At 69.7% G+C, this 112,503-nt stretch carries 107 protein-coding genes and 4 pseudogenes (1 of these 111 cut by a window edge); 49 read left to right on the top strand and 62 right to left on the bottom strand.

The features are described 5' to 3' along the window. From ACIRO3_RS27025 to dnaK, 7 genes are all read right to left on the bottom strand, one after another. A protein-coding gene (locus ACIRO3_RS27025; protein ID WP_404141161.1) for a UBP-type zinc finger domain-containing protein crosses the window boundary here: on the bottom strand, positions 1–128 show its 5' portion. Its footprint begins 136 nt before the window's first position; 128 of the gene's 264 nt are visible here — the first part of the coding sequence; it begins with the start codon at positions 126–128; its stop codon lies beyond the left edge, outside the window. Between the two features lie 68 nt (positions 129–196). Then, a complete protein-coding gene (gene trxA, locus ACIRO3_RS27020) occupies positions 197–655 on the bottom strand; it encodes a thioredoxin (protein WP_404141159.1) in 459 nt (152 codons plus the stop codon). Beyond that, positions 652–3,291: an ATP-dependent chaperone ClpB gene (gene clpB, locus ACIRO3_RS27015; protein ID WP_404141157.1), complete on the bottom strand. Its 2,640-nt coding sequence runs from the start codon at positions 3,289–3,291 to the stop codon at positions 652–654. Before clpB ends, trxA begins: the two co-directional genes overlap by 4 nt. Continuing rightward, on the bottom strand, positions 3,282–3,689 hold the full coding sequence (locus ACIRO3_RS27010; RefSeq protein WP_404141155.1) for a chaperone modulator CbpM: 408 nt from the start codon (positions 3,687–3,689) through the stop codon (positions 3,282–3,284). The genes clpB and ACIRO3_RS27010 overlap by 10 nt, the downstream gene beginning before the upstream one ends. After that, a complete protein-coding gene (locus tag ACIRO3_RS27005; RefSeq protein ID WP_404141153.1) occupies positions 3,689–4,639 on the bottom strand; it encodes a DnaJ C-terminal domain-containing protein in 951 nt (316 codons plus the stop codon). The genes ACIRO3_RS27010 and ACIRO3_RS27005 overlap by 1 nt, the downstream gene beginning before the upstream one ends. Positions 4,640–4,645: 6 nt before the next feature. Then, positions 4,646–5,257 (bottom strand): nucleotide exchange factor GrpE, encoded by a 612-nt coding sequence (locus tag ACIRO3_RS27000; RefSeq protein WP_404141151.1) that lies wholly within the window; start codon positions 5,255–5,257, stop codon positions 4,646–4,648. A gap of 9 nt (positions 5,258–5,266) precedes the next feature. Next, a complete protein-coding gene (gene dnaK, locus ACIRO3_RS26995) occupies positions 5,267–7,168 on the bottom strand; it encodes a molecular chaperone DnaK (protein WP_404141149.1) in 1,902 nt (633 codons plus the stop codon). A 389-nt stretch (positions 7,169–7,557) separates the two neighbouring features. On the opposite strand from dnaK, the gene ACIRO3_RS26990 reads away from it, so the two are divergent. Together ACIRO3_RS26990 and uvrA are read left to right on the top strand one after the other, a co-directional pair. After that, entirely contained in the window at positions 7,558–9,186 is a 1,629-nt protein-coding gene (locus ACIRO3_RS26990; RefSeq protein ID WP_404141148.1) for a PucR family transcriptional regulator, read from the top strand. 131 nt (positions 9,187–9,317) lie between these two features. Then, positions 9,318–11,786 carry an excinuclease ABC subunit UvrA gene (uvrA, locus tag ACIRO3_RS26985; RefSeq protein WP_404141146.1) on the top strand — a complete coding sequence of 823 codons (2,469 nt, stop codon included), beginning with the start codon at positions 9,318–9,320 and terminating at the stop codon, positions 11,784–11,786. 34 nt (positions 11,787–11,820) lie between these two features. On the opposite strand, the gene ACIRO3_RS26980 is transcribed toward uvrA, so the two are convergent. Then, positions 11,821–12,729: a SigB/SigF/SigG family RNA polymerase sigma factor gene (locus ACIRO3_RS26980; RefSeq protein ID WP_404141145.1), complete on the bottom strand. Its 909-nt coding sequence runs from the start codon at positions 12,727–12,729 to the stop codon at positions 11,821–11,823. Between the two features lie 565 nt (positions 12,730–13,294). Here ACIRO3_RS26980 and ACIRO3_RS26975 point away from each other — a divergent pair. The 4 genes from ACIRO3_RS26975 to ACIRO3_RS26960 all read left to right on the top strand — a co-directional run bounded on the left by ACIRO3_RS26975 (position 13,295) and on the right by ACIRO3_RS26960 (position 17,057). After that, positions 13,295–14,917, top strand: coding sequence for a PP2C family protein-serine/threonine phosphatase (locus ACIRO3_RS26975; RefSeq protein WP_404141143.1), 1,623 nt, complete (start codon positions 13,295–13,297; stop codon positions 14,915–14,917). Next, a complete protein-coding gene (locus ACIRO3_RS26970) occupies positions 14,914–15,999 on the top strand; it encodes a B12-binding domain-containing protein (protein ID WP_404141141.1) in 1,086 nt (361 codons plus the stop codon). The genes ACIRO3_RS26975 and ACIRO3_RS26970 overlap by 4 nt, the downstream gene beginning before the upstream one ends. After that, positions 15,996–16,469, top strand: coding sequence for an STAS domain-containing protein (locus tag ACIRO3_RS26965; protein WP_404141139.1), 474 nt, complete (start codon positions 15,996–15,998; stop codon positions 16,467–16,469). The genes ACIRO3_RS26970 and ACIRO3_RS26965 overlap by 4 nt, the downstream gene beginning before the upstream one ends. 63 nt (positions 16,470–16,532) lie before the next feature. Continuing rightward, the gene (locus tag ACIRO3_RS26960) at positions 16,533–17,057 is read left to right on the top strand and encodes a MarR family winged helix-turn-helix transcriptional regulator (protein ID WP_404141138.1); all 525 of its coding nucleotides are present in this window, start codon (positions 16,533–16,535) and stop codon (positions 17,055–17,057) included. A gap of 206 nt (positions 17,058–17,263) precedes the next feature. Here ACIRO3_RS26960 and ACIRO3_RS26955 read toward each other — a convergent pair whose 3' ends face one another. The 3 genes from ACIRO3_RS26955 to ACIRO3_RS26945 form a co-directional block, all read right to left on the bottom strand. Beyond that, positions 17,264–17,650, bottom strand: a complete 387-nt coding sequence (locus tag ACIRO3_RS26955; protein WP_404141136.1) for a restriction endonuclease — start codon at positions 17,648–17,650, stop codon at positions 17,264–17,266. A gap of 151 nt (positions 17,651–17,801) precedes the next feature. Next, positions 17,802–17,993 carry a hypothetical protein gene (locus tag ACIRO3_RS26950; RefSeq protein ID WP_404141134.1) on the bottom strand — a complete coding sequence of 64 codons (192 nt, stop codon included), beginning with the start codon at positions 17,991–17,993 and terminating at the stop codon, positions 17,802–17,804. A gap of 472 nt (positions 17,994–18,465) precedes the next feature. Continuing rightward, positions 18,466–18,900 (bottom strand): Hsp20/alpha crystallin family protein, encoded by a 435-nt coding sequence (locus ACIRO3_RS26945; protein WP_404141132.1) that lies wholly within the window; start codon positions 18,898–18,900, stop codon positions 18,466–18,468. Between the two features lie 129 nt (positions 18,901–19,029). On the opposite strand from ACIRO3_RS26945, the gene ACIRO3_RS26940 reads away from it, so the two are divergent. The 3 genes from ACIRO3_RS26940 to ACIRO3_RS26930 all read left to right on the top strand — a co-directional run bounded on the left by ACIRO3_RS26940 (position 19,030) and on the right by ACIRO3_RS26930 (position 21,744). Beyond that, positions 19,030–19,695, top strand: coding sequence for an HSP18 transcriptional regulator (locus tag ACIRO3_RS26940; protein ID WP_361777930.1), 666 nt, complete (start codon positions 19,030–19,032; stop codon positions 19,693–19,695). Positions 19,696–19,946: 251 nt separating this feature from the next. After that, complete coding sequence (locus tag ACIRO3_RS26935) at positions 19,947–21,116, top strand: PP2C family protein-serine/threonine phosphatase (RefSeq protein ID WP_404141131.1); 1,170 nt, start codon at positions 19,947–19,949, stop codon at positions 21,114–21,116. A 211-nt stretch (positions 21,117–21,327) separates the two neighbouring features. Beyond that, positions 21,328–21,744 (top strand): ATP-binding protein, encoded by a 417-nt coding sequence (locus tag ACIRO3_RS26930; protein WP_404141129.1) that lies wholly within the window; start codon positions 21,328–21,330, stop codon positions 21,742–21,744. Between the two features lie 346 nt (positions 21,745–22,090). On the opposite strand, the gene ACIRO3_RS26925 is transcribed toward ACIRO3_RS26930, so the two are convergent. Both ACIRO3_RS26925 and ACIRO3_RS26920 read right to left on the bottom strand, forming a co-directional pair. After that, the gene (locus tag ACIRO3_RS26925) at positions 22,091–23,314 is read right to left on the bottom strand and encodes a phosphatidylserine/phosphatidylglycerophosphate/cardiolipin synthase family protein (protein ID WP_404141127.1); all 1,224 of its coding nucleotides are present in this window, start codon (positions 23,312–23,314) and stop codon (positions 22,091–22,093) included. A 345-nt stretch (positions 23,315–23,659) separates the two neighbouring features. Beyond that, positions 23,660–23,839: pseudogene (locus ACIRO3_RS26920) on the bottom strand (MerR family transcriptional regulator); the annotation flags it as partial. Positions 23,840–25,398: 1,559 nt separating this feature from the next. On the opposite strand from ACIRO3_RS26920, the gene ACIRO3_RS26915 reads away from it, so the two are divergent. Continuing rightward, positions 25,399–25,608 (top strand): hypothetical protein, encoded by a 210-nt coding sequence (locus ACIRO3_RS26915; protein ID WP_404141125.1) that lies wholly within the window; start codon positions 25,399–25,401, stop codon positions 25,606–25,608. Positions 25,609–25,853: 245 nt separating this feature from the next. Here the strand turns inward: ACIRO3_RS26915 and ACIRO3_RS26910 are convergent, their stop codons facing one another. The 5 genes from ACIRO3_RS26910 to ACIRO3_RS26890 all read right to left on the bottom strand — a co-directional run bounded on the left by ACIRO3_RS26910 (position 25,854) and on the right by ACIRO3_RS26890 (position 32,157). Then, a complete protein-coding gene (locus ACIRO3_RS26910) occupies positions 25,854–26,306 on the bottom strand; it encodes an STAS domain-containing protein (protein ID WP_404141123.1) in 453 nt (150 codons plus the stop codon). 46 nt (positions 26,307–26,352) lie between these two features. After that, positions 26,353–26,706 (bottom strand): MerR family transcriptional regulator, encoded by a 354-nt coding sequence (locus ACIRO3_RS26905; protein ID WP_404141121.1) that lies wholly within the window; start codon positions 26,704–26,706, stop codon positions 26,353–26,355. 2,259 nt (positions 26,707–28,965) lie between these two features. Beyond that, complete coding sequence (locus tag ACIRO3_RS26900; RefSeq protein WP_404141119.1) at positions 28,966–29,724, bottom strand: thioredoxin domain-containing protein; 759 nt, start codon at positions 29,722–29,724, stop codon at positions 28,966–28,968. 919 nt (positions 29,725–30,643) lie between these two features. Then, complete coding sequence (locus ACIRO3_RS26895) at positions 30,644–31,054, bottom strand: RidA family protein (RefSeq protein ID WP_404141117.1); 411 nt, start codon at positions 31,052–31,054, stop codon at positions 30,644–30,646. Positions 31,055–31,389: 335 nt separating this feature from the next. Beyond that, on the bottom strand, positions 31,390–32,157 hold the full coding sequence (locus ACIRO3_RS26890; protein WP_404141115.1) for a methyltransferase domain-containing protein: 768 nt from the start codon (positions 32,155–32,157) through the stop codon (positions 31,390–31,392). Here ACIRO3_RS26890 and ACIRO3_RS26885 point away from each other — a divergent pair. The 5 genes and pseudogenes from ACIRO3_RS26885 to ACIRO3_RS26865 all read left to right on the top strand — a co-directional run bounded on the left by ACIRO3_RS26885 (position 32,095) and on the right by ACIRO3_RS26865 (position 36,731). After that, positions 32,095–32,907: a winged helix-turn-helix transcriptional regulator gene (locus ACIRO3_RS26885; RefSeq protein ID WP_404141113.1), complete on the top strand. Its 813-nt coding sequence runs from the start codon at positions 32,095–32,097 to the stop codon at positions 32,905–32,907. The two genes, ACIRO3_RS26890 and ACIRO3_RS26885, sit on opposite strands and share 63 nt — an antisense overlap. A 497-nt stretch (positions 32,908–33,404) precedes the next feature. Further along, the gene (locus tag ACIRO3_RS26880; RefSeq protein ID WP_404141111.1) at positions 33,405–33,770 is read left to right on the top strand and encodes an iron chaperone; all 366 of its coding nucleotides are present in this window, start codon (positions 33,405–33,407) and stop codon (positions 33,768–33,770) included. A 344-nt stretch (positions 33,771–34,114) separates the two neighbouring features. Then, positions 34,115–34,430 (top strand): annotated as a pseudogene (locus tag ACIRO3_RS26875) (IS5/IS1182 family transposase); the annotation flags it as partial. A gap of 132 nt (positions 34,431–34,562) precedes the next feature. Continuing rightward, positions 34,563–34,973 carry a hypothetical protein gene (locus ACIRO3_RS26870; RefSeq protein ID WP_404141109.1) on the top strand — a complete coding sequence of 137 codons (411 nt, stop codon included), beginning with the start codon at positions 34,563–34,565 and terminating at the stop codon, positions 34,971–34,973. A 1,122-nt stretch (positions 34,974–36,095) separates the two neighbouring features. Next, positions 36,096–36,731 carry a VOC family protein gene (locus tag ACIRO3_RS26865; protein WP_404141107.1) on the top strand — a complete coding sequence of 212 codons (636 nt, stop codon included), beginning with the start codon at positions 36,096–36,098 and terminating at the stop codon, positions 36,729–36,731. A 113-nt stretch (positions 36,732–36,844) separates the two neighbouring features. On the opposite strand, the gene ACIRO3_RS26860 is transcribed toward ACIRO3_RS26865, so the two are convergent. Next, the gene (locus ACIRO3_RS26860) at positions 36,845–37,615 is read right to left on the bottom strand and encodes a transposase (protein WP_404141105.1); all 771 of its coding nucleotides are present in this window, start codon (positions 37,613–37,615) and stop codon (positions 36,845–36,847) included. Positions 37,616–37,707: 92 nt separating this feature from the next. On the opposite strand from ACIRO3_RS26860, the gene ACIRO3_RS26855 reads away from it, so the two are divergent. The 5 genes and pseudogenes from ACIRO3_RS26855 (at position 37,708) to ACIRO3_RS26835 (ending at position 41,109) form a co-directional block, all read left to right on the top strand. Beyond that, positions 37,708–38,256 (top strand): hypothetical protein, encoded by a 549-nt coding sequence (locus ACIRO3_RS26855; RefSeq protein ID WP_404141103.1) that lies wholly within the window; start codon positions 37,708–37,710, stop codon positions 38,254–38,256. A 132-nt stretch (positions 38,257–38,388) separates the two neighbouring features. Continuing rightward, positions 38,389–38,568, top strand: a pseudogene (locus ACIRO3_RS26850) (transposase); the annotation flags it as partial. A gap of 712 nt (positions 38,569–39,280) precedes the next feature. Continuing rightward, positions 39,281–39,757, top strand: a complete 477-nt coding sequence (locus ACIRO3_RS26845; RefSeq protein WP_404141101.1) for a hypothetical protein — start codon at positions 39,281–39,283, stop codon at positions 39,755–39,757. Positions 39,758–40,157: 400 nt separating this feature from the next. Continuing rightward, entirely contained in the window at positions 40,158–40,523 is a 366-nt protein-coding gene (locus ACIRO3_RS26840; protein ID WP_404141099.1) for a hypothetical protein, read from the top strand. A 430-nt stretch (positions 40,524–40,953) separates the two neighbouring features. Further along, entirely contained in the window at positions 40,954–41,109 is a 156-nt protein-coding gene (locus ACIRO3_RS26835) for a hypothetical protein (RefSeq protein ID WP_404141097.1), read from the top strand. Between the two features lie 495 nt (positions 41,110–41,604). Here ACIRO3_RS26835 and ACIRO3_RS26830 read toward each other — a convergent pair whose 3' ends face one another. Continuing rightward, on the bottom strand, positions 41,605–41,970 hold the full coding sequence (locus tag ACIRO3_RS26830) for a DoxX family protein (RefSeq protein WP_404141096.1): 366 nt from the start codon (positions 41,968–41,970) through the stop codon (positions 41,605–41,607). A gap of 60 nt (positions 41,971–42,030) precedes the next feature. Between ACIRO3_RS26830 and ACIRO3_RS26825 the strand changes: the two genes are divergently transcribed. Next, positions 42,031–42,912, top strand: coding sequence for a LysR family transcriptional regulator (locus ACIRO3_RS26825; protein WP_404141094.1), 882 nt, complete (start codon positions 42,031–42,033; stop codon positions 42,910–42,912). Positions 42,913–43,211: 299 nt separating this feature from the next. Here the strand turns inward: ACIRO3_RS26825 and ACIRO3_RS26820 are convergent, their stop codons facing one another. Further along, positions 43,212–44,351, bottom strand: coding sequence for a PucR family transcriptional regulator (locus ACIRO3_RS26820; protein ID WP_404141092.1), 1,140 nt, complete (start codon positions 44,349–44,351; stop codon positions 43,212–43,214). A gap of 87 nt (positions 44,352–44,438) precedes the next feature. Between ACIRO3_RS26820 and ACIRO3_RS26815 the strand changes: the two genes are divergently transcribed. Together ACIRO3_RS26815 and ACIRO3_RS26810 are read left to right on the top strand one after the other, a co-directional pair. Then, complete coding sequence (locus ACIRO3_RS26815) at positions 44,439–45,494, top strand: ferredoxin reductase (protein ID WP_404141090.1); 1,056 nt, start codon at positions 44,439–44,441, stop codon at positions 45,492–45,494. A gap of 7 nt (positions 45,495–45,501) precedes the next feature. Then, positions 45,502–46,620, top strand: coding sequence for a fatty acid desaturase family protein (locus ACIRO3_RS26810; protein WP_404141088.1), 1,119 nt, complete (start codon positions 45,502–45,504; stop codon positions 46,618–46,620). Between the two features lie 185 nt (positions 46,621–46,805). On the opposite strand, the gene ACIRO3_RS26805 is transcribed toward ACIRO3_RS26810, so the two are convergent. Both ACIRO3_RS26805 and ACIRO3_RS26800 read right to left on the bottom strand, forming a co-directional pair. Next, positions 46,806–47,186, bottom strand: a complete 381-nt coding sequence (locus ACIRO3_RS26805) for a hypothetical protein (RefSeq protein ID WP_404141086.1) — start codon at positions 47,184–47,186, stop codon at positions 46,806–46,808. Continuing rightward, entirely contained in the window at positions 47,183–47,770 is a 588-nt protein-coding gene (locus tag ACIRO3_RS26800) for a TetR/AcrR family transcriptional regulator (protein ID WP_404141084.1), read from the bottom strand. The genes ACIRO3_RS26805 and ACIRO3_RS26800 overlap by 4 nt, the downstream gene beginning before the upstream one ends. 158 nt (positions 47,771–47,928) lie before the next feature. Here ACIRO3_RS26800 and ACIRO3_RS26795 point away from each other — a divergent pair, with 158 nt between their 5' ends. Further along, positions 47,929–48,405, top strand: coding sequence for a hypothetical protein (locus ACIRO3_RS26795; protein WP_404141082.1), 477 nt, complete (start codon positions 47,929–47,931; stop codon positions 48,403–48,405). A gap of 308 nt (positions 48,406–48,713) precedes the next feature. Here the strand turns inward: ACIRO3_RS26795 and ACIRO3_RS26790 are convergent, their stop codons facing one another. The 3 genes from ACIRO3_RS26790 to ACIRO3_RS26780 all read right to left on the bottom strand — a co-directional run bounded on the left by ACIRO3_RS26790 (position 48,714) and on the right by ACIRO3_RS26780 (position 52,411). Beyond that, on the bottom strand, positions 48,714–49,901 hold the full coding sequence (locus tag ACIRO3_RS26790) for a serine hydrolase domain-containing protein (protein ID WP_404141080.1): 1,188 nt from the start codon (positions 49,899–49,901) through the stop codon (positions 48,714–48,716). A 447-nt stretch (positions 49,902–50,348) separates the two neighbouring features. Continuing rightward, positions 50,349–50,789 carry a hypothetical protein gene (locus ACIRO3_RS26785; protein ID WP_361777853.1) on the bottom strand — a complete coding sequence of 147 codons (441 nt, stop codon included), beginning with the start codon at positions 50,787–50,789 and terminating at the stop codon, positions 50,349–50,351. A gap of 131 nt (positions 50,790–50,920) precedes the next feature. Continuing rightward, the gene (locus ACIRO3_RS26780; protein WP_404141078.1) at positions 50,921–52,411 is read right to left on the bottom strand and encodes a dienelactone hydrolase family protein; all 1,491 of its coding nucleotides are present in this window, start codon (positions 52,409–52,411) and stop codon (positions 50,921–50,923) included. Positions 52,412–52,694: 283 nt separating this feature from the next. Here ACIRO3_RS26780 and ACIRO3_RS26775 point away from each other — a divergent pair, with 283 nt between their 5' ends. Both ACIRO3_RS26775 and ACIRO3_RS26770 read left to right on the top strand, forming a co-directional pair. Continuing rightward, positions 52,695–53,132: a hypothetical protein gene (locus ACIRO3_RS26775; RefSeq protein WP_361777847.1), complete on the top strand. Its 438-nt coding sequence runs from the start codon at positions 52,695–52,697 to the stop codon at positions 53,130–53,132. A gap of 90 nt (positions 53,133–53,222) precedes the next feature. Continuing rightward, positions 53,223–53,429 (top strand): zinc-binding dehydrogenase, encoded by a 207-nt coding sequence (locus ACIRO3_RS26770; protein WP_404141076.1) that lies wholly within the window; start codon positions 53,223–53,225, stop codon positions 53,427–53,429. A gap of 141 nt (positions 53,430–53,570) precedes the next feature. Here the strand turns inward: ACIRO3_RS26770 and ACIRO3_RS26765 are convergent, their stop codons facing one another. The 5 genes from ACIRO3_RS26765 to ACIRO3_RS26745 form a co-directional block, all read right to left on the bottom strand. Beyond that, a complete protein-coding gene (locus ACIRO3_RS26765; RefSeq protein WP_404141074.1) occupies positions 53,571–54,398 on the bottom strand; it encodes an aldo/keto reductase in 828 nt (275 codons plus the stop codon). A gap of 156 nt (positions 54,399–54,554) precedes the next feature. Next, positions 54,555–55,970, bottom strand: a complete 1,416-nt coding sequence (locus ACIRO3_RS26760) for an NAD-dependent succinate-semialdehyde dehydrogenase (RefSeq protein ID WP_404141072.1) — start codon at positions 55,968–55,970, stop codon at positions 54,555–54,557. Positions 55,971–56,295: 325 nt separating this feature from the next. Continuing rightward, a complete protein-coding gene (locus tag ACIRO3_RS26755; RefSeq protein WP_404141071.1) occupies positions 56,296–57,519 on the bottom strand; it encodes a cytochrome P450 in 1,224 nt (407 codons plus the stop codon). A 236-nt stretch (positions 57,520–57,755) separates the two neighbouring features. Continuing rightward, a complete protein-coding gene (locus ACIRO3_RS26750) occupies positions 57,756–58,502 on the bottom strand; it encodes a GAF and ANTAR domain-containing protein (RefSeq protein WP_404141069.1) in 747 nt (248 codons plus the stop codon). Positions 58,503–58,551: 49 nt separating this feature from the next. Beyond that, complete coding sequence (locus ACIRO3_RS26745) at positions 58,552–59,313, bottom strand: GAF domain-containing protein (RefSeq protein ID WP_404141067.1); 762 nt, start codon at positions 59,311–59,313, stop codon at positions 58,552–58,554. A gap of 281 nt (positions 59,314–59,594) precedes the next feature. On the opposite strand from ACIRO3_RS26745, the gene ACIRO3_RS26740 reads away from it, so the two are divergent. Then, positions 59,595–60,011, top strand: coding sequence for a CBS domain-containing protein (locus ACIRO3_RS26740; protein ID WP_404141065.1), 417 nt, complete (start codon positions 59,595–59,597; stop codon positions 60,009–60,011). Positions 60,012–60,190: 179 nt separating this feature from the next. On the opposite strand, the gene ACIRO3_RS26735 is transcribed toward ACIRO3_RS26740, so the two are convergent. From ACIRO3_RS26735 to ACIRO3_RS26700, 8 genes are all read right to left on the bottom strand, one after another. Then, entirely contained in the window at positions 60,191–60,565 is a 375-nt protein-coding gene (locus ACIRO3_RS26735; RefSeq protein ID WP_404141063.1) for a VOC family protein, read from the bottom strand. A 145-nt stretch (positions 60,566–60,710) separates the two neighbouring features. Then, positions 60,711–61,160, bottom strand: coding sequence for an SRPBCC family protein (locus tag ACIRO3_RS26730; protein ID WP_366000059.1), 450 nt, complete (start codon positions 61,158–61,160; stop codon positions 60,711–60,713). Between the two features lie 222 nt (positions 61,161–61,382). Beyond that, positions 61,383–62,078 (bottom strand): DUF6766 family protein, encoded by a 696-nt coding sequence (locus ACIRO3_RS26725; protein WP_404141062.1) that lies wholly within the window; start codon positions 62,076–62,078, stop codon positions 61,383–61,385. A gap of 81 nt (positions 62,079–62,159) precedes the next feature. Further along, positions 62,160–62,555 carry a hypothetical protein gene (locus ACIRO3_RS26720; RefSeq protein WP_404141060.1) on the bottom strand — a complete coding sequence of 132 codons (396 nt, stop codon included), beginning with the start codon at positions 62,553–62,555 and terminating at the stop codon, positions 62,160–62,162. Positions 62,556–62,724: 169 nt separating this feature from the next. After that, positions 62,725–63,645, bottom strand: a complete 921-nt coding sequence (locus ACIRO3_RS26715; protein ID WP_404141058.1) for a glycosyltransferase family 2 protein — start codon at positions 63,643–63,645, stop codon at positions 62,725–62,727. After that, positions 63,630–64,649, bottom strand: coding sequence for a glycosyltransferase (locus ACIRO3_RS26710; RefSeq protein WP_404141056.1), 1,020 nt, complete (start codon positions 64,647–64,649; stop codon positions 63,630–63,632). The genes ACIRO3_RS26715 and ACIRO3_RS26710 overlap by 16 nt, the downstream gene beginning before the upstream one ends. Further along, on the bottom strand, positions 64,646–65,698 hold the full coding sequence (locus tag ACIRO3_RS26705) for a glycosyltransferase (RefSeq protein ID WP_361777823.1): 1,053 nt from the start codon (positions 65,696–65,698) through the stop codon (positions 64,646–64,648). The genes ACIRO3_RS26710 and ACIRO3_RS26705 overlap by 4 nt, the downstream gene beginning before the upstream one ends. Before the next feature lie 14 nt (positions 65,699–65,712). Beyond that, positions 65,713–66,681: a glycosyltransferase family 1 protein gene (locus tag ACIRO3_RS26700; protein WP_404141054.1), complete on the bottom strand. Its 969-nt coding sequence runs from the start codon at positions 66,679–66,681 to the stop codon at positions 65,713–65,715. A 464-nt stretch (positions 66,682–67,145) separates the two neighbouring features. Here ACIRO3_RS26700 and ACIRO3_RS26695 point away from each other — a divergent pair, with 464 nt between their 5' ends. From ACIRO3_RS26695 to ACIRO3_RS26685, 3 genes are all read left to right on the top strand, one after another. After that, positions 67,146–67,475: a plasmid stabilization protein gene (locus tag ACIRO3_RS26695; RefSeq protein ID WP_404141053.1), complete on the top strand. Its 330-nt coding sequence runs from the start codon at positions 67,146–67,148 to the stop codon at positions 67,473–67,475. A 106-nt stretch (positions 67,476–67,581) separates the two neighbouring features. Continuing rightward, positions 67,582–68,472: an SDR family oxidoreductase gene (locus ACIRO3_RS26690; RefSeq protein WP_404141051.1), complete on the top strand. Its 891-nt coding sequence runs from the start codon at positions 67,582–67,584 to the stop codon at positions 68,470–68,472. 137 nt (positions 68,473–68,609) lie between these two features. After that, positions 68,610–69,362, top strand: a complete 753-nt coding sequence (locus ACIRO3_RS26685) for a DUF72 domain-containing protein (protein WP_404141049.1) — start codon at positions 68,610–68,612, stop codon at positions 69,360–69,362. Between the two features lie 77 nt (positions 69,363–69,439). Here the strand turns inward: ACIRO3_RS26685 and ACIRO3_RS26680 are convergent, their stop codons facing one another. Further along, entirely contained in the window at positions 69,440–69,940 is a 501-nt protein-coding gene (locus ACIRO3_RS26680; RefSeq protein ID WP_404141047.1) for a metallophosphoesterase family protein, read from the bottom strand. Between the two features lie 229 nt (positions 69,941–70,169). Continuing rightward, on the bottom strand, positions 70,170–72,443 hold the full coding sequence (locus ACIRO3_RS26675) for a catalase (protein WP_404141045.1): 2,274 nt from the start codon (positions 72,441–72,443) through the stop codon (positions 70,170–70,172). A gap of 535 nt (positions 72,444–72,978) precedes the next feature. Here ACIRO3_RS26675 and ACIRO3_RS26670 point away from each other — a divergent pair. From ACIRO3_RS26670 to ACIRO3_RS26655, 4 genes are all read left to right on the top strand, one after another. After that, entirely contained in the window at positions 72,979–73,530 is a 552-nt protein-coding gene (locus ACIRO3_RS26670) for an isochorismatase family cysteine hydrolase (protein WP_361777802.1), read from the top strand. 196 nt (positions 73,531–73,726) lie between these two features. Continuing rightward, positions 73,727–74,296 (top strand): hypothetical protein, encoded by a 570-nt coding sequence (locus tag ACIRO3_RS26665; RefSeq protein WP_404141044.1) that lies wholly within the window; start codon positions 73,727–73,729, stop codon positions 74,294–74,296. A gap of 275 nt (positions 74,297–74,571) precedes the next feature. Further along, positions 74,572–75,465, top strand: a complete 894-nt coding sequence (locus ACIRO3_RS26660; protein WP_404141042.1) for an MEDS domain-containing protein — start codon at positions 74,572–74,574, stop codon at positions 75,463–75,465. Next, positions 75,462–76,433, top strand: coding sequence for an anti-sigma factor RsbA family regulatory protein (locus tag ACIRO3_RS26655; protein WP_404141040.1), 972 nt, complete (start codon positions 75,462–75,464; stop codon positions 76,431–76,433). The genes ACIRO3_RS26660 and ACIRO3_RS26655 overlap by 4 nt, the downstream gene beginning before the upstream one ends. 82 nt (positions 76,434–76,515) lie before the next feature. On the opposite strand, the gene ACIRO3_RS26650 is transcribed toward ACIRO3_RS26655, so the two are convergent. Together ACIRO3_RS26650 and ACIRO3_RS26645 are read right to left on the bottom strand one after the other, a co-directional pair. Then, a complete protein-coding gene (locus tag ACIRO3_RS26650) occupies positions 76,516–76,752 on the bottom strand; it encodes a hypothetical protein (RefSeq protein WP_404141039.1) in 237 nt (78 codons plus the stop codon). Between the two features lie 10 nt (positions 76,753–76,762). Next, on the bottom strand, positions 76,763–77,983 hold the full coding sequence (locus tag ACIRO3_RS26645) for a YbdK family carboxylate-amine ligase (protein WP_404141037.1): 1,221 nt from the start codon (positions 77,981–77,983) through the stop codon (positions 76,763–76,765). Positions 77,984–78,174: 191 nt separating this feature from the next. Between ACIRO3_RS26645 and ACIRO3_RS26640 the strand changes: the two genes are divergently transcribed. Continuing rightward, positions 78,175–78,570: a DUF6479 family protein gene (locus ACIRO3_RS26640; RefSeq protein ID WP_404141035.1), complete on the top strand. Its 396-nt coding sequence runs from the start codon at positions 78,175–78,177 to the stop codon at positions 78,568–78,570. Between the two features lie 118 nt (positions 78,571–78,688). Next, positions 78,689–79,162 carry a DUF402 domain-containing protein gene (locus ACIRO3_RS26635; protein ID WP_404141033.1) on the top strand — a complete coding sequence of 158 codons (474 nt, stop codon included), beginning with the start codon at positions 78,689–78,691 and terminating at the stop codon, positions 79,160–79,162. A 342-nt stretch (positions 79,163–79,504) separates the two neighbouring features. On the opposite strand, the gene ACIRO3_RS26630 is transcribed toward ACIRO3_RS26635, so the two are convergent. Together ACIRO3_RS26630 and ACIRO3_RS26625 are read right to left on the bottom strand one after the other, a co-directional pair. Beyond that, complete coding sequence (locus tag ACIRO3_RS26630; RefSeq protein WP_404141031.1) at positions 79,505–80,203, bottom strand: UdgX family uracil-DNA binding protein; 699 nt, start codon at positions 80,201–80,203, stop codon at positions 79,505–79,507. A gap of 197 nt (positions 80,204–80,400) precedes the next feature. Continuing rightward, positions 80,401–82,524, bottom strand: a complete 2,124-nt coding sequence (locus tag ACIRO3_RS26625; RefSeq protein ID WP_404141029.1) for a SpoIIE family protein phosphatase — start codon at positions 82,522–82,524, stop codon at positions 80,401–80,403. 201 nt (positions 82,525–82,725) lie between these two features. Between ACIRO3_RS26625 and ACIRO3_RS26620 the strand changes: the two genes are divergently transcribed. Both ACIRO3_RS26620 and ACIRO3_RS26615 read left to right on the top strand, forming a co-directional pair. Continuing rightward, the gene (locus ACIRO3_RS26620) at positions 82,726–82,926 is read left to right on the top strand and encodes a hypothetical protein (RefSeq protein WP_404141027.1); all 201 of its coding nucleotides are present in this window, start codon (positions 82,726–82,728) and stop codon (positions 82,924–82,926) included. Positions 82,927–83,173: 247 nt separating this feature from the next. Continuing rightward, entirely contained in the window at positions 83,174–84,313 is a 1,140-nt protein-coding gene (locus ACIRO3_RS26615; protein ID WP_404141025.1) for an aromatic acid exporter family protein, read from the top strand. A 60-nt stretch (positions 84,314–84,373) separates the two neighbouring features. On the opposite strand, the gene ACIRO3_RS26610 is transcribed toward ACIRO3_RS26615, so the two are convergent. Together ACIRO3_RS26610 and ACIRO3_RS26605 are read right to left on the bottom strand one after the other, a co-directional pair. Continuing rightward, complete coding sequence (locus ACIRO3_RS26610) at positions 84,374–84,748, bottom strand: VOC family protein (RefSeq protein WP_404141023.1); 375 nt, start codon at positions 84,746–84,748, stop codon at positions 84,374–84,376. A gap of 150 nt (positions 84,749–84,898) precedes the next feature. Then, positions 84,899–85,128 (bottom strand): annotated as a pseudogene (locus ACIRO3_RS26605) (hypothetical protein). A 134-nt stretch (positions 85,129–85,262) separates the two neighbouring features. On the opposite strand from ACIRO3_RS26605, the gene ACIRO3_RS26600 reads away from it, so the two are divergent. The 6 genes from ACIRO3_RS26600 to ACIRO3_RS26575 all read left to right on the top strand — a co-directional run bounded on the left by ACIRO3_RS26600 (position 85,263) and on the right by ACIRO3_RS26575 (position 90,101). Further along, positions 85,263–86,117: an STAS domain-containing protein gene (locus tag ACIRO3_RS26600; RefSeq protein WP_404141021.1), complete on the top strand. Its 855-nt coding sequence runs from the start codon at positions 85,263–85,265 to the stop codon at positions 86,115–86,117. Beyond that, positions 86,114–86,554 (top strand): STAS domain-containing protein, encoded by a 441-nt coding sequence (locus ACIRO3_RS26595; RefSeq protein ID WP_404141019.1) that lies wholly within the window; start codon positions 86,114–86,116, stop codon positions 86,552–86,554. The genes ACIRO3_RS26600 and ACIRO3_RS26595 overlap by 4 nt, the downstream gene beginning before the upstream one ends. A 68-nt stretch (positions 86,555–86,622) precedes the next feature. Next, complete coding sequence (locus ACIRO3_RS26590) at positions 86,623–86,964, top strand: ATP-binding protein (protein ID WP_361774427.1); 342 nt, start codon at positions 86,623–86,625, stop codon at positions 86,962–86,964. Continuing rightward, positions 86,961–88,178, top strand: a complete 1,218-nt coding sequence (locus ACIRO3_RS26585; protein WP_404141198.1) for an ATP-binding SpoIIE family protein phosphatase — start codon at positions 86,961–86,963, stop codon at positions 88,176–88,178. Before ACIRO3_RS26590 ends, ACIRO3_RS26585 begins: the two co-directional genes overlap by 4 nt. After that, a complete protein-coding gene (locus tag ACIRO3_RS26580; RefSeq protein WP_404141017.1) occupies positions 88,175–89,593 on the top strand; it encodes a PP2C family protein-serine/threonine phosphatase in 1,419 nt (472 codons plus the stop codon). Before ACIRO3_RS26585 ends, ACIRO3_RS26580 begins: the two co-directional genes overlap by 4 nt. A gap of 55 nt (positions 89,594–89,648) precedes the next feature. Beyond that, positions 89,649–90,101 (top strand): ATP-binding protein, encoded by a 453-nt coding sequence (locus tag ACIRO3_RS26575; RefSeq protein ID WP_404141015.1) that lies wholly within the window; start codon positions 89,649–89,651, stop codon positions 90,099–90,101. Positions 90,102–90,182: 81 nt separating this feature from the next. Here the strand turns inward: ACIRO3_RS26575 and ACIRO3_RS26570 are convergent, their stop codons facing one another. The 8 genes from ACIRO3_RS26570 to ligD form a co-directional block, all read right to left on the bottom strand. Beyond that, positions 90,183–91,283, bottom strand: coding sequence for an acetate/propionate family kinase (locus ACIRO3_RS26570; RefSeq protein ID WP_404141013.1), 1,101 nt, complete (start codon positions 91,281–91,283; stop codon positions 90,183–90,185). Further along, positions 91,280–93,640 carry a phosphoketolase family protein gene (locus ACIRO3_RS26565; RefSeq protein ID WP_404141012.1) on the bottom strand — a complete coding sequence of 787 codons (2,361 nt, stop codon included), beginning with the start codon at positions 93,638–93,640 and terminating at the stop codon, positions 91,280–91,282. The genes ACIRO3_RS26570 and ACIRO3_RS26565 overlap by 4 nt, the downstream gene beginning before the upstream one ends. A gap of 244 nt (positions 93,641–93,884) precedes the next feature. Continuing rightward, positions 93,885–94,976, bottom strand: coding sequence for a glutamate--cysteine ligase (locus tag ACIRO3_RS26560; RefSeq protein WP_404141010.1), 1,092 nt, complete (start codon positions 94,974–94,976; stop codon positions 93,885–93,887). A 616-nt stretch (positions 94,977–95,592) separates the two neighbouring features. Continuing rightward, on the bottom strand, positions 95,593–96,024 hold the full coding sequence (locus ACIRO3_RS26555) for an STAS domain-containing protein (protein WP_404141008.1): 432 nt from the start codon (positions 96,022–96,024) through the stop codon (positions 95,593–95,595). A 423-nt stretch (positions 96,025–96,447) separates the two neighbouring features. Beyond that, a complete protein-coding gene (locus tag ACIRO3_RS26550) occupies positions 96,448–96,723 on the bottom strand; it encodes a hypothetical protein (RefSeq protein WP_361774158.1) in 276 nt (91 codons plus the stop codon). A gap of 206 nt (positions 96,724–96,929) precedes the next feature. Continuing rightward, positions 96,930–97,292: a hypothetical protein gene (locus ACIRO3_RS26545; RefSeq protein WP_404141006.1), complete on the bottom strand. Its 363-nt coding sequence runs from the start codon at positions 97,290–97,292 to the stop codon at positions 96,930–96,932. A gap of 81 nt (positions 97,293–97,373) precedes the next feature. Continuing rightward, positions 97,374–97,772, bottom strand: coding sequence for an SRPBCC family protein (locus ACIRO3_RS26540; protein WP_404141004.1), 399 nt, complete (start codon positions 97,770–97,772; stop codon positions 97,374–97,376). A gap of 156 nt (positions 97,773–97,928) precedes the next feature. After that, on the bottom strand, positions 97,929–98,828 hold the full coding sequence (gene ligD / locus ACIRO3_RS26535) for a non-homologous end-joining DNA ligase (protein ID WP_404141002.1): 900 nt from the start codon (positions 98,826–98,828) through the stop codon (positions 97,929–97,931). Positions 98,829–99,033: 205 nt separating this feature from the next. Here ligD and ACIRO3_RS26530 point away from each other — a divergent pair, with 205 nt between their 5' ends. Continuing rightward, on the top strand, positions 99,034–99,837 hold the full coding sequence (locus ACIRO3_RS26530; protein ID WP_404141000.1) for an SDR family NAD(P)-dependent oxidoreductase: 804 nt from the start codon (positions 99,034–99,036) through the stop codon (positions 99,835–99,837). An 821-nt stretch (positions 99,838–100,658) separates the two neighbouring features. Beyond that, a complete protein-coding gene (locus tag ACIRO3_RS26525) occupies positions 100,659–101,849 on the top strand; it encodes an amidohydrolase (RefSeq protein ID WP_404140998.1) in 1,191 nt (396 codons plus the stop codon). A 26-nt stretch (positions 101,850–101,875) separates the two neighbouring features. Here the strand turns inward: ACIRO3_RS26525 and ACIRO3_RS26520 are convergent, their stop codons facing one another. Both ACIRO3_RS26520 and ACIRO3_RS26515 read right to left on the bottom strand, forming a co-directional pair. Then, positions 101,876–102,685: an SDR family oxidoreductase gene (locus ACIRO3_RS26520; RefSeq protein WP_404140996.1), complete on the bottom strand. Its 810-nt coding sequence runs from the start codon at positions 102,683–102,685 to the stop codon at positions 101,876–101,878. A gap of 100 nt (positions 102,686–102,785) precedes the next feature. Then, positions 102,786–104,252 carry an aminotransferase class I/II-fold pyridoxal phosphate-dependent enzyme gene (locus ACIRO3_RS26515; RefSeq protein ID WP_404140995.1) on the bottom strand — a complete coding sequence of 489 codons (1,467 nt, stop codon included), beginning with the start codon at positions 104,250–104,252 and terminating at the stop codon, positions 102,786–102,788. A 156-nt stretch (positions 104,253–104,408) separates the two neighbouring features. On the opposite strand from ACIRO3_RS26515, the gene ACIRO3_RS26510 reads away from it, so the two are divergent. Both ACIRO3_RS26510 and ACIRO3_RS26505 read left to right on the top strand, forming a co-directional pair. Continuing rightward, on the top strand, positions 104,409–105,722 hold the full coding sequence (locus ACIRO3_RS26510) for a cation:proton antiporter (protein ID WP_404140993.1): 1,314 nt from the start codon (positions 104,409–104,411) through the stop codon (positions 105,720–105,722). A 177-nt stretch (positions 105,723–105,899) separates the two neighbouring features. Then, positions 105,900–107,084: a zinc-dependent alcohol dehydrogenase gene (locus tag ACIRO3_RS26505; protein ID WP_404140992.1), complete on the top strand. Its 1,185-nt coding sequence runs from the start codon at positions 105,900–105,902 to the stop codon at positions 107,082–107,084. 115 nt (positions 107,085–107,199) lie between these two features. On the opposite strand, the gene ACIRO3_RS26500 is transcribed toward ACIRO3_RS26505, so the two are convergent. Together ACIRO3_RS26500 and ACIRO3_RS26495 are read right to left on the bottom strand one after the other, a co-directional pair. Beyond that, the gene (locus ACIRO3_RS26500) at positions 107,200–107,613 is read right to left on the bottom strand and encodes a hypothetical protein (RefSeq protein ID WP_404140990.1); all 414 of its coding nucleotides are present in this window, start codon (positions 107,611–107,613) and stop codon (positions 107,200–107,202) included. Positions 107,614–107,893: 280 nt separating this feature from the next. Further along, entirely contained in the window at positions 107,894–108,547 is a 654-nt protein-coding gene (locus tag ACIRO3_RS26495) for a HemK2/MTQ2 family protein methyltransferase (RefSeq protein ID WP_404141196.1), read from the bottom strand. Positions 108,548–108,848: 301 nt separating this feature from the next. Between ACIRO3_RS26495 and ACIRO3_RS26490 the strand changes: the two genes are divergently transcribed. Further along, positions 108,849–109,904 carry an NAD-dependent epimerase/dehydratase family protein gene (locus tag ACIRO3_RS26490; protein WP_404140988.1) on the top strand — a complete coding sequence of 352 codons (1,056 nt, stop codon included), beginning with the start codon at positions 108,849–108,851 and terminating at the stop codon, positions 109,902–109,904. Between the two features lie 49 nt (positions 109,905–109,953). On the opposite strand, the gene ACIRO3_RS26485 is transcribed toward ACIRO3_RS26490, so the two are convergent. The 3 genes from ACIRO3_RS26485 to ACIRO3_RS26475 all read right to left on the bottom strand — a co-directional run bounded on the left by ACIRO3_RS26485 (position 109,954) and on the right by ACIRO3_RS26475 (position 112,303). Beyond that, positions 109,954–110,364 carry a hypothetical protein gene (locus tag ACIRO3_RS26485; RefSeq protein ID WP_404140986.1) on the bottom strand — a complete coding sequence of 137 codons (411 nt, stop codon included), beginning with the start codon at positions 110,362–110,364 and terminating at the stop codon, positions 109,954–109,956. An 11-nt stretch (positions 110,365–110,375) separates the two neighbouring features. After that, positions 110,376–111,716 carry a PP2C family protein-serine/threonine phosphatase gene (locus tag ACIRO3_RS26480; protein WP_404140985.1) on the bottom strand — a complete coding sequence of 447 codons (1,341 nt, stop codon included), beginning with the start codon at positions 111,714–111,716 and terminating at the stop codon, positions 110,376–110,378. A 212-nt stretch (positions 111,717–111,928) separates the two neighbouring features. Beyond that, positions 111,929–112,303 (bottom strand): ATP-binding protein, encoded by a 375-nt coding sequence (locus ACIRO3_RS26475; RefSeq protein ID WP_404140983.1) that lies wholly within the window; start codon positions 112,301–112,303, stop codon positions 111,929–111,931. Positions 112,304–112,503: the final 200 nt, after the last annotated feature.

Below are 112,503 nucleotides of genomic sequence, written 5' to 3'. Positions count from 1 at the left end.
CCGCAGGTGAGACAGAGCCGCAGGTGGACCCATGGGGAATGTTCCCGCAGACACTCCTCGCAGCCCTCCGGGGTCCGCGGGGTCACTGGGCGCACCATCGCCACGTGCGGGTCGGAAATCGTTGCCATGATGGTTCTCCTTTCGCGGATGCGACTGCTCGGCCGCGGCCCACGATGATGAGGCGGGTGCGTCGCGTTCACTTTCCCGCAGTGGTCTGCCGGTCGGTCATCGCTCGCTCGACCCACGAGCGCAGAACGTGTGCGGGTGCCGCGCCGGCCTGCCGGGCGATCATGTCGCCCCTGTCGAGAACGAGCAGCGTCGGCACCGCCTGCACCTCGAACCGCCGGCCGAGCCGCGGGTTCTTGTCGATGTCGACCTTGACGAGCTTGATCCGCCCGGCGAGGTCGAGGGCGACCTGTTCGAGGGCGGGGCTGACCATGCGACAGGGGCCGCACCAGGTGGCCCATAGGTCGACGACGACGGGCGTGGTGGCCCGGTCGGCGATCTCGGCGAAGTCGTCGTCGCCCGCGTCGACGATCCAGGGCAGGGGTTGCTTGCAGTGGCCGCACTTGGGGCGGCCCGCGGCGGCCACGGGTACCCGGTTGCCGCGCCCGCAGTTCGGGCAGGTCACTGTCGTCGTGCGGGTGGTGTTCACGCCGCCCTCGCTTCTCCGGCCTCCTCCTGCCGGTCGTAGGTGACCACCAGTTCTCCGTGGTCGGCGTCGACGCGGACCGTCGCCCCGTCCTGGACATCTCCGCGGAGCAGGGCGCGCCCGACCAGTGTCTCGACCTCGTGGGAGATGTAGCGACGCAGCGGCCGGGCCCCGTACACCGGGTCGTAGCCCTGGTGAGCGATCAGCTCACGGCCGGAGTCGGTGAGTTCGACGCTGATGCGCCGTTCGGCGAGCCGCTGTCGCAATTCGTCGAACTGCAGTTCCACGATCTTCTCGATCTGCCGCTCACCGAGCGGCTTGAAGAGGACGATGTCGTCGACGCGGTTGAGGAACTCCGGGCGGAAGTGCCCGCGCAGTTCGCCCATCACCAGGGCGCGGGCGTCCGGCTTGATCTCGCCCTCGGCGGTGGCGCCGTCGAGGAGGTGCTCGGAGCCGATGTTGGACGTCATGATGATCACGGTGTTGCGGAAGTCGACGGTGCGGCCCTGAGCGTCGGTGATGCGGCCGTCATCGAGGATCTGCAGCAGGGTGTTGAAGACATCGGTGTGGGCCTTCTCGATCTCGTCGAACAGTACGACCGAGTACGGCTTGCGGCGTACGGCCTCGGTGAGCTGGCCGCCTTCCTCGTAGCCGACGTATCCGGGCGGTGCGCCCATGAGCCGGCTGACGGTGTGCCGCTCCTGGTACTCACTCATGTCGAGACGGACCATGTTCTCCTCGGAGTCGAACAGGGCCCGGGCGAGGGTCTTGGCCAGCTCGGTCTTCCCGACGCCGGTGGGGCCGAGGAAGATGAACGAGCCGATGGGGCGGCGAGGGTCGCGGATGCCGGAGCGGGCGCGGATGATGGCGTCGGCGATGAGCTTGACGGCCTCGTCCTGCCCTATGACGCGCTCGCGCAGGATCTCGTCGAGGCGCAACAGCTTCTCGCGTTCGCCCTCCTGCAGGCGGGCGACGGGAACACTGGTCCAGGCGGCGACGATCTCGGCGATCTCCTCCTCCGTGACGACCTCGCGCAGCAGCCGGTTCTGCCCTTGTTTGGAGGCCAGTTGCTCCTCCTCGGCGGCGAGTCGGCGTTCCAGGTCCCGGAGGCGGCCGTAGCGGAGTTCGGCGGCGCGGTTGAGGTCGTAGGCGCGTTCGGCCTCCTCCGCCTCGTGGCGGACCTGTTCCAGTTCCTTGCGCAGTTCCTGCACGCGGCGGATGGCCTGCCGTTCGGCCTCCCACTGGGCGTGCTTGGAGTCGGCCTCGCCGCGCAGGTCGGCCAGTTCCCTGCGGAGCTCCTCCAGGCGGGTACTGCTGGCGGGGTCGGTCTCCTTGGACAGGGCTGCCTCCTCGATCTCCAGGCGGGTGACGCGACGGGTGATCTCGTCGAGTTCGGCGGGCATCGAGTCGATCTCGGTACGCAGCCGGGCGCACGCCTCGTCCACGAGGTCGATGGCCTTGTCCGGCAGGAACCGATCGGTGATGTAGCGGTGGCTGAGGGTGGCCGCGGAGACCAGAGCGGTGTCCTGGATCTTCACGCCGTGGAAGACCTCCAGGCGTTCGCGCAGTCCGCGCAGGATGGAGATGGTGTCCTCGACGCTGGGCTCGTCGACCACCACCTGCTGGAAGCGGCGTTCGAGGGCCGCGTCCTTCTCGATGTGCTTGCGGTACTCGTCGAGGGTGGTGGCGCCGATCATGTGGAGTTCGCCACGGGCGAGCATCGGCTTGAGCATGTTGCCGGCGTCCATGGCTCCTTCGGCGGCTCCCGCGCCGACGACGGTGTGCAGTTCGTCGATGAAAAGCAGGATGCGCCCTTGGGCGGCCTTGACCTCGCTGAGCACGGCCTTGAGGCGTTCCTCGAACTCGCCGCGGTATTTGGCCCCGGCGACGAGGGAGCCCATGTCGAGGGAGAACACGGTCCTGTCGCGCAGTCCTTCGGGCACGTCGCCGCGGACGATGCGCTGGGCGAGACCTTCGACTATGGCGGTCTTGCCGACGCCGGGGTCGCCGATGAGGACCGGGTTGTTCTTCGTCTTGCGGCTGAGGATCTGGGTGACGCGGCGGATTTCGGCATCCCGGCCGATGACGGGGTCGAGGCTGCCGCTCCTGGCCTCGACGACGAGATCGCGCCCGTACTTCTCCAAGGCCTCGTAAGCGACTTCGGGGTTGGCGGATGTGACGCGCTGGTTGCCGCGGACCCCGGTGAGCGCGCTCAGGAAGGAGTCCCTGGTGATGCCGGCCTCCTTGAGGAGGCGTCCGGCGGCGGTGGCAGACCCCTCCTCGGCCAGGGCGAGCAGCAGGTGCTCCACCGACACGTACTCGTCCTTGAGGCGTTTTGCCTCCCGTTCGGCTGTATCGAGCAGGCGGGCAAGGCGCTGGGTCACGAACACCTGCCCGGGTGTCGCGCCGGGGCCGGTGACCTTCGGGCGACGGGAGAGTTCCTCCCGCACCGCCGCACGCAGTTCCTCCGGGTCGGTGCCGGCCTGTTGAAGCAACCGCGGGATCAGACCGTCCTCCTGATCGAGAAGCGCGAGCAACAGGTGTTCCCCGTCGACCTCGGTCTGGCCCAGGCGGCCGGCCGCGGTCTGCGCCTCCTGGAGGGCTTCCTGGGACTTCTGGGTGAGACGGTTCATGTCCATGGGTGTGTTTCACTCCTCGTGCCGCGGCCCCGCAGGGCGGCTTCGAGCAGGCTGATGCGGTCCAGCAGGTCGAGCACCAGGCCGATGGATGCGTAGTTGAGGCAGAGCCCGGAGCGCAGCCGCTGGATGCGGGCGAGGACCGCCGGGGCCGTGGGGTCGAACAGCAGGCGTCCTGCGCCATCGCGCTCGGCGTCGACCAGGCCGAGGGCGACGAAGCGGCGGACCAGGTCGGGGTGGAGGCCCGAGCGACGGGCCACGGCGTCCAGGGAGAGTCCGGGGGCGGGAACGAGCGCGTACCGGACAGCCGTCGAATCGGGGACGTCGGCGCCCGTCTGTACCGGTCGGCCGCCGACCCCTCCCCGGCCGATGCCTGCCGCTCTGGCGGGTCGATCGTTCATCACGTCCTCCTGGGGTCGAACGAGGAGGTGGCAGCGAGCTCCTCGAACAGTTCGCGCTCCCGGTCGCCGAGCATGGACGGCACCATGACGCGGATTTCGGCGTACAGGTCGCCGTCCGCGCCACGTGGGTTGGGCATGCCCTCGCCGCGCAGCCGCAGCCGCCGCCCGCTGGACGAGCCCGCGGGCACCGTGACCTTGGCCGTGCCACCGCCAGGGGTGGGCACCGGCACGGTCGCGCCGAGGGCCGCCTCCCAGGGGGCGACGGGGACCTGGACGTGCACGTCGCGGCCGTCCAGCCGGAACCGGGGATGGGGCTGGACGAGCACCCGCAGGTACAGGTCGCCCGCGGAGGCGTCACCACGGCCCCGGCCACCCTCGCCCGCCAGCCGGATGCGCTGCCCGTCGGTGACGCCCGGCGGCACGTTGACCTCGTAGCGCCGCGGCTGCCCGCTGGGGCCGGCGAGCGTGACGGTGCGCCGGCCGCCCCGGTACGCCTCCTCCACGGTGAGCGGCAGCTCGGCCTCCTGGTCGGCTCCCGGTACACCGCCGCGGGCGGCGCCTGCTCCGAAGAGCGAACCGAACAGGTCCTCGATGTCGATGCCCTCCGATGCGAAGTCGTCGTCGAAGCCGGTGGTGTACCGCGCGCGGGGGCCGCCCGTGCCCGCGGTTCTCCCACCGCGGAAGCCGCCGCCCGCTCCGGCCGCGACCCGTTCGTCGAAGTCCTCGGGGATCTTGCGGAAGTCCTCGCCGAAGCGGTCGTAGCGGGCCCGTGTCTTCGGGTCCGACAGGACGCTGTGCGCCTCGTTGAGGTCCTTGAAGCGTTCCTCCGCCCCCGGGTCCTTGTTGACGTCGGGGTGGCTCTTGCGGGCGAGCTTGCGATACGCCTGCTGGATCTCGTCCTGGCTCGCGGTCCGAGACACGCCCAGCACCTCGTAGAAGTCCCGTGCCATGACCGGTCACTCCCGCTTCGCGACGGTCACGGCCGCAGGTCTGAGCTGCCGCTCGGCGTCCCCGTAGCCCGCGCGCAGCACCTCGACGACGGTGCCCGGTACGGCGTCGAGGTCTTGGACCACGGCGACCACCTCGTGCCGGGCCGGGTCGAAGGCGACGCCGGTTTCTGCGTGGCGCGGGTAGCCGAGCAGTTCAAGGACGTTCACCGCCTGATCGCGTACGGCCCGTACGCCCTCCACGATCGCGTCGGAGTCGGCTCCGGCATGGGCCAGGGCGAGTTCGAGGTTGTCCAGGACGGGCAGGAAGGCGGCGGCCGTACGGGACCGCTCGACCATCCGCTCCCGCTCCAGCTCCCTGACGTGCCGCTTGCGGAGGTTGTCGAGGTCGGCGAGCGCGCGCCGCCAGCGGTCCTCCAGCTCCTGGATCGCGGTCGTGTACTCGCTCTCGGCGCGCGCGGGGTCGGCGGCGTCGGGTACCGGGTCGTTGTCCGCCGCCTTCGGCCCGAGTGACGGGGACGGTTGCGGCAGATCCCCGCGGGGAGGGCGTACGGAGCTGTCCGGAGCGGGGCCGGCCTCGTCCGGCACGGCCGGGTCGGGTTCCCTGGGGTGGATCGACATGGCGGTTCCTCAGTCCTTGTCGAACTCGGCGTCGATGACGTCGTCGTCACGGCCGCCGTCACCGCCGCTCGCGCCGCCCCCGGTGGTGTCCTGACCGGGACCGCCCGCAGCGGCGCCATCCTGATGCGCCACCATCCCTGCCAGCACTTGTTGGAGTTCGGAGGTCAGGGGCCGCACCCGTTCCACACCCGCCTCTTCCTTGACCGCCGCTCGGGCGTCGGCCACGAGCATCTCGGCACGTGCCTTCTCGTGGGCGGGGGCCGCGTCGCCCAGCTCGGCGAGGCGCTTCTCCACCTGATAGGCGACGGCGTCGAGCTCGTTGCGTGCGTCCACGGCCTCGCGCAGCGCCTGGTCCTGGCCCTGGTTGCGATCGGCCTCCTCAACCATGCGTTCCACTTCGCCGCGGTCCAGGTTGGAGCTCTCGCTGATCGTGATGCCCTGTTCCTTGCCGGTGTCCTTGTCGCGGGCCTTGACCTCGAGAATGCCGTTGGCGTCGACGTCGAAGGTGACCTCGATCTGCGGTTCGCCCCGCGGCGCCGGCCGGATGTCGGTGAGCTGGAACCGGCCGAGCACCCGGTTGTCGGCGGCCCGCTCGCGCTCGCCCTGGAGGACCACCACATCGACGGCGGGCTGGTTGTCCTCGGCGGTGGAGAAGGTCTCACTGCGGCGCACCGGGATGGTGGTGTTCCGCTCGATGATCTTCGTCATCACGCCGCCGCGCGTCTCCACGCCCAGCGACAGGGGCGTGACGTCGAGCAGCACGACGTCCTTGACCTCGCCCTTGAGCACCCCGGCCTGGATCGCGGCACCCAGGGCCACGACCTCGTCGGGGTTGACGCTCATGTTGGGTTCCTTGCCGCCGGTCAGTCGGCGGACCAGAGTCTGGACAGCGGGGATGCGGGTGGATCCGCCTACGAGGATGACCTCGTCGATGTCGCTCTCGCCGACCTTCGCGTCGGCGATGGCCTGCTGGACCGGTTCCAGGCAGCGCTCTACCAGGTCGCCGGTGATCTGCTCGAAAGTGGACCGCATGATCGAGTCGGTGAGGTGCTTGGGCCCGGAGGCGTCCGCGGTGATGAACGGCAGGCTGACCTGCGTCTGCGTCACCGAACTCAGCTCGGTCTTGGCCTTCTCCGCCGCCTCGAACAAACGTTGCAGCGCCTGCGGATCCTTGCGCAGATCTATGCCGTTCTCCTTCTGGAAGTCGTCCGCGAGGTAGTCCACCAGGCGCCGGTCGAAGTCGTCGCCGCCCAGGTGACTGTCGCCGGCGGTGGACCGCACCTCCACCACGCCGTCGCCGACGTCGAGGATGCTCACATCGAAGGTGCCGCCGCCCAGGTCGAAGACCAGGACGGTCTCGTGCTCCTTCTTGTCCACGCCGTACGCGAGGGCCGCCGCGGTCGGCTCGTTGATGATCCGCAGCACCTCCAGACCCGCGATCCGTCCGGCGTCCTTGGTTGCGGTGCGCTGAGCGTCGTTGAAGTAGGCGGGCACCGTGATGACCGCCTCCGCGACCCGCTCCCCCAGCTGCTTGGAGGCGTCGTCGGCGAGTTTGCGCAGCACCTGGGCGCTGATCTCCTCGGGTGCGTACAGCTTGTCGCGCACCTTGAAACGGGCCGCTCCGCCGTCGCCCTCGACGACGTCGTACGCCACCGCTCTGGCCTCCTCGGAGATCTCGTCGAAGTGCCGGCCGATGAACCGCTTGGCCGAGTAGATGGTGCCCTTGGGGTTGAGGATCGCCTGGCGCCGGGCCATCTGGCCCACCAGACGCTCGCCGGTGTCGGTGAAGGCCACTACGGATGGTGTCGTGCGGTTGCCCTCGCTGTTGGGCACCACGGACGGCTCGCCTCCCTCCCACACTGCGATCACCGAGTTCGTGGTGCCCAGGTCGATACCCACTGCCTTGGCCATGAGACTCTCCTCCCGGTACAGCCCGTCCTGCGCGTGCCCGCGAAGGCTTCCAGACCCTGCCCAGGGTCGCGGGCCGGGCGGCTTCACGCCTGCTCCTGACGGGTCAGAAATGCACGGGCCCGGTCGCCCTGCGAGTATGAAAGGGAAGCACCTGGACATCTCACGTCAGCCGTCCCGAATGGGTGGGCGTAGTGCCGATCGCCTCCCCGGAGCTCCGAGGAGAACGGAGTGGTCTCATGGCCGGCAGCCGGGCGCACAATGTCTACGGCCGCTGCTCCGACGGGGAGGGCGGCCTTCCGTCGGGGAGCGCCGGGCGGCGCCCCACGGATGCGGGGAGAGAGCCGCGCCCATCCGCAGCGAGCGCGGCCGAGCACGCGCCCCAAGAACTGATGGTGCTCTCCCGCGTCCTGTTCGAGGCCCCGAACGAAGGCGAGATCCTGCGCCTGGCCATGCACCACATAGCCGCTGCCGGGCCGTACAGTGCCGAGGCCGGATACCTGGAGGTGGACGGGGACCTGGTCGCCAGTCCGAGCAACGGGCACACCCATGCCGCAGCCGTGGACCGGAGGGTTCGGGAGCTGGCGGGGCAGGACGGCCCTGTGACCGTCCCCGGCAGGTCCTGGGGCCGGGCCCTGGGGCTGCGCGGGTTGGAGAGACTTCACGGCTACCTCGTGGTGACGTCCCGAACCCGGCCCACCAGGGCCCAGCGATCCCTGCTTGCCACGCTCGTCTGGCACACCGCTGCTGCTCTGTCGGTCGCCTTCGCGCAGCGCCGCCAAGGCGAGGACGCGCTGGAGCTGTACCGGGTCAGGGAGGAACGCGCAATTCTTCAGCAGCAGCTGATCTCCGTGGTGGCTGAGCTGGCGTACCAGCGGGCCGTTCACGCGCTCATGGCCGACATCGCCGCCTCGGGCGGCGGTGAGGAGGCTGTCACCCGCGCACTGCACGAACTCACCGGACTTCCCGCGCTGGTCGAAGATCGCTTCGGCCGGCTCAAGTCCTGGTCGGGTCCCAGCCGACCTGACCCCTACCCGGAACCGGACCCCGTGTCCCAGAACGACATGCTGCACGCCGTCGCCCGGGAGGCCGGGCCCGTACGGATGGAGGGCCGGCTGATCGCTCTGGTCCGGCCACATGGCGAGATCCTGGGCTTGCTGGCACTGGTCGATGCCCTGGATGAGGCCGACGCACACACCGTGTTCGCGCTGGAACACGCCGCCACGTCGCTCGCCCTGGAGCTGGCGCACCTGCGCAATCTCGCCGAAGTGGAGCTGAGACTGCGCCGCGAGCTGGTCGACGACCTCCTGACGGGGACGGACCCCGCGAGCGCCTACGCCCGGTCCGAGGCGGTCGGGCACGACCTGCGCCGCAGCCACTACGTCGTCGTCGTGGAGTGGGCGAATCGGACCGCGGACAATTCCTTCGCCCAGACCGTGGGCCGGGCGGCCTCCGACGTCGGCATGCGCTCGCTGTTGACCCGCCGTTCCGACCACGTGGTCCTGATCGTCGATGACAGGCCGCACGCTCACGCGCTGCACGAGGCGCTCGCCCGGGAGACCGGAACACGGTCCGGGACGATCGGGGTGAGCGCCCCTTCCGCTTCCGTGCCCGACATCCCCCACCGCTACCAGGAGGCGCAGCGCGCCCTCGAGGTGCGTCTCAATTCCCACGAGCGGTACGGCACGACTTTCTTCGACGAACTCGGCCTGTACCGCATCCTGGGGCCTGGCGCCGATCACCAGGAACTGGAGACGTTCGTCCACGAGTGGCTGGGGCAGCTCATCGACTACGACTCCCGCCATCACGGGGCCATGGTGGAGACCCTGTCCCGGTACTTCGACTGCGGCGGCAACTACGACGAAACCGCCGCATCCCTCGCGATTCACCGCAGCACACTGCGCTACAGGCTGCAGCGCATCCGCGAGATCAGCGGCAACGACCTCGCGAACGTCGAAGACCGGCTGAACCTCCAGGTGGCGACCCGAGTGTGGAAGATCGTGCTGGGCGGATCCGGCTGATTCCCCGCACGCGCGGCACGGACGCGAATCCACCGCCTGCGGCAAGATCAACGATCCGGACGCTCGTGTGAGCGAGGCCCGGCGACGGCGTCTGTCGCGCGGTTCCCGGCGCGATCAGGTAATCAGGAAGGGTGAACAAGGACGCGACCGATACCTTCGTGCATGTCCGGGGCGCCAGTGAGAACAACCTGCGGAACATCGACGTCGACGTTCCGCGGGACGCGATGGTCGCCTTCACCGGCGTCTCCGGTTCGGGCAAGTCCTCGCTTGCGTTCGGCACGCTCTACGCGGAGGCCCAGCGGCGCTATTTCGAGTCCGTGGCACCGTACGCCCGAAGGCTGTTGCAACAGGTCGGCGCACCGCACGTGCAGGAAATCACCGGACTGCCACCGGCCGTGGCCTTGCAGCAGCGACGCGGCGCGCCCAGCTCTCGCTCGACGGTCGGCACCCTCACGACGCTGTCCAATCTGCTGCGCATGCTGTACTCCCGCGCCGGCACCTATCCGCCCGGGGCCGCACGGCTGGAAGCCCAGTCGTTCTCCCCCAACACCACGGCCGGCGCCTGCCCGGAGTGCCACGGGCTGGGCGTCGTGCACGACGTCGCCGAGGACCTGCTCGTCCCGGACCCCTCGCTGAGCATCCGCGAGGGGGCGATCGCCGCCTGGCCGGGCGCCTGGCAGGGCGCCAACCTGCGCAGTGTCGTGAGCGGCCTGGGGATCGACATCGACCGGCCGTGGCGCAGGCTCAGGAAGAGGGACCGGGACTGGCTGCTGTACACGGACGAGCAGCCCTCCGTGTACATCGAGCCGGAGGAGGACCGCGTCGACTACGGCTACCAGGGCAAGTTCTGGAGCGCCCGCAAGCACGTCATGCACGTCCTCGCCGACTCCAAGAGCGAGAAGATGCGCGAACGGGCGCTCCGGTTCGTCAGAAGTGTGCCCTGCCCGGAGTGTCACGGCAGCGGACTGCGGCCCGAGGCGCTGGCCGTGACCTTCGCCGGGCGTTCCATCGCCGAGATCTACGCGATGCCGCTCACCGAGGTCGTGGCGCTGCTGCGGCCCGTGGCGGGGCGGTCCGAGGCCGACGCCACCACGTCGACCGCCCGATCCGGGGAGACGACCGAGGCCGCGGTGCGGATCTGCGGCGATCTGGCCGCGCGGGTCGACGTACTGCTCGACCTGGGTCTCGGATATCTCAGCCTCGGGCGCCGCTCGACGACCCTGTCGCCCGGCGAGGCGCAGCGCCTACGGATCGCCACCCAGCTGCGCTCGGGGCTGTTCGGCGTCGTCTACGTCCTCGATGAACCCTCCGCGGGCCTGCACCCGGCTGACGCGGAACCGCTGCTGGACGTGCTGGACCGCCTCAAGGCGGCGGGCAACTCGCTGTTCGTCGTGGAGCACGACATGGACGTCGTACGGCGGGCGGACTGGGTGGTCGACATCGGCCCCGGCGGGGGCGAGGGCGGCGGGCGGGTGCTGTACAGCGGCCCGGTCGCCGGTATGGAGCGGGTGGCGGAGTCGCCCACGAGCCGGCACCTGTTCGGGCGCGCCACACCGCTCGATCACCGCCCGCGCACACCGCATGGCTGGCTGCACCTGAGCGGCGTCTCCCGCCACAATCTGCACGACGTGTCCGTCGACGTACCGCTCTGCGTACTGACGGCGGTGACGGGCGTGTCCGGTTCCGGAAAGTCGACACTGGTGACGCAGGTGCTCGCCGAGGTCGTCCGCGGCCACCTCGGACTCGTACCCGAGGAGCCCGATGAGGCGCAGCTGGTGGTTGACGTCCAGGACGCGTCGGGGGTCGAATCGTTCGACCGGCTGGTCCGGGTCGACCAACGGCCCATCGGCCGAACTCCCCGTTCCAACCTGGCCACGTACACGGGGCTGTTCGACGCGGTGCGCAAGCTGTACGCGGCGACGGACGAGGCCAGGGCACGCGGCTACTCGGCCGGGCGGTTCTCCTTCAACGTGCCCGAAGGACGGTGCGAGACCTGCCAGGGCGAAGGATTCGTCGCGGTGGAACTGCTCTTCCTGCCCGGCACCTATGCACCGTGCCCGACCTGCCAGGGCGCTCGGTACAACGCCGAAACACTTGAAGTCACCTACCGCGGCAAGAACATCGCGGAAGTGCTGGGGCTGTCCGTCGACGCCGCCGCCGAGTTCCTGACCGCCGTCCCGGCCGCCTCCCGCAGTCTGGAGACGTTGCGCGAGGTGGGACTGGGATACCTGCGGCTGGGGCAGCCCGCGACGGAACTCAGTGGTGGTGAGGCGCAACGCATCAAACTCGCCACCGAACTGCAGCGAGCCCGCCGCGGCCACGCGCTCTACCTGCTGGACGAGCCGACGGCGGGGCTGCACCCCTCGGACGTCGGGCTTCTGCTGCGACAGCTGCACCGGCTCGTCGACGCCGGCAACACGGTCGTCCTCGTCGAGCACGACCTGGACACGATCGCCACCGCCGACTGGGTCATCGACCTCGGGCCGGGCGGCGGTGACGCGGGCGGGCGGGTGGTCGCGGCGGGGCCGCCGGCCAAGGTGGCCAGAGCCCGCCGCAGTGCCACCGCGCCCTACCTCGCGGCCCGGCTCGCGCGCACCTGATCATCACGGCCTCGGCCGCCGCCCGTTCGGGCGTCTACGCGGCGAGCATTCCGGTGCGCAGTCGGGTCAGGATGCGGGTGAGGAGGCGTGAGACCTGCATCTGGGAGATGCCGAGTTCGATGCCGATCTCCGCCTGGGTCATTTCCTGGCCGAAGCGCATGGCCAGGATGCGTCGGTCGCGCTCGTCGAGTGACCGGAGGAGGGGTGCGAGGGTGTGGAAATCCTCGAAGAGCTCCATGTCCGGGTCGACCTCGCCGACCGTTTCGGCGAGTGAGCGGCCCTCGGCATTTCCCGAGGTTCGCTGCTTGGAGCTGGTGGCGGCGTCGATGGAACCGCTGGTGTATCCGTTGGCCGCCACCAGCCCCTCGATGACGTCTTCCTCGGGAAGTTCGAGGTGCTCGGCGAGTTCCTTGACGGTGGGGGCCCGGCCGAAGACCTCAGTCAGCGCTTCCTGGCTCTTGGCGAGTTCGGTGCGCAGTTCCTGGAGGCGGCGCGGGACGTGGACGGCCCAGGTGGTGTCGCGGAAGAAGCGCTTGATCTCGCCGGTGATGTAGGGGAGGGCGAGGGTGGTGAACTCGACCTCGCGGTCGGGGTCGAAGCGGTCGATGGCCTTGATCAGCCCGATCGTGCCGACCTGGACGATGTCCTCGATGTCGATGCCGTCGCCGGCGCGGCCCCGGAATCGGCGGGCGGCGAAGTGCACCAGTGAGATGTTCATCTCGATGAGGGTGTTGCGCGCGTACTGGTATTCGCGGGTCCCCTCTTCCAGAGCCCGCAGCCGGACCAGGAACAGGCGGGACAGTTCCCGTGCGTCGGCGGGCGCCACCTGACGGGCGTTGTCGATGTGGGGAAGGTTCTGTGCATGCCGTCCGCTTCCGGGTGCGGCGGACCGCAGGGTCTCCACCGCGCTGGTGGTGTGGGTGGTCGTGGTGGTCTGAGACATGGATCCGTTCCTCCCCTGGACAGACGACGTGTGCGCCTTCGTGCCCGCGCGACCGTGATTCAAACCTCGGCCGGTGATCTTTTTCGAAACTGGTTGGGGGACCGTGCAGCCCGTGCTGTCAGAACGCGGCCCGGGCCCTCGTGCAGGAGCGTGTAACGCCGACCGGGTCCGCGGCCGCGTTCGATGACTCCCGCGACGAGTACGACCGGTCAACTGCCCGCTTGGTCCGATTCGTGCGAACCCGGGAGTCTCTCCCCAGGTTCTTCACACGCCGCGCCAGGCGCCTCGGCGACTGCGTCGCGAAAGCCTGCCGCAGGTCCTTGACCTGTGCCTTTCCTCGGGTATGACCGCTCGTCACGTCTGGAGCGACAGCGTTGTTGCGGTGCCCTTGAGCCTGGGAGTGCGGTCGATATGCCTGTTCGGGGTGCGTATCGGTGGGGGCGGGGTTGCAGGAGAGGGGGCGCATGGACGATGGTTGCCGCACGGCAATACATCGATCGGATGAGGTGAGGGGTTCGCGTAGCGGGCCTTCCTGGATGTGACTTCCACCCAGCAGGCCCACGGCGTGAGCGCTGACGCTCCGCCCGACGTGGCATGGACGTTCGTGCCCTACCCCGTCCTGATCGCGGATGCCTCGGGCACGGTGCGGCACGCCAACCCACAGGCCACCCGAGTGTTTCCGCATCTCCGCTCCGGGGTTCCGCTTGCCGAAAGCGTGCCTCCCTGGCTGGCTGACGGCCATGCCCTCCGGGTGACAGCCGGGAGCGACGAGGCCGCGGTGTTGTCGGGTCCGGTGGGGGAACGGAGCTTCGAGGCTCATCCCACCGTGCGGGACGACGGGGACGTCGTGTGGTGGCTCGTGGACGACACCGCCCTGCGGTCGGCCCGGGAGGACCTGCGGGTGGAGCGTGAGCGGACCGCGTTCCTCGCCGAGGCCTCCAACACCTTGCTCTCCTCCCTGAACCTGGAGCGGTGCATGGACGTGACCGGTCAACTCGCGGCGGACCATCTCGCGGACGCCGCGCTGGTCGTCGCGCCGCGCAGCGGAAGCCGCCTGCCCGTCGTCACCTGCCTGCGCGGTGGCGCGCCGAGGCGTTCCTGGTGGGACGCGGGCCCGGCGGAAGTTCCCGGTCTGGAGGAAGCGCTCCAGGGCTTCCCTCCCGTTCCCTCGCAGTGGATCGAGCCCTCGTCCGCGCCGGACTGGGTGGTTCCGGACGGGTTCGGCCCGGTCGGTTCGATCGTCGTGACGCCGCTGCCCGGGCACGGCGTGCCCGCCGGTGCGTTGATCCTGCTGCGGCGCAGTACGGGGACGGTGTTCAGCGAGGGCGAGGAGGTCATCGCCCGTCTCTTCGCGGCCCGCGCCGGTGCCGCGTTGTCCGCGGCCCGCCTGTACGCGGAGCAGTCCTCTCTTTCCCAGACCCTGATGCGGGACCTGTTGCCGCCGGCCCTGCAGCAGATCGCGGGGGTGGACTTCGCCGGCGGCTACCGTCCGTCGAAGGACAACGAGCGGATCGGCGGCGACTTCTACGACGTCCACCCCGGCAAGGCCGAGGGCGACGCCTCCTTCGCGGTGCTGGGCGACGTCTGTGGCAAGGGTCTGGAAGCCGCCGTCCTGACGGGCAAGATCCGCAACACGCTGGAAGCACTGCTGCCGATGGCCGACGATCATCAGCGGATGATCGACCTCCTCAACGGTGCGCTCCTGAACTCGCACCACACCCGTTTCGCGACGCTCGTGATGGCCTCGGCGGTACGCGAGGCGGGATCGGTACGGCTTCGGGTGACCAGCGCCGGGCATCCGCCCGCCCTGATCGTGCGACGTGACGGCGGCGTGGAGGAAGCGGCCTCGCGCGGCACTCTGGTCGGTGTTTTCCCCAAGGCCCCGGCGACGACCACCCGGGAGACCCTGGCGCCCGGTGAGTTCTGTGTGCTGTTCACCGACGGTCTCACCGAGGCCCGGGGCGGACCACTGGGCGAGGAGATGTTCGGCGAGGAACGGTTCAGACAGGCGTTGTCGCAATGTGCGGGAATGCAGGCCGAAGTGATCGTGCGACATGTGCAGATGCTCATCGGCCAGTGGGTGGGATCGGGGCCGCACGACGACATGGCCGTCATGGTCATCGGCGCTCCCCGCGCGCACCACCTCAGTGCGGTGGGCGGCCACACCCGGGGCAGGTTCACCTCATGAGCCTCATAGCCACCACCTCGTGCGAGCACCGAATCGACCTTCTGTGGGAGGCCGCCTGCCATGGTGACGAGCAGGCAGCCATCGACGCGGTGTTCGGCGCGCTGGAGGACGGCATACCGGCGGAGCGCGTCCTGTTGGACCTGATCGCCCCCGTCCAGCGCAAGGTCGGCGAGGAGTGGGCGGCCAACCGCCTCACCGTCGCCCAGGAGCACGCCGCGTCCGCCGTCAACGACCGGGTCATCGCCGCTCTTTCCCGACGCTGCGCCGCCCCGGCCTCGGCCGGCCGGGGCACGGCGGTGGTGGCCTGCGTGGACGGGGAGTGGCACGGGCTGCCCGCCCGCCTTCTGGCCGAGGTGCTCGCGCTGCGCGGCTGGACGGTCGGCTACCTGGGCGCGCAGGTGCCCACCAGCCACCTGATCTCCTGGATCCACCAGAGGGGCCCCCAGGTGGTGGCGCTCTCCAGCTCGATCGCCACCCGCCTGCCGGCCGCGCACGCCGCGATCACCGCGGTCCAGGCCACCGGCACCCCGGTGCTCGTCGGCGGGGCTGCCTTCGGCCGTGACGGCCAATACGCTCGGCTGCTCGGCGCCGACGCCTGGGCACCGGACGCGAGCTCCGCCGCGGATCGACTCGACGAGGGGCCCCTCGCTCTGGCCGCGCCCGCCCATCAACCCCTCGACGACCTGCCGCACCTGATCGACCAGGAATACACGCTGGTCTCCCGGACCCGAAGCACCCTGGTGCGCGCCGTCATGGACGCGCTCGCGGACCGTTTCCCGGCCATGCGCGACTACACCGCCGCGCAGTTCGAGCGCACCGCCGAGGACATCGCGCACATCGTGGACTTCCTGGCCACCGCCCTCTACACCGACGACCCTGAACTCCTGAACGACTTCCTCGCCTGGACGGCCGGCATCCTCACCGCCCGCGGCGTCCCCGCCCACTCGCTCGTCCCGGCCCTGCACATCCTGAGCGAACGGCTCAAGGACTTTCCCCGGGCCATCCTCATGCTCGACCAGGCCGCGAACCGCCTCACCGGGGCCGGGACCGTGATCGCCTCCGACTCCAGGACCGCCGTATGACGCCGCCGCACGGTTTCGACTCCATTCAGTTGCACCTGATCCCCTGCCACGGCGCCGAGGAGGACGTACTGCGCCTGGAGGTGCGCGGGTTCCTGGACTTCGACAGCTCCGAGGACTTCCTGACCGCCGTCACCGGGCACCTCGCCGACACCCCCGGCCTGCGCTCCCTGCACCTGGACTGCGGCGGCCTGGGCGGCATCGACTCCATGGGCCTGGCCATGCTGCTGATGCTCCACCGCCGCACCACCGCCGCGCACGTCACCCTCCACCTGGAGGCCCGCACACCCGCCCTGGAGCGGATGCTGACCATCACCGGCGCCCTGGAACACCTCGTCCCCCGCGGCCCGGGCGAGACCGGCGCTCACGCCGAACCCCCACGCATGGCATATCGTCATACGTCAGAGGACGGCGCATCCCTTGAAAACCCCGGCCGGCAGTCACTCCCGACCGGACCCGACACCCGCACCTGACGTCCGACCGCGCGCACATCGACAGCCGGAACCCGCACCCAACCCCTCGGACGGGGAAACCGCATGACAGAGAGCGCCCACCGCACCCCCGACCCCGTCCACGCCGCCGCCCGCCAGGCCGGCCGCATCGTCGAACTCCTCGACATCCTGTGGGAACAGGCCCGCAACGACATCCCACCCCCTTACGTCCCCGTCTCCCAGCTCCGCGTGATGTACATCGTCGAGAGCGAGGACCGGATCCGCATGCGGGCCCTCACCCGGCTCCTGTCCGCCGCACCGCCCTCGGTGTGCCGCCTGGTCGACCGCCTCCAGGCCCTCGGCTTCATCGAGCGCCTGCCCTGCCCGGACAACGGCCGTGAAGTCATGCTCTCCCTCACCGGCGCGGGCCGCGAACATCTGGCCCGGATCCGCGCCTGCCGCGACGAACTCCTGATCGAAGCGCTCGCCACCATGCCCTTCCATCAGCGCACCGCGCTGACCGACGTCCTCGCAGGATTGCAGGAAACCCTGGTCAAGACGCCCATGCTCCTCGTCGGTCAAGACACCCGGCCCGCCCCGAAGCCGCACGACGCGGCCGAAAGCGCGTAGCGCGAAGACCTGCCCACTCGACGGCGTGCACCAGGCGAAGCCCCCTTCAGGATCGGAGCGCGGGCACCCGGTCAACGACGGATGCGCGCCCGCCTGCGGCCCCCGGGGGTCGAGGGGCGAGCAGGAGCGCGAGTGGGCCGAAGTCGCGCCGGGCGCCAGGGGCAGGGCCGCCGTGGCTCAGGCCGGCGGCACGAAGGTGGCGGGGCTCAGGCGGGCGGGGCGAAGGCGGCGGTGAGTCGGTCCAGGCGGGCGTACAGGGCACGAACCAGCCGCGCCCGGTCCTGTACGCACGCCGCGGTTGCCTCCAGTGGTTCGGCCAGGATGCGCTCGGCGTCGCCCAGGACGACCTCGGCCAACGCGCGCCTGCCGTCGTTGTCGGGGAGCCGGAGGGCGTGGTGGCGTACGTCGGCGGCGACGACGCGGGCGTGTTCGGTCATCTGGAGGGCGATCTGCTCGTGGTCGCAGTCGTCCAGGTCCGAGGACTTCCAGGCGAGCACCGCCCTCACGAGTGCTTCGTAGGGCCCGCGGTCGAGGGAGGACGCCGGGTCGAGCAGGCCTTCGGGGTCGCGCTGAGCCTTGGGTGTGCTGATCATGAGTGCCTCGATGTGTCGTCGTGGCGGTCGGCATGTGTGACCGAGCGACACGTGGGTCGTTCGTTCGTGTACCGACGTTGCGGTTGCCTCAGGTCCTCGGGGCGGTCCGCCTGGACCGGCGGGCCGCCCCGAGGCGCGTCTGCCGGTCAGGTCAGCGGGCCTGGTGCCGGGCGCCCTGCTGACCCGGGATCTCGGTCAACCGCGTTGTGCGGGAACGGCGGTGGCCGGCCACCCGGCGACGGCCCGGGACGGGGTTCGTCCGCGCCGGGGCGTCGGGGGCCAGGATCAGCAGCACGATGGGCACGAGAACCGCGACAAGGATGAGCACGGTAACGAGGGTCATGTTCCTGCCTTCCGTCGGGTACTGACTGCCTGTAGCTACTTGGTGTAACCAGGATGCCGGGTCGTAAACACCGAACGTGACGGAAACGGCGCGAATCGACGTACCTGGCCGGCCGGCACGGCATAGGACCCGGAAGCGCGGCGGGGTCCTGCAGCCGGATCTCGCGAAGGACTGAGCTGATGACGAACAGGCAGGCACGATGACCCGCCCGCCGCAGGCTCCACGGTGCCTTCGGACACGACGGCGGGGCCCACCCCTGGCGAAGGGGTGGGCCCCGTGGGCCTTGTGTCGGTACGCGCGAGACAGTGGACCGGGCCGCCACCAGCGGTACCAGCGGCCGGTCGTCGAGGCGAGCAGGTACTGCCGGCGACCTGTCAGCTGGAGGGCTGCCAGTCACCGGCCTCGCGGTGGATGCCCGATCTGCTGGGCAGGGGCTCGGTTGGCGGCCCCCGCCGTGCTTCAACAGGCAGGTTCAGCCGGAGATCTGCTTGCGGTCGTCGGCTCGGCCGATGCTGATCTTGCGGGGCTTGGCGCGCTCGGCGATCGGGATCCGCAGGGTCAGGACACCCGCGTCGTAGTCGGCTTCGATGCGCTCGGTGTCGAGGGTGTCGGCCAGCATGACCTGTCGGGAAAAGACGCCCAGGGGCCGCTCGGAGAGTTCCATCTGCACGCCGTCGGACTTGCCCGACGGGCGCCGTTCGGCCCTGACCTTGAGCATGTTCCGCTCAACGTCGATGTCGATCGCCTCACGGTCCACCCCGGGCAGGTCGAAAGCGATCACATAGACGTCACCGTCACGGTAGGCGTCCATCGGCATCGCCGACGGCTTCGACCACGTACCCGACGTACCCGACAGCTGCTGGAAGATCCGGTCCATCTCGCGGAACGGGTCAGTGCGCATCAACATCGCGAAACACCTCCACTTGGCCAAGGCAGAAACTGCCAATGCGCTTCAACGTGCATCCGTTGTAACATGTCATCGAACCGATGACAAGCGAGACGTCATCCGAAGGATGACGAGATTGCGGAGAGCTCCATGACCGAAGCCACCCCGCCCCCAGCAGTGACCTTCCCTGCCGCCGCCACGGCACTGGAGGCCATCAGCGAGTCCGTGCGGGAAGCGCAGAACTGCGCCGCGGGAACGCTTGCGACCGCAGCGCCGCCGTCGGCCGACTCCGGCCCGCACCCGGCTCTGACCGCGTTGTCGACACTGCGCGAGATCCGTGAGCAGCTCGCCGGATGGGAGAGCGCGCTGATCGAAACCGCCCGCGACCAGGGCGCGAGCTGGGCCGACCTCGCCGGCCCCCTCGGAGTCGCGAGCCGCCAGGCCGCCGAACGCCGATACTTGCGGCTGCGCCCGGGCTCGGCAGGCAGCACCGGAGAGCAGCGCGTCCAGGCCACCCGCGACTCCCGCGCCGCCGAACGCAGCGTGACCGCGTGGGCCCGCGACAACGCGGCCGACCTACGCCGCCTCGCCGGCCAGGTCAGCGCTCTCACCGACCTCCCCGCCGGCTCCGAGAGCGCCATGGGAGAGCTCAACCAGGCCCTCGCCGACAACGATGCCGCCCACCTCGTCCAGCCCCTCACCGACACCCGCCCTCACCTACGCCCCGAGAACTCCGACCTCGCCGACCGCATCGACGTCATGACCCGACACACCGACCGACTCCGCCAGGACAGCCACGACCAGCGCAGTACCTGACCTGACCGACGCGTTGGGCCCCTTCATCGCGGGCCGCGGCGCGCGGGCCGTCTTGTAACCGGCAGACGAGGCGCCGCCGGTCGACCGCCTCCGCGCAGGTGCCGGTCAGCGACCGCGCATGACAAGTCCGGGCAGACGAATCCGAACGGACCTGTGCACGCGAAGATTGCCTTGACCTCCACCCCCGTGAGCACCGGCTCCCCGGTGTGTCCACTCCCCACGCAACCCATCTCGCAGAAGTGATCCCGCCCATGACGAACTTCCTCGCAGTTGAGCGTGCCTTGCGCACGGCCGCGCCTCACGACCTTCTCCGTTCGCTCCGCGCCGCCTTGACAGAGCACTACCGAGCGATCGAGGTCGACCTCCTCATGGCCGACTACAGCCTGACCGTGCTCCAACCCGTGACCGCACTGCCCCACACCGCCGAGCCCCTGCCCGTACAGGCAAGCCCCGAGGGCCGAGCCTTCGGCAGCCAGGAACCGTACGAGCAGTCCACGGCACAGGACGGCGCCGTGAACCTCCACCTGCCGGTGACGGTCCGCGGCGATCGGTTGGGGATCCTCACCGTGCGGATGCCCGAGGACGCGTGCACCCCTGAGATCGTCCGTGAGCTGACAGACCTGGCGGAACTCCTGGGGCACGAGATCGTCGTGGCCGAGCGGGACACCGACCTCTACCTCCAGGCCCGGCGCGCCAGCCGACTCACCCTGGCAGCCGAGATGCAGTGGCAGTTGCTCCCGGCACGGGCCTGCGCCCGCCCCGAATACGCCATCGGGGCGCAACTGGAGCCCGCTTACGACATCCACGGCGACAACTTCGACTGGTCCACGACCGCAGACACCCTCACCCTGACCGTCACCAACGGGATGGGCAAGGGCATCGACGCCTCACTCCTGACCAACCTCGCCATCAACGCACTGCGCAACGCGAGGCGAGCGGGCGTCGACATCGCCGACCAAGCCGCACTCGCCGACCAGGCAATCTACGGCCAACACCGCGGACACCAGTACGTGTCCACCCTGCTGCTGTCCTTCGAACTGGCCACCGGGCGGGGCCGAGTCGTGGACGCCGGCTCTCCACAGCTGTGGCGTTACAGAGACAGATCCGTCGAACGCATCGCGTTCGAGGCGCAACTCCCCCTCGGGATGATCGAAGAGTCCCCCTACACCGCACAGGACTTCCAGGTACTGCCCGGCGATCGCCTGATCTTCGCCAGCGACGGCGTGTACGCGGCCGCCCGCGAGGGCGGGGAGACGTACAGCGAACGCGCCCTGGCCCGGGCGATCCAGGCCACCAGCCTCCTGCCCGCCGCGGCCGTGCCCCGCGCGATCCTGCAGGAACTCGCCACCTACCGCGACACCGACCCCGACGACGACGCCCTGGTCCTGTGCATGGACTGGTTCGGCAGACCCTCGGCCTGACCGGGCGCAGCAGTGCTACGCCGAGCCGGCCGGCCGGACATCCCATCTGCCCGCCCCGCCACATCGCGAGCCGGAGCCGGAGCCTCATCGAACGAGTGGCGCGCCATGGCCGAGCCCCGGACGCACGGCACGACCGGTAGCCAACGCCCTCGCGGGGTAGACGCACGAGAGTCTCCACCGCACGGACGCGATCGCAGAACGGGGTACAGCCATGCCGAGCCTGACCACGACCGACAGCCATACCGACCACCCGGCGCAGCAGAACACGTACCAGCCACTGCGCCCCGCCCAGGCTCGCGAAGCCGCCACCGACTTCCTCGCGAGTCTCAACCCGCCGCCGCCCGAGACCACCATCCAGAACGTGCTCCTGCTCGTCTGCGAACTCGTCACGAATGCGCTCCGGCACGCCGGCGCGGTCACCTCGATGAAGATGCGCGCCGACCATCAGGTCATCCAGGTCACTGTCGAGGACCCCAGCCCGGCCCACCCGCAGGAGCGCGCACCCGACCTCACCGGCAAGACCGGCGGCTTCGGCTGGCCCACGATCCGACTCCTCGCCCAGAAGCTCACCATCGTCCCGGCTCATCCTCACGCCGGCAAAGCGATCATCGCCGCCGTCCCCCGCTAGACAGACCGCCCGAGCTGCAGCGAGAAGACGCCTTCAGCATTGAAGCGGGTACGCCTGCGGACACCGCACGGACCCCCACGGCATCCGGGCACGCTCCACCTGACCGCCCACCTCGACGCGATCGAGGCCGCCCTCGATGCCCCAGCCCGCAGACGCCACGCCCACGCACGCCCGGCCTCTCACACGGCGCGGTCACGTGGCCGTCCACCGACGCCGTGCCGCGCCATGCCATGCCATGCCATGCCATGCCATGCCGCAGTCTGCCCGCGGCACGGCGTGGGACCACGGCCACCACTCGTACGAGGTCTCGCTTGCGGCCCGCGCGCGAACGTGTGCGCCGGCTCGATCACAAGAAGCGGCGAATGGGCTGCACTGCCACTTCCCGGGCCCGCTGAAGGACAGGGCGCTTCTTCCAGCGGCCCTCTCGGATCAGCTCGCTTACCGTGATGTCCTCATCGAAGTGTCCGTCGAGTACCCCGGTGAATCGCTCGTCCAGTACGGCGAGCATGACCTCTTCGTCATGATCGAGGGAGCGGCGATTGAAGTTGGTCGATCCGACCAGCGCGGCGACGCGGTCGACGGTGATGACCTTGGCGTGCATCATCGTCGGCTGGTACTCGTAGATCTTCACCCCGCAGGAGACGAGGTCCTCGTAGTGGTGCTGGCCGGCGAGCTGGCAGACCCGTTTGTCGGTGTGGGGACCCGGGAGCAAGATCTCGACCTCGACGCCGCGCCTGGCGGTCGCGCACAGCAGCTCGATGAAGTACTCGTCCGGTGAGAAGTAGGCGGTCGCCAGGCGGAAGCGTTCCTCGGCGGACTCCAGCATGACCCGCACCAACGTCTGCATGTCCTGCCAGCCGAAGCTGGCCGAGCCGCGCACCACCTGCACGATGGCGTCGCCCTGTGGCCGGTGGTCGACGAAGCGATCACGATCGTCGAAGAGCTCGTCGTGGCACTCGGCCCAGTTCTGCGCGAAGGCGGCGGCGATCCCGTCGACGGCGGGTCCGCGGACCTCGACGTGCGTGTCGCGCCATTCCCGCTCGTTGCGCGCGTTGCCGCACCATTCCTCGGCGATCCCGACTCCGCCGGTGAACGCGGTCTCCTCGTCGACGACGAGGACCTTGCGGTGGCAGCGGTGGTTCTGCTTGAGCGGGGAGAGGTAGAGCGGCTTGCGGAACCAGGCCACCCTCACTCCGGCCTCCTCCATGGAGTCCAGCAGTTCCCGCTCGATCAGGCGGCTGCCGAAACCGTCGAGCAACAGTCGCACCCTCACTCCGGCACGTGCCCGCTCGGCAAGGGCCACGGCGAAGTCACGGGCTATCTCGCCCTTCCAGTACACGAACGTCATCATGTCCACGGTGTGCCGAGCACTGCGGATGCCGGCCAGCATCGCGGCGAAGATCTCGTCCCCGTTGCGCAGAGGGGTGAGGGCGTTGCCCTCGGTCGCCGCGATCCCTATCAGGCGCTCCAGGCGTCGCCGGAGCCTGGCCAGCCGGCCGTCGGTGGTCGGCACTCTCAGCGGCGAAGAAGGTTGCGGGTTCGGCTTGGCGGGATCTTGGGTGAGGCTCATGGGGGCTCCCGGGTTGAAGGAGTGGGACAGGCATGGCAGGCACCGTGTGCCCGCTCCCGCGCCACCTGAACAGCCGGGCGGCCCCGCATGCGACCAGAAGCATCCGGGTCAGATCCATCAGCAGCACAGGGTTGGTTGGGCACTACGCGCGGCACGCGTGCACGTGGCCCTGGCATTCACTGACCGCTACGCGCACCCAGAGTGCGAACGACGCCGTCGATCACCGCGCACCGGCGCACCACTGGGCGCACTCGATCACCCCGCCACCCAACCGGAGAAGGCACCGCGACATGGTGGACGACCCCCCAGCGACGACCGTTCGACGGGGCCTTCCCATCGGAATCCCTACCCGCGGCGGTCGGCGGTTCCTGCGGAGCGGCGGTATTCGGCGTTGATGCGCTGGGCTTCCTCCAGCTGATCCTCCAGGGCCACGATCCGGCAGGCTGCCTCGATCGAGGTGCCCTGGTCGACGAGTTCCCGCGCGCGGGCGGCGATACGGAGCTGGTAACGGGAGTAGCGCCGGCATGAAACGCGTGGAGGGGCCCTGGCGCGTGTCGCGCCAGGGCCCCGAAGGAACTGCTACACCATCTACCGGCCCTGATACCGCGCCGGCTCTCTGTTTCCGCTGACCCGACCTGGGCGCTGTCGGGGATGCGGGGATCGCGGTTGCTTGACCGGAGACCACCTCACTCACGATGTCCTGCGGTACCCGGACCCTGTCACCGCGTCCGGGCGATCCTGATGGCGCCTCAACTCCTCCGTTCATCCCTCGGATGATCAACTGCCATTACCGGTACTGCGAACTGCGGGTACTGCTTCACTCGGTACTGCTGGTGATGCGAACTGCTTGTACTGCTTGCACTACTCGTGGCCTGACCCAGCGCCACGTCTTCGGCAGCCAGCCCCGTCGCCCATCCTGCATCTGCTCTGGCTTGGAACCCCACTGCCGAACCTCCCGATGCGCGCGCCCGCAGCCGACGCCTTCATCGAGGTGCTGCTCCACTGACTTCACTGCTGGGTGCCTGCTGGTACTGCAATCACTGTGTTAAACGCTGTACTGCTCGCGGTAGCCCCTGATCACCGCAGGCCACCCGGTCCAGTGGCCAGTCCCGTCGCCGTACTGCAACCGCTCTGGCTTCGACACTCCACCACCGCACCGCACTGCTGAACCGCAACCACCTGCACTGCGGGTACTGCTGCCCGGCAGTTCGTCTCTGCCAGGCCCTTCGCTCTCTCTGGGCTACGAGAGAAACCATAACCAGATCACTGACCGATGTCTACTCCAGCCAGGATAGATTTCCGGGCGCCTGGCGAGAGAGGTTTTCGACTCCCACCGAGGTTGAAGGGCTGCGGTCCGGGGCACAACCAGCCAGGCGCGCACGACCGCGTGCTGCACACGACCGCAGAGACCCCGGTTCGGATGATCAGGCCCTTGTCGATCCGACGAGGCCGTAACCCATGGCGGTCCCACGTGCGTGCGGTTGCATGCGCGCACCGATGGTCCCGTGGAGCAGTGACCGCAGCGGATTGGCTCAGCTGCGACAGGCATGTGGACGGCGGCCCTCCTCCACGTCAGCGTCGCCGTCACCGTCTGCTCGCTCGTACGTCCCAGCCGCTGCCGAGACCGCCGCGTCCGCGCGCCGGGCCGTCGAGCCCCACTGTCGGCCTGCTTCTTCCTGTACGTCGCGTGCTCCTGCCCTTCCCCACCGGCGTCAAGAGCGCTGACGACCATGCAGTCGTCCCTTTCGGATCATGCGCCGGGCGGGCGCATCGCGCACCGGGAGAGGCCAGGTCGGCTCCGGTACGGCTTCTGCACGAGCCGGCAGCTGCCATACCGCGCCGGGTGTGCGCGGCATCTCGCGGACCGGCGCAAACGATTCAGCGGTGGAGCCCCAGCCCGGAGGGACCCTCGGGACGACAGGCAGCGACGCGCCCACGGTGGGCGGATGGCGCCATCGGCACGAGCAGCCGGCCGAATCCCAGGTCTCATCCGGCCAGGCGGGCCGAAACTCAGCCCGCCGATCCGACTTGGCTTGACGGACTGCCGCGCGCCACAGCCCCGACGCCCGTGGGAGGGTGGCCGCGTGACCACGACGACGCTGCAATGCGCGGACACTCCCCTGCACTCCGCCCGGGGCCTGCCCTGGGCGGTCGGCGTGGGGCGGGCCTGCTGCGCCTGCGGCACCAAACTCACCGCCGGTGCCGTCTCCCGCGCAAAGATCTCCGGCCGGCAGGGAGTCCACAACACCGACATCGAGGTACGGGCCTGCGTCAGGACGAAGCCCGCGTCATGAACGCGCGCCCCGCGTGACCCACCGATGGACACGATGATCGGCTCCCCACCTGCAGGCGTGTGGAGCCCTGGGCCCTCCCGATCGGTGCTCGTCACGCCCGCCCGCCAACTTTCGAGGGCTCACCGCCCCTCGACCACCGCAGCGGTCGATCGGTCGCAGGTCGGGGCGAGGAGGCGATTCCCCGCGTGCCCCGCAAGTGCCCGGCGACGATCGGGTTGAGCCGTATCGTCGTGGTCACGCCCGGTTTACCGCGCAACCTTCCGGCTGGTTGCCCGAACCTGGCCCTGCTGGGCTGTGTCGAAGGTCGTGCCGCTCCCGCCACCTTCTTGCTGCTCGACTGCGCGCTGCTCGACTGCCCGCTGTGCCGGTTGGGGCGCCAAGCCGAGGCGGGTGGCGGTGCCGGTGGCGTCCACGATGCGGGTCACGACGGGTTGGAACGGGCCGCTGAGATGAAAGCCGACTCCCGCACGGACCGCTTCGGCCCTGGCCCACAGCAGAGCGCCGAGCCCCGAGCAGTCACAGAAGGACACCCCGCTGATGTCGATGCGCAGCAGGGCCGGTTGGCTGTCGAGGCAGGCGCGGACCGCGTCGCGGACGGCCGGGGCGGTTGCCAGGTCGAGTTCACCGGCGAGGGGGACGAGGCCGTATCGGCCGGCGAGGAGCACCGTGCGGCCCTGTCGCCGAGGGGATGGGATCACACCCGGCTTTCGCGAGTCTCTCTCAAGGGGCATCGGCTCCGCCTCCTCAGGCCGCGGCCGGTGGGCCGGCCGCCGATCGGGAGGCGTTGAGGTTGTCAGCGTTGATACGCCGGGCTTCTTGGAGCTGGTCCTCCAAGGCGACGATGCGGCAGGCCGCCTCCACCGGCAGGCCTTGGTCAACGAGTTCGCGGGCGCGGGCGGCGATACGGAGCTGGTAGCGGGAGTAACGCCGGTGCCCGCCGGGTGAGCGCAGCGGTGTGATCAGGCGGGCGTCGCCGATCGCGCGGAGGAAACCCTGGGTGGTGCCGAGCATGTCGGCGGCCCGGCCCATCGTGAAGGCGGGGTAATCATCGTCATCCAGACGACCGGCAAGCGGCCCGGTCGGATTCTCTGCCGTCATTTCACCTCTCTGTGGAACGCGGAGGGGCCCTGGCACGTGTCGCGCCAGGGCCCCGAAGGAACTGCTACACCATCTGCCGGCCCTGATACTGCGCCGGCCTCATTCCGCACACCCGCCTGGAAGGCGACGGGTGGTGCGGGGATCGTGGTTGTTCGACCGGAGACCACCTCACTCACGATGTCCTGCGGTACCCGGACTCGCGTGGCGTCCGGGCGATCCCGATGATGCCCAATCCCTCCGTTCATCCCTCGGATGATCAAGTACCTACCTGTGGGAACTACTGACACTGCGAACTGCTGGTACTACTCCACTCGGAACTACTGTCACTGCTGGTGATGCGAACTGCTTGTACTGCTTGCACTACTCGCGGCCTGACCCAGCGCCACGCTTCGGCAGCCAGCCCCGTCGCCCATCCTGCGTCCACTCTGGCTTGGAACCCCACTGCCGAACCTCCCGATGCGCGCGCCCGCAGCCGACGCCTTCACCGAGGTGCTGCTCCACTGACTTCACTGCTGGTACTGCGAACTGCACGTACTGCTGGCACTACACCACTGCGTCAACTGCTGGTACTGCCTGTGGCGGCCCCTGATGACCGCGGGCCACCCGGTCCGATGATCAGTCCCGTCGCCGACCTGCAACAACCCTGGCTTCGACACTCCACCACCGCACCGCACCACTGAACTACGGAACTGCAACTACCTGTACTGCGAGTACTGCCGCCCGGCAGTTCGTCTCTGCCGGGCCCTCGCTCTCTGGGCTACGAGAGAAACCATAACCACACCACCGACCGATGTCTACTCCAGTCAGCATAGATTTTCGTGCGGCACTCGACGAAGTAATCGGCTGCGATGGCACACGCGCACTCGACACGTCCGACAAGTCGAGACAGACGAGCGGCCCACCGGCCTCAACAGCCTCATCCGCGCGCAACTCACCGCCCTCACCCGCGGCCGCACGCTCTAATGCGGCGGAGCCGAGTCCACCCCTGTCAACGGAGACCAAGTCCCCATCGTCGGAGCCACCTTGAACGAGTAACTACCGAAGACTCGATCACCGCGTGATGTCCGACCAGGGATCCTGAGGGTATGGCTTGACGTCGGCTGTGTGCCTCCTGCGATGCCGGGCGACCGCCGGGCTTGAAGCGCAACATCGACGTCGCAGGCCTACGACCGGGCAGCCTTCGCGTCTTGGCCGTCCGGGCCGGCGACCGCACCGGGTCCGCAGACCGCATCGCGTCGACCGGAAGGCCGGCGCAGCCTCCCTTCATGCCCCAGCCGGCAGTACGTCACCCCTCTGTCACGGCCGCCACAGGAAGGGGTGGAGAGACGCTGAATGGAGCGTTCGGCCCGCCGGTACCCCACAGCGATCCGAAAGAAACAAGGCAAGTGCGCCGATGACATCACCCTTTCGGGGATAGTGATCGTCACTCATCGAGTCGGCCGTTGTTCTCACGGGCAAGCGAATCGCAGCGCGCAGGTTGGCGGCCCTGGTGAGTGTTTTCCTAGGATCCGTACAACCTGAGCCCAGCGGAACACGGTTGCCCTGCAGCCGTCCAACGAACTCAAGGCAGAGAACACCGCAGCGCCTGCAGAAGACGCAGATACGGATTGCCATATGACGCAGCTCACCTGGCTGGTTCGGGCGAACGTCGATCGTCCTACCTTGCGGGATCGCATGAGCCATGCTCGCCACCACCAGCCCCTCTCCCAAGACCAGATCGATGCCCTGGCAGCCGTCTCCGCCTACGAAGAAGCCGCAGAATGCGTCACATAGGCCGACGGCCGGCTCACCGCCGCCGACCTTGACCATCTGCGCACCACCTGGGCCGCAGCCGCGTCGGCCTCTTGGGAACTTGGCCGCCGCTCGGTGCTGGAAACCACGACGGTGCGGCCGTGGCGGTGGCGGCCGGCCTCACACGGGACAGCACCACCGTAGCCGGATCGAGGAGCCCCACCGTCCCTCATATCCGCACCGGTGCACTTCGACTGATCGATCCTGGATCCCATCCAGCGGATTCGTGCCCGTCGCGATCTCGATCGCCCGTTGATCCGCACACAGCGCACCACCCGCGGCTGGCACGTATCCGGCGCGCATACCGCAGCGCGGCCTGAGCCAGAGCCGGAGGTTCAGTGTCGGCCGCGATACCGGGTCACCAAGACCACGGACACGGGGAGAAGAAGGTCCGTTGGGGTCCGACGCGTCAGGGTGGCACTCGTCCGGAGACCTGCCGCCGACCTGACGGTCGGCGGGGCCGCAACCCTAGACCCTGTGCTTGCGCAATGCCTCGGGGGCCCTTTCGACCGCGATCAGCACACCCGTCAGGTCTTCCTCGTCGAACAGGTCATCGTAGAGCTCACCGGTGAGCACCGTGGTGTTGATGGCGACGGTGGGAGTGGCCGGTATCGACTCCTCCCCTGTCGGCTGGTACGCCGTCTGCGAAGCGGTCACGAAATCGCTGTACTTCATCGTCGACACCGCGGCGTCGAAGGCCTCGCTGCGCAACCCCGGCACCTCGTCCGCAAGGCTCAGCAGGCGCTGCGTGGTGTAGCCGTCTGCCGCTTCCGCCTCTTCCTGGTTGCCCATCAGCACGGCGTGGTACTCGGTGAACTTTTGCGCGTCGAGAGCCGCGCGCAGGGCGTTGACCGCGCGTTTGGAACCGTCACCACCGAGACGGTCGTCCTTGAACGAGGCAAGTACGTACTCCGTCCGCGTCCGCCTCTGGATGGTTTGAGTACGGATCGCTTTGGCGCCGCTCACCTCGAAGTCCGCGACAACCGGGCAACGCGGGTCCTCGTAGAGCCGAACGACCATCTTGGCGTTCGGGTCCCCCACCATGATCGTAGTGCCGTCCGTCGACAGCGCCTCTGGCAATTCCGTGGCGTTCGCGTATGCCTTCGGTACGGGCTCGGTCCTAGGACTCAAGCCTGCCAACGCGTCCGCACCATAACTGACCACGGCGACCGCGAGCGCCCCCCATACGGCCGTGTAGGCCAGCGTTCTGACATGTTTTACCTGCATCGAACTTCTCCCCCCTAGTGAATGCGCACACTCTAGTTGGGGCCGGTTCGGTCGGGGCTGGTACGGGTGGCTATGCCGTTGATTGAGGCAGGCGTTGTTGACGCTGCGGAAGCCAGTCTTGACGGCGTCTGTTTATCTTGCGTTGTTTTGACGGTAGGTCAGTGGGCTGACAGATCCTCGCGCGGGCTCTTGCCGTATCAGGGGCTGACGGTTCTGGCCGGCTTCCGCTGGACCGATCGCAAGGTCCGGACCGTCAGCTCGTCGGGGAGTCCCGTGGTGGTCGGCCACGCAACGCCGGAGCCCGCGAGATCGCTGACGAAGACGATCTCTACCGCCAAGAGAGTACGTGCCCAGTCCATGGGAGCCAGCTGATCGCTGCACCTGGCCGGACCCGACCACTCCAGGAGTGCTCGCCGAAGCAATCCGATCTCACCTCCGGCGAGCAGGTCACTCGCCGCAACTTCCGGACCCGACATCAGGCTCAGCTCTTCCCCACATCCGTCGAGGACAGCAGCCCTCCGAAAGGTGCTCCTGCTTACTCATCGGACGCCCACGTCTCGTCCGTCTCCACAGACACCTCCAACGCTGTCCCACGGAGCCGCGGTTCACGACGCCGCGACGCCGATCTCGCGCCCTGCGGGGTGCACGCGGGGCCAGAAGCAGCGAGTTGGCCTCGGACCACGGTAAAGACCCCGGCGAGGACGGAGCGGTACACCGCCCCGCCGCCGGCTCTGCGCCGGGCCGGCGGCCGGACAGCGGTGCTGTTCAGACTGTCGCCGGCTCTGTCACGGAAACGGGCCCTCTTCACGGCCTTCGTCTCGATCGGTGCACCTTGCCCGGAGTGCATGGTCAGACGAAGGCCGCCCCAGCGTCCGGCGGATGTTCAGCTGGGCTACCCGGTTCGATACGCCGTTCGAAGTCAGTCAGGCAGTGCCACGGTGAGATCCACCTCGACAAGCTGTCCCGCAAAGCCCAGCTGGGCGACGCCCAAGAGCGTGCTGGCGGTGGTGAATGCCGGACCCAGGGCAGACTCGGTGAGTCGACGCCATGCGGCTCCGAGAATGTCCCTCTCAGTGCTTCGCACGTAGATCACTGATCGCACCACATGTTCAGGCTGGGCACTCACTGCTCCCAGGGCAGTAATCGCGTTCGCGACGACCTGGTCGACCTGCGTCTCGAGGGAACCGGAACCGATGGGGTCCCCCTTCCGATCCAGCGGGCACTGCCCCGCCAGATAGGCAGTACGGCCCGCCTCCACCACGGTGATGTGGTGGTAGCCGGGTGTCTCATGCAGCTGCTCGGGGTTGATGCGGGTGATCTTCTCAGTCATGTCAGCGAGTCTGACCAGCGTGGTGCCAGCGCGCACCGCATTTTCCCCCACCGGCAAGCACTTCGCGGCGACGTGAGTTAGAGAACGGGCTTTCATCCGAGCGACCGAACAGCAGCAAAGAAGACGCCCGCCCAGCGGCGGAGCGAGCGAACCGGCTGGTGAAGCGGCTCTCCTGTCCGGCCGGGAACCCCGGGGTTGGTGAGCCGCCTCCCGAAGCGCCGGCAACCAGCTTGTCATGCATGTCACTTCAGGTGCTGTCTTCCCTGCCCGCGGCGTTGGTCGGGGCGGTTGGGATCTGAACCCGCCCGCACCTCCGGCAGCGCAACCACCTCGGCTCATGCCCGGCGGAGCGCGTATCCCAGATACGTCACAACCGGCCTGCCCTGCGGCTCGATCACCATGCCGACCAGTTCCGGCAGTTGCCCGTCCGTCACCGTGCCGCGCCTACGCCCGCGTGTCGCGCGCACCAGGCCGCGCGCGTCACGCGGCTTGAACGCCGAGATGTCCTTCACGGACAGCCCCGCCCGGTCAAGGGCCTCGGCGAGTTCCCCCGGGCGGCGGAACCTTTGTACGGCATAGCGACCACGGGGCATGATCCGTGTGCCCGGGAAGGCCTGGAAGGCGCCGAGATAGATGAGACGGGACACGAGCGTGCGGTTCACCGTGTCGTAGACGAAGGCTCCGCCGGGGCGCAGCACGCGTGCGGCCTCTGTGAGGACCGCGTCTGGCTGTTCGGTGATTTCGAGGGTGTCGGCGCAGTACACGAGGTCGAAGGAGCTCGCCGGCAGGTCGAGGTTCTCGGCCGGAGTCGTCAGGTAGGTGACGTCCTGTCCGTCGTCCGCGTCCAGGGCGAGGGTGGTCGCGGCAGGGGAGGGATCGGCGGCGACCACCTCGTACCCCAGCCCGGCGATGCCTCGGGCGAGAAGCCCGCGCCCGCTGCCCACGACGAGCGCCCTACCGGTAGCCGTCACGAGGTTCGACTCCCCGATCACACGGCGCAGGTACTCCATGCGTACGGACTGGAAGGTCAGGGCCCGGATGTGGCGGCCGTCGACGACCCCGGAGGCGTTCGAGTCGAGTGCGATGTGCGGAGCGTTGGCCATGGCGTACTCCCTCGTAGTTCCGATCAAGTTCCCTTAGGGAACTTAACATTGACGAGTTCCCTCGGAGCATTCGTTGGCGATACGGGGAGCGTGACCCGCACCCCCCTCTCCTCGGTAGCGTGCTTGCTCATCCGCACGACCGACCTGTTCGGCGATGCCTGGACGGCCTTGATCATGCGGGACGTTCTCGTCGGCATCAGCCGCTTCGACGAGTTGGCGGAGGACCTCAGCCTCTCCCGCAAAGTCCTCGCGGCGTGGCCGGCGCGGCTGGTCGAGGAAGGCGTGCTCACGCGCGCGCGGTACCAGGCGAGCCCGCCGCGCGAAGAGTACGCGGCCACGGACAAGGGCCCGGAGCTTTACCCCGTCCTGCTGACGCCGATGACCTGGGGCGACAAGGGGTACGCGCATTCCGCAGGGCTGCCCGCCCGGATCCACCACGACGCCTGCGGGCACATCTCCACGCCGGTCGTGACCTGTGGCGCCTGCCGGGATCCGCTCGCGGTGGCCGACACGACCCAACTGCCCGGTCCGGGCGGACGGGTAGGTCCGGGGACGCTGCTTCTGGGGCCGCTCATCGCCGCGCGGGGGTGCGGGGGTAAGGCAGCCGAGGCGGTGGTTTCCATACCGCCCGCCCCGCGACGAGGGCGAGAGCCAGCGCTTCCAACCGTCGGCGGTGCTCGGCGTAGGCCAGGGGCAGGGGCAGGGGCAGCAGCTCGATGCCGTCGTCCTGCAGGATGTCGGAGGCGATGAAGAACGCCGGCGTCCGCGCGTCGAGGACGGTCGCGGTGTGGCTGTGGGCGGCAGCACGCCGTTGGAGCGCCTCGAAGGAGAGCCGCAGCCCGGCTGGGACACGCGACTCGGGTCACCATCGACGGGGCCGGTCTCCCCGTCGAGGTCACGGATCCTCTCGGCGCGACGACCCGGACAACGCGGCACACCTTCGGCTTCGGCCGCCAGATCATCCTGACGGACGCCTTGTGACACACGACCCGGTTCCGATGGACACCGGAGGGCCGACCGGCCATTCGGATCACGGCGGACGGCGGACGGCAATGAGCAAGTCAGGGTTGCCCAGCACGTGTTACCCCGGCCAGTTGCCGAGGCGGTTACCTCCGCGCCTGTTACCGAGCCTGAACAGCGGAAAGGTCCCTCAGGGGAACCTCTTGCGCACCTGGGTAACCGGAATTGGGAGAATGGAGGTGTTTTGGAATGTAGAGAGGGCTTTGATCCCGGCATACCATCGCCGAATGGTGCAGAGCAAAGCAAGCGACGTCGATGGCTATCTCACTGAGGTTCCTGACGAACGCAGGGCCGCGCTGACCAGGGTGCGGCAGATGTGCCGAGAGGAACTGGTGGGCTTCAGCGAGGTCATGGCGTACGGAATGCCTGCATACGAGCGGGATGGCGCCTGCGAGATCGCATTTGCCAGCCAGAAGCAGTACATCTCCTTCTACCTCATGCGCAGTGAGGTCCGTGAGGCGTTCGAGGAACGTCTGGCTGTACACGACATGGGTAAGGGCTGCCTGCGGTTCCGCAGGCCGGAGGGCATCGACTTCGACCTGTTGCGAGATCTACTCAAGGCTACTGCGGACCGGCCCGGCAAGACCTGCTGACACCGCCTTGTTGGAGTTGGGCGAGGGCGAGTCGGGGGGTGGCCGGGGCTCGCTGCTCGGTCAGCTACCCCCGAGCAGATGCAGCACCCGACCGAGCGGCACGTTCGCCGTCTCCGAACTCATGCTCCGCCCCAAGTGGCGCAGGGTAGGCATATCGCGGCGCCTCCACGAAGCCTTTCCCACGGACAGGGACGAGGCCCTCGCGGTACTCCTCGTTGGCACCCGCCCCGCGTCCAAGCCCTCTACGAAACGTGGAGTACCGCAAGGTGGGCGAGCTCCGGCCCTTTCGCCGACTCGTCGCTGCACGCGGTCATGCCCCGTGCGCTGTGCGCTGCCGACTGAAACGACGGCGCCTGGACGCTGGATACGACTACAGCATGGTCCACCTCGGCCTGAAGGCAGCGGATCACAGGCCAGGTCGCCAAGCGCGGCGCGAAGACCTCGACCCAGACCGGCGGACGGTGGAGGTGGGTGCTGGAGCGCACGAATTCCTGGACGAACAGCTTCGGCAAGCTCCGCCGCTGCACCGAGTGACGAAGAGCCCCCGTCGAGTTCTTCATCGCCACGACCGGCACACTTGTCAGCGTCCGCTGCCTGATCCGACGTGCCTGGCCTCTCTACCGGTGGAACACCCGCCCACGAAGCTCCCGCGTCCGATGACCCACCGGCGGTCCTTCTCAGGCATCCAGTCGATACTGGCAGCGCGAGGAGCCAAGCCGGTACGAGAAGCGGGCGTTGCCTATCCGGCAAGAGCGGGGAGAGACTACTTACGAGCCGAGAGTAGGTGCACCCGTGGCAGCAGCCGAACCGGAGCACGTCGCCTGGTTGTCCGAGAGGCAGCTGGCCCGAGCCTGGCCGACCATCCGGGCGACCTGCCTGGACGCCACAGCGAAAGCCAACGGAGTCCGCAACAACCTGCATGTATCACACTCCACTTGGGGCGAGAGCAAGTGGCGCACGTACCACCCCGCGGATGTCGCCCGGGTGGCCGGAACGATCGCCGACGGCACCGCGGAGCTCCAGCCGCACTGGCGGAACGACACCCCAGAGGCCAAGCTGCTCGATCGGCGCCTTCGCAGGAAGAACCTGCCCGGGGCCATCGGGTGCGGCCTGCTCGTCGCCGTCCCGTTGGCGATCATCGTCATTCTCCTGATCATCTCCTGGAACGGCTCCGGATCGTCTTCGCCCTCCTACTGGCACTGACCCACATAGAGTCCGCTCAGTCGAGATCCGCCTCGCCGCCCTTTGCGAACAGCTCCGAGTGCGCCTGGGCAAGCAGCAACTATCGCTGTTGGCATCGATGCCCTGGGCCCCCGCCCCCGTCAGCTCGAGCCTGACTTTCGCCGGGATGCCCGCCACCAGCGAACCGGGCGGGATCTGCACGCCCTGCGGCACCACCGCGCCGGCCGCTTCAGCGAACCATCGCCCACCCGCGCGTCGTTGAGCCCAGGGCGCCCCACCCCGACCAGCACGCCGTCCTCGATCGTGCTGCCATGCGGCGCCGCCCCAGGCCGGCCACCTCGCCACTCTCGCGATCAGCCGGTTCGACGTATGCGGATCTCGGGCAAGCCGCTCGGCGCGCCGCTGCACACTCGGCTGTTCACCGCCACCAAGCCCGAGCCCGAAGCCTCGGCTACCGGTCCGCCGGCCTCCGCCTGACGAAGCCGCGATCCTGGCGGCAGATCCAGGCCACCAACGAGGTGTACACACGGTAGGACCCGCCACCGATAGCGGTCGCCCGAACTCCCGCACGTTCTGCCTGCCCAACTGCCTCACCTACTGGCGGACGCACTTAATGATCCCGAACTCGCAGTTGCGCTTTCCGAGACCCCTTCGAAACGGCGGGTCAGGGCTGCAGGCTCGCTGTGGGCGAAGGGCCCCTCGGGCACCAGCGCACTCCCTGACAGGCTACAAACTGTAGATAGGACGGCCGCACGGCATGGCAGGCGTTGCGCGCGCCATGCTCCGCCTGAGCCACCGTCTCCCAGCGCCGGTTTGTGCCTCACCTGTCCGCATCAGTGCCTTGCCCACGATGAGCGGTGCGGGGTTGCAGGTCCGCGTTGGAGCCTGTCTCTTGGAAGTGCGGCGCGCTTGGTGCTGGATGCCGGATCGAATTCCTGTGGCAGCAGCGCTCGCCCCGCAGCGGCTGATCGGGCGGGTCGTGGGCCTCGACGAGGAGGCAGCGCTGTTGCCTGACTGCGACCGGGCCTCCCCCGCCGGGATGCCGGTGATCGATCCGCTCCACGGCTCAATCCACGACAGACGCGGCCGGAGCGGCGGGCGTGGCGTCGCGATTTGTACGGGTCGTCGCGTGATGATGGCACGGTGCGACTTGATCACGTGTCCTATGCCGTGGCCCGCGAGAGCTTCGTCTCGACCGTCCAGTGGATCGGATCGGCCCTCGGGGCCGGGTTCGTCGACGGGGGCGTGCACCCGCGATTCGGCACCCGCAATTTCATTCTCCCGCTGAGCGGCGGCACCTACGTCGAGGTCGTCACCACGCTCGACCACCCCGCCGCCGACCGCGCGCCCTTCGGCCAGGCGGTCGCGCGCCGCGCCGCCGAGGGCGGAGGCTGGCTCGGTTGGGTGGTCTCTGTCGACGACATCGCCCCGGTCGAGGCCCGCCTCGGACGCACCTCGGCCGAAGGCCACCGTGTCCGCCCCGACGGGTTCGACCTGAGGTGGAAGCAGATCGGCCTGCTGGAACTACTGGGGGACCCGCAACTTCCCTACTTTCTACAGTGGTTGGTTCCCGTTGAGGAGCGACCGAGCGCCGACCCGCGCACCTCCACCACCATCCAGGGGGTCTCCATCGCCGGCGACGCCGGCTCTATCGCCGAATTCCTCGGCGAACCGGCCGACCACCCTCTCGACCAGATCGACGTCACCTGGGTCGAGGATGAGGAACCGGGCCTGGTCTCGGTCGAGTTCGCCACCGCCCACGGTCCGGTCACGATCTGACCGGAGCCCGACTGCTGCGCGGGAGCAGCCGACTGGGGTTTCCTGGCTAAGGGCTGTCCCGCAAAGACCTTGACGCCGCCTCGGGCACGGTGGCCGCCTTGCGGCCCGCTTGCCTATCCGGCGAGGGTGAGGTTGTGCATCCGGGCGATGCCGAGCATGGCGTGGTGGACACCGTCGCCTTTGAGACGGCAGTCGCGGAGGATCTTCCAGGTTTTCATGCGGGCGAAGACGTGCTCGACGCGGGCGCGGACCTGTTTGTGGGACTTGTTGTGTTCCTCTTTCCAGTCCGGGAGCTCGGTCTGGCCGCGCTTGCGGCGGTGCGGGATGACGAGTCCGGTGCCTCGGTAGCCGCCGTCGGCGATCGTGGTGGTCCTGCCGACGGCGGCCTTGGCGCCGGATTCCTCCCATGCCTTGCAGTCGTTGCGGTTCCCGGCGAGGGGCCGACCGACCACGACGACCATGCGGGTGTCGGCGTCGATGACGACCTGGTGGTTGGTGGAGTACCGGTAGTTCTTCGACCGCTCGGCGATGGTGTGGTCGCGGGTGGGGACCAGGGTACCGTCCACGATGAGTACGGTGTCCTTGGCGAACCGCTTGCGGGGCTGGAGTGCGAGCAGGGGCCCGAGGTGGTTGATGACTCGGCCGGCCGTCGACTTCGAGACGCCGAACAGCGGAGCGAGCTGCCGCAACGTCAGATTGGTGCGCCAGTAGGCCGTGACCAGCAGCACCCGGTCCTCCAGCGGCAGACTCCACGGCCGGCCTCGGTGGACCACATCTGCTCCATCGTGCCGCAGCGTGGTCAGCAGTTTACCGAAGCAGCGCGGGCTCAGCCCCGCGAACGGGGTTATCCAGGACGGCTCCGATGCCGTGATCACACTCGTCACATCATGATCATCACTCAGGCTGGCCCAGTCCCGAGGCAATCCCACAGTTACGCTGATCGGGCAGTCCACAGGGCGCAAGACCGGGAGAAACCGTGATCCGACCACTGCTGTTCCTTGACGTGGACGGGCCGCTCAACCCTTACGCGGCCAAGCCGGAGAGGCGTCCCGACGGCTACACCACACTCAGAGTCCCCCGAAACGACGCCGATTGGCACGACAGAGGCATCTCGTCCCGACGACCCCTGCGGGTCTGGCTCAACCCAGAGCACGGACGAATCCTGCTCCAGCTCGGCTTCGAGCTGTGCTGGGCGACCACATGGATGGACGACGCCAACCAGTGGATCGCACCAGTCCTGGGCCTTCCAGAACTTCCCTTCGTCAACTTCGGCGACGTCCTACTCAGAGAACGCCCTGATGGCGTCCACTGGAAGACCGGGCCGCTGGTGGACTATGCAGGCGGCCGTCCCTTCGCCTGGGTGGACGACGAACAGAGCGAGCTGGATCAGACCTACGTGACCGCCCACCACCAAGGGCCAGGGCTCCTGCACCACGTCAACCCGCGGATCGGCCTACGGGAGCACGACTTCCAAGCGCTCGCCGACTTCGCCCGGACCCTGGACACCTCACGAACCACCAGCTGAGCACCTCGCCAGCTCTTCAGGCTGCTCCGCACTCGGAGCCAAGATCTTTGCGGGACAGCCCTTAGCGCGTGTCTCTTTGATGAGTTGGTCAGTTGATCGGATATGTCTGTCCGATAAGTGATCACTGACGCGATGCAGGGCCGGATCGAGCCGCCGATGCCGGCCGAGCCGGTCCGTGGACGGCGGTGAGCTGATCACCGCCGAACGATCGAGACCATCGCGTGGAAGTACCGCCCCAACTCGCCCTGGCGGGACCTGCTCGACGAACTCGGCCCGTTCCATACCCCTCACAAACGGCTGTTCAGATCTGCCGGCCTGCCCTCTCCACCGGGGCTGCGAAGAACTGAAAAGACCCGGCGCGGGCCGCGCCGGGGGTTCCGTGCAGCCATCAATGCGAAGCAAGGCGTGGGAGGAGAATCGGCTCGGCCTGCTGGGAGAACGTCACGCTCTACCCAGTCAGCCCAGCGTAGCGCCGCGCAATCCGCTGAACACCTATGTCTCCAGCCTATGACGGATCCATGGCGCCTATCACCCAGTTCTATTCAGTCCGGTTTCGCTCGTACTCGGCGCCAGAATGCGTAAGCCCCCGCTAACACCTTCCTGCCTCATGGTACGAACTACCAGGGTAAGACAACTACGTCAACGAACTTCTGCTACAGAAAGGCACGATAGGGGTGCGATAGTTGCGATAGGCAGGATTGGGGGGGTGGAACAAACGATGTATGCCATCGCCACACCGTCCCCTTGACTAAGGATCGGCCGGCGAAACTTCGGACGTCCCAGCCATCATTCGTGATCCGTGATGGCCCTCGTGACCGGCATCCGGCAGGCACCTCCGGATCGAATCTCGGGCTATAACACAGGCCCATCCCGCAAGCAGCCTGCAGCTCCTGAATGAGCATCTGTAGTGGCCCGTGAGCGGCCTTGCCGCTCGGCGGTCCGCCCGCAGTACGCGTCACGCGCGCGAGCAGTCTGAGTATCCGTACTCAGGACCCGCGCCAGTCAAACTGCGAGCCTCAGCGGCATGAACAAGATCTACGGGGTCATGGCGGGCAGCGCGCTCGCAGGTGCGATCACGGGCTGGATGGCGAGGACGCTGTGGCTGTGGGCCATCACGGAGGACGAGCGCAGTTGCGCGGACAGCGTCACGATCTGCTTCACCCTCTACCCGCTCGCCGGGATCGCGCTGTGGATATTGCTGGGCGTGGCGGTGCTCTGGTTGGCCTTTTGGATGCTGGACGTAAGGCCGCTGAAGACAATGGTCGCGGCGGCGTTCATCCTCCAGTGGTTCATCATCGTCGTTCTCGCCGGATCCTCCCGTGACGATCTCCCCCAGTCCTGGGCCTTGACCGTCGGGGCCATGGCGGTGGGCCCGGCGCTGATCGCACTCTGCGCCGACCCCGCACGACGCTGGACGGGACGCGTCGCCACAGGTGCACTGGTGACGACAGGACTCTCCCTCGACTGGCTCTCCACCCACACCACCGGGTACGTCCTCTGACGCGATCTCCCGCCCTGAAGCCAGTACGAGACACGTCGACCAGCAGGCGACCTCAACACGGGACCGGGACGGGACGGCCGGCCACCGAGCGGTGCGCGCCTGGCCGGCTTCGGCATCGACTGGGCACATGACGTCTGGCGGCGAAGTCCGGATGCGCACCTGCCGCAGCCTGAAATGTTGGCGATGGGCGCACGTCGACGGGTGGCAGTATTTTCGGGAAGGATGGCAGATTTCGAGGGAAGATAGTTCCCGTAAATGTGAAACGTTAGCGGGTGTCGATGTACCGCCAGGTATCCCGTACGGAACGGGGCGCCGGCAGACTCCCACGCCCAAAAGGAGAATTGAAATGGCTGGAAAGTTCGGTACGTTAGCAACTGTCGTTGCGGCGGCAACGGCGGCCGTGGCGTTCACGGGTGGCCCGGCGAGCGCGGCGGACACCGCGTACAACACGCGCAGCGTGTATTTGAACGGTGTCCCGAAGTGGAGCGACGCCGACGCGTGTGTCACCAAGAACATATCCCTGACATCGGGGACGTACACCTGGACGCAGATCTTCGGGTCCTCGCGTACACCGACCCGCGAGATTTATCTGGCGTCGGGCTCGTACTCCTGGACGGACTGCATCCGCGCCTTTGACGGCCATTACAAACAGAACTCGACTCTCAGCAGGTCCGGTTCGGCGCCCGCCGTCCTGAACGACGACACCCAGTACCACTGGACCGCCGGTACGTACACCTTCGGTTCGCTGCTCGACCCGCACTTCTGATCGACGGCAAGGTCTGATCGGTAAGCCGTTCCCCGAGCACCGGGGCGGGAGCCCATATCGGGCCCTCGCCCCGGCCACCGTGGCGGCAGATGTGCGGACTGAGCGGTTCCACGGGTGGCAGCAAGCCTTGGAGCTCAGCATGCGCAGACCGGGACAGGTGAGCCCAGTCAACCTCGGCTGGGCCTTCGGCGTCCCGATCCCCATCGAAGTCCATGGCCATGTGACAGTCGGGGCATCTCGACGCCGCGCACCCATGCCGCTCCCCGGACTTGGGGAACAGCACACCCGGCCGGCCATCCTCGCGATGGGCGTCCCCCGACAGCAGCTTGGTCAGCACGTGACAGCCATGATCACCGCCGCCGCGCATCATGACCTATTCACTCGGCCGCCCGGGCCGGGCGCGGGCGGCGGGGGCGTTCCAGAGAAGGGTGTGGGGGCGCTCGCGCGGTACGTCACGCGGGAGGGCCGGCTGCCGGGACGCGGCGTAGCGCAGATCCTGCCCGACGGGACCGAACACCGCACCGGGATCTCGGTCGCCAACCAGAAGTGGCGCCGCGACACCGGGCCCCGGGCCGACTGCTCCTGATCGGCGGGGCGAACCGATCGGAAGCAGAACCACAGTCCGGTCCGGTCAGGCACACGGCCCGTCAGCACGGAAGGAGAAAGGGTGCCTAGGCCGCGCTCTGGCGGAGATGGTCCTGACACCGCCACGCACGGGTGAACACGGCCCCTGTGCCAGGGCAAGACGGGGAAGCGCGGCTGATGTCAGGACCGGGATCACCCCGAGAGGCAACCGATGTATGGCCTCGTGGCCGACCACCCGTGGCTCGGGCTCGGGACCGGGCCCTCCGCCGGGGAGCCGACATCTGCACCAGGCCGGAGCCCGGCTCGTCCGGGCCGTCCGGGCCGTCCACGGCACGCGGCCTGACGGCCGGATGCGCCTGCCACGCCTGGGGGCGGCTCGACAATGTCGCCCAACAGCCTGACGTGACGTCAACTAAGTTGATGTCGCCTATCGATCTTGAGGGCGATGTGATCGACAGGGCTACAGCGTCTCATCGAACGTTGAGCTGTGCCGCCGTCAGGAAGACACGGTCAAGGCCAACGAGGCGACAGCGGTGGCGAAGTAGAAACCGGGAAACGCGATGTTGTAGAGCACGCGTGCGCGCAGATGGAAGCCGAGCGCGCCCAGGTAGAGCAGGACGAGACCGCAGGCCGCGGCAGCACCGAGGGGGCGTAGTCCCGCGTCGAAGAGGCCGAGGAGGAGGCCCGCCGCACCAGCCAGCTTGAGGGCGGCCAGCCAGGGTAGCCAGGGTCGGGGCACACCCACCTGCGCCGAGTTGGCCAGTACGAAGCGCGCCCCGGCAAGGTCGGCTGCGGCGATACCGACGTTGGCAGCGGCGGTGGACAAGGTGACGACGAGGTATGCGAGCTGGGTGCCGGTCATGCCTTCAGGATCCGCAGGCCCTTCGGCACCGTCCAATACCCGCTTCTATAACCTGGTGGCATGGACGTGGACACGCGCCTGCTTCGGTACTTCGCCGCAGTGGCGGAGGAGGGCAGCCTGACCGGGGCGGCGCGAAGACTGTTCGTCTCACAGCCCGCGCTGACCAAGCAGATCCGGCGCCTGGAGGACGATCTCGGGGTACCGCTCTTCGCGCGTTCGCGGTCCGGGATGGCACTGACCGAGGCCGGTCGAGAACTCGCAGTGCGGGTACCGGCACTGCTGGACGTCTGGGACGAGGCGGTACGTGTAACCCGCCGGGCGGCGCGGGTGCTGCGCCTGGGCTTCCTGGACGCGGGCGCCGTGGGTGTCGTCCACGAGGTCATCGCCGAGTTCCGCCAGGCGCAACCGGAGTGGCGGGTGGAACTGCGTCAGTTCGACTGGTCGGACCCGAGTGCCGGCCTGGCCGGGGGCGAAGTGGATGCGGCAGTGGTGCGTTTGCCGTTTCCGGGACAGGAGGCCTTGGAGGTGCGGGAGTTGTTCGTCGAGGAGCGTGGGGTGCTGTTGTCGGCTCGACATCCGCTGGCGAACAGCAAGACGGTGGAGTTCCGGGAGCTGTGGGACGAGCCCTTCGTCGCGGCCGGAGCCGAGACCGGTGCCTGGAGGAACTACTGGCTGGCAACGGAGGAGCGGGAAGGGCACCCGGTCCGGGTTGGCGCTGTCACCAACCGGCCCGACGAGTGGCTCGGAGCGGTGGCTGCCGGCTGCGTGGCGCTGGCCCCGGCGTCGACGGCCCGTTTCTACTCCCACCCGGACGTGGTGTTCCGTTCTGTCCGCGGATTCTCACCGAGCCGGGTAGGGCTGGCCCGACCAAGGGGCCGGAAACGCGTGGCGGCGCTGGATGAGCTGCTGGAGGCCATCGCGAGGCGGTTGAGCCGGAGCTGACGACGAAGTGTGCAAGATCAGCCTCCTCGCCCGGTAGGCGGCGATCACCTCGAAGCGATCGGCACCGTCCTCAGGCTCGGCCACCGGCGCCGCCGACGCCCTCCTCGCCGCGCTCATCCTGGCTACCGGGTCCCTCACCAGTGACGTACCGACCGCGGTGGGCGCCGTCCCCGGAACGGTCCTTTCCCCGGCGGCCTCGCAGCGTCGTCGCCGTCGACACCACGATCGTCCGCGCGCATCAGCACGCCGCCGGGGCCCGGACACCTCGCGGAGGTGGTCGTGGACGGCCGACGCACGCCTCAGCTGACCCGAAGACCGACCGCCAGCGTCAGTTCGAGGACCCGGTGTGGCGATGCGAGGTCCGGAAAGAGGCCCCGTAGCTGCGACATCCGGTACCGGACCGTCTGGGGATGGACGAACAACGCCGCCGCCACCTCGTCCCGCCTGCCCTGGTGCAGCAGCCACGCTCGCAGCGTCTCCTCCAGCCGCCGTGCCGTCGCGACGGGCAAGGTCCGCAACGGTGCGAGGGCTCGGGCACGCAGGTCTGCGAACGCGTCCGCGTCGGCGCTCAGCACCAGATCGGGCAGGTGGTCCTCGGTGTCGCGAATATCGGAGGAGAGGGAGCGCGCGCGTACGGCTCGTGCGTACGAGGCGGAAGCACGACTCCATGGCCGGGCCGGGCCGACCACGGCGGTGCGGTCGGTCAGCTGCCGCAAGAGATGTGATCGGTCGGCATCGGGGACGAGCAGTACACCGGTGGCGTCCGGCAGATCGTCGAGGACGAGGGTGCTCGGGTCGAGCGCGCGGTAGGCAGGCCGGGCCTGGGCGGCGGGCAGCAGGACCGCGGTCAGCGAAACCGGCGGCTGCCACCCGGCACGTTGCGCAGAGGCCAGCAGCACATCCGGGCTCGCGCCGGCGAGGAGATCGCGGGCCAGGTGTTCCAGGTGGCGCTCGTGGGCCCTGCCCCGGGCCGCCAGTTCGTCGGCGTGGCCCGCGGCGCTCGCGGCAGACAGCTCGTCGATGTAGGCGAAGGTCAGCTCGGCGAACTTGGCGACCTCGGCGGCGGGCAGGCCTACCGGTACGGCACCCGCTGCCAGGCATCGCCAAGCCACGCGGGCGCCGACACGGTAGGCGCCGAGTAGGGCGTCCATCGAACGGCCGTCGCGCACCTCGCCGCGGCCCAGCTCGTAGGCTGCGTCACCGGCGTCGCCGCCCGTGGCGTTCCCGCTCGCGAGGTCCAGGTAGTGCCCCAAGGCGGTACGGACGGCTCGGCGGATGGTGGCTCCCATGCGGCCGGAAAGGGCGTTGGCGTAGGGAGGGACCTCGTCGATGATCGCCTTGACGACCTCGTCGGCGGTGGTCTTCAGCGCGGCCCGAAGTGCGGTGACCGTCGTCTCATCCAAGGCCAGTTCGCTGGCCCTCCGGGTTGCATGGCTCACGTTTTTGTTCCCTGCGAACAATTCAGCTGATCAAATTTACGTCCTGCGGTCAGGACTTTACCCCTTGAGGCACAGCAAGCTGGAGTCATGACGAGTGCAGCCCTCCGCAGCAGGGCGTGGAAACTGCTGGAGATGGTCACGACGCCGCTGCTGCCGTCGGACTACCTCGACCTGGTCAGCCCGCTGCGTGCGGGCGCTGACCTGCGTGGGCGCATCGAGGCCGTGCACCCCGAGACGGGCGACGCCGCGACCATCGTGATCAGGCCGGGACGGGGCTGGCGCGGCCACACAGCCGGTCAGTACGTGCGGATCGGGGTCGATGTCGACGGGGTGCGCCTGTGGCGTGCCTACTCCATCACCTCGCCGACGAACCGCCAGGACGGCCGCGTCACGATCACCGTGAAGGCGATCCCGGACGGCAAGGTCAGCAACCACCTGGTCCGCAGGGCGAAACCTGGCACGCTGGTCCAGCTCGACCAGCCGACCGGTGACTTCGTGCTGCCGCAGGCCAAGCCCGCCAAGGTGCTCTACCTGACGGCAGGCAGCGGCATCACGCCCGTGATGGGCATGCTGCGCGACATCGAATTCGACGACGTCGTCATGGTCCACTGCGCGCCACAGCCGCAAGACGTGATCTTCCGCAGCGAACTGCACGACTTGGTCGCGGACGAGAAGCTGCGGCTCACCGAGGTGCACACCGACACAGACGGCCTGCTCGACATCGCCCGTCTCGACGAACTCGTGCCCGACTGGGCCGAGCGCGAGACCTGGGCTTGCGGGCCCGCGGGCCTGCTCGACGCCGCCGAAGAGCACTGGAGCGAGCACGGCGTACAGGAGCGCCTGCATACGGAACGCTTCCGCCCTGGCATCGTCGTCGCCGGCGACGGCGGCGAGGTCACGTTCAGCGCCACCGGCAAGACGGTCGACGCGGACGGCGCCACGCCGTTGCTGGACATCGGCGAGGAGGCCGGTGTGCTCATGCCCTCCGGGTGCCGCATGGGCATCTGCTTCGGCTGCGTCACGCCGCTCAAGGCGGGCGCCGTCCGCGACCTGCGCACCGGCGAGATCACCGAGGCCGAGCCCGGCGTCCTCATCCAGACCTGCGTGTCCGCCGCGGCGGGCCCGTGCGACATCGAACGGTAGGAGCACCTTGACCGCCATCGACCCCACCGCCCACCTGACCGCGGAGCAGATCGAGGAGCTGGGCCGCGAGCTGGACGCGATCCGCGACGAGGTGATCGCCGGCCGCGGCGAGGCAGACGCCGCCTACATCCGTAAGGTCATATCGGCGCAGCGCAAGCTCGAGCTGGTCAGCAGGGGTGTGCTGCTGTTCTCGATCTTCCCGCCCGCGTGGCTGCTCGGCACCGCCGGTCTGTCCGTGGCGAAGATCATGGACAACATGGAGATCGGCCACAACATCCTGCACGGCCAGTGGGACTGGATGCGAGACCCGAAGATCCACTCCACCACCTGGGAGTGGGATCACGTGTCACCGTCCGAGCAGTGGAAGCACTCTCACAACGAGCTGCACCACACCTACACCAACGTGATCGGCAAGGACAACGACCTCGGCTACGGCATCATGCGCGTGGACGAGGACCAGAGGTGGCACCCGTTCCACCTCGGCCAGCCGCTGTGGAACTTCATCAACGCCTGTTTCTTCGAGTACGGCATCGCGGCGTATGACCTGGAGCTCGCCAAGAACCTGCACAAGCGCCGCCGCAAGAACCCGGAGTTCCGCGCCCGGGCCAAGGCCGTGGGCCGCAAGATCCGCAAGCAGGTGCTCAAGGACTACGTGATCCACCCGCTGCTGTCGGGCCCGTCGTTCCTCCCCACGCTCGCCGCCACGTTCACCGCGAACCTGGTCCGCAACATCTGGACCCACTCGGTGATCATGTGCGGGCACTTCCCCGAGGGCGTGCAGGTCTTCGAGCGCCGGTCGATCAACGGCGAGACACGCGGCCAGTGGTACCTGCGCCAGATGATGGGCTCGGCGAACATCAGCGGCGGCAGGGCCATGCACTTCATGACCGGCAACCTGTCGCACCAGATCGAACACCACCTGTTCCCGGACCTGCCGAGCAACCGGTACGCCGAGGTCGCGGTGAAGGTGCGCGCGCTGTTCGAGAAGTACGAGCTGGAGTACGTCACCGGGCCGCTCCCCAAGCAGGTGTTCTCCGCATGGCACAAGGTCTTCCGGCTCTCCCTGCCGAACAAGAAGCCCAGGGTCAAAACGCCGGAGCGCGAGCAGGAGCTCGTCGCGGCCTGATTCCCGGTACTGGTTCAGGTCTTCGGCCGTACCGGAGGCGCCGCCGGTACGGCCAGCGGGGTGGAACAGGTCTGCGCCCTGCCGCCCGGCGCCTTCCCCTAGCGCCTCGGCCAGGCTCCACGGGCGCCTCGGCCGCTGACGCGAGTCCGGCGGTGCTCCGTCTGTGTAGCCCTCCGAGGGTGCGGCTACACGGCGCCCGCCGCAGCCAGCGCCGCGACAGGCAGGAGCAGAATCCACTGCGGCAGGCGGAGCAGTGGCCTGGGCCAATCGACGGACAGGGTGACGGCCAGGAAGGCTGCTGCGTACGCGATGAAGTGCGCGGCCACGAACCACGCCACCAGGCCGGTCCCCGCCGTACCGTCCGTCAGGGCGAGATAGAGCAGAGCGACTCCGGAGAGCACCAGATCGACGCTCACCATGTGCCACACGGCGTGCAGGACACGCTTGGGTTCGTCCGCGAGCCCGCAGGACAGCAGCGGACGCACGACATCGCGGTGTCCGCCGACGATGTGCACTGCGGCCACACCGAGTGCGGTGATTCCCGCCGCGAGAAGCCAGCCGTTCATCGGACCTCGATTCCTTTGGCCACGACGGTTGCCAGCAGTGCGGCCAGCTGCTGATCAGGGTGCTCCCCGACCAGTCCTACGTGGAAGAACACGGCTCCTGCCAGCGTGTCCAGGACCAGGTCCACTGGGGTGCCGGCCGCGATCTCCTCTCGCAGCACGGCCCGTTCGAAGACAATCAGCAGCCGTTCCTTCGACGGGGCCAGGAAGTCGCCGCGGATGCGTGCCTTCAGTTCCGGATCGGCGGCGAAGTCAGCGAGCAGCCCCGGGAGGGCCGCCGCTGCGGCGGGCGCGTGGAACTCGTCGACCAGGCCCTGCAGCAGTACGGTCAGATCCCCGGCCAGCGTTCCGGTGTCCGGGACCGGAGCCTCATCGGTGGTCGTGAAGACGGCCTCGAAGACCAACTCCGCCTTGCCCGGCCACCGCCGGTAGATCGTGTCCTTGCCGACACCGGCCCGAGCGGCCACCGCCCCGATCGATGTGGCGGCGTAGCCCACCTCGACCAACAGCTCTGCCGTCGCTTTGATGATCGCCTCGTGCGATCGGGGATCTCTGGGACGCCCCCTGGAGAGCGGAGAGGAGCTCATGACCTTTACCCTACGGGTCGACCCGTAAGGTAGGCAAGGGGCGGGCCGCTGGGGCAGTTGGGGTTGCACAACCTGGGGAGGATCAGTCGCCTCGCCAGGAGGTGGACGAACGGTCAGCTCCGCTCGCCTTGTCGGTGGCCGGCCGTAGGGTTCGCAGGGTGAGTGACATCCATGAGCTGAGGATTGCCGTCGACCTACGGGACGAGATCTCCGAGGGCGAGCTCGGCGAGCTGAGCTGGCATCTGGGGCTCGGACCCCGGCCGGAGCGCCTGTCCATCGTCGTCGACTTCCCGGTCGTGGTGGTGGACGACTCGGGGACCCCCGTGGTCGAGGACGACCCCTACCCGCTCCTGTCCGGTCAGGGCGCGGCATCACGAGTGGGTGGTGAGCTCTGCTCGACACTCGTCAGCCGCGCGGATCTGCCGCGAAAGGGCTGGTCGCTGACGTCCCGACAGGAGATCCACCCGGACGAGTTCGAGAAGGTCGGCGAGCTGCTCTGCCGGCTGGCCACCAGGGCCGACGAAACGCACCTGCTCGGGAATGGCGCGGTCGGGGTCGGGCTCCTCAGGTTCCACGAAACCGAGGTTCCGGATGTACTTCAGGTCAAGGCCGGGCAGGTCGACTGGCCGGCCTGAAACGCGTTGCAGAGGGCTTGGTGCGGGGCTGACTCCATGCTGCCGTGCGGCGGCCGTCCCGTGTCAGGGGCTTGAGCTGTCCTTGTCCAGTGACGACTCTCCCACCCTCTGCGCGGGGGTTGCCCCAGAGCCGCTCGGCTCGACTCCCCACGCAGAACTGCGCTGATCTGCACGCCAAGTTGCTTTCGCCGGCCGTCACATCGCCGACGTCGCCGCCGGCCTCACGAGCCCTGTTGCTCCAGCATGATCGCGGTGTGCGCGCACGTCCGGGGGATCTGCCGACACAGGGCGTGATGCCGGGCAGGCCCTCAGCCGCCGAAGGCGGCGAGAGCCAGGCGCTGGGCCACCGCGGGGACACCGTTCGCGGACGACGACGTGCCCGTCGCGTAGACCACGCGTCGGCTCAGGTCCCGGGAGGCGAAGACACCGGCGCGGTACCCCGGGTCGGAGCCGGTCTTGCCCCACAGGACTGAGCCGTCGGGCAGCGGCACGTACATCAGGCCGGCGCTGTAGCAGGCCGTGCCCTTGGCCGGACCGGCGTTGCAGTTGGAGGGATTCGCGTACGGCAGCGGCTCGCCGTCGGCTCCCTTCGGAACGGTGAACAGCTCCGCCGCCTGGGCCGGGCGCAACAGCCGGCCGTCGAACAGGCCGGAGACGAAGCGGTCCAGGTCGCCCGTGGTGGAGGTCATGCTCGCGGGCAGCCCGCCCTGCACGTTGACGTCGACGAGTTCGCCGCTGCTCCTGGGCATGTAACCGGGGAGGTAGGGCCGGGGCACGGGTGTGCTGCGGCCGGGCACGGCCGCCCTGGTCTCCCCCATTCCCAGCGGCCTCAGGATGCGGGTCGTCACCTCGTGCTGGAACGGGTGCCCGGTGATCTCCTCGATCAGCTTGCCCGCGACGCGGTACCCGAAGGAGTTGTACTCCTGGCGGGTCCCCGGGGCGAACCGGGGGCCGGGGGCCGGCCTGCCCTCGGGGTGGAGCGTCAGCGCGATCATCTCGTCGAAGGTGAGGTAGTCGAGGCGGCGTTCGATGTCGTCGTCCGGCGAGGTCTGCGGGGCGCCCTCGAAGTCCTGGGGCAGGCCGCTGCTGTGGTTGAGCAGCTGCCGTACGGTGATCGGCTCGAACCGGCCCTCCGGCAGCAGCCCGGGCAGGTGCTGCTGGACCGTGTCGTCCAGGTCGATCCGTCCTTCGGCGGACAGCTGGAGCAGGATCACCGCCTCCATGGGCTTGGTGATGCTGCCGATACGGAAGTGGGCGTCGGGGCTGACGCGCTTGCCGCTGACGACGTCCCCGGACGTGCCGCGCCAGGTCCGCCCGTCCTTGTGCACCTCGGCGACAACCCCGGAGGCGCCGTCCCCGGGGCGTACGGTGACCGCCTCGCGCAGGGCGGCACGGTCGAGCGCCGGGGCGGGGCCGGCGGTGGCGGCGGCGTGTGCGGGGGCGGCGAGGGCGAACACCAGGGCGGCGGTCAGGGGCAGGACGGCGGGACGACGCATGGGAGGGCTCCGATGGAATTGAATGATCAAGGCTCTGCGAGTCTGACCGTCGGTCTCCGCCGGTTCGTCGGGGATCACCCCGCCCCGCCCCCGAAGAACCCCTGACCTGGCATCAGGGATGTACGGGAGCCGCAGGCTCAACGACATGCTGCGCGACGCGTTGAGTGCCACGTGTTGGTGCGCACGCACGTGGCGACATTGATCAGTACTTCGACACCTTGCGGTGCTTCAAGAGCAGCGGCAGAGCACCGCCTAGATCACCTGGCCGACGGTGATACGCGGGAGCCGGGCATCGGGCATCGACACGTGTGCGTCGCCCGGTCGCAAGGGGTCCTCACCCGCGCCGGGACACCGCCACTCCCGGTGTTTCGCGTGTGGGCCGCTGCTGTGCGAGTTCCGCCGTACCGGGTTCCGCCGCCACGGCGTCGTTCTCGACGTGGTCCCCCGTCAGCGGCGGCCGGTGGACAGGATGAGGAGGAACTGGCCGCCGCCGGCCTGGATGTCGGCGGTCACCGGCAGCCCCGGTACCAGTCGCGAGAAGCGGTCCACCAGCCAGTCCGCCGCCTCTTGGGCGTCCTTCCTGGTCGGGCAACGGCCCACCATCTCGCGGCCGCCCTTGCGTTCCAGCCTCTCGGCAACGGTGATCAGCGGAGCGGGTTCGACCACGTACAGGCGCTCCGGCCAGGCGATGACCACCTTGACCGCGCCCTTGCGGGTGTTGCACCCGCGGTGCGCGAGCCGCTCGGCGACCTTGGCCTTCCGGTCGGCGGTCCGACTGTCGACACTGGGCCCCCGCGGGTCGTTCACCGACTCGTCGGGGTCCACCGGTTCGTCACACACCCAGCAGCGCCAACCATCGCGCTCGGCCACATCATCAAGGAGACTCACCCGAGCAAACTAGCCTGTCCGACCGCCATCTCGCGCACCAGGGCCCCGGCAACGTCTCAGCACCGACCAAGAAGCAGGTTCTCGGCGGGCAGCGGGGCCGACGCGCTCGATCGCCTTCCACCGTTCGCTGATCAGCGGCTGTTGTCCGGTTGATGGACGCTGAGGTCGCCGTGGGTCGACAGGACGCCGGCCAGGTCGCCGGGCTTGTGTCGCAGGGTGGTCTCCAGGAAGGCGAGGGTGGTCGCGGCGACGACGTGCTGGCTCTCGGTACGGCCCAGGGAGCCGACGATCGAGGGCACGGGTGGCAGGTACAGGGGGCCGTCCATGAAGGTGAGGTGTCCGGCGCCCGGGAGGGTGAGCCGGTAACTCGTCGCGGTGCTGAGCTCGAGGGCCTCGGTGAGGCGGGGTATGTAGCGCGGGTCGGTTGCGGGGGTGACGGCCTGGGTGAGGGCGAGCGTCGGCTGGTGGAGGGCGGGGGTGGTGGGGCCGTGGGGGTAGCCGTCCAGGTCGATGACGGCGTCGAACCGGTGGTCTTGGCGGGCTGCCTGCAGAGCGGCGGCGCCACCCATGGAGTGGCCGGTCACCGCGACCCGGCCGGTGTCCAGGCGTCCGGTCAGCGGGCCGGTCAGCTCGCCTCGGTCCAGGTGGTCCAGCCGGCTGAGGACGAAGCGGAGGTCGGCGGCCCGAACGGCCGTCCAGTCAACCGCCAGCTTGTCGTCCTCGTCCCGGTCTCCGGTGGAGGCGATCTTGGTTTGGATCGTTCGGCCGTCGGCGAGGACGACGACGGCGGAATCGTACGGGTGGTCCAGAGCGGCGACCACATAGCCGTGGCCGGCCAGTTCCTCCGCCCAGGCGGTGTTCTGAGTACGCACCCCACCCGAACCGGGAGAGAACAGCACGACCGGGAACCGTTCGCCCCCACCGGCCACCGGAGCGTCGAAGACCGAATGCGTGCGGGCACGCGGGACGCCGTCGACCAGGAAGCCCGGCAAGCCGACCTCGCGGGCGAGCGCCTTGGAAACGGTGCGCGCCTCATGTTCCGTGCGTCCGAGGTACTGGGCCCGCTGCGTGCCGGCGGGGCTCTTCTGTGCGGGGTACCAGAGCTGGACGACGACCGTGCGCTGGTCGTGCGGATCGGCGGTGAAGGTCTCGGGGCGGCGTGGGTCGGTCCACTGCACCACGCTGGTGCCGACCGCGAATCGGCCCGATGGCTCGGGGAACACGGGTACGGGAAAGGCCCAGGCGGCCACCGGAGTCGCGGCCATCAGGCCGACGCAGGCCACCGACCCCGGCAAGGCAAGCCACCAGCGGGCCCGCCACGCCGGTCGGCCGGTACGGCGTCGCCGCAGGGGCAGGAGGGCGAACGGCAACGCGACGGCGGCGCCCGCCAGTACCGGCAGCATCTGCCAGCGGATCCCCACCACGCTCAGCACGATCGCGGACGCCACGAGGACCGCCCCCGCCGCGATCGTGACGGGTGGACGGGCAGCAGGAGGCAGCCAGCGCGCCACCACCAGTGCGACGCCACCCAGCAAGGCAAGAAGTTCCAGAGGGGACATGGACAGCCCCGCGATGATCTCGGTCACCCGGCCATCCTCAGGGCGGGGCACGCGACGCCACATCGATCCCGGGTCGCTGTCGCATGCAACCGAAGTCGCATGCCGAGGCATGTCCCTTGTGCGACCGCAGTCGCACGCAGGCGTCCCGCCCGTGCTACCGGAGTCGCAATCGAGCACGCCGGGTGAACGGCTGCGGCTGTACGCGGTGTCGGCGATTCGGCCACTCCGGCGACTGTTCCCGTTCGGCTGAAGAACTCGATGACGCGTTGCCTCGCACCCTTCGACACGTCAGAGTCTTTCTGACGCAATGCAGGATCGAAGGGACACGGGTATGCAGGTAAGGCGAATGGGGACAATCCTGAGCGCGGCAGCGCTCGCCATGCTGACCGTTCCGGCGAACGCTCACGCCGCAGCCATCGCATGCGGCGGTGGCGTGTCGACCGGCCGGGTGGCCGTCAACGGCTGCATCAGCGCCGAACGCGGGAAGGAAGGCAAGATCATCACCCGGGAGATCACGGCGCACGTCAAGCTGCGCAACACGGGGTCGAGGGCGGTGGACGTCTCCTACGAGGCGTTCTTCCGTGTCGTCTCCGGTGGTCACTGGGTGAAGCTGGGCAGCGGTCGCACCCATGTCCCGGCTCGCGGGAGCGTCGGGCCCACCGAGGTGGGGAGCTCGACGCGAGTATGCGGGCCCGTGAAGGTCGAGATTCGAGTACACGCCCGTGCCGCCGGGGGCGCCTGGAGCGGATGGTCCACCGCCGGCACGGCGCAGTGCCAGACCTGAGCTTGACTCGGTCGAGCTCTCGGATGGCCGGCGCGGTCGGCGCGATCGGTCGGCGTGGGCCAAGCCCCGCACCCGCAGGTTCTCCGTGACGTGCCTTCCCCACGCCGCCGGCTTCACCACGCGGGGGTCTTCGTCGGCGGCCGGGCCCGGTTCGAGGAGATGAACCGGGCCGTCTCCGCCCATGCGTTGCGCCCGGTGATCGGCCGCGTGCATTCCTTCGACGAGGTACACACGGCCTACCGGGGCCACGCGTCGAACGCGCCGTTCGGGAGGGTCGTCATCCGGGTGTCGAACTGACGCCCCGATGGCCTGAGTCGGAGATTGCACCGCTCTCGGAGACGCTCAGCAGGACGACCAGGATGACGACGAACACGGCGGCCGCGCCGATCGCGGTGACCTCGGCAGCTCACCCCCGGCGCCGGACGCCCGTGACGGTGTTCAGCCGTTGAAGCGGTCCGGGTCGGGCCCGGTCCGCTCGTCGCGGTTCAGCGCGGAGATCTCGCCGATGTCGCCTTCGGTGAGCTCGAAGTCGAAGAGGTCGAGGTTCTCCTTGATGCGCTTGTGGGTGCTCGACTTGGGAAAGACGATGTCCCCGCGCTGCAGGTGCCAGCGCAGCGTCACCTGGGCGGGCGTCTTGCCGACGCGCTCGGCGATGCGGTTGATGGTCGGGTCGTCGAGCACCTTGCCCTGTGCGATGGGTGACCAGGCCTCGGTGGCGATGCTGTGCTCCGCGCCGAAGGCCCTGGCCTCGTCCTGGGTGAGGTAGGGGTGCACCTCGATCTGGTTGACGGCGGGCACCACCGTGCTGCTTTCCAGTAGGCGGCGCAGGTGGTGGGGCTGGAAGTTGGAGACGCCGATGGCCTTGGCCCGGCCGGACCGGTAGATCTCCTCCAAGGCCTTCCAGGTCTCCACGAAGTCACCCTTGCCGGGCAGCGGCCAGTGGATGAGGAAGAGATCCACGTAGTCGAGGCCCAGTTCCTTCATCGTGCCGTCGAACGCCTGGAGTGCGTCGTCGTGCGCGTGGGCGCCGTTGTTGAGCTTGCTGGTCACGAACACGTCGGCGCGGTCGAGCCCCGACTCCTGAACCGCCTGGCCGACCCCCTTCTCATTGCCGTACATCTGCGCCGTGTCGATGTGCCGATAGCCGGCCTCCAGCGCGGCCAGCGTCGTCTCGCGGGTGTCCTCGGGGGGAATCTGGAAGGTGCCGAAGCCGAGCTGAGGGATCTGCACGGCGTTGTTGAGGGTGATGGCGGGTACTGCGGTCACGTTCTCTCCTTGTGCCGGTTACGGGGCAGGGGGACGGGCGCACGGCCGCGGCCCGTTCGCGTCTGCCCGGGAAGGTTGTCTCTGGTGGCGGTGCGGCGCGCGGGGCGCGCCCAGGCCGCGAGGCGCCGGTAGGGGCGACAGCGCCGGCCGGCTCGCTCAGCCGGCGATTGCGCGCAGCTCCGCGTCGGGCGCCAGGATCCTGACGAGCTTGCGGTTCACGAACTCCCGCATGCCGAGCTTCGACAGCTCCCGCCCGTAGCCGGAGCGCTTGATGCCGCCGAAGGGCAGGTCGGGTTGGGTCGAGGTGGGGTGGTTCACCCAGACCATGCCGGTCTCCACGCGCTCGGCCACCCGCCGCGCCCGTTCGAGGTCCGCGCCGAACACGGAGCCGCCGAGACCGTACTGGCTGTCGTTGGCCAGGGCGACGGCCTCGTCGTCGTCGGCGACCCGGTAGACCACGGCGGCCGGCCCGAAGAGCTCCTCGGCGTAGGCGCGCATGCCCGGCTTGACGCCGGTGATGATCGTCGGTTCGATGAAGGCGCCCGGGCGATCGATCCGGTGGCCGCCGGTCACCAGCTCGGCTCCCTGGTCCACGGTCTCGCGGATCTGGTCGGCCAGGTCCGAGGCCGCCTGTTCGGAGGAGAGCGGGCCCAGGGTTGTCGCCTCGTCCGCGGGGTCGCCCGGTCGTAGTTCCTCGAAGGCGCGGCGCAGGCCGTCCACGAAGTCGTCGTAGGCTTCGTCCAGCACGATGAACCGCTTCGCGGCCACGCAGCTTTGGCCGGTGTTCGCCATCCGTCCCGCCACCGCGGCGCCGATCGTGCGCTCCAGTCCCTCGCGGTCGAGCACGATGAACACGTCGCTGCCGCCGAGTTCCAGCAGGCTGGGCTTCATGTTCCGCCCGGCCCGCTCGGCGACTTGGGCGCCCGCCGCCTCGCTGCCCGTCAAGGAGGCTCCGCGGACGACAGGACTGTCGATGATGCGCGAGATCTCGTCATGGCTCACGAACAGGTTCGTGTAGACGCCCTCCGGCGCCTGCGCGTCGCGGAACAGCGCTTCCAGGGCGAGCGCGGACTGTGGGCAGATGCCGGCGTGCTTGACCAGCACGGTGTTGCCCAGCACCAGGTTGGGTGCCGCGAAGCGGACCACTTGGTAGAGCGGGAAGTTCCACGGCATGACGCCGAGCAGGACACCCAGGGGCTCGCAGGAGAGGTACGCCTCCCCCTCCGCGACGTCGAGCGGCTCGTCGGCGGCGAAGTCCGGGCCGTGCTCCGCGTAGTACTCCAGGATCGACGCGGCGAGGTCCACCTCTCCGCGCGCTTCGGAGATGAGCTTGCCCATCTCCAGCGTCATCGTCTGGGCCAGTTCCTCCTTTCGCTCCTTCATCAAGGCGGCCGCGCGTCCGACGACGGCGGCGCGATCGGAGACGGGATGCTTGCGCCAGGCGCTGAAGGCACGGCCCGCGAGATCGACGGCGGCATCGACTTCTTCGCCCTCGATGGCCGGGAACTCCGCGAGGGTCTCCCCCGTGGCCGGGTTCACGGTCGCGAACGAGCTCTTGCGCTGATCTGACATGAAAACTCCAGAACGACGATTGAGAGGAATAGCCGGAACATCCCGTTCCGCCCCGTTTGCACGATTACCCGACCTTCAGATGTGCAAACCGGGGACCGTCGGCGCCCCCTCGGCTGCGGCGGCGTCGCGGAAACCGGGCTCCTCGCCGCTTGCGTTCGATCCGCCGAGCCCGCACTCAACGGCCGCCGAGGCGGGAGGGCGGCTGGCGTGGGGTGACCGCCTTCCAGGGGGCCCAGGCGGCGTGGCGGGTGATTCGGCGTGCCACTGCGGACAGGGGCCGTGGGGCGGTGACGGGATGGTGGTCGCGAAGGCAATCTGGCCGGCGCTACGAAAGGAGCAGTACGAAGCCGCTCCGGGGGTTGGTGGGGATGCGTGACAGCGGGATCGTCAGGTCCTGGTCGGGGACGTCGTACTCGAGTCGAGAGAGTTCGGCGGCGAGGGTCGCGAGAGCTGTGACGGTGATGTTCTCGCCGGGGCAGCGGTGGCCGCGGGCCGGATCGCCGCCACCCTGGGGGATCAGATTGTCGGGCAGCGTGGTCGCGCCGTTGAAGCGGTGCGGGTCGAAGCGGTAGGGGTGGTCCCACAGTTCCGGATCGTGGTTCTGCCCGTAGAGGTCGAGGAGGATCAGGGAGTCCTTCGGGATGTCCTGCCCCTGCCAGGTCAGGTCGGCCGCCGCGAGGCCGCCGACGAAGGGGGCGAAGGGGTAGAAGCGGCGCACCTCGTGGGCGAACGCCCGTGCGTACGAAGCGTCGTTGTCCGCGCGTAGGAGGTCGCGGTGCTGGGGCCGGCGGTGCAGGGCGTGGGCGGCGAAGGTGGCGAACCAGGCGATCGCGACCGTCGGCCGGACGATGTTCAGGAGCTCCACCGCCGCGGTGTGCGCGTCCAGGAGGCGCCCGTCTTCGTCCCGGTGCCAGGCAACCGTCTCCAGGGCGGACGGCAGGCCGTCAGGCTCCGGGTTCTCGCGGACGCCGGTGATGACGGAGGCGAGGGCCTTCTCCTGACGGGCGCGGGCGCGGCGGGCGCGCAGGTGGCGGGGGCCGGGCGTGGCGAACCCGTCGACCATGGCCGTGCAGTCGCGTGCCAACTCGTCGGTCTCGGCGTCGGAGAGTTGGAGACCGACCCAGTCACAGACGGCCCTGGCGAGGATCTTTGCGGTCTCGTCGAAGAGGACCACCCGCTCCTGCTTCCATCCGGCGACTGCTTCCCGCCAACGCGAGCTGATGCGGTCGCCGAGGGTGGCGATGCCGCGCTCGTCCTTCAGGAGGGAGATGAACATCGCCTTGCGGACCCGGTGCGCGCCACCGTCGAGCGTGTGCACGGCGCCCTGGCCGAAGAGGGTGTCGAGGACGGGGTCGGGCAGGGCCGCGGTCCGCAGGACGTGGTCCTCGTCGTAGAAGAAGTCGACGGCCTCCGGTCCCCGGAGTGCGAACGTCGGCTTGCCCAGCAGCCGGGTCCGGTATGTGGCGTCCGTCGAGGTGCGCATCCGGTTCGGCAGCCAGGCGTAGCCGCGGGCCAGGAGGGGGAGCGTGCTGTCGCTGAAAGAAGGCATGCCGGGCGGGTACCCGGCCTGGAGCGGGGCACACGCCGGGCCCCTGGCAGCCACCCGGACCGCCGCAGCAGCTCACTCTGACGGGCCGGTCTGTCGCCCGTCGACGCGGAACAGGCAGGGGACCGGCCTGCCCGGAACAGGGGGGGACCGGCCTGGCGGCCCGGCAGCCCGACCTTGCCGAGGCGGGGCGGCTGACCTCGGCCGGCGCGAGCCCGGCATGATCCGAAAGACAGGCCCTACGCCTCTCGGGACAGAGGGGCCAGGACGGCCTGCGGGTCGAGGGTGCGGTGTACCAGGCGGTCCGCGACGTCGGTGGGGCGCTGGTGGTGGCGTGCGGCGTAGGCGTGGAGCTGCAGGCCGGCTTCGGCGGGGGTGCTGTCGACGGTCGCGGCGAGCATGCCGCTGGCGATGTCGAAGACGGCTTTGCCGGACAGCGCGGCCTGGGTACGGGTGGTGACGTCCTGGGGACGCAACGTTTGCCGGTCCCACGTCAGAACGGCGGTCGTGGCCACGTCGGCCATGGCGCGCAGCAGGTGGGTTTCCTGGGCGGTGAGCGGGGTGGGGTGGCGGCCCAGGAGGTTGAGTGCGCCGATGTTCTGGCCCTGAAGGGACAGCGGGAGGGCGTGGGCACTGTGATAGCCGGCCGCGCGGGCGACGGGTACGAAATCGGGCCAGCGGTCCACCTGCGTGTCGAGGTCGATGGCGTGTACGGGCATGCCGGTGGTGAAGGCCTCGATGCAGGGCCCTTGGCGAATCTGGGCCTGCCAGACTTCGGTGAGTTCGGTCGCGTGTTCGGTGGTGATCGCGGAGCGCAGTCCCCCGCGGGCGTTGACCAGCATGACGCCGGCCGCGTCGATGGGGGTCAGGGCGACGCTGTGGTGGATGAGGCGTCCGAGGAGGACGAGGGGATCGACATCGTCACCAAGGGTGTCGCTGAGCGCGACGAACGCCTCGGTGAGCTGCTGCTCTCGGCTGGTGGTCATGCCGGTGTCACCGTTTCCCTGCTCCGGCCCGCGGGTGTCGGGGGCGGGCCTAGTCATGGAACCTGATTCTCCCGGCGATCACGTCGAAAGCCGCCTGGGTCACGGTCTGTCCGTGGGAGAAGGCGTGGGCCCTCAGGCGGGCCATCGCGTCAAGGGGGTCGACCCCGAGATGCACCATGATCATTCCAGTGGCCTGGTGGACCTCCTCGTGATCCGTTTCCGCCGCGTCGAGCCATGAACTGTCCGAGTCGCCTCCGCCCTCGTGCGCTTGAAGGGCCAGCAGGGCGGTGGTGATGGCATCGGCTGCGGGAAAGGCAAGGGCCAGATCCTTCTCGGAGAGCGGCCCCGGCGTCGTGCGGTAGAGGTCGAGTGTGCCGATCGCCAGGCCACTGGTGCTCAGGGGCAGGCAGAACACGGCGCGGACACCGAGGTCCAGGGCCTGCTGGACGAAGAACGGCCAGGCGTCCGGTGCCCGGGCCAGATCGGGGGCCATGACCGGCGCCGCCTGCCGCATCGCGGTGCGGCACGGGCCGTCGCCCAGCGTGTACTGGGCCTCCGCCAGGCGCCCGGCGACGTCGTCACTCGACCACCACAGGGTCCGCGCGTCCTCGTCCCCGTACAGGGAGACGGAAGCCCCGCTGACATCCATGAGGTCCACGCAGGCCCTCGACAAGGCGGCCGGGGCGTCCCTGGCCGCCGCGCCGTGAATGTCCCCCGTGAACAGCCGGCTCAGCTGCCCGTATCCCCACTCCGCAGGGGGCGCCGCGGCATCAGGGGGCCATTCGTTGTCGTCGGGGTGGACAGAATCCACGATCCACCTCCAGTGGCAGTCCGTCCCTCCAATCCTCCTCCATCGCGGCCACCATGGGCACCACCAGCCCGGGGTTTCTGCCTGACCGCGAAGCCCTCGTCGTCCCGTGGGCCGACTGCGCCCGTCCGGGTCCGGAACGCCGGCTCGGTTCGGTCCTGGGGTGGTTTCGGGACAAATAGCGTTACCGGCCGGGGGCAGGGGGCACTCATAGGTCCCGTGACCGGCACCACGTCAGCGGCGGTCGCACCACCCGTGGAGACGAGGACGAAGGAGTACGGCAGATGACGAAGGCTCGCGAGATCATGACGGCGGACGCGACGTGCGTCGGTGCGAACGAGACGGTGCTCGAAGCCGCGAAGAAGATGGCCCGACTGAAGGTCGGCGCGCTGCCGATCTGCGGTACGGACGAGAAGCTCAAGGGCATGCTCACCGACCGCGACATCGTCGTGAGCGTCCTCGCGGCGGGCAAGGACCCCGCCACGGTCAAGGCGGGCGACCTCGCCCAGGGCGAAGCCGTAACCATCGGCGCCGACGACGACGCAGCCGAAATCCTGCGCACCATGGGAGCCCACCAGGTCCGCAGGCTGCCGGTCATCGACGGACACACCCTGGTCGGCATCGTCGCCCTGGCCGACGTGGCCCGCGCCCTGCCGGACGCCAAGGTCGGCGACCTTCTCCAGGCCATCTCCCAGAACTGACCGACGGTACCGCGACGGCTCCCGTTGACGGGAGCCGCAGCGCGCTGTTCGGCCACGCCGGGGAGGGACCGCCAGGTGGGCGAAGGGTCGGGTTCTGGTGGGGGTTCGAGGCGCGGCTCACGTACCGGTCGGACGTCAACCGCGTTGACGGTGTGGTCCGAAGCCGGTTCGAGCCGAGGTCACGCGCCCGGGAGGAAGAGGCAGAACACGTGGCCGTGCGGGTCACGCAGGACGCGTACTCCCTCCTGCGGCTGGTGTTCCTCCAGCGTGGCGCCCAGGGCGCAGGCGCGTTCGACCTCGCTCTCCAGGTCGTCGACCTGCAGGTCCAGGTGTGCCTGCATCTGCTGGGTGCCGGGGCGCGGTGGCCACACGGGGACGGTGTGGTCGGACTCCAGCTGGAAGCTGAGGCCGGGGCGTTCCTCTTCGGGGGCCCGCAGACGAACCCACTGCGGCTCCCGTTCGACTTCCACCCAGTCGAGCAGCGCCCGGTAGAAGTCGGCCAGAGCGGGCGGATCCGGGGTCCCGATAATAAAAGCACCAAGCGTCGTCGTCAAGGTCCTGTCCTCCGGTGCGCTGAAAAATGCCGGCTCCCGACCGCAGCGGGCCGGCCCTGCCGCGGGAAGCATCCGCCCTCGCCGTGTTCGGAACCGCGCGAGGGCGCCGGGAGCCGGTGCTTCCCGGGCCGGGCCGGATCGGGGGTCAGACCTCGCCGCGCCAGGAGCCGGTCTCGCGGCCGCGGTCCTCGATGTACTCCTTGAACCGCTTCAGGTCACCCGTGATCTGCCGCTTGACGAAGCCGAGCTTGTCGCCGAGGTTCTCCGCGAAACCGTCCGGGTCGTAGTCGAGCTGCAGCATGACCTTCGACTTGGTGTCGTCCAGGCGGTGGAAGGTGACCACACCCGCCTGTTTGACCTCGCCACCGACCGTGGTCCAGGCGACGCGCTCGTCCGGGATCTGCTCGGTGATCTCCGCGTCGAACTCGCGGTCCACTCCGCCGAACTTCGTCACCCAGTGGGTGAGGCTGTCCGTGCGCTGCTCGATGCGCTCCACCCCCTCCATGAAGTGCGGAAACGACTCGAACTGCGTCCACTGGTTGTACGCGGTGCGCACGGGGACATCGACCTCGATGGACTCTTCTACCTTCGACACGGAAGCATCCTTCCTCGTTTGCCGGCCAGCGCCTCCGGCCGGTCTCGGGGAGCCGTTCCCCCGCAAGTGCCTGTACCCCGACTCCCGATGTCCATGACCCCCCGAATGGACGGGTGAGCCATGAGGGGTTTTGATCGCGTGGTGATCGAGGGCGGTTGACCCTTCGACAGCGCTCCGTCCTGCGACGGCGGTTGGCCTTCGTCCTTGCTCGCGGGCGCTGCTTCAGCCTTCGACGCCGGTGGAGGCGTGAGGAGTACCGACCGGTTTGGACTCTGGTGATCCGCGCTGGCGCAGGTAGACGGAGAGGATGACCATGGCCGCGACGGCCAGGAGTTCGGACTGCCAGTTCTGCAGGGTTCTGCTCCAGAAGTCCGGGGTGACGAGATAGGTGCCCCAGCCGACCGGGGCTTGGAGCTGCCTCAGCTGCTGCTCGTCGTAGGCGGCCACGCCGGTGATGGACTGGGCGAGCCAGGACAGTACGAAGAAGCCCCCCATGAGCAGGCCGAGCGAGCGGGAGTACACCTTCTGCCGCCAGTCCTTCGTACCGGCCCAGCGCGGCGAGTCCTCTTCGGCGTGCTCCCCCATGCGCTGCTCGCGGTCGCTCTCGGTACCGATCTTGTGGACTTCCTTGGACTCCGGCGATCCGCGCTGGACCAGCCACACGGTGCCGAAGATGAACAGGAAGAACTGCAGGAACTCCGACTGCCAGTTCTCGGTGACGTCAGCGGCGAAGTCCGAGGACATCAGGTACTCGCCGAAGCCGATCTGCTGCAGCCCGTCGACGGCGAGTTGCTCGTTGAACTCGGCGTGCCCGGCGAACGCCTGACCGACCAGCGCGGCGAGGAATGCCGTCCCGAAGGCCAGGGTGAGGCTGTTGTCCCGCCAGAAGCCGCCGGGTGCTCGCCCGTTGCCGCTCATCGTTGCATCGCCCCGATCGCGATGAAGTATCCGAGACCGCACGTGATCACGAGCAGGCACGCGAAGAAGAGACCGCGCATGTCAGCCTCCCTTCACCGTGCACCGATAGGGCTTGTCGCCTCGGGGCCTGCAACCCGCTGCCACGACCTTCCAACCGCCCTCGAACTGCGACAGGAACAGCGTGTCACTGTCGAGGCGCACCATGGCTTGGCGCCCGTAGACCTCGACGCCGGCCATCGCGTGCGACACCGGGAGCCCCTGCCCTGCCAGGGCCTTCGAGCATCTCTGCTTCTCGCCTTCCTCCAGGGCCGCGCGGGTTTCCGGCGCCGTCAGGTCGCACGCCGTCACGAAGTCGCGGGCGGCCAGCGCCTGCTCGAAGCCACGGCTCGCCGCCTGTGCGCCCTCCACCCGCACGGCGGGCGCCCCGCAACCCACGAGCGGCACGGCAGCGGCAAGGACGAGCCCGATAGGCCTCACGATCCGCAGTCTCACCGGCGGCCCACCGTCTCGATCAGAGCGATCACGTTCGTTCAGCTTCCCTCGCCGCCGCATTCCCTCGCCCCCGCAGTGCCGGAACGACGTCCCGTACATATGCCCCGGTTTGGTTCCCCACAGCAGTCCCGTCCGTCCGCGCCGCCCGTCCGGCCTACGCTTGCCGCTTCGCGGGAGTGGCTTCGCCCCGGGCCTCTCCATGACGTTCCGGCAGCCTCGACGGCACGGGCCTTGCGGCGGCCTGGGCGTCGCTGCCATCGGCGCGGCGTCGCCAGCTGTGGGTGGACGGAACGTATTCCACCAGGCCCTGCGCTTGGAAGTCCTTCAACCATCCCTCCATCGGCCACGTCCCCCAGCGCCGCCGGTAGATGGCGCCGTTGCGGAGAATGTCGTCGACGTGCTGGACGGGAGGGTTCTGTGTGGGGTGGTGCTGGTGGTAGGCGGCCGCTCCCCCGACCCACCACAGGTCCACGCCCAGCCGGGCCGCCGTGGAGGCGTAGTCGGTGTCCTCGGCGCCATATCCGGTGTAGTCCTCGCAGAATCCGCCGACGCGGTTCCACGTATCGGCGGTGAGCGCGAACGACAGGGACCAGAACAGCCGGGGGTCTCCCCCGCGGACGATCTGCCCGTCCGCGGGTGCGGGACGTGCCGGATGCGGCGGGGCCAAGTGGGCCAGTTCATCGAGCCGGTAGCCGCGGGCGGGCGGGGGCGGCAGGTAGGCGACGGTGCCGCACAGAAGGGCGCCGTCCTGGGCGGCTCGGGCGTATCCGTCGAGGAGGCCGGGGCCGGGGACGCAGTCCACGTCGAGAAAGACGAGCACGTCCGCGCCCGCCGCGAGGGCGCGCGCGGCCCCGGCGTTGCGGGCGGCGGCCAAGGGCAGACGCCCGCTCTGCAGAGACACGTCGAGAACGTCCGCGGTGGGGCTCCTGTCGACGACAAGGGCCGCGATCTCCGGGTCGGCCATGGAGACGATCACGTAGTGGTCGGGGCCGCGCGTGCCACGTGCGAGCCCCGCTTGCTGCAGCAGCAGATGGGAATGCCGGCCGGCCGCCAAGGTGATCACCGCGACCCGCATGCGGATCCTCCCCGCGTACGCGACGCCAGGTCGGTGAGCAGGCGGGCTGCCGCTCGGGCTCCGCCACCGTGGGACCAGCGCTCCCAGCGGTCCTGCCGGGTGACCGTCGTTTCGAGGAGTCGGGGCCAGACGACGGGCTGCGGCCATGCTTCCCGTACGGTCGCAAGGTCCGCCGCGTGCAGGGCCCGGGCGGTGGCGTGCTGTTCGCCGTGCGGCCGGTCCTGGGGGATGACGATGGTGGGGACGCGGGCTGCCGCGCATTCGGCGACGGCGTTCTGACCCGCGTGCGTGATGACCACGCTCGCGCGGCGCAGAACGGGCCACGGGTCCTCGGTCCAGACGCTGTGGGGCCCGCCGAGGACGGTCCACGACCAGTCGGGGGTGGCCTGGGCCGCTGCCTGGATCTGGTCGGTGGTGAGGTTTGATCCGCCGGCCCCCAGCATCACCACCACCTCCCTGTCGCGCAGCCGATCGCGGGCATCGCGCGCCTGGACGTTGCGATGGTCGTAGCGGGAAATGCTTCCCGTGTGGAGGGTTTTGGCGTGCCAGTGCGCCGGCCAGTCCGGTTCGGGCAGGGACTGTGGCCAAGGTGCGATGAGGGCGTCCGCGAGATCGTAGGCCAGGCGGTGTGCCTCGTCCCCGCGGTCGCCGCGCATGGCGGCGACGACAACGGGGACGCCCATGAGACGAGCCAGGGTGGCGGCCTCCACCGACACGTCGCTGACGAAGAGGGCCGGGGACTCCTGCCTGATCCACTCGGCGATCGTTCCCATGCGTTCGCGGTGCTGCGGGTGGTGAACGGGAACCCAGTGCAGGCGCCCGCGGGCCGTGGGGTCCACAGGGGCGTCGTCGCTGTCCGGCGGAAGCGAAACCCAGCTCCCCGTCCAATCCTGCGGCTTGGGAAGGGAGGACAGGATGGTCATCGGGCCCGGCACGTGCGCGGCGACGCACTGTGCGCGGTGCAGGTGGCCGCGGCCCTGGTGGTGGACGTAGTAGCCGATCACCGCGCCACCTCCTCGTACAGGTTCGTGTAGGCGTCGGCGGTGTGGTCGAGAGAGCAGAACACCTCCGCCCGTCGGCGGGCGTCACGGCGGTCGAGCTTCATGGCGCGGGGGATGAGTTCCGCCATCGCCTGCACGTCCCCCGGCGGGGCCAGCAGACCACAGTCCGGCGTGAGGATCTCCGACAGGGCGCCCCGGTCGAATCCGCACACCGGCGTACCGCAAGCCAACGCTTCGGCGACCACCAGCCCGTACGGCTCGTCCCAGCCGGGCGTGACCAGCGCCGCGCTCGCGGAACCCAGCAGCTCCACGAGCCCGCGGCGGTCGAGATGGCCGACGTAGCGCACGCCCTCGCCCAGCAGAGGCTCGATCCGCTCCTGGAAGTAGGCCCGGTCCGAGATCGGCCCCGCGATCCGCAGCGGCACTCCGGCCGTGCGAGCGGCCTCGATGGCCAGATGGGGCGCCTTCTCCGGGACGAGGCGGCCGGACCACACGAGACCGCCGCCGCCGGGGCCCGGTTTCCAGAAGCGCGTGTCGATGCCGTTGCGCACGACGCGGGCGGCGGGCACGGTCGCCCGCCAGGCTCCGGCGGTGAAGCGACTGACCGCCGTGAACGTGACGGGACAGCTGTCCTGGGCCTTGATGGCGGACTCCAGCCACGGAGTGGGCGGCGTGTGGAGCGTGGTCACCACGGGAACGCTCAGCGCCGACGCCATCGCGACGGGCAGGTAGTGGAGGCTGTTGTTGTGCACCACGTCGAAGCGGTGCTCGCCGTCCCGCGCCAGGTCCAGCATCAACCCGAGGTAGGCATGGTGCTCCTCCATCCACATGACACTGGGCATGCTCACATCCGAGCGGGCCGCATCGCTCCAGACCGCGCTGCGCACGGGGAGTTCCCTCGTACCCAGGGCCGGGTCGGAGCCGGGTGCGGCGAACAGCTCCACGCGGTGGCCGCGCCTGGTCAGAATGTGCGCAAGCCACCAGGTGTGCGCCTCCAATCCGCCGGCGAACGGCTCCCTGATCGGAAAACGCGCCGACGCGATGAGTGCCACTCGAAGGCCCTGGGTCACAGGACGCTCGCGTAGAGGGCGCGGTGGGCCGCGGCGAGCTCGTCACGTTCCTGCATGCGGTGCTCCACGCGAGCCCTGGAAACCGGCCTCTCCTCGTATGCGCGCAGTACAGCCCTCCGTAGTGATTCCCCGTCCAGGCCGTGTTCCTGGGAGTGCCCGTAGGTCAGGCAGGGGCGCTGTTGTGCGTAGAAGCCGCAATCGGGGGCCGCGACGGCCGTGCCCAGGTCGTGACAGGCTTCCAGCCATCCGGAGTGGGTGCCGAAGAGGTAGGGCAGGACCGACAGGTCCAGTGATTCCAGGTAGTCCCAGAGCTGTTCGTCGTCGTAGTAGTCGTGGACGGTGAGCGTGATACGGCCCTGGTCGGCGAGTTCCGCCAGGGCCGTGAGGACCTGGGGGGCGTGGGAGGGGGAGGCCGGGTCCGCCACCTCGTGGTGGATGTTGACCCGCAGTTCGGCGTCCGGGAGCTGGGCCACCGTGTCCGCGAGGACGCGTACGACCGGCAGGACGGACATGTTGGGGCGCAGACTCTTGGCGTGCACGCCGACCCGGAACCGGTCACGGTCCGGCCGGGGCCGGCTGAGACGGGTGAGGTCCACCACGTGGGGGTGGGGCAGTACGGTCGCCGTCCTGTTCCATCGGCCGCGGATGCTCCGGGCGGCGCCGGGAGTCAGGGTGACCAGGTGGTCGGCTGCGGGAATGACCACGTCGAGGGCCGCGTCATGCGCGGCCGGGTCGGGCTGATGGGGATTACGGAGATCGTGCACCGTGTAGACCAGGGGTTTCCCGTGCCGGCGAAGGGCGTCCACAAGCGCGGAAAGCTGGGCCGGACTCTGAGCGTCGAACCCGAAGTGCAGGTGGAAGACATCGAAGTCCTCGTGGTGGGCGCTCACCCAGTCCGGGTCGAGCATGACCGGCGGCCACCAGCGCTGCGACGTACTGGGAGCGCCGTTCGGGCGGGGGTCCACCAGACGGCTGACACCGTCGGGCTCCGGAGCCGAACAGTGGCGCACGTAAACGTGACCGGCCGGCACGGAAGCGACCCGGATCCTACTGGCGGCAGAGGTATGCGGCGGCTGGGGCACGGCCACGGAAGACTCCTCGTGAAAGAGCGGCGACTGCCTGAGGGGTGACGGACACGGCGGTCCGCAGCCTCACTGACCTCAAGTCTGCGAATCGCGGGGTCATCACGCACCCCGACGCAGACGCCGTGGAGCGCGCCGAGCTTCCTTGTCGGGGCCCCTGGACCGGCCGAGCGACGCTGCCGGGGATCCGCCCATGGGGCGACGGCATGCGTCCACCGTCACGTTGCCCGGAGGCTTCGCCTCCCGGCCCGTGCGGCAGCGGTTCCTCGAACGGACTACGTGAAATGCGGGCCGCTGCGGGTAGCAGCACCATGACTTTGGAAGTCACATCGACGAAGGGTTTCGCCATGCCTCGAGGATCCAGCCCCAAGCGGGAACGCCAGTACGAGCACGTCAAGGAGTCGGGCGAGAAGCGCGGCATGTCCGAGGGGCGCGCGAAGGAGATGGCCTCCCGCACGGTCAACAAGGAACGCGCCCGGTCGGGCGAGAGCAAGACCGCCGGCTCCAGCTCCACTCAGGGCACGTCCGCCTCCCAGCGCGGCGGGCAGAAGTCGGGCGGAGGCGCAGGCTCCTCCGAGAAGACCAAGGACGAGCTCTACCAGGAAGCGAAGAAGCGTGGCGTCGAGGGCCGCTCCAACATGAGCAAGCAGCAACTCAAGAACGCCCTCGGCCACTGATCGGCGGACGTTCCGCGTTCCAGGACGCCGGCCACCAACTTTTCACCCTGTGCCCGCCACGCCTCGCACCACTCTTCCCGCGTGTCGGGCACCCCACGGAGAAGCCATGTCTGACATCACACCAGAGGTTCCCGACCCGGTGACCCGATACCCCGGGCCCCCGTTTCCCGATCAAGGACAGGACCATCCCGGCTCGACCGAGGAGATGGATCCACGGCCGGATCACGGTGAGGACTCCTACCGGGGCCACGGGCTGCTGCTGGACCGGGCGGCGGTGGTGACCGGCGGGGATTCGGGCATCGGCAGGGCCGTGTGTCTGGCTTTCGCCCGGGAGGGCGCGGACATCGTCCTCACCCACCTGCCGGAAGAGGCCGACGAGGCGGACGAGACCGCTCGCCTGGTGCGGGATGCCGGGCGCACTGCCGTCGTCGTCCCGTGCGACATCCGCGACGAGTCCGCGTGCGTGGCCCTGATCGACCGCGCCGTGGACGAGCTGGGGCGCGTTGACATCCTCGTCAACAACGCCGCGTACCAGATGTCCCAGCCCGACGGGATCGAGGCGATCACCACGGAGCAGTTCGACCGGGTGATGAAGACCAACCTGTACGGCATGTTCTGGCTGTCTCGCAAGGCCCTGACCCACATGCCGCGCGGCGGGTCGATCATCAACACCACCTCGGTGCAGGGCTATCAGCCCAGTCCCCACCTGCTCGACTACGCGATGACGAAGTCGGCGATCATCTCCTTCACCCACGGGCTGGCGCAGATGGTCGCCGAGCGGGGCATCCGCGTCAACGCCGTCGCACCGGGGCCCGTGTGGACGCCGCTGATCCCGGCGACGATGCCCGACTCGACGAAGTTCGGGGAGCAATCCCCGCTTGGCCGGCCCGCCCAGCCCGCGGAGATGGCACCGGCCTACGTCTTCCTGGCCTCGCCCCAAGCGAGCTACATCACCGGCGAGATCGTCAACGCCACCGGCGGCACCCCCCTCCCCTGACGGACCCCGGGCAGCGCGGCTGTGTCCGGAGCCCGCCTTCGGTTCCCGCCGCTGTGCGGACGGGGCAGTTCGGCGAGGCGGCGCCGCTGTCGGGCCACCGTCGGTATGACGAGCCCGGCGCCGGGCAGGCAGAGAGTATGGCTCTCTTCGTCGGTACGTCGGGGTGGCAGTATCGGGACTGGTCGGGCGTCTTCTACCCGCCGCAGCGGCCTCAGCGCCTGTGGCTGGAGGAGTACGCGCGGCACTTCCCCACGGTGGAGGTCAACAACGCCTTCTACCGCCTGCCTGCGGCCGAAACGTTCGAGCAATGGCGGGCGCGCACTCCCCCCGGCTTCGTCATGGCCGTCAAGGCGAGCCGCTTCCTGACCCACGTCAAGCGTCTGCGCGAACCGGCGGAACCGGTGCAACGACTCATGTCGCACGCCGCTTCCCTGGGCGACCGGCTGGGCCCCGTCCTCCTCCAGCTGCCGCCGACGCTGAAGGCTGACGCGGCCGTACTGGACGCTTGTCTGGCCTGCTTCCCCGCCGGCACGCGTGTCGCGGTCGAGCCGCGGCACGCGTCGTGGTGGACCGATGAGGTGCGCTCGGTACTCGTGAGCCGCAATGCGGCCTTGTGCTGGGCGGACCGCGGTTCGCGCCCCGTCACTCCACTGTGGCGGACGGCGGACTGGGCGTACGTCCGCTTCCATGAGGGACGAGCCAGGCCGTCGCCCCGCTACGGGGTGACGGCTCTGCGCAGTTGGGCGGACCGCATCGCGAACACGTGGCCGCACGACACGGACGTCTTCGCCTACTTCAACAACGACCCGGGTGGTGCCGCAGTGGTGGACGCGCGGGCGTTCCACCGGCTGATGTCCCACCGGGTAAGCGTCGGCGACGGCCTCGAGTAGCCAGACGGATCGTGCGTGCGGGCTGTGCGACGCCGAGGTATCCCTCAGCTGGGTGCGGACGGCCCGCGGGGGAAGGTTCAGCCCCGCGGAGGGAGAGGGTGAAGCGTCACGTCGTACACCCTTCCGTCCGCGATCGTCAGCGACATGAACGAGCAGAACGGCTGGCGTCTGCGATCCGTGGGCGAGCCCGGGTTGAGCAGGCGCAGACCCCCGACGCCGGTGTCCCACGGGATGTGGCTGTGGCCGAACACCAGGACGTCCACCTCGGGAAACCGTGCGGCGCAGCGCCGCTCCCGTCCGGCCGCCGCTCCGGTCTCGTGCACGACGGCGAAGCGCACTCCCTCCAGCTCGGCGTAGGCGATCTCGGGGAGCATCCGGCGCAGTGCGGGGCTGTCGTTGTTGCCGTACACGCCGATCAACATCCGGGCCCTGGACTCGAACAGCTTGAGGGTGGCCTCGTCTATCCAGTCCCCGGCATGGATGACGGCGTCGGCGCCGTCGACGGCCTTCAGGAGGGCTTCCGGGAGGGTTTTGGCGCGGACGGGAAGGTGCGTGTCCGAGGTCAGCAGGAGCCGCATGGGTCCCACGGTAGACCCGTGCGGCCGCCGGCGCCTCGGCGTCCGCAATGCCCGGTGCCGTCGGCATGGGCCGGCAGGAGCGTGTGCCGGGCCTCCCTGGACGGGTCTACGGGGCGTGCCGGGACCGCGAGGCGTGGGAGCACGCCTCCGTCGCCGCCGAGCGGAGCTCGGTCGGCGCGGCACCGCGTCCACGGGCTCCGTGGACGCGGTGCACGGCCGGTGCGCGGGGTCAGATCGTGGTCGGGAAGCGTTCCCAGACCCGATGGGAACCCATGAGCCGGACGATCTGTTCCAGCACTGCGCTGCCCGAGTCACCTTGGACCACGCCGGCCGCATCAGAAGGGATACCGGCCGCAGGCAGGACGACATCGCCTCCCGCCCACACTCCGATGGCCTTCCCGTGACGGAAGGCCTCGTTCAACAGGAGCGGCAGCCTGGGGTCACCGGGTGCGGGCTGGGTGTCCGCGACCTTGGCGTCCCGCGCGCCGTGGGCGTCCGCGCCGCGGGCCGGAGCACCTGCGACGAGGAGGGCGTCGAATTCGATGGAGCGGGCGGTGGCGAAAGTGCGCTGGACCGTGAGCGGGTCGCCCTCGCCGTCGATCTTTCCGCCTGTGGGGGCGATCAGGAGCGGGACCATTCCCGCGTCCAGGACTGCCTGCCGTACGGTGCGGACTCCGTCCAGGTCGCCGGCGGCATCGGTGATGATGCCGATGACGCGTCCGTCGGTGGGCCAGGTCTGTCCCAACTGGGAGAGGGCGGGGCTCGGCTCGGGGTCGGTGAGCGACCTGTCGGCGGCCGGTGCGGGAAGCCCCAGACCGGCGGCGACCTGTTCACACAGCTGCGGATCGATGTTGGCCAGAACGACCAACGCCCGCTCCTTGATCGCCTGTTCGTAGCATTTGCCCAACTCGAACGTGTAGGCGGCGATGATGTGCTCCCGTTCCGGCGGGGTCATGCTGAGCCAGAACAGGCGCGGCTGGCTGAAGTGGTCGTCGAAGGACGCCGGTGCCTCGCGGACCTTGCGGCCTTCTGCCACGTGCGCGGGAACCTCGATGAACGCTCCGGTGTCGGCGCCGGCGAGGAAGGGGCATCCGCCGTCGAGACTGTTGGGCCGGTAGGGGGCGACGCCTCGGTGCACGGCGGTCTGGTGCATGCCGTCGCGGAGCATGTCGTTGACCGGGGCATGGGTCCGATTGATCGGCAGCTGCCCGAAGTTGGGTCCGCCGAGGCGGGTGAGCTGAGTGTCGAGGTAGGAGAAGAGCCTGCCCTGCAGCAGCGGGTCGTCGGTGACGTCGATGCCGGGGACGAGGTGGCCGACGTGGAAGGCGACCTGCTCGGTCTCGGCGAAGTAATTGGACGGGTTGGCGTTCAGTGTCAGTAGGCCGATCGGCCGGACCGGTGCCAGTTCCTCGGGGACGATCTTGGTGGGGTCGAGGAGGTCGATGCCCGCGAAGGTCTGCTCCGGCGTGTCGGGGAAGGTCTGGATGCCCAGCTCCCACTCCGGGAACGCGCCGGCTTCGATGGCGTCGGCAAGGTCGCGGCGGTGGAAGTCAGGATCGACGCCCCCCGCGATCTGTGCCTCTTCCCAGACCAGGGAGTGGACCCCGAGCTTGGGCTTCCAGTGGAACTTCACCAGCGTCGTGGCGCCCTCGGCGTTGACGAGACGGAAGGTATGGACACCGAAGCCCTCCATCGTCCGGTAGGAGCGGGGGATGCCTCGGTCGGACATGTTCCACAGGGTGTGGTGGGTGGCCTCGGTGTGGAGGGTGACGAAGTCCCAGAAGGAGTCGTGGGCGCTCTGGGCCTGCGGGATCTCGCGGTCGGGGTGGGGCTTGCCGGCATGGATGATGTCGGGGAACTTGATGGCGTCCTGGATGAAGAAGACCGGGATGTTGTTGCCGACCAGGTCGAAGACGCCCTCTTCGGTGTAGAACTTCGTCGCGAAGCCTCGGGTGTCGCGGACCGTGTCCGCCGACCCGCGCGAGCCGAGCACGGTGGAGAACCGCACGAAAACCGGTGTCTCCGCGTCCTCGGCGAGGAACGCGGCCTTGGTGACGCCGGCGGCGGTGCCGTACGCACGGAAGGTGCCGTGGGCGGCCGCTCCGCGGGCGTGGACGACGCGCTCCGGGATCCGCTCGTGGTCGAAGTGCATGATCTTCTCACGCAGGTGGTGGTCCTGGAGCAGCACCGGTCCCCGGGGCCCCGCCTTGAGCGAGTGATCGGTGTCGTGCAGTCGGGCGCCCTGCGCGGTGGTCAGGTACGCACCGCTCTGCGCCATGCGGGCCTGCTCCGCACCGGTCGGCTGGCCGGTGGGACTGACGGTCTCGGGACCGCGCTGGTCGGCCTTCGGTGCGAGGGGCTCCGCCGGCACGGTCGGCTCCGCGAACGGGGGTGAGACCGGAGCCGGCTTACCCGGCACACCGTCCTGCGGCCCGGCGTCGTCGCCGCGCAACGTACCCGTGATCTTCTGCGCCGCGGCCTTGAGGGGGTTCTGCTCGCTCACGCTTTCTCCTTACACGTCGTCATCACGTGATCACAATCTGCCACACAGGGACATTTCCGGATTGGGGCGCGCCGGCACGGCGCGACCGCACTCATCGGCACCGCGGCGGCGACGAGCCCAAGGGCGTTCGACTTCCAGTGGATGCTCGTCCACGATGACCAGCGACTCTCCGGACGGCCACTCTCCGGACGGTGGCTCTCCGGACCGTGGCTCTCCGGACCGCGGCCGATGCCGAAAGGCCATCAATGCTCCCGGGAACGGAGGTACCGGTCGTGATCCGGTTGCCCGGGATCTCCCCTTCCATCCCACCCGGGGCGTACGTCACCCGCGTTTCTCGTGGAACCGCCCGGTTCGACGAGGACCGGGCTGCGAGGGCGTCTTTGGTGGATCGGCCAAGCAGCCGATGACCCGGTACCTGAAGCCGGACGTGCGCTGCGGACCGGCCGTGCCGCATGGCGACATGCCCATCGGGCAGGCGCCCGGGCAGAATGCACTGGCCCGGGGACTGAGAAACAGTATGTGAGGCGGTGATTCCATGACGAGCACAGCGCTCATCGTGATCGACATGCTGAACACCTACGAACACGAGGACGCCGACAGCCTGATCCCCTCGGTTCGCAAGGTGCTTCCGGCCCTGCAGGAGGTCCTCAAGCGCGCCCGGGACGCCTCGGCGCCGGTGGTCTACGTGAACGACAACTTCGGCCAGTGGCGATCCCACCACGGCGAACTCGTGCAGGCGGCCCTGGCGGGCAAGCATCCCGAACTCGTCGAGCCCATCCTTCCGGACGAGGATTCACTGTTCATCGTCAAGGCCCGACATTCGATCTTCTACGAGACCCCCCTGGCCTATCTGCTCGGGCAGCTCGAAGTACGCCGGCTCGTCCTGTGCGGGCAGGTCACAGAGCAGTGCATCCTCTACTCGGCGCTCGACGCGCACATCCGGCACTTCGACGTCACCGTCGTTCCCGAAACCCTGGCCCACATCGACGAGGAGCTTGCGCAGGCCGCACTGCGCATGATGCGGACCAACATGTCAGCCACCGTCACCCCCCTGAACGATGTCACTTTCGAGCCGAAGGACCCGTGAGCCCGCCCTTCGGGCGACGCCGCGGCGCGGAACCGTACAGCCGGTCCCCGGACGTCCCACAGTGCCCGGACTCGACGGCCGAGAGCGTGCCGGGGCAACCGATGGGTCGGACAAGGGATGGTCCGACCGGGTGAGCCCAGGTGACGCGGCCGTTCCACGAGCGGCTGCGGGGCCGCCCTCGCTCTAGCGTGCGAGCATGGAAGACACCCCGATGCCCGAGCCGCTACGTCGCGCGGTCCACCAACTCGTCGCCGAGGCGGTCACCAACTGCCAGGAAGTGCTGAGCTACACAGAGCCGTTCGCGGCGCACGACTGGCAACGGATGACGCTGTACCGGGCCACGGACGCGGCGGACACGATGAACATGGCTGCCCTGCTGGTCGCCGCGTACTGTCACGACACCGGCATGACCGAGGGTGAGCTGGAGGGTTGCCTGCAGCTCGGCCAACAACGCAACCGGGCGGCCGGTCCCAGGGAAGCCGACCGGGCGCAACTGGCCGGCCTGCTGGGTCGCCCCGCCCCCACCCCCTCATCGGAGCCGGGAGTGGTGATGATGCGCTACAGCAGAGGCCAGAACCAGGCGCAGCGGGCCCAGTACCCGGAGGACGATCGGCAGAAGTTGTTCACCGAAGCCGTTCTGCACGGACTGAAGGCCAGTCTGTGCGACGACCTCGACGCGTTGGAGGACCACCTGCCGTCCCACATCGCGAGGATGGCCCGCAGGGTCGCGGAGGCTTTGGAGGAATCGCAGCCCGCCATGACATGACGATGGCGCGGGCCCCCGGGTCGTCATGACCGCCCTGGGGCCCGCGACGGCGCACGCCTACCCGTCGGCCGGCGACGGGCAACGGCCGGCGCAGGTGATCGGCGCGCTTCGCCGCCGCACGCGAGCACCTGCGCCCGGGCATCTGTACGAAGCGAGCCGCCTGAGCGCCCGACGCCTGGCGGGAGGCTACGGCTACAGTGGGGGGAGGCTTCTTCCAGTGGGCTGACGTCATGGCGCCGGCCGCAAGTGCTCGAGCTGGATACAGGAGATGGTGTGTGATCACGCGGGCAGGCAGGCAGCGTTCGGTTCAGGACATGGGTCACGGGGACCACTTGTGCCTGGCGTTCGCCGATGACGCGGAACAGCGTCGGGTGGTATCCGCCTTCGTGTCCGCAGGACTGGAACGCCGGGAACGCGTCCTGTACTTCGCCGACCAGAATGCGCCCCGAGAAGTGCTGGGCTGGTTGCGCTCGGCGGGAATCGATCCGGATCCGTTCCTGATCAGCGGTCAGCTGTTGGTGACCGCGGCTGCGGACAGCTACCTCGCGACGGGTTCGTTCAGCGCCGACACGATGGTCGCTTCCCTGCGGCAGGAACTCGCGGACTCTCTGCGAGCCGGTTACTCCGGTTTCAGGGTCAGCGGCGAGATGGGCTGGGCTCTGCGCAAGGTACCCGGTGCCGAGCAGTTGGCCGAGTACGAGACGAAGGCGAACGAGGTGTTCTCCGGGCACCAGGCCTCGGCTGTGTGCCAGTACGACGCCCGCCTGTTCGCCCCGGCCGAACTGGACGCCTTCGACCAGTGCCACCCCGGGGCTGTGGAGTTGGCCGAGTTTCACGCCGGAGCGGGACTGCGGTTGGTGCCCGCCTTTCGGTCGGGCCAGAGGGCGTTGCGCGTCGTGGGCACCGTCGACTACCAGGCCACCGAGGTCCTGGAGGACGCGTTGGAGATTGCCCTGGGATGGCCCGGGGACGTATGGGTGGACATGAGTGAGCTGGCGTTCATCGACCTGGCCGGAGTACGCGCCCTGATCCACGCCGCGAACCGGCTGCCTGCCGGCAGACGGCTGCACGTGGTGGACTTGGCCCCCCTGCTGTCCCAGGTGATCAGCATGGTCGGCTGGGACGAAGCGCCCTCCCTGGTCGTCGGCGACCGCGAGGCGACGGCATGAGCACTGCTCCCATCTCACCGCGGCCGGGAGACGGTCCGGGCCTTGTCCACCACGGCCTGGTCTACGGCAGCGACGAGGAGTTCCTGGCCTCGACTGTTCCTTTCTGCCTCGACGGCCTCGAAGCAGACGACGCCGTCCTGGCGGTCACTACCGGCGCCAACATCGATCTGCTCCGGCAGGCGCTTGGAAGCTCGGCCGCGCAGGTGCAGTTCGTTCCAGCCGACCGCTGGTACCAGAGCCCCGGTCGGACACTGAGCGCCTACTACCGTTACGTCGATCAGCACACGGCGAAGAGCCGGCACCGACGGGTACGGGTGATCGGCGAACCGGTCTGGCAGGGACGCGACGCGCTCGAAACGGTGGAGTGGACCCGCTACGAAGCGGCGATCAACATCGCCTTCGCGCCTTGTCCGGCTTGGATCGTCTGCCCCTACGACTCCCGGACCCTGGCCGAGGCCGTGGTCTCCGACGCCCGCCGCACCCACCCCCAGCTTGTGAACGGCCCGGCCTCGCACCCCAGCGACCACTACCTCTCCCCGACGGAGACGAGCGGGGCATGGGAGCGGAAGCCCGCCTCAAGCGTCGCTGACGGCAGGGAGGCAGTGATCAGTTTCGGAGCCGACCTCGGGCCGACGCGAGTCTTCGTGAACGACGCCGCCGTGTCGCTGGGCATGTCGCCTGCCGGCGCGCAGCGGATGGTGTTCGCCGTCAACGAGGTCGCCACCAACGCCGTCCGCCACGGGGCCGGCCACGGACGGGTCACCGTGAAACGGACCGGGCACCGCATCGTGTGCGATGTCACCGATTCCGGCGACTCCGGCGTCGACTGGTACGCGGGATACCTGCCGCCCGACCCCGCCCGGCGGCATGGCCACGGTCTGTGGGTGGTGAGGCAGTTGTGCGACCTGGTGGAGGTCCACACCTCCCCCGCCGGCACCACGGTGGCCTTGCACCTGAACCTGGCCTGACCGCGCACTTACCGCGACCACGGGCAGCGAGCGGAGCCATGCCCGGCCGTACGCGGCGTCGTCGCCGTCCTGGCCCTCCTGGTCACTCGGGGTCATGGACGTCGCCGGCCGTGGCCCGCCTTTCAGGGTCGCCGTTCCGCGCCTCCCTCACGGCCCGCTCCACGCGGTCGGCGTCGGCGGGCGGGGAGCTGGATCCCGTTCCCGTGCGGGAGGGCACGCCGGGCCGGCGGCCGTGTTCGTCGACCATCGCCCCGCTGTCGGGGAGCGGGGGTCCCTTCTCGTCGTCCTCGGGACCTGCCGCGTGTTCGCGCTTCGTCACATCCGTCTCCTCACGCACTCATCGGCAACGGGTCAGGCGCGGTCGGTGGAGGCTCAAGAGCAACGGCCGACTCCCCGCACAGCGCTGTCCTCCTCGCGAGGTCGTCGACGACATCGCTCAACCGTCCCCGTCTGCGGTAGGCGGCACGCTGCCGCGAGGCTCCGTCACCGGCGGCGCGCATGTGATCGAGGAGGCGGTCGACCAGCGGCAGGTCTCCGGAGGCCGCGAGGGCCGCTTCCGTCCGGTCCCGGAGGCGGTCGACCAAAGTCCAGGCGGGCAGACGCGTCCCGGTGTGCGGGTCGATACCGTCGCCGGCCAGCCCGTGCGCGGCGGCGAGCCGGTGCGCTGCGTAGATCCGCCCGAGGCCGACCGGCAGCACGGGCCGGTTGTCGGGGGGCTCGGTGAGGAAGGTGGCGGCGAGGGCTCGCACCAGCGCGGCCAGCAGCACCACGGTATCGAGATCGGCGTTGGTGTCGGTGACTCGGATCTCCAGCGTCGGAACGTGCTCGGACGGCCGGGCGTACCAGTAGATCATCTTGCGGTCCAGCAGCAGGCCGGAACGTACGAGGCTGGTCGCGAGGCCCTCGTACTCGCTTTCGTTCAGGATGGGAGCCGGGCCGACAGTGGGCCAGCGGGAGTGTGCGACCGACCGCCGGCTCGCGTGGCCGGAGTCCGCGCCCCGGTCGAAGGGGGAGTTCGCTCCGATGGCCTGGAGGACGGGCAACCAGGGACTCATCCTGTTGGCGAGGGCCAGCGCCTGGGCCTTGGAGTCCACTCCCACGTGGATGTGACAGCCGCAGACCGCCTGGTCGCGAGCGCCGAGGACGGCCGGGTAGCGCAGGGCCATCTCCCGGTACCTGCGGCCGAAGGCCACGGTCAGCGGTTGAGTGGGAGGAACGACCGAGGTCCCGGCTGCGATCAGCAGGCAACCCTGGTCTGCGGCCGCCCGCGCGACCTCTCGGCGCATCCACGCCAGCTGCCGCCACAGGTCGGCCGTGTTGTTCACGGGGTCCGTGTGCACTTCCACCTGGGCCGTGTAGAACTCGGGCTCCACACGATCACCCAGCAACGGTGCCACCTCGGCGATGACGGGGGCCGCTCTGCCGACCGGGGTCCGACTGGCACGGTCGACCAGCAGGAACTCCTCTTCCACTCCCAGCGTCAGCGCGCGGGCCCCGGCTGTAGGCGGACCGGTCGTCGAAGGCGGCGGGAAGTTTGAAGTGTGCATCATCGGACCCCTTCGGCGTTCTTGTGCAGCTGTCGGGGAGACGTCTTCGCTCAGCCTGTACCCCTCGCCCCGACCTTCACGCGGGCCTTGAACGGATTTGTTTGTGACGGTCGGGGCGCCGGAGCAGGCGAGTGCATCCACCCAGACGGGACGTCGCGTCGCGTTTCATCGTCGACTGGGTAAAAATGCCGGGTATGGGAATGACATTGAGTGCGCACACGTCCATCTCCGATATCGCGTGGTTTCTCGTGGTCGGGCTGGCCGTGGTGGGTTTCCTGCTCGGCGGATTCGTTCTGGGTAAGCGGGTCCGCAACAAGGAACCCGCTCCGCCCACCACCGAGAGCCAGCCGCACCTGCCCGACGGCGGGGCTGTGCACGAGGTCCGCGAGGAACGGGAGCCCGTGGAGTTCCCCGCCGAAGGCTTGCGGCCCCACGAGATGCAGGGCTACGGCAACTTCGGTTCCACCACGCACAGCCATCAGGAAGAGGCCCGCGCCGAACGCGAGTCCGGCTACGAACACCCCGAAGGACCCGGACCGCACCCCCAACCGGGATCCCCGCCGGACGCGGGCCGCGGCGCCCACAGCTGATCCGACCTCTGGTCGGCTGTGCGCCGCAGGCAGCCTGACGCGCGGCTCGGGTTAGCGTCTTGGCATGGTCAAAGAAGGCACTCCCGTACTCGTCGATGTCCGAAAGTACGATGGAAGCGTGAGCGCGCGGTGGACTGCCCGCCGGCTGGGTGAGGACGAGCACGGCGTGTGGCTGGGCACGTCGCAGGGCGTCCCCGTCAGTTCTTCCAAGGGCGACGACCGTCCAAGCCGGTTCGCGCACGTCCTGCTGGTACCGCGTGGCGAGTGGTGGACCGCCACGTTCTGCGCGGATCCGGGTCCCGAGGTGTACTGCGATGTGTGCACGGTCCCTGAATGGAACGCGGACGGAACCGTCCTGCGCACGGTGGACCTGGATCTCGATGTCGTACGGCCTCGGGGCGGCGAGGCCCATGTCGAGGACGAGGACCAGTTCGCCGAGCGCCGACTGCGCTACGGCTACCCCGACGACGTCGTCGACTCGGCCCGACGGACCTGTGAGTGGTTGATGGAGAGGGTCCGGCGCGAAGAGGGCGGCGATGGGGTCGAGCCGTTCGCCTCGGCGTACCGCCACTGGCTCGGCTTCATGGCGTAGGCCCAGGTGGCGGCGGTGGAAGCCGTCACCGCCGCTCACTCCTCGATGCTGCGGCCGCGATCTGTCCGAGCGTGCGGCCACTACGCACCGACCGTGCCCGCCGGGGATCGGGAGTACCGGCGGCAACGATCCGCTCACCGGCGTGTTTGACCAACAGCCATGCCTCCCGGCCCCCTCGCTCAGTCGTACGCATGCGGGTGAGGGCATACCCGCTCTTCGGGGACCGCGAAGGATTTCAATACCCTTGCCCTGGCCTGCGGCCCGGGCAACCCCCGTACCCCCTCGGGCTCGACGCGGTCGGCCCGTACCGGCTCCCGGGCGGGCCGCCGTCCCCAACGTCCGCTACTCCAGCACCGTCGCGGCCACGGACAGGTCGGCCACCAGGCCCGCGAAGGCGGCGTCGCGGTCGTCGGCCCGCAGAACCGCGGAGGGGTGGACCGTCGCCAACAGCTGTCCTGGCGCAGCACCGGATTCCTCACCGGTGGCCGGGTCCGGCATCGGCAGCAGGACGCCCCGCCGCTCCCCCACCCGGAACGAGGAACCCAACAGCGCCTTGCCCGCCGTTCCTCCCAAGACCACCAGCACTTCGGGGGCGACCAGTCCGATCTCTTCCACCAGCCACGGCCGGCAGGCGGTCATCTCCCTGAGACTCGGGGCCTTGTGGATGCGGCGCTTGCCCCGCGGGGCCGGCGTGAACTTGAAGTGCTTCACCACGTTGGTGAAGTACGCGTCCTCGTCACCGAGCCCGGCCTCGCCGAGCGCCCGGCGCAGCAGCTGCCCCGCCGGGCCGACGAAGGGCTCCCCCTTCACGTCCTCCTGGTCGCCGGGTTGCTCTCCGACGAGCATCAGCCGAGCACGGGCCGGGCCCGCGCCGAAGACTGTCTGTGTCGCGTCCCGGAACAGCGGGCACCCCCGGCAACCGGCTGCCGCGCGCCGCAAGGACGGCAGCCCGCCCCGCGACGGCAGATAGGGCTTAGCGTCATACCCCAGACCGGTATCAGAAACATCAGGGGCCGGGGCGACGCTCGCGTCCGTGGGCATGACCACCACCTCGCAGCGCTGGTTCGTTCGAGGGCTCTGGCACGTCCCGTGATCTCGGCCAGGGGACGGCAGTCCGTTTCGTCGGCTTCTGCCCGGCCCGCCCCCGAGCGAAACCGTCGGTGGGGTGGGCCGGCGGCGTCGAACGCCCGGGACGCCCGGAACGCCGGCAGTGGCTGGAGACGGGCGGCCTGCGGCGTCTAGAGGCTCCGCAAGAGGAGGAGGGCGATGTCGTCGGTACGGGTGTGTGGGAGACCGGCGTGACGAAGGAGGCTCTCGGCCATGGCATCGAGCGGTCGGTCACCGTTCGTGTTGAGGTGGTCGGCGAGCGCGGCGATGGAGTCGGTGATGTCCGTGTCGGGGGCTTCCACGAGGCCGTCTGTATAGAGGGCGAGGAGGGACCCCGCGGGCAGGGGGACGGTGGTGACGGGGTAGTCGGCCTCGTTGCACACTCTGACGCCGAGCAAGGGGCCGGGGTCCACTTCGAGCGCGATGGTGTGCGGCGAGGGAGCGGGACTGCGGAGCAGCGGGGGCAGGTGCCCCGCACTGGCCAGGTGGAGGCGTCTCCTGGCCAGGTCGATGTGGATGTACAGGCAGGACACGAACAGGTCCGTTTCGAGATCCATCAGTACACGGTTGGTGCGGGCCAGTACCTCGCCGGGCAGTACGCCGGCGGTGGCATGGACAGCGGTACGGACCTGGCCCATCAGGGCCGCGGCGTTGATGTTGTGCCCCTGCACGTCGCCGATGACCGCGGCGGCGGTGGTGTCGCTGAGCCGGATCAGGTCGTAGAAGTCCCCGCCGATGTCGATGCCGTGGGCGGCCGGCAGATAACGGGCGGCGACGGCGAGGTGGGGAATGACGGGCAGGGTGACCGGCAGGAGCGCCTGTTGCAGGCCGTGGGCCAGGTCGTGCTTGGCGTCGTACAGCAGCGCGCGGTCCATGGCCTGTGCGATGAGGCCGGCCAGTGACACCAGGACGGCGCGGTCGCTCGCGCTGAAGGGGTGCGGGTGGTCGTAGGACAGGATGCAGCAACCGACGCGGCGCTCGGAGACCACCAGGGGCAGGAATGCCCAGGCTTGTTTGCCGCTCAGGGCAGGGGTGCGCGGGTGGGCGCGGGTCATCTCGGCGGGGTCGGCGAAGAAGGCCGGAATGCCGCTTTGCAGGACGTGGCCGGCAGGGGTGAGGTCGGTGTCCAGGGGCAGGCCGTCCAAGTCCGCGACGTTGCGCGGGTCGTAGCCCCGGTGGCCGATGATTCTCAAGCGTCCGGCGTCGGCGGCGGAGATGACCATGCCCTGGGCGCCGAAGGCGGGCAGGATCTGGTCCGCGACCATGCTGATGACGTCGGCCACCGTGACGGTCTGGCTCAGGGCGGCCGCCAGGTGGATCAGCTGGTGGATCCGTCCCGTGCCGGCCGCCTCCGGTGAGGCACCCAGGTCCGCGGTGATGTGGGGCGCGGGGGCGTCGGCCGGCTGCCGGCGGGGGTGGGGGGAGATGAGGGCGCTGATGCCGCTGTCGTCGGGGTAGAGACGGATGTCGAGCCAGCGGTCGGGCGGGCGCAGCGCGGTATAGGCGACGGGCTCGCGGCTGAACACGGCGGTGCGGTAGTGATCTTCGTGGACCGGATCGTCGAGCCAGGGCACGGCCTGCCACGGTTGGGCGCCCAGGAGGCTGTCGGCGCTGCGGCCGAGCAGCCGAGCGGCCGAGTCGTTGAGGTAGGTGATACGGCCTTGCAGGTCGATGCCGAGGGCGCCGACGGGCAGCCGCTGCAACAGGTCTACCGCGGCGAGCCCCGTCTGTGTCGGGTCCGGGCCGGGCCGCAGCAGGGGCACGGCACGTGGTTGATCAGGAATGCTCCATGGGACGGAAGCCTGCTCCAACACCTGGGTGACGCGGCCGGCGCTGGACAGGATGTGCCCGCGTTCACGACGGGTCAGTGAGGACGGACGGCTCGCGGGCCACACCAGCACCAGTGCCCCCCACCGACGGACACCGTGCAGGGGGGCGAAGGCCAGTGCGAACTGGTACGGCAACCCGGCCGCCGCGTTGGGATACAGGCGTGCCATGTCTTCCTGGCGCCCCACCCACACGAGGTGGTCCTCCCGCACCGCCTCGGACAGCGGACCGGCAGCCGAAACCGTCACCCGCCACCACGGGGCCGCCGCCCTCACCGGGAGGCCGCAGACGGCCGTCAGGCACAACACCGGGCCATCCGGCGAGAGCAGGTAGACCCCCGCCGCCAACGCTCCTGTCCGTTGAACGGTGGCACTGAGTACCTGGTCCAGGGACACCTCGCCACCCGATGCGGTGCTGTCATCACTCACACATATGACACTAAACCGCCACAACGCTGAAGGTGGTCCGCCGCAGGTCCAGCACGTCCAGCACGTCCACCCCGGCGGCCTGCCCGCATGCCCGGCCCGCCACCCGCCACCCGCCACCCGCCGAACACGGAGGTGTGTCCACCCATGATCACGGGCAGGCGCTGCCACGACAGCACCCCCGGACGAGGAAAGAAGGATGAGATGGGGAAGCGCGAAGAACAGAAGGTGACGACCCCGCCCTCCGAAGCCCCCGGCGAGAGCGGCGACCGCGAGGCCCGCAAGGAGGCGGAGGAAGCCGTCGTGCCGGGTACCGGCGACGGTGAGGCAGGGGACGCGCTGACCCCGAACACCCAGGCACAGCGCGAGGCCGGTCGACGCGACCGCGGCTCGGACAGGCACTGAGAGCGGCCGGCGTCAGGTACCGGCCCCTCCGGGCCGGTACGCGGCTCTCCCCGTGCCGGGTGGGCGCCTCGCATGAACATGTCAGAGCGGTGACAACCGTGAGGTGCGAGTCCCGCGCCCCGGCCCGAGGCCCCCGGCCCGGAGTGTTCAAGGACGTAGGGAAGGACGATTGGCGTCGCCTGCCGTTTCTCGTGGTTGGAGAGTGGTGCAGGAGATGGGGAGGTGACGGATGGTGCCCAGGTGGGGTGTGAACCCGAAAGTGATCCCGGAGTTCTTCAGGGAACGGGCCGACTATCTACGGCGTGCTGCACGGGGTCCCGGGGGCGAGCGGGACGACCTGGTACTCACCGTCAAGACCGTCATCGCGGCCATGGCCGCGTGGGTGCTGGCGCGCCACCTCCTGCCGCCGACCGTTTCCACGTTCGCCCCGTTCACGGCGTTGGTCGCCCTCCAGGCCACCGTGTACCGCTCGGTGCGGGACTCCGCGCAGTACCTGCTGGCGATGGCGGCAGGAGCAGCGCTCGCCGCCACTCTGGCAGCCGTCGCGGGCATCAACGGTTGGACGTTCGGCCTCCTCACCTTGATCGCGCTCGGCGTCGGGAGGATCCGGCGCTTCGGACAGCAAGGCACCCAGGTCGCCATCATCGGCTTCTTCGCGTTCTCCGCCGGCCAAGGCAAAATCGACTACATCGGCCACCTGGCCGCCTCTGTGGTTCTCGGTGCGCTCTGCGGCCTCGCCGCTCACCTCGTCCTCGCGCCCGCCCGTCATGTCCATCACCGCCGGCAAGCCGTAGCCGATCTCCATGACGGGATAGGACGGCGCCTGAACGGCTTGGTCGACATCGTCGAGGGGGAGGACCACGACATCGAGCACGTCCGGCAATGCCGCCGCGACTGGCACACGCTTTCCGCCGAGTGCGAGCGCATTCGCCGCGGCATCGACACCGAGATCGAGCACAACCGCCTTCATCCCCGCCGCGGCATCGACAGCGCCTACTTCGCTCTTCTTCGTGCCCGGGACGCCGTCGCCGTCGCAGAACGCATGATGGACCACCTGCGTTCCATGACTCGCGCCCTCGACTACGCCCTCGACAGCGGAGAGATCGACAACTTGCCCGGTTCCTTCAGGGAGGGTTTCGGCTCTCTGCTGCGCAGTGAGTCCGCTGCGATGCGGGCGATCGGCCAGACGTCTCCAGCCGATCCGGGCCGCCTCGCCAACCTGATCGACACCGCGTCGGCGCAGCTGAGCCGGGTGGAGCAGCAGGAACAAGCGAACGCCGAGACCCCTCCGCAGGTACACACGCTGCAGGGCACGCTCCTCACCGACGCGAGCCGCCTCCTTGCCGAGCTCGGCGCAGGCCACCGAGTCCTCCGCCCGAACTCATAGCAACGACAGCGCGGTGGGGTACGAGACGCCGATCGCACCGGCGCTCGGCGGCCCGACGGGTCAGTGAAGGCAGAGACAGAACGGGTGGCCGGCCGGGTCCGCGTAGACCCGCCAGTTGGCCTCCGGGCGCAGCTGGTCCGTCCGCTCCAGAACGGTCGCGCCGAGGGCGAGCGCCCGCTTCTCCTCTCCGTCGAGGTCGTCCACGTCGAAATCGAGGTGGAGTTGCTGGGGGTGCTGCTGACCGGGCCATGCGGGCGGGCGGTAGCCGTCCGCCCGTTGACAGGCAAGCGGCGTTCCCTCGAACCCGTGCACCTCGACCCAGTCGGAATCCTCCGGGTCCGCGACCACCCGACCGCCGAGCAGACCTGCGTAGAACTCCGCGAGCGCCATCGGATCGGCACAATCCAGAGCGATCGCCTGCAACTTTCGAATCACTTCAGTCACTCCTCATCCCTCGGTACGGGATGGGTCGTACCCGTCCCTGCGGGGAGCATGCGCGACGGTCGCAGGTCGCCGCCGTGCGGTGTGGGGCCCGCCCTCGATCGAGGGCGGGCCCCACACCGCATCGCCGGGTCGGTCGTGGTTCTACCAGCGGTACCAGCGGCCGCTGCTGCCCTTGGGTCGGGCGATGAACCCGCGACCAGCCAGATCACCAGGACCGCGATGGCGACCCACCAAAGGATCTTCCGCATGGCCTGGAGATGCCCGGGCATTCGGAACTCCGAAGGTTGATGACATTGGTTCCCCTGCTTCTCGTTCACCGCGAAACCGGCGCCGAACAGAATCAGGGCGTCGTTTCTCGCGACCACGCATATCTCCTGCGACGAAGGGCATTCCGGAAAGCCGGGAGTGTTCAAGATCACGGGCCATCCGGCCCGCTTTCACTCGTCCGGCGCAGTGGCCTAGAGTTCCGGAGGGACCGCCTGGTCCCCCAAGAGGGGTGTGCGCCGTGGCTGATGAAAGCATTTCGGATCGTCTGATCGACCTGTTGACGGTCCGGGGTGAGGATCTGGCCGCCGAGTGGGCGGACAAGGTCACCGGCTCGCTGGGTGGGCGGGTCAGTCGCGCAGAGGTCCAGCGCGAGCTCCAGGAGCTCTACACCGCGCTGGTGGCCGCTCTGGGTGAGGGAAGTCTGGACGGGCGCGCGGAGGCCTTCGGTGAGGTCCGCGCTCTGTTGACCGAGTTGTCGCGGACCCGGGCGCAGCAGGGGTTCACTCCGACCGAGACCGCCGTGAGCGTGTTCGCGCTGAAGGAGGTCCTGGAACCGGCGCTGGACGGGAAGAACGGCGATGCGCAGGCATACCTGAAGTTCGCCTCTCTGCTGGATTCCCTGGGCCTGTTCACCATCGAGGTGTACACCCGTACCCGCGAGGAGCTGATTTCGGCTCAGGCCGAGCAGCTGATGGAGTTGTCCACGCCGGTGGTGAAGCTGTGGGACGGGGTCATCGGTGTACCGCTGGTGGGCACCCTGGACTCGGCGCGCACCATGGTGGTGATGGAGAAGATGCTCCAGGCGCTGATCGACACCGGGTCCGAGCAGGCGATCATCGACATCACCGGTGTCCCGGCGGTGGACACCGAGGTCGCCCAGCACCTGCTGAAGACGGTGGTCGCGGCCCGTCTGATGGGTGCGGAGTGCACCATTTCCGGGATCCGGCCGCAGATCGCGCAGACGATCGTGGCCCTGGGGATCGACTTCGGTGACATCGTCACCAAGGCCACCCTCGCCGACGCCCTGCGGCACGCGCTGCGTCGCTCGGGTGTCTCCTTCTCACGCACGGCCCCGCAGGCCGGTGGCCGGTGAGCGAGCAGGTACCGGTCCTTCGGATCGGACAAGTGCTGTTGGTGTCCATCCAGACGGATCTGGACGACCACGCGGTGATGTTGCTGCAGGACGACCTCGCCGCCGCCGTGGTGGATTCCGGCGCGCACGGGGTGGTCATCGACATCACCGCCGTGGAGATCGTCGATTCCTTCGTGGGCCGGATGCTCTCCACCATCGCGTCGATCTCCCGCCTGTTGGACGCGCAGACCGTCGTGGTCGGCATGCGTCCCGCGGTCGCCATCACCCTGGTCGAGCTCGGTCTCTCGCTCGGTGGCGTGCGGACCGCGTTGACCCTGGACAAGGGGCTGCGGATGCTGGAGCAGGCGCGTGCGAGCGCCTTGGGCAGCCGCACCCCGGGTTCCCGGTCCGATGCCGAGGATGAGGGCCTCGCGCCGGATACCGCGGCAGGTCTGTGAACGGCTCTGGTCGTGACCCCCAGGTCCTGGAGATCACGGCCAACGCAGGAGTGGTGCAGGCCCGTCAGATGGTGCGCGCCCTGGCACAGGAGTGCCGGTTGTCGCTGGTGGAGCAGACCAAGCTGATCACCGCCGCCAGCGAGCTGGCCCGCAACACGCTCATCTACGGCGGCGGCGGCACCATGACCGCCGCGGTCATCGACGAACGCGGCCGGCGGGGCGTTCGTCTGGTCTTCGCCGACCAGGGCCCCGGCATCGCGGACGTGGATCTGGCCCTGACCGACGGTTGGACCTCGGGAAGCGGCATGGGACTCGGGCTGTCCGGTTCCAAGCGCCTCGTCGACGACTTCGTCCTGGACACCGCACCGGGTCAGGGCACCACCGTCACCATCACCAAGTGGGGCCGGTGATCACCGTGGGAGGACCCCCGCTGCTGGACTGCGAAGACTCCGCCTGGTTCCGCGACCAACCCGAAGCGGCCCGCGGGGCCGCCGCGGCCCTGGGCCGGCGCATCGGGCTGGGGGAACACCGCACCGCCCAACTGGTCCTCGCGGTCGCCGAACTGGGAACCAACATCACCAAGCACGCCGTGGACGGTTCCATGCTGCTGCGCGTACTGCGCAACCGGGACGTGGCGGGCGTCGAGGTGCTCGTCGTCGACGGCGGCCCCGGCGTGGCCGACGTACCGGCGGCCCTGCGCGACGGAGTGTCGAGCATCGGAACCCTGGGCATCGGCCTGGGCGCGGTCCAGCGCCTCGCCGACAGGTTCGACATCCACTCCGTACCGGGCCTCGGAACGGTGCAACTGGCCAGGTTCTGGCCGCATCCCCTGCACGCCTCGCTGGTCGGCGAAGCGGTCGTGGGCGGGGTCACGCGCCCCATCGGCGGCGAGGAGGTGTGCGGTGACGCCTGGGCCGCACGCGGCGACACCGGCGGGGAGGCGGCGGGGGCACCGGTCGCCGGGACCGAACGGCCGGGCGTCACCGCTGCCGCGCTCGACTGGTCGGCCATGACCGGAACGGGAAGCGGGGGTTCGCGGTACACGGCGCCCGTGGTCCAGCGCTCGTCCCGGCCGGGTGCCGGTGGCCGCTCCGAGCTCGTTCGCGGTGCCACCGCGGGGCCGGGGCACGGCGTGCTGGTGATGTCGTGCGATGGTCTGGGCCACGGGCCCATGGCCGCGCGGGCCTCGCAGGCCGCGGTCCAGGCCTTCCGTACGGGCGCCGGTCGCACCCCCGAGCAGGTGATGGAGGAAGTCCACCGGGCGCTGCGCGGAACCCGCGGCGCGGCCGTCGCGATAGCACGTCTGGAGCCCGGCGGCAGGGTGCTGTTCTGCGGCATCGGGAACATCACCGCGTCGGTCGTCGATGCCGGCTCCCGCGCGAACCTGCTCTCCCACCCCGGGATCGTCGGCGCCCAGATGCGTCAACTGCGCACCTACGAACACCACCTGCCCGCCCACGGGGTGCTGGTCATGCACTCCGACGGACTCAGCGAACGCTGGCGGCCCGGTGACCTGGCCGCCCTCCTGCACCATCCGCCGGCCCTGATCGCCACCGGTCTGCTGCGCCAGGCCGGGACCCGCCGCGACGACGCCAGCGTGGTGATCGCCAAGGGGGCCTGGTGAACCTCGACACGCCGCCGTCCCGCGCCCGTGAACACGCTCCCGTGCTGGCCACCCAGGTCAGCACCGAGCAGGACGTCTTCGCGCTGCGCCGCCGCGCCAAGACCATCGCACAGGCCGTCGGGCTCGACAACCGCGATCAGGTCCGACTCGCCACCGCCCTGAGCGAGTTGGGGCGCGACCTGTTGCGTCCCACCCCGTTGGCCGTCACCTTCCACGTACAGCGGGAGCCGTCCGCGCTCCGGGCCCGCCTGCGGTGGCGGGACGACCGCGTGCCCAGCGGCGAGTCCCTGGCGGCGGTCACGCGACTGTTGCCACAGACGGATTTCGAGCCCGGCGTCCCCGGATCGGTGGCAGAGGGCGGCCGGATCGACATCACCTGTGTCATCCCCGCGTCCACGGCTCGGTACCTGGACGCGGCGCAGGTGGCGGCACTCCTTCGGATGGACGCGCCCACGAGCGCGATCGACGACCTACAGGCCCAGACCCGGGACCTCATGGCCGCGTTGGAGGAAGCCCGCGCCCAGCGTGACGAGTTGGAACGGCTCAACGAGGAACTCACCGAGACCAACGCCGGGGTCATGGCCCTGTACGCGGAACTGACGGTCGAGCACAAGGACGTGGTCGAGCGCTTCGGACAGGAACACGAACTCGCCCTGACCCTCCAGCGCACCTTCCTCCCCGCCACCCTGCCCGAGTCCCCCGGCGTCGAGCTCGCCGTGCGCTACCTGCCCGCCACGACCACGGCCGAGATCGGCGGCGACTTCTACGAGGCCGTGCACACCCCTCACGGGCTGCTCCTCGCGGTCGGTGACGTCGCCGGCCACTCCCTCCAGGCAGCCGTGGTCATGGGTCAGTTGCGGCACGCCCTGCGCGCCTACGCCGCCCAGGGCCACCCCCCGCACGTCTTGCTCCGGCACCTCGACCACCTGCTGGGCCTGCATCAGCCCGGATGGACCACCAGCCTGTGCATCGTCCTCCTCGAACCGGGCAACACGCGGATCGACGTCGCCAACGCCGGCCACCTGCCGCCGCTGCTCCTGCCCCCCGACGGCCCGCCGCGCTTCCTGCACGAACACGGACCGCTCCTGGGCATCGGGCTTCCCCACCCGCCCGGCGTCGGCCACCCGATCGAACCCGGCAGCCGACTCCTCATGATCACCGACGGGCTCATCGAGACCCGCGACAGTGGTCTCCGCGAACGCCTGGACCTGCTCAGTGCCACAGCCGCGGTCGGCCCGCACGCGCCCGAAGAGCTCTGTGAGCAACTCGCGGAAGCCTTCGCGGTGGAACCCGAGGACGACATCATCATCTTCGCCGCCCGCATCGAACCCCCGACGGCCGCACGGCCCCTCGATGACGGGCCGCTCCGGGACGGATCCCGAAACCAGGGCGGCATTGTCGGGCCCGTTCCGTAGGGTGTGCGGTGGAAGCGTCCAGTGAGGCAGGCGCCCGGCAGGCAAGGCAGACCACATGAACCAGGCAGCGGACGGCAGTGACCACCAGACGCAGGTCGGCCCGCTCATATCCGCCTGCACGGAGTTCGGCGGGACCGAGACCATCGGGCAGGCCCGTGACCGGGCCCGCGCATTCCTGGCCGAGCTGCACGGCAAGCACGGCGTCGCCGTCCCGGTCCGGGCCACAGACCTGGTCGAACTCGTGGTCAGCGAGCTGGTGACCAACACCCGCAAGTACGCCCCCGGCCCCTACCACCTGACTCTCGAACTGCACGACGGCCGCATCGAGATCAGCGTCTGGGACAGCAACCCGTCCCTCCCGACGATTCTGGCTCCCGACCCCTACCGCATCGGCCGGCACGGGCTGGAGATCGTCATGGCCTCCGCGCAGAGCTTCCACATCCAGCGGGAAGCGGTCGGCAAGAGAGTCACCGCGGCCATTGCCCTGTCCGACCCCGGGGACGGCTGACGAACCCCGGACGGCCACACCCTCCGCAGCCGTCCCGGCCGGCCGGCCGCCATCCGAGCATCCGTCATGTCCACGTGGTTCTCAGGCCTCAAGCAGGGCCCGGGTTTCGTGGGCGATCTGCTGAACCTCGCCGGTGGGCACGACGAGAACGGGCACCCTCGCCCCCGCCTGGCTGACCAGGGCAGGCTCCGCCGGGTTCTCGGAGGTGAGGCCACCTTCGATGCCGAGCACGGCCAGGCCGGCTGCGACGGCTTCGCGTACTTCGGGCTGGTCCTCGCCGATCTCGCCGGTGAAGACGAGCGCGTCGATCCGGTCGAGCGAGGAAGCGACACCGGCCAGGCCGCGGCGCACCCCCAGTGTGAACACGTCGAGCGCCAGGGCGGCGTCGGTGTCACCGGCCGCCCGGGCCCGCACCAGTTCGCGGGTGTCACCGGACGTCCCGGACAGCCCCAGCAGTCCCGATTCGCGCATGAGGGCCTCGTACAGCCGCTGCGGCCCGTCGCCCGTCTCGTTCTGCAACCACAGGAGCATCCCCGGGTCGATGCTGCCGCTGCGGCTGCTCATCGGCATCCCCTCCAACGGAGTGAATCCCATGGTCGTGTCCACGCTGCGGCCCCCACGCACGGCGCAGGCCGAACAGCCCCCGCCCAGGTGGGTGATGAGCAGTTGGAGCTCGGACACCGGGCGGCCGAGTACTTCAGCGGTGCGGCGTGTCGCGTAGGCGTAGGACAGGCCGTGGAAGCCGTAGCGGCGCAGGCCGTGGCGGCGGGTCCACTCGCGCGGAAGGGCGTAGGTGTGGGCGGGCTTCGGGAGCTCGCTGTGGAAGGCGGTGTCGGGGCAGACGACGTGCGGGATGTCGGGGAGGAGTCGGCGGGCGGCGTCGAGGGCGGCCAATGCGGGCGGCATGTGGAGCGGGGCGAGGTCCGCGACCGCTTCGAGCGACGCGCGTACGGAGGCGTCCACGACGGTGGGGCGGCGCAGGCGGGATCCGCCGTGGACGACGCGGTGCCCGCAGGCCGCGATCCGCGGGCACGCGCCGAGGAACTCCTCCAGTTCTGCGGCCACACCCTCGTCCGTCGCCTCGTCGAAGTCCCGTCGGGCCACGACGCGGTCCGCTTCGTCGAGCACGACGAGGTGGAGGCTGGAGGAACCCGCGTCGAGGACCAGTACGGCGCCGCTCATGCCGGCCACCTCCACCCGGTGATCTCGGCCGGGTCTGTTCCGGTGCGGCGCAGTTCCGCGCGCAGCGAGTCGCGGTGTCGCGCGTATCGCGTGGCGAGCGCCCCGGCCGCTCCCCCGCGGTCGCCCAGGTACGTCAGGGCCGTGATGGCCAGGTCGTGCCGGGAGGTCCCGTTGAGGGCGAGCAGGTCGTACGGCGTGGTCGTGGTCCCTTCCTCCACGTAGCCGCGGACGTGGAACCGCTCGGGGCGGGGACGCCCGTGAAGGAGCTGGTGGACGGCGGAGGGGTACCCGTGGAAGTCGAAGACGACGGGCGTGTCGTCACCGAACAGTGCGCGGAACCGGTCGTCCGTCATCCCGTGGGGGTGCCGGTCCGGCGGGGCGAGTGCGCAGAGGTCCACCACGTTCACGAAGCGGATCCTGGCCTCGGGCAGGTCGCGCCGCAGCATGTCCGCCGCGGCGAGCGATTCGACGGTGGGAATGCCGCCGGCGCAGGCGAGGACGATGTCCGGGTCCTCGCCGGCGTACGTGCTCGCCCAGGGCCAGGCGGAGGCGCCGGCGCGGCAGTGGGCGCGGGCGGCGTCGAGGTCGAGCCACTGGGCGGCGTCGTGCTTGCCGGCGACGACGACGTTGACCTTGCCGGTCTCGTCCAGCAGTTCCTCCATGGTGACCAGGAGGGTGTTGGCGTCGGGGGGCAGGTAGAGCCCGGTGACGGTGTTCTTCCTGTTCAGGAGGTTGTTGATGAACCCCGGTCCCTGGTGGCTGTAACCGTTGTGCTCCTGGCGCCAGCCCTCGCTGGTGAGCAGGTACGTGAGACTGCTGATCGGGGCGCGCCACGGGATCTCGCGCGACATCTTCAGCCACTTCGCGTACTGGTTGACCATGCTGTCCACGACGGAGGCGAAGGCCTCGTAGGTGGGGAACAGTCCGTGCCGGCCGGTCAGCAGGTAGCCCTGGAGCCAGCCCTGACAGTTGTGCTCGGACAGCATCTCCATGACCCGGCCGTTGCGGGTCAGGTCCTCGGAGTACTCCTCGACCGGCCAGACGTACGCGCGGCCGCTGGCGGTGAGGACCGCGTCGAGTTTGTTCGAGGCCAGTTCGTCCGGGGAGACGATGCGGAAGTTCCGGTCCGCCGCACTGCTCCGCATCACTTCGGCGAGCCAGTCGCCGAGGACGCGGGTCGGACTCGCGGTGGCGGTGCCCGGGCCTTTGGCGACGTCGACCGCGTAGGGAGGGATCGGTGGGAGGTCGAGCGGGCGGCGCAGGAGGCCGCCGTTCGCCGCGGGCTGGGCGCCGATCCGGCGGCCGGTCGGGGGAACGCAGGCGAGGACGTCCGGGACGGGCCGACCGTCGTCGTCGAACAGCTCCTGCGGCCGGTAGGAGCGGAGCCAGTCCTCCAGGGCCCGCAACTGCTCCGGGTCGTCGTGGACGTCGGGCAGCGGCACCTGGTGGGCGTGGAAGGTTCCCTCGATCGCCTTGCCCTCGACCTGGGCGGGCGCCCCCTGACCCTTCAGGCTGCGCAGCACGATCATGGGCCAGGCGGGCCGAACCGGCTTGTCCCCCGATCGGGCCCGGTCCTGGAGGTCGCGGATCACGGTGTGCGCGTCGAGGACCGCCGCACCGAGGGGGTCTCCGGGCGGGTCGCCTGTGACGTCCACGATCCGCGGGTCCCATCCGTAACCGCGCAACAGTGCGGTCAGCTCCGCGTCGGACATCGTCGCGAACACCGTCGGCGAGGAGATCTTGTAGCCGTTGAGGTGGAGGACCGGAAGGACAGCGCCCCCGGTCACCGGGTCGAGGTACTTCGTGGAGTGCCAGGCGCCGGCGGTCGGACCGGTCTCCGCCTCGCCGTCGCCGACGATGCAGGCCACGATCCGGTCGGGGGCGTCCAGAGCGGCGCCGAAGGCGGTCGACAGGGCGTAGCCGAGTTCGCCGCCCTCGTGCATGGTGCCGGGGACGGATGGCGAGAGGTGGCTGGGGAAGCCGTCGGGTGCGCAGTAGCGGCCCGCCAGCTCGCGCAGCCCGTCAGCGGTCCTGGCCAGGGCGGGGTCGTAGTCCTCGTGGGTGCCTTCGAGCCACAGATTGGCGTGCAGCGCGGGCGCCCCGTGGCCCGGTCCGGTGACCAGGAGGACGTCGGCGCCACGTTCCTTGACCAGGGTGTTCAGGGCGGCGTAGACCATGGTGATACCGGGGCAGGTTCCCCAGTGGCCCAGTAGCCGCGGCTTGATGTGCTCGGGTCGCAGGGGGTCCGTCAGCAGGACGTTGTCCTGGAGGAAGATGAGGGCTGCGGCCACGTAGTCCGCCGCCCGCCGGTACGCGCGCTGGTCAGGCCGCCCGGGCTGCTGGGTGGGCTCGGTCACAACTCTTCTCCGCATCGTCGGGGATGCCACGTACGTTGTGGCGCCTGCCCCCCGATGCCTGCCCGAACCCGTTGCCCCCTCAACCGGAACACCCCCGTCCGCAGGGCTCCGCACGACCGTGCGACGTAGGGCATCCGTGTTCGGGGCCGGCGCGTCTCCGGCTTCCCGGTCCGCGTCTCGCTTCCCTGCTTTCCGGCTTCCCCGCTTCCCCGCTTCACTGGCTCCCCCTCTTCCCTGGTGGTTGTCAGCCGGCGGGTGTCCCCAGGAGCAACCTTCGCAAGCCGGGCATGCCGCCTTCCGCCAGTGCTCGGCGCTGGCGGTCCGCGGGCGTTCCCTCCCTGAGGAGGCGGTGTACCAGGGAGCTCACCTCACGCTGGTCGCCGCTGTCCTCCAGCGCGGGTGCAAGGTGGCGCAGGAGCATGCACAGGACGTCGCCGCTGCTGCGCCGACGCCCCGCAGGGTCGAGCAGCGAACCATCGAGTCCGTGTCGCGCCGCATGCCAGTTGGCGGCCTGCAACAGCTCCGGCGGGCACACCGGCGAAGCCGCTCCGGCCTTCTCGTCGGCGATGGCGACCTCCACGAGAGCGCGGACGACGCCCGCGAGCATGACGGCGTCGTCGGCGCGGAGTTGTACGTCCAGGCATCGGATCTCGACGGTGGGGTACCGCTCCGAGAGACGGGCCTGCCAGTACAACTGGCCGCGATCGGCGATGACTCCCGACGAGATGAGGGACTCGACCCGCTCCTCGTAGTCGGAGTAGCCGTGGAAGTGGGGCGGGGGGCCGCTCACGGGCCAGCGGCCGAAGACGATGGTCCGCCAACTCGCGAATCCTGTGTCCCTCCCGTCCCAGAGTGGCGAGTTCACGGACATGGCCAGCAAGGTCGGGAGCCAGACCCGGATGCGGTTCAGGACCGCCACGCCTGTTTCGGGATCGGGTACGGCGACGTGGACGTGCATGCCACTGATCAGCTGCTCGTCCACCAGTTGTCGGGCCTCTCCCTCCATCTTGCGGTAGCGCGGGGTGGGGGTCACGGGTACGGGAACAGGTCCCCTGACGGGCGCTGCCGCCGACGCGAGAAGTCGGCAGCCCCGCTCCTCCGCGGCGGAGGCGACCGCGTGGCGTAGCCGCAAGAGGTGGCCGCCCACCTCGTCCATCCGCATACAGACGGGGGTGGCGACCTCGATCTGCGATTGCAGCAGTTCGTTCTGGACCTCGCCGTCCTCGGCGAGGGATGCGACGCCCGCCGCCCTGCGTACGTCGTCCGCCCACGGCACCGGCAGCGCGGTGTCCGGGTCGACCAACAGATACTCTTCTTCGACGCCCAAAGTGATCACACCAAGCGGATACCCGCAGGGCCTGAGATCACCCATATCGCCCGAATCCACCCCATGTGGGCATGAGTGAGCCATCGTGGTGCGGTGCGGGAGGCGCACTCTGGGGCTCGTCATGCACATGCCAGCCACTGCGCCCCTGGGCGGTGGGCCGTCGTCATAGCGCCGCTCAGGGCCGCTGAGCAGTGCCGGCGCCAGACTCGGAATGGGCACCGAGGAGGCGATTGTTCACGTATGACGGGGGAGGTCACGGGGTACTCACCGGAAGGACGATCCCACCCGACCCCGCAGAAAACGACTCCAGGGAGGCAGTAACCATGGGCAAGGTCAGGGCCAGACTCAGGGAACTGAGGGGCCGGATGATGGAGGCCGACGGAATCGCCCTGGGAAACGAGCGCCTGAAGCAAGCGGGTCGCCAACGCCGAGCGGGAAGCCGGTCCCAGATCACGGATGACAAGGCACGCGGCTCGCACCGTGACCACGATCACGACAAGCACGCCCCGTAGGCGAGCGCGCCGCAGAGGCAAGCCCACCGCATAGGCAAGCCACCGCCCGCATCGGCAGTCGCCGGCAGGGGTCGGCGGGCGCCGCGCGCGGTGGCTGCCGACGGCTCCCCCACCTAGCGGGACGAGAACGGCGCCGGGCGCTGAACGTCCTTTCGGGCCCGGGCCGCGCCGACCTCGCGGGCCGCGGCAGCGGAGCCCTGCAGGGAACGGCGCAGCAGCCGGGTCGGCCCGCCGCGGTCCTCCTCATGGCTGGCCTGCGGGTACAGGCCGTCGATGAGGTCCATGAGGCGCAGTGATTGGGCCGGCCAGTTGTAGGCGAAGAACGCGATGCCGCGCTGGTCGAGGCGGCAGACGAAGGCGGCCAGGCCGTGCAGGCCGACCACGTCCATGAAGGTCAGGTGCCGCATGTCGCAGGCGACCACGTCCACTCCGTCGAGATCAGCCAGCAGTTCGTCGAAAGCGGCTCTGGTCTCCAGGTCGAGCTCACCGGTCGGGGTGAGGTGAGCGGTCGGCCCGTAGCGCCTCACCATCATGTGGAGATCCATGTCGTCTCACCTCGCCGCAAACGCCGGGCTTGATGCACGCCCGCCCTGGTCCGGGCATCCGAGGCCCGAATCGATACTCTCGCCGCACTGCGGCCGTCCGCAAGCCCACGCCTCCGAGACACGACCGGTCCTTCAGCGCCAAGGGGCCCCACCTCGGGGCCCACGCGTTACACCGTCACGGAGGGGGGATGGCCGCGCTGAGCCCGCCCGGGCGGGCTCAGCGCGGAAGGACGGGCGGCGAGCGCAGGAAGCCGTCGTACCGGGTACCGGCGCCGGAGAGGCCGGGGACGCGCTGCCCCGCGCACCCGGGCACAGCGCGAGGCCGGTCGACGCGGCAGCGGCTCGCACGGGCGCTGACGCGGCGCGAGCCGCGGAGCACCGCAGCCTAGGGCGTGGAGGGGTGCCCGGCGCCCTTCGGCTGATTCAGGTGTGGAGGCGGCTGTTGGTGCCGTCGTGACCATCGGCCTGGTCCTCGTCGAACCAGTAGTCGCCCGCGGCCAGGTAGCGGAAGGAGTGCACGCCCTTGCCGGGGAGCGCGACAGTGACGGCGCGCCTCCCGTCCTTGCGCGGCTCAAGGGTGTGCGTACCGGGCTTCCAGTCGTTGAAGTCACCGACCACGCTGACGGGACCGGGAGGCGTATCGGCGGAAAGAACGAACGTGACGTCGGTGCGGTCCTTGAGCTGCTTGCGTTCCAGCACGTATGGCTCCTGGTGGCAGGGACGGGTAGTCGCGCCATCCTCCAGCCGGCTCCCCCGCGCGGCCGCCGGACACGGCCAAGTCGCGCGAGCTTCACCCGCCCAGCGCCGGCTGAGGGCGTGCGTGATGCCCGGGCGCTCCCGAGGCGGCGCCCTCAGGGCGAGCGAACGCCTTCCGGCAGGGGCGTGAGACCGAGGCAACCCGGATGTCAGCTCTCCGACAGACGTGCGAGGAACCGCTCCCCGAAATGAGCCTTCGCCCACTCCTCTCCGTGCGCCTCGACGTCCGTGCTGCGCAGCACGTCGAGGACCACGGCGCCTTCGATGAGGACCAGACAGGCACGATCCGTCTGTGGCAGGTGCGTCAGGAGCTGCCGTACGTACCTGTCGGCAGCGCCTCCGTACGGGCGCGCCCAGGCGGCACTGCGGGCGGGCGCCAGCGCGCACAGGCTGGTCAGGACGGTATCCGGTTGCTGATCACGGCCGCCGGGGCCGATGTACAGAAGAACGGGGGTGTGCCGGAAGAGGAAGTCTTCGACCGCGGTTGCATCCTCGAGTTCCTTCAGGGCCATGTGATTCATGATCGGGGCTGCCTTCTCGGTACCGGTGACGACAGGTCGCTTGCTCCTGGCGCCATCGGGGTGGGGCTGCGGTCAGCCCGCAGCACCGTCGATGCGCAGGCGTACCTGCTCTTCCAGGCGCTCCAGGGTTCGGTCGAGGGCTTCGTGGGCCACCTGTGCTCCCGGGTCGCTCTCCCCGGCGAAGGAGCAGTGTGCCGTGACCTTGGAGGAGCCGCCTTCGTGCTCGGCCACCTGGAGCCACCCGGTGTAGCCGTCGTCTCGGATCGCGCCCCATTCGAGACGCAGCTCTCCCTTCAGTGGGCGCAGCTCGGGCACGTCCACGTCCCCGTCCCCGTCCGAGGCGGATGAACGCTGCTCGGTCGCGCGCAGTTCGTTCGGTAGCCACTGGGCCGCTTGACCGGCGGTGGCCGCCTGGTCGAAGACGTGCTCGGGCGGTGCGGGCATCGTGCGGGAGCGTTCGTACTCAGCCATGGGGTCGTCTCCGTGTCCTGTCGCTGTCCTGCCGTGAAATCGTCCGGCCGTACGAGTGCCTGCCCGAGTGGAGTTCAATCAAGCGGGAACGTGAAGACGGCCCGTGTCGGCCGCGTCGCCGTATGGCCGCCTGCGTGTCGGTGCCGGTCCTGCCCCTCAGCACTCGGCGAGGCGGCGACTTGCTCCGGCGAGGGACCGTCCGCGGGGAGCATCGGTCCACGGGTTCCTGTCCAACAGGTCCTCCACCCTGGCGAGGGTCCACTTCCGTGCGCCCAACTCTGGATCGTCGAGTTCGTCCCATGCCATGGGCGCGGCCACGGGGGCACCGGCCCTGGCCCGGACGGCGTAGGGCGCGACAGCCGTCTGGGCGTAGCCGTTGCGCTGGACGTCCAAGTAGAGCCGGCCCTTGCGGGCGGCTTTGCGCGGCGCGGTCGTGAGTTCCTCGGGGTGACGGGAGGCGAGCTCTTCGGCGAGGTCTCGGGCGAATCCGTGTACTTCGGCGAAGGAGGCGGTGCGGTCCAGGGGGACGATGACGTGGAGGCCGCGTGAGCCGGTGGTCATCGGCAGGGAAGGCAGAGCCAGCTCTTCCAACAGTCGGTGAAGCCGGCGGGCGGCCTGCCGTACGGGCTCGAAGTCCTCATCGGCCGGATCGAGGTCGAAGACGAGACGGTCCGGATTGTCGGGGCGGTCCGCTTTGGAGAGCCACCGGTGCAAAGTGATGCACCCCTGATTGGCCAGATAGATCAGGCTCGCCGTGTCATTGCAGAGCGCGTGGGTGACCTCCCCTTCCTCCTTGGGAAGTGCGGCCCGGTCCATCCAGTCCGGAAAGTGGTCCGGTACTTCCTTCTGCATGAACCCAGGCCCCTCGATCCCGTCCGGGTTGCGTTCCAGCATGAGGGGGCGCCCGCGCAGGTGCGGCAGCATCCGTGACGCCACTGCGCGGTAGTACGCCACAAGGTCCGCCTTCGTGATGCCGTCGGCTGGGAACAGCACCTTCTCCGGCCGGGTGACCTCGACCGTGCGCCGTCCGGCGCGGATGCTCTGTGTCGTGCTCATCGTTACCTCCCGAGGCTCCTCGGACGGAGCCGAAGAGAACCGAATCGAACCGAATCGATGCGCTTCAGCCCGCTCGGACCGCGCGAGGCGACGGCGCCGACGCCGGGCATGCGGTACGGGCATGCGGTGCGGGCATGCGGTGCGGCTACCCGGTTTCTGCCCGAGCACGTGCGGTTGGACGGCCCTGCGCGGGTAGGCGCCCGACATGGACACAGTGAACCCGCTGGCCGTCGTGACCGGCGCATCGAGCGGTATCGGTTACGAGCTGGCCAAGCAATTCGCCGAGCACGGCTACGACCTGATCATCGCGGCGGAGGACGCCGCCATCACGAACGCCGCAGCAGCGCTGGTCGCCCAAGGCGCGCGCGTGGAGGCCGTCCGGGCCGACCTGGCCACCGCGGAAGGCGTGGAGAAGCTGCACGGCGCCATCACGGCTACCCGGCGGCCCGTGGCGGCCGCGGCGCTCAATGCCGGCGTCGGGCAGGGCGGCCCTTTCCTGGAGACCGCCCTGGCGGACGAACTCGAGATCATCGACCTGAACGTCACGTCCACGGTCCATCTGGCCAAACGGCTGCTGCCGGGCATGGTGGAGGACGGGGAGGGGCGGATGCTGATCACGTCGTCGATCGCGTCCACCATGCCCGGTTCTTTCCAGGCCGTGTACAACGCGAGCAAATCGTTCCTCCAGTCGTTCGCGCAGGCGCTGCAGAACGAACTGAAGGGCACCGGAGTCACGGTCACCTCTCTGATGCCCGGTCCGACCGAGACCGAGTTCTTCGCGCGGGCCGACATGCTGGACACGAAGGTCGGTCAGGCGGACAAGGACGATCCCGCCCAAGTGGCCGCCCAAGGCTTCGAGGCGATGATGGCCGGCAAGGACAAGGTGGTCGCCGGATCCTGGAAGACCAAGGCGCAGGGTCTGGCGAATCGCGTCCTCCCCGACAGTGTCAAGGCACAGGCCCACCGCGGCATGGCGGAACCGGGCTCAGGTTCCGGGACCGACGGCTGACGGCTGACGGCTGACGGCGTACTGGGATTCCCGCGGCGGAGCGGCCGGCTCCCCCGGCCCCAGTAGGCGTGCACCGCGCAGCAGCACCGGCGCCGTCATTGCGCAGCGGGGAGAACGCAGCAGCCAGCTACTGGACGTTCGGGTACATCGTTTTCACGTGGCGGGCAGAGCCGAGCCGCAGGGCGTCAGCCCCCGGCCGTCAGGTGCGCACACCGAGTCACCACTCGGCGAGGCTTCCTCCGGTGCGCAGTAGGTGGCGCCGGGTGTGGCCTCCGTTCCCTCGCTCCATGAGACGGGCGATTCCTGCCCGGACTCGCTCATCGTCTCCGCGGTCCACGAGCGCTTCGTGCACGTACTGGTACAGGGCTTCGACCGCGTGAGGGCGGGCTGTCTCCTGCATCGTTTCGGGGTGGAGCAGGGGTCCGTCGAGGCCCGAGCGACCGGCACGCCATGAGGGCAGGCGCGGCAGGCCGGTGCTGATCCGGGCCGGCGGCTCCACACCCGGCTGTGGTAGCTCGTGAGCTGCTGTGCGGTCAGGCCGAACTGCTCCCCCGGCCACTCGTACCGGGAGCCGGCGTTCAGCGACGGTTGGACGGGAAGGGCGGGAGGAACTGCCGGACCCGCACCCCACACGTTTGAAGGTGACCCGATCGTGTAGACGATGCACTGGCAGCGGCATGCACGGGTAGGCGGCTCCAGTGGTCGGCGGGGGCGTGGGCGGGCATGGTCTGGTCTGGTCTTGTGCCGGGCGCAACGCCGCCGTCGTCCCTGTCGGAGCCGTCAAAGCGCCCGGGGCGCTGCGAGGAGAAGCGAGGAAAGCGATGAGCAATCCGTCCGAGGACCTGTACGTCCGGCTGCGGCAGGAGTGCGGGCGCCGGGCAGACGCGCTGTGGAGGGTCGGTCTTGCCCTGCACGCTGATCCCGAGCTCGCGTACGAAGAGCGACGCGCGGCTCGCCTGCTGGCAGGAGAGCTACGGGATGCGGGATTCGCCGTCGAGCAAGGGGTTGCCGGTCTGGACACGGCCTTCGTGGCGCGGGCAGGCCGAGGGGCGCGAACCGTGGCGCTGCTCATGGAGTACGACGCGCTGCCGGGCCTGGGGCACGCCTGCGGGCACAACCTGATCGCCGCCGCCGGCCTGGGGGCCGCGCTGGCGGTGCACAGCGTGCTGGGCGCGACCGGGGGCACCGTGCTGGCCGTGGGAGCTCCGGCGGAAGAGCGGGGCGGTGGAAAGGTCGCCTTGACCGAGGCCGGTGTGTTCGACGGTGTGGACGCGGCTCTGATGTTCCACCCCGGCGTTCATGACTGGTCGTGGGCGCCGTTGACCGCGCAGACACAGGTCCGTGTGGGCTTTCACGGTCGTGCGGCGCACCCGACGGGCGATCCGACCCGCGGGATCGATGCCCTGGCCGCGCTCATCCAGTTGTTCAACACCGCGGCGGTGGTCAGCAGGCGCCTGCCGGCCGGTTCGCACGTCCAGGGGATCGTGACCGACGGGGGCAGCGCGACCAATGTCGTACCGGCCTACGCCGAAGGCCTGTTCGGCCTGCGAGCGGCGACCACTACTGCACTCGACGCGCTGGTCGCCGACATCGGCGGGTGGGCCGAGGGGGTGGCGGCCTCGACCGGCACCACCGTCGAGGTGACCCGCCTGGGCCGGGGTTACGCCCACTTCCGCGACAACGACGTCCTCTCGGACCGCTTCAGCGAGCACATCGCCCGCTCCGGCATCCGACTCGGCCGGCCGTCGGGTGGGGTGTTCCTGGGATCCTCGGACATCGGGGACGTGAGTATCCGAGTCCCGGCGATCCATCCGTTCGTCGCCATCCTGGGCGATGACGAATCGGACCACACCCCCGCGTTCGCCGCGGCCGCGGGATCGGATCGGGGACGCGAGGTCATGCTGGCGGCCGCCGAAGCGCTGGCCTGCACGGCGGCAGACGTACTCGTCGACGCCGGGCTTTCGGCCAGGGCGTGGGAGCGGTTGCGGGAGAGGGAAGCCGCAGGGCTGTGAGCCGGAGCGGAGGCCGGACGGCTCGCTCAGGGACTGCGCCACCGGTCGTGGTCCAGGTGCGAGCCCGCCATGGGTCCCATGCGGAGCATGCCGCCGTCCACCGCCCAGGACGCTCCGGTCACATAGGAGGCGGCGGGGCCGGCGAGGAAGGCGACGACTTCTGCCACCTCGCGGGCATCCCCCGGCCGGCCCAGGGGGATGCCGGGCCTGCGCGCATCGCGTACGTCCTCGTCCTCCTGGCCGGTCATGGGGGTGGCGATCTCGCCCGGAGCCACGGCGTTCACGGTGATCCGGTGCTCGGCGAGTTCCAGAGCCATCACCTGGGTGAGCAGTCCCAGCCCGGCTTTGGCCGCGCAGTACGGGCCGGCGCCCACTCGGGGCTGGTGCTCGTGGACGGAGGTGACGTTGACGATCCGGCCGCCCCGACCCTGCTCGATCATGCGGCGGGCGGCGCGCTGCCCGCAGAGCAACGGTCCAACGAGGTCGACGTCCAGGACCTCGCGTACGGTCGTGAGGTCCAGGTCGACGAAGGGGGTCGACGTGCCGGTGCCCGCGTTGTTGACGAGGATGTCGAGACCGCCGAGTTCCCGTGCCAGCCTGTCGATGACGTCCGCGGCGTCCGGCAACGTGGTGAGGTCGAGCCGGGACACCAGCGCACGGCGCCCGTGGGTGCGCACCTCCTCCGCGGTCTCCTGTGCCCCGCGCTCGTCCGAGTGCCAGGTGATGCCCACGTCGATGCCGGCCTGCGCGAGCCGGACGGCCACGGCCCGGCCGATGCCGGAGTCCGAGCCGGTGACCACAGCGGTGGTTGGTGTGAAGCCTGCCGGAACGGTCATCTCTGCCACCTCACTGTCGTGCCGTGTCCCGTCACTGTCGTGCCGTGTCCCGTCGTGGCGGCCCGGCGGCGGTCCTTCCCCTCGAAGGCAAGGGGCCGGGTCACTCCTCGCGGAGCACCCGCACGCTCGTGACGTCCGTGTCGACCGCGTCGGGGACGACCATGCCCGCTTCCACTCCGGAGCGCAGGTAGCGCAGTACGTCCGTGGTGAGGCGTTCGCCGGGCAGCGCCGCCGGGATCCCGGGCGGATAGGGGGTCAGCATCTCGGCGGCGATTCGTCCGTCCGCCTTCTCCCACGGCACCTGTTCGGTCGGTCCGAAGAAGGCGTCGCGGGGCAGGGCCACCTGTTCCAGCCGGAGCCGGGGCGGCGAGGGGACGTGTACGGGCTGCCCGGTGCGCAGCTGCGGGACGTGGTCGGCCAGGTCGGTCAGGGCTGTCAGCAGGGCCTCGGCCGTGCTCTGGTCGTCGGCGTGGGTGAGCTGGGCGCTGATGCGGCGGTGGTCGCCGATGTGCAGGTTGATCCGGTGCTTCTCCCGCAGCCAGTCGGCCGCCCGGTAGCCGGTGACCCCCCAGGCGCTGATGTCGATGATGATCTGCAGGGGGTCCGTGTCCGCCGCCTTGCCGGGCCCGCAGAAGTCCTCGCGCCCGTGCACCCGCATGCCGTCGATCCGGGAGATCTCGCCGCGGACCTGGTGGGCCAGGGCGAGCGCGTCGTCGTAGAGGGTCTTGCCGTGCTCGACCATCTGCCGGCGCCAGCCGTCCAGGGCCGCGTACACGAGCACGGAGGGGCTGGTGGTACCGAGCAGGTCTTCTCGGCTCCTGAGAACCTCGGGTTTGATCAGATCACCCTGGAGGTGGAAGACGGAACTCTGTTCCAGGCCGGAGCCCATCTTGTGGACGGAGGTGACGCAGATGTCGGCGCCCGCGTCCATGGCCCAGGTGGGCAGGTCGGGATGGAAGGGCAGGTGGGCGCCCCATGCCTCGTCGACGATCAGGGGCCGGCCGCGGCGATGGCAGACCTCGGCGATGGCGGCCAGGTCCGAGCAGGTGCCGTAGGGGGTCGGTGTGGTCACCAGCGCGCCCCGAGCATCGGGGTGCTCGGCGAAGGCGGCCTCGAACGCCTCGGCGGTGGGCGGGTGCGCCAGGTGGCGTTCGGCATCCCATTGCGGGTCGACCCAGACGGGCTCTATGCCCGAGAGGATCAGCCCCGACACGACGGACTTGTGGGCGTCCCGCCCCACCAGCAGCTTTTCGTGGGGCCCGGCGACGGACAGCATCGCCGACTTCACCGACAGGGAGCTGCCGCAGGTCGAGAAGAACGCGTGCTCGGCTCCGACGGCCTCGGCCATCAGCGCCTGCGCCTCCTCCACGACGCCGTGGGAGGAGGTCCGGTCGTCCAGACCGCTGGTGGCCAGGACGTCGGAGCGGAAGACCGCGTCACCGAGTACGGCCCGTACCCGGGCGTCCGCGCCACGGCCCTGCTTGTGTCCAGGCGGCGTGAATGGCGTCTGCCCCTCGGCGTGATAGGCGGCCAACGCATCGAGTACCGGTGCCTTCGACTGGTTCATGGTCCGCGCCTGCCCCGCCCCCATCCGGCGAAAACCATCCCTACGGAGTCCTCCCCGTCCCCACCGCCACGTTGGCGATTCCCGTCCGGCGAAGCGACAGGGTTGCGCTGCCCACGACAAGATCGGGTAGGCGGTCGGAACGAGGTCTTCTACGGAATGGTGATCGACTTGCTGAGTTGGACAGGGATAGACGTGGTGTACGCCTGTACGGGGCTGGGGGCTCTGTGCGCGGCGGTCCTGCCGACAGCCCTGGCGAAGCGGCCCCTGTCCCTGCCCATGGTGTTCCTGGCAGCGGGGTTCCTGGTGTTCCTGCTGCCCCTCGAAGCGCTCCCGCGACTCGACCCCGTGCGGCACCGAAGCATGGTGGAGCATCTGACGGAAGTCTGCGTGGTGGTCGCGTTGATGGGTGCCGGGCTGGCCATCAACAGGCCTCCGGGCCGGCGGACCTGGGCGACGACGTGGCGGCTGCTGGGTTTGGCCATGCCACTGACGATCCTGCTGACGGCGGCTGTCGCGGGGTGGCTGGTGGGGTGGCCGCCGGCCGTTGCCCTGCTGGTTGCCGCTGCCCTCGCTCCCACGGACCCGGTGCTGGCCGCGGAGGTGAGGGTGGGCGAGCCGACCGATGAAGAGGACGACGAGGACGAAGTCCGCTTCGCGTTGACCAGCGAGGCCGGGCTCAACGACGGACTCGCCTTTCCCTTCGTCCTGGCCGCCGTCGCGCTGACCACGGCCTCCGCGACGGGTTGGTCCACGCAGGGGCTCTGGCACTGGGTGTGGAGCGACATCCTGCTGCGCAGCGCGGTGGGGCTGGTGGTGGGGTTCACGGTCGGGCGGGTCCTGGGCTGGATGTTCTTCCAGGCTGCCTGGAAGGCGCTGCGGCTCTCCGAACACCGCGAGGGGTTCGTCGCGCTCGCCGCGACCTTCACCGCCTACGGGCTGACGGAGCTGCTGCACGGCTACGGCTTCCTCGCGGTCTTCATCGCCGCCTGCACGATCCGCAACGCCGAACGCTCCCATCGTTACCACCGCGTCATGCACGCCTTCACCGACCAGATCGAAAGGCTCCTCACCGCTGTCATCCTCTTTCTCGTCGGCGGATTCATCGCCGACGGCGGTCTCGCCGCACTGACCTGGCGCGGAGCCCTCCTCGGGCTGGTGCTCTTCCTGCTGATCCGCCCGGTCGTGGGCTGGGTCGTCCAGCTGCGGGGCAAGACGGTCGGGAGGGAGCGGGCCACCATCGCGGTGTTCGGCATTCGCGGCATCGGCTCCTTCTTCTACCTGGCATACGCCCTGGGGGAAGCGGATTTCGCCGCGCCGGCGCGCGAGCTGTGGGCTGTGGTGACCTTCACCGTGCTCCTTTCGGTACTCCTGCACGGCGTCGCGGCCACACCCGTCACCGCTCGGCTCGACCGGTCCGCCCGGAGGGGGCGCGAGGAGCCGAGGGCGGGCGAGCAGCCGCACGCCGGCTGATGGTCGCGCCCGAGTGCCGGACATACGGCGGCTTCACCCGAATGGCACATCGGTGAAGCGAGCCTCGCGGGGTAGTCGCCTGGAGGACCGCCATCGAGCGGGCCCTGCCGCGGCGGCTTGGCGTCAAGGCGCGCGCCGGCTCGGCAGGCCAATTCGTCCCAGAGCTGAGGAGTCGCCATGAGGGCCCTGACCTGGCACGGGAAGCGCGATGTACGCGTGGACACGGTGCCCGACCCCGTCATCAAGGAGCCGACGGATGTGATCGTGAAGATCACCTCTACCGGTTTGTGCGGTTCGGACCTGCACCTGTACGAGGTGCTGGGCCCGTTTCTCGATGCCGGCGACATCCTGGGGCACGAGCCCATGGGCATCGTGGAGGAGGTCGGCCCCGACGTGACCCGCGTGCGGCCGGGCGACCGGGTCGTCATCCCGTTCAACGTCTCCTGCGGCAGCTGCCACATGTGCGACCAGGGCCTGCAGTCCCAGTGCGAGACGACCCAGGTACACGAGTACGGCAGCGGCGCGTCCCTGTTCGGCTACACGAAGCTCTACGGGCAGGTACCGGGCGGCCAGGCGGAGTACCTCCGTGTGCCCTTCGGGAACACCCTCCCGATCCCGGTGCCCGCAGAGGGGCCCGACGACCGCTTCGTCTACCTCTCCGACGTCCTGCCCACCGCGTGGCAGGCCGTGGAGTATGCCGCGATCCCGCCCGGCGGCACGGTCGCCGTCCTCGGTCTGGGTCCCATCGGAGACATGGCCTCGCGCATCGCCGCCCACCGCGGAGCGAGGCTGGTCATCGGCGTCGACTTCGTCCCCGAACGACTCCGACGCGCCGGCGGTCACGGGGTTCACACCCTCGACCTCAACGTCTACGGCGAGGCCCTCGCCGACGAGGTCCGGGGCCTGACCGGCGGGCGCGGACCGGACGCCGTGATCGACGCGGTCGGCATGGAAGCCCACGGCGCGCCGCTGGCCAAGGGTGCCCAGCACCTGACCACCATGCTGCCGGACGCCCTGGCCGCGAAGATGATGCGGCGGTTCGGCGTGGACCGTCTCTCCGCGCTCTACCTGGCCATCGACCTCGTACGCCGCGGCGGCACCATCTCCCTGTCGGGCGTCTACGGCGGGACCGCCGACCCGCTCCCCCTCCTGACCATGTTCGACAAGCAGATCCAGCTGCGCATGGGGCAGGCCAACGTTTGGCGGTGGGTGGACGACCTCCTGCCCCTGCTCACCGACGCGGACCCCCTCGGCGTCGACGGCTTCGCCACCCACCGGGTCCCCCTGGCCGAGGCCCCCCAGGCCTACGAGATGTTCCAGAAGAAGCACGACGGAGCGATCAAGGTTCTCTTCACGCCTTGATGGCGCGCCGAACATCGAGCGACCCGCCGTGGCAGGACGGCCCGGCCCCCGGTCTCCTCTCGGACCTCCCCGGCGCGCTCCCCCGGCGCCGCCACAGGTCAGTGGCCGCGGCCGGCTACGGCTGGTCGGCGATACGGGCAACGAGGCGGTGGTAGTCCAGGTCGGCCAGGGTCGCGGCCTCGACCTGGAGGTGCAGACCGTCGAGCGCGTCCAGGAGCACGGTCGAGGCCCGGACGTAGGCTGCTTTGTCCTTGGGGCCTGCGGCTTCCGGCAACCAGGTGACCAGGACGACCTCGCTCCTGCGCGTCCCGTCCGCCGTCGCGAAGGGCAGGTGGTAGAGCACCAAGCGCGGTTTGTAGGAAGGGAGCGCCCCCAGGAGTTCTTCGTGCGTCAGATTGCCTCGACACTCGACGACCACGACATCCAGGGGGTCACTGAGCCGGTAGATCACCGCATTGATCTCCCGTTTGCCCTTGAGCTCCCAGAAGGCGCCGATACAACTTTCGTCCACTTTGATGTCGCTGCCCATGGAACTGCCCTCCGGTTCGGACGTATGAGGTCGGAGGGCTCAACGAACGGTTCGCCGGCAAGTTCTGAACGCGGTACGAAGCCCGGCGACTGCGACTTCCTCTCGAACGCCTGCCACGCCTGCCCGCGCGGCCCTGGTCGCGGCCAGGGCGGAGTCCCGCCGTCCGTGCCGGAACCGCTCTCGATTCCCGGCATCGCACCTACGACGGACCACCGAGGCCGGCCCAGGACCCGGGCCGGGGCAGCCGAAGCGCGACAGGGCGAGGCGGAGCGGGGCGGAGCTAGGCGGGCGCCTGGGGGTACTGGGCACGGATGACCACCAGTTCTTCCAGTTCCTCGCCTTCGGCTGCCAGGCCCTGCCGTTGAAGCCAGGTCCGGCGCGACCGCAGAACGGGCCCCCACGGCACGACCGTCCTGGCGGTGACCTTCGCGTCCAGCCCCACAGTGGTCAGCCCGTCGACGGTCTGCCGGGCTCCGCACATGCCCGAATGGACCATGAGCAGGACACCGCCCGGTCGCAGAAGGGAAGGGGCGCTCGCACAGATCCGGTCGATCACTCCTCGCCCGTCGGGACCGGCGTCCCAGGCGCGCTCCGGCCCCCGCGAAGGTAATGCCGTTCCCGGGGCCGGGACGTAGGGCGGATTGGAGACGACAAGGTCGAACGGGCTGCCGATGTCGGCCGCCGCGAAGTCCCCGTGAACGACGCGCAGGGGCAGTCGCCGACGACGCGCGTTCAGCCGGGCGGTGACCACGGCGCGCCAGGCGACGTCGACTGCCGTGACTCTGGCTCCCCTGGCTGCCGCGTGGAGGGCCAGCGCTCCGGTGCCCGTGCCGATCTCCAGTACGCGGGCACCCGGTCGAAGGGGTTCTCGGGCGAGTACCCGGGCGAGGAGGCGGGTGTCGCCTTGGGGCCGGTAGACGCCCGGAAGGGCCATCAGCCCGGCGGGCAGCGTGCCCGATGTCAGAGTCGTACTTGCCACGGCGTACCTCCGTGATCGGCAGGACCCGCTCGTACGGGCCGGCGGCCCTCGACCGCTCCGTGCGACTGCCCGCTGCGGGGCAGCTCATCCGGGGTTCGGGCGGATCACGTCCGGGCCGTACCGGTCGGCGGGATCATCCATTCGGAGTGTCGACAGCGGACATGGGGCGCGGCCGGCTGGGGTAACCGCGACCTGTGGTTCACAGTGATCGTCGGTCACCGGGCACCTGTTGCCTTGACGGAGAGGAACCGATCGGATGACGCCCCCAAGCACCCCTCGAACCCCGCCGCCGTCTGCCGGAAGCGGCGCCCGTGTCGTGGTGGTCGGAGCCACCGGGAACGTCGGCACCAGCGTGGTCCGACTCCTGGCCGACGACCCGGCCATCGGCTCGGTCCTGGGCCTCGCCCGCCGGGTCCCCGGCTGGCAGCCCCCGAAAACCAGCTGGCGGGCCGTGGACATCGAGCCCGGCGGGCCCGACCTCGTACCGCTGTTCGCCGGTGCCGACGCGGTGATCCACCTGGCCTGGAAGTTCCAGCCCACCCACCGCCCCGCCGAGACCTGGCGCACCAATGTGCTCGGCAGCAGCCGCGTGTTCGACGCCGTGGCCGCCGCCGGCGTCCCCGCCCTGATCCACGCCTCTTCCGTCGGGGCGTACTCCCCCGGGCCCAAGGACCGGATGGTCGACGAGTCCTGGCCGACCCACGGCTGGCCGCAGGCCGCCTACACCCGCGAGAAGGCCTACCTCGAACGCCTCCTCGACGCCTTTGAACACACCCATCCCGGCATCCGTGTCGTACGCATGCGCCCCGGCTTCCTCTTCAAGCGCGAATCCGCCTCCGAGCAGCGCAGGATCTTCGCCGGCCGCCTGCTGCCGGGACGCCTCGTTCGGGCGAGCGTCATCCCCGCGGTGCCGGACCTGCCGGGTCTGCGTTTCCAGGCACTGCACACCGATGACGCGGCCGCCGCCTACCTGGCAGCGGTGTCCCGCCCGGTGAGCGGGGCCTTCAACCTGGCGGCGGAGCCCCCGGTCGACGCGAAGGTCCTTGCCGGGATCTTCGACGCACGCAGCTTCCCGATGCCCGCAGCGCCTGTGCGAGCGGCCTTGGCCGCGGCGTGGAAACTCCGCCTGGTACCCGCTTCACCCGACCTGTTCGACGCCGTCCTGCGCCTGCCCCTGATGGATTGCTCCCGCGCGCACGAGGAACTGGGCTGGGAACCCGCGCGTACTTCCGTCGAGGCCCTCCAGGAGTTCCTGGCGGGACTGCGAGACGGAGAGGGCATGGACACTGCGCCGCTCGCGGCACAGCCCTAGCGACGCACTTCTCCTCCGCCGGTGCGCAGGGGCGGGTGGGACGCGGCCGTCAACCTTGCCCGGGCAAGGGCGGGGTGGTCCCGCCGCCGCGGGCGTCGGCCGCGGTGACGGCGGCGAGCGCGTCGGTGAGAGTGGCGTGAACTCGAAAGAAGTCAGGGGTGCCCGTGACATCAAGACGGTGCTTGAAGGAACGGCTGAGCGGACCGACGAGGTGGAGTCGGGTGCGGGTCCGGGCGACAAGGAGCAGGCCGAGGAGGAACGCGTCGGCGTGTTCGAGGGAGCCCAGATCGACGATCAGCGGGACTCGCGGATGGGCGAGGGCACGCGTGAACACGGCGCGTAGCTCCTCTTCGTCGCAGCCGTTGACGGCGCCGCGCAGGAGCAGGATCCATGCCGGTGGGACCGGTATGGACGCTTCGATCAGGGTGAGTTGGTCGGGAGGATCCGTTCTGTGGTCCATGAGGTGGGCCTTCAGGGTCGGTGGGGGTCCGGGACTCTCAGGGCGAGGAGGGCCGTGTCGTCGCTGGCCCACCCTCCGTGCCGGGTGGCCAGCGCGTGGTTGATGTGGTCGATGGTGTCGGTCGCGTTCATGCCGGCGGTCGCGGCGAGCGTACGGGCCAGGTCCGCGTCGTCGAACACGTCCATCTTGCGGTCGGGGGCGCCGGGGCGGGCGCGGGCCTCGGTCGCGCCGTCGGTGTAGAGGAGGAGGAGATCGCCGGGCGCGAGACGGAACCGGGTGTCGGTCAGGCTGGTCGGGTCGAAGACTCCGAGAAGTTGGCCGGGAGCGCCGAGGGGGCGGACGGTGCCGTCCTCGCGGCGGATGAGGGCGGGCGGATGCCCGGCCAGAGCCAGGGCGCCGGCGAGGCCGGCCGGCGTGGCGCGGAAGCGGGCGTAGACGGCGGTGAGGAAGCGGGGAGCCTCCTGGACGAGCATGGCGGTGTTCAGGTGGTCCAGGAGGTCGGCCGGTGAGCGGTTCTCGTTGGCCACGGCGCGGATCGTGTAGCGGGCCATCGAGGAGACCTGTGCGGCTTGGACGCCCTTGCCGCACACGTCGCCCAGGATGACGCCCCAGGAGGAGCCCCGGGTGGGGAACAGGTCGTAGAAGTCGCCGCCGACCTCGATGTCGGAACGACCGGCACGGGACGCCGGGAAGTAGGAGGCCGCCGCCTCGACGCCGGGTACGCGGGGCAGGGTCGGGGGCAGGAGGCCCTGTTGCAGGGAGCGGGCCAGGGCCGCCGAGAGGTTGTGGGCTTTCCGCGCGGCGGTCAGGGACTGGCGCAGACCGATCTCCGCGCTGACCGAGCGGGCCAACGTCTCCAGGGTGAGCAGGTCGGAGGGTGTCCAGGGGCGGGGAATGTCGTCGACGACGCAGAAACTGCCCAGGACTTCGGCGCCGGGCCCCAGGAGGGGGAATCCGGCCCAGGCCCCGATGCCCATCGGCCCGACCGAGGGATGGTCCCGGGTGCGGGGGTCGTTGGGGACGTCGTCCACGATGAACGGCTCGCCGTCCAGGCCGATCAGGAAATGGCAGAAGCTCTCCTCGACCGGGTTCTGGCGGTCGGCGAGCGCGGCCGCCTCGACCCCGACGCACGCCTTCCAGAACGACCGTTGGCCGTCCACGAGGGTGATGAACGCCCGCCCCGAGCCCGTCACGCGGGCCGCGAGACCGGCCAGGTCCTCGAAAACCCGCTCAGGGCCGGTGTCCAGCAGACCCGTCGCCATGACCGCTGCCAGCCGGGCACGGTCCCAGATCTGAACCGGGAGCCCGTCCACTCGCCGCCGTTCGCGCTCCCGCACTCCCGCACCCGTCATTCCAGTCCCCAAGCCTTCACAGGGGGTCCGTCACACCCCGGTCGTCTGCTTCCGTCTGTCCACCAAACCGCCAAGCACGCACCCTTTGTACACAAACGGGGACCGGTCAAGGGCCCGCGGGAAATGGCGGCCCCCACCTGTGACGAAGCGTTCGATCGGGACGGTCCGGCGCCGTCTCGGGAAGCCCGCGCCCGGGCTGCGAAGCCTGCCGGTCAGTGACCGGCAGGAGGGAGGGGCAGGTGCGGGGGCCGGTGGAGGAAGGCCGTGATCGTCTTGCCGCCGGGACGGGAGCGGACCTCCGTACGCTCGGCGAGGCGGTTGACCAGCAACCAGCCGAACCCGCCCGGTACTTCCGCGGAAGTACCAGGGGAACGGGGGTGCGTGGCGGAGGCGTCCGCGACCTCGACGACCACCGCGCCCGTGTCACATCGGACGCTGAACCCGGTGACCCCGCCCGCATGACGGACCGCGTTGGAGACCAGTTCCGACACGACCATCAACACGTCGTCCACCAAGGCCTCGGTCTCCTGGGACGCCAACACCTGTCGGGCGATCCGTCGGGCCTCCTCGGACGTCAGACCGGTCACCGGTTCCGGCATTCCCTGGCCCGTCTCCACACCCTCCATCAGCCGCCCTCCGCGCGCTGCGCCGGAACACCGGCCAAGGGCCAGGATATGGGCAGCGGGGTTGTGCTCCGGGGCCGAACCCGGACATGCCCACCCCATCGCCCCTTCCGTTCCGGGCCGCAAGGCCCGGTCCTCTGTGTGATGCCTTGCCGACCGGGCGG

The organism is Streptomyces sp. NPDC102278 (assembly GCF_044766345.1).
In the GTDB taxonomy this organism is placed as follows: Bacteria; Actinomycetota; Actinomycetes; order Streptomycetales; family Streptomycetaceae; genus Streptomyces.
The sequence above is the reverse complement of the archived record's forward strand: the minus strand, read 5'-3'. Positions and strand labels throughout refer to the sequence as shown.

Excerpts from the sequence above, each read along its gene's own strand:
- clpB (WP_404141157.1), bottom strand. The coding sequence starts at position 3,291 with ATGGACATGAACCGTCTCACCCAGAAGTCCCAGGAAGCCCTCCAGGAG.
- ACIRO3_RS27010 (WP_404141155.1), bottom strand. The coding sequence starts at position 3,689 with ATGAACGATCGACCCGCCAGAGCGGCAGGCATCGGCCGGGGAGGGGTC.
- ACIRO3_RS27005 (WP_404141153.1), bottom strand. The coding sequence starts at position 4,639 with ATGGCACGGGACTTCTACGAGGTGCTGGGCGTGTCTCGGACCGCGAGC.
- ACIRO3_RS27000 (WP_404141151.1), bottom strand. The coding sequence starts at position 5,257 with ATGTCGATCCACCCCAGGGAACCCGACCCGGCCGTGCCGGACGAGGCC.
- dnaK (WP_404141149.1), bottom strand. The coding sequence starts at position 7,168 with ATGGCCAAGGCAGTGGGTATCGACCTGGGCACCACGAACTCGGTGATC.
- ACIRO3_RS26990 (WP_404141148.1), top strand. The coding sequence starts at position 7,558 with ATGGTGCTCTCCCGCGTCCTGTTCGAGGCCCCGAACGAAGGCGAGATC.
- ACIRO3_RS26980 (WP_404141145.1), bottom strand. The coding sequence starts at position 12,729 with ATGTCTCAGACCACCACGACCACCCACACCACCAGCGCGGTGGAGACC.
- ACIRO3_RS26970 (WP_404141141.1), top strand. The coding sequence starts at position 14,914 with ATGAGCCTCATAGCCACCACCTCGTGCGAGCACCGAATCGACCTTCTG.
- ACIRO3_RS26965 (WP_404141139.1), top strand. The coding sequence starts at position 15,996 with ATGACGCCGCCGCACGGTTTCGACTCCATTCAGTTGCACCTGATCCCC.
- ACIRO3_RS26960 (WP_404141138.1), top strand. The coding sequence starts at position 16,533 with ATGACAGAGAGCGCCCACCGCACCCCCGACCCCGTCCACGCCGCCGCC.
- ACIRO3_RS26955 (WP_404141136.1), bottom strand. The coding sequence starts at position 17,650 with ATGATCAGCACACCCAAGGCTCAGCGCGACCCCGAAGGCCTGCTCGAC.
- ACIRO3_RS26950 (WP_404141134.1), bottom strand. The coding sequence starts at position 17,993 with ATGACCCTCGTTACCGTGCTCATCCTTGTCGCGGTTCTCGTGCCCATC.
- ACIRO3_RS26945 (WP_404141132.1), bottom strand. The coding sequence starts at position 18,900 with ATGTTGATGCGCACTGACCCGTTCCGCGAGATGGACCGGATCTTCCAG.
- ACIRO3_RS26940 (WP_361777930.1), top strand. The coding sequence starts at position 19,030 with ATGACCGAAGCCACCCCGCCCCCAGCAGTGACCTTCCCTGCCGCCGCC.
- ACIRO3_RS26935 (WP_404141131.1), top strand. The coding sequence starts at position 19,947 with ATGACGAACTTCCTCGCAGTTGAGCGTGCCTTGCGCACGGCCGCGCCT.
- ACIRO3_RS26930 (WP_404141129.1), top strand. The coding sequence starts at position 21,328 with ATGCCGAGCCTGACCACGACCGACAGCCATACCGACCACCCGGCGCAG.
- ACIRO3_RS26925 (WP_404141127.1), bottom strand. The coding sequence starts at position 23,314 with ATGAGCCTCACCCAAGATCCCGCCAAGCCGAACCCGCAACCTTCTTCG.
- ACIRO3_RS26905 (WP_404141121.1), bottom strand. The coding sequence starts at position 26,706 with ATGACGGCAGAGAATCCGACCGGGCCGCTTGCCGGTCGTCTGGATGAC.
- ACIRO3_RS26900 (WP_404141119.1), bottom strand. The coding sequence starts at position 29,724 with ATGCAGGTAAAACATGTCAGAACGCTGGCCTACACGGCCGTATGGGGG.
- ACIRO3_RS26895 (WP_404141117.1), bottom strand. The coding sequence starts at position 31,054 with ATGACTGAGAAGATCACCCGCATCAACCCCGAGCAGCTGCATGAGACA.
- ACIRO3_RS26890 (WP_404141115.1), bottom strand. The coding sequence starts at position 32,157 with ATGGCCAACGCTCCGCACATCGCACTCGACTCGAACGCCTCCGGGGTC.
- ACIRO3_RS26880 (WP_404141111.1), top strand. The coding sequence starts at position 33,405 with ATGGTGCAGAGCAAAGCAAGCGACGTCGATGGCTATCTCACTGAGGTT.
- ACIRO3_RS26845 (WP_404141101.1), top strand. The coding sequence starts at position 39,281 with ATGAACAAGATCTACGGGGTCATGGCGGGCAGCGCGCTCGCAGGTGCG.
- ACIRO3_RS26830 (WP_404141096.1), bottom strand. The coding sequence starts at position 41,970 with ATGACCGGCACCCAGCTCGCATACCTCGTCGTCACCTTGTCCACCGCC.
- ACIRO3_RS26825 (WP_404141094.1), top strand. The coding sequence starts at position 42,031 with ATGGACGTGGACACGCGCCTGCTTCGGTACTTCGCCGCAGTGGCGGAG.
- ACIRO3_RS26815 (WP_404141090.1), top strand. The coding sequence starts at position 44,439 with ATGACGAGTGCAGCCCTCCGCAGCAGGGCGTGGAAACTGCTGGAGATG.
- ACIRO3_RS26805 (WP_404141086.1), bottom strand. The coding sequence starts at position 47,186 with ATGAACGGCTGGCTTCTCGCGGCGGGAATCACCGCACTCGGTGTGGCC.
- ACIRO3_RS26800 (WP_404141084.1), bottom strand. The coding sequence starts at position 47,770 with ATGAGCTCCTCTCCGCTCTCCAGGGGGCGTCCCAGAGATCCCCGATCG.
- ACIRO3_RS26790 (WP_404141080.1), bottom strand. The coding sequence starts at position 49,901 with ATGCGTCGTCCCGCCGTCCTGCCCCTGACCGCCGCCCTGGTGTTCGCC.
- ACIRO3_RS26780 (WP_404141078.1), bottom strand. The coding sequence starts at position 52,411 with ATGTGGCGTCGCGTGCCCCGCCCTGAGGATGGCCGGGTGACCGAGATC.
- ACIRO3_RS26775 (WP_361777847.1), top strand. The coding sequence starts at position 52,695 with ATGGGGACAATCCTGAGCGCGGCAGCGCTCGCCATGCTGACCGTTCCG.
- ACIRO3_RS26760 (WP_404141072.1), bottom strand. The coding sequence starts at position 55,970 with ATGTCAGATCAGCGCAAGAGCTCGTTCGCGACCGTGAACCCGGCCACG.
- ACIRO3_RS26755 (WP_404141071.1), bottom strand. The coding sequence starts at position 57,519 with ATGCCTTCTTTCAGCGACAGCACGCTCCCCCTCCTGGCCCGCGGCTAC.
- ACIRO3_RS26750 (WP_404141069.1), bottom strand. The coding sequence starts at position 58,502 with ATGACCACCAGCCGAGAGCAGCAGCTCACCGAGGCGTTCGTCGCGCTC.
- ACIRO3_RS26740 (WP_404141065.1), top strand. The coding sequence starts at position 59,595 with ATGACGAAGGCTCGCGAGATCATGACGGCGGACGCGACGTGCGTCGGT.
- ACIRO3_RS26725 (WP_404141062.1), bottom strand. The coding sequence starts at position 62,078 with ATGAGCGGCAACGGGCGAGCACCCGGCGGCTTCTGGCGGGACAACAGC.
- ACIRO3_RS26715 (WP_404141058.1), bottom strand. The coding sequence starts at position 63,645 with ATGCGGGTCGCGGTGATCACCTTGGCGGCCGGCCGGCATTCCCATCTG.
- ACIRO3_RS26695 (WP_404141053.1), top strand. The coding sequence starts at position 67,146 with ATGCCTCGAGGATCCAGCCCCAAGCGGGAACGCCAGTACGAGCACGTC.
- ACIRO3_RS26690 (WP_404141051.1), top strand. The coding sequence starts at position 67,582 with ATGTCTGACATCACACCAGAGGTTCCCGACCCGGTGACCCGATACCCC.
- ACIRO3_RS26685 (WP_404141049.1), top strand. The coding sequence starts at position 68,610 with ATGGCTCTCTTCGTCGGTACGTCGGGGTGGCAGTATCGGGACTGGTCG.
- ACIRO3_RS26680 (WP_404141047.1), bottom strand. The coding sequence starts at position 69,940 with ATGCGGCTCCTGCTGACCTCGGACACGCACCTTCCCGTCCGCGCCAAA.
- ACIRO3_RS26670 (WP_361777802.1), top strand. The coding sequence starts at position 72,979 with ATGACGAGCACAGCGCTCATCGTGATCGACATGCTGAACACCTACGAA.
- ACIRO3_RS26665 (WP_404141044.1), top strand. The coding sequence starts at position 73,727 with ATGGAAGACACCCCGATGCCCGAGCCGCTACGTCGCGCGGTCCACCAA.
- ACIRO3_RS26655 (WP_404141040.1), top strand. The coding sequence starts at position 75,462 with ATGAGCACTGCTCCCATCTCACCGCGGCCGGGAGACGGTCCGGGCCTT.
- ACIRO3_RS26645 (WP_404141037.1), bottom strand. The coding sequence starts at position 77,983 with ATGATGCACACTTCAAACTTCCCGCCGCCTTCGACGACCGGTCCGCCT.
- ACIRO3_RS26640 (WP_404141035.1), top strand. The coding sequence starts at position 78,175 with ATGGGAATGACATTGAGTGCGCACACGTCCATCTCCGATATCGCGTGG.
- ACIRO3_RS26630 (WP_404141031.1), bottom strand. The coding sequence starts at position 80,203 with ATGCCCACGGACGCGAGCGTCGCCCCGGCCCCTGATGTTTCTGATACC.
- ACIRO3_RS26620 (WP_404141027.1), top strand. The coding sequence starts at position 82,726 with ATGGGGAAGCGCGAAGAACAGAAGGTGACGACCCCGCCCTCCGAAGCC.
- ACIRO3_RS26590 (WP_361774427.1), top strand. The coding sequence starts at position 86,623 with ATGGTGCGCGCCCTGGCACAGGAGTGCCGGTTGTCGCTGGTGGAGCAG.
- ACIRO3_RS26575 (WP_404141015.1), top strand. The coding sequence starts at position 89,649 with ATGAACCAGGCAGCGGACGGCAGTGACCACCAGACGCAGGTCGGCCCG.
- ACIRO3_RS26570 (WP_404141013.1), bottom strand. The coding sequence starts at position 91,283 with ATGAGCGGCGCCGTACTGGTCCTCGACGCGGGTTCCTCCAGCCTCCAC.
- ACIRO3_RS26555 (WP_404141008.1), bottom strand. The coding sequence starts at position 96,024 with ATGGATCTCCACATGATGGTGAGGCGCTACGGGCCGACCGCTCACCTC.
- ACIRO3_RS26545 (WP_404141006.1), bottom strand. The coding sequence starts at position 97,292 with ATGGCCCTGAAGGAACTCGAGGATGCAACCGCGGTCGAAGACTTCCTC.
- ACIRO3_RS26540 (WP_404141004.1), bottom strand. The coding sequence starts at position 97,772 with ATGGCTGAGTACGAACGCTCCCGCACGATGCCCGCACCGCCCGAGCAC.
- ligD (WP_404141002.1), bottom strand. The coding sequence starts at position 98,828 with ATGAGCACGACACAGAGCATCCGCGCCGGACGGCGCACGGTCGAGGTC.
- ACIRO3_RS26530 (WP_404141000.1), top strand. The coding sequence starts at position 99,034 with ATGGACACAGTGAACCCGCTGGCCGTCGTGACCGGCGCATCGAGCGGT.
- ACIRO3_RS26525 (WP_404140998.1), top strand. The coding sequence starts at position 100,659 with ATGAGCAATCCGTCCGAGGACCTGTACGTCCGGCTGCGGCAGGAGTGC.
- ACIRO3_RS26520 (WP_404140996.1), bottom strand. The coding sequence starts at position 102,685 with ATGACCGTTCCGGCAGGCTTCACACCAACCACCGCTGTGGTCACCGGC.
- ACIRO3_RS26515 (WP_404140995.1), bottom strand. The coding sequence starts at position 104,252 with ATGAACCAGTCGAAGGCACCGGTACTCGATGCGTTGGCCGCCTATCAC.
- ACIRO3_RS26510 (WP_404140993.1), top strand. The coding sequence starts at position 104,409 with ATGGTGATCGACTTGCTGAGTTGGACAGGGATAGACGTGGTGTACGCC.
- ACIRO3_RS26505 (WP_404140992.1), top strand. The coding sequence starts at position 105,900 with ATGAGGGCCCTGACCTGGCACGGGAAGCGCGATGTACGCGTGGACACG.
- ACIRO3_RS26500 (WP_404140990.1), bottom strand. The coding sequence starts at position 107,613 with ATGGGCAGCGACATCAAAGTGGACGAAAGTTGTATCGGCGCCTTCTGG.
- ACIRO3_RS26495 (WP_404141196.1), bottom strand. The coding sequence starts at position 108,547 with ATGGCCCTTCCGGGCGTCTACCGGCCCCAAGGCGACACCCGCCTCCTC.
- ACIRO3_RS26490 (WP_404140988.1), top strand. The coding sequence starts at position 108,849 with ATGACGCCCCCAAGCACCCCTCGAACCCCGCCGCCGTCTGCCGGAAGC.
- ACIRO3_RS26485 (WP_404140986.1), bottom strand. The coding sequence starts at position 110,364 with ATGGACCACAGAACGGATCCTCCCGACCAACTCACCCTGATCGAAGCG.
- ACIRO3_RS26480 (WP_404140985.1), bottom strand. The coding sequence starts at position 111,716 with ATGACGGGTGCGGGAGTGCGGGAGCGCGAACGGCGGCGAGTGGACGGG.